The sequence below is a fragment of the Comamonas thiooxydans genome (genome assembly GCF_002157685.2).
GTDB lineage: Bacteria > Pseudomonadota > Gammaproteobacteria > Burkholderiales > Burkholderiaceae_C > Comamonas > Comamonas testosteroni_H.
The window spans coordinates 5,623,006-5,738,348 of the sequence record NZ_AP026738.1 but is presented as its reverse complement, the minus strand read 5'-3'; the positions used below and the strand labels follow the sequence as shown (position 1 = coordinate 5,738,348).

Annotated in this window: 90 protein-coding genes, 6 tRNA genes and 9 rRNA genes (1 of these 105 running past the window's edge); 74 read left to right on the top strand and 31 right to left on the bottom strand. The window is 61.3% G+C overall.

Annotation, left to right across the window (positions count from 1 at the left end; translation table 11 throughout):
- Window positions 1-200: the 3' portion of a hypothetical protein gene (locus CTR2_RS26710; RefSeq protein WP_003072434.1), read on the top strand. It extends 82 nt beyond the left edge of the window; only the last 200 of its 282 coding nucleotides appear in the window; the start codon falls outside the window, past its left edge; it ends in the stop codon at window positions 198-200.
- 121 nt (window positions 201-321) lie between these two features.
- Here the strand turns inward: CTR2_RS26710 and CTR2_RS26705 are convergent, their stop codons facing one another.
- Entirely contained in the window at window positions 322-738 is a 417-nt protein-coding gene (locus CTR2_RS26705) for an OsmC family protein (RefSeq protein WP_087085689.1), read from the bottom strand.
- 457 nt (window positions 739-1,195) lie between these two features.
- Between CTR2_RS26705 and CTR2_RS26700 the strand changes: the two genes are divergently transcribed.
- Complete coding sequence (locus CTR2_RS26700; RefSeq protein WP_254913491.1) at window positions 1,196-2,362, top strand: hypothetical protein; 1,167 nt, start codon at window positions 1,196-1,198, stop codon at window positions 2,360-2,362.
- Window positions 2,363-2,379: 17 nt separating this feature from the next.
- Here the strand turns inward: CTR2_RS26700 and CTR2_RS26695 are convergent, their stop codons facing one another.
- The 3 genes from CTR2_RS26695 to tkt all read right to left on the bottom strand — a co-directional run bounded on the left by CTR2_RS26695 (window position 2,380) and on the right by tkt (window position 7,280).
- A complete protein-coding gene (locus CTR2_RS26695; RefSeq protein ID WP_087085691.1) occupies window positions 2,380-3,882 on the bottom strand; it encodes a rhomboid family intramembrane serine protease in 1,503 nt (500 codons plus the stop codon).
- Window positions 3,883-4,091: 209 nt separating this feature from the next.
- Window positions 4,092-5,090, bottom strand: coding sequence for a type I glyceraldehyde-3-phosphate dehydrogenase (gap, locus tag CTR2_RS26690; RefSeq protein ID WP_003060372.1), 999 nt, complete (start codon window positions 5,088-5,090; stop codon window positions 4,092-4,094).
- Between the two features lie 141 nt (window positions 5,091-5,231).
- A complete protein-coding gene (gene tkt / locus CTR2_RS26685; RefSeq protein WP_087085692.1) occupies window positions 5,232-7,280 on the bottom strand; it encodes a transketolase in 2,049 nt (682 codons plus the stop codon).
- A 153-nt stretch (window positions 7,281-7,433) separates the two neighbouring features.
- Here tkt and CTR2_RS26680 point away from each other — a divergent pair, with 153 nt between their 5' ends.
- From CTR2_RS26680 to pyk, 6 genes are all read left to right on the top strand, one after another.
- Complete coding sequence (locus CTR2_RS26680) at window positions 7,434-8,201, top strand: nucleotidyltransferase family protein (RefSeq protein WP_087085693.1); 768 nt, start codon at window positions 7,434-7,436, stop codon at window positions 8,199-8,201.
- A 3-nt stretch (window positions 8,202-8,204) separates the two neighbouring features.
- Complete coding sequence (locus CTR2_RS26675; protein ID WP_087085694.1) at window positions 8,205-9,233, top strand: hypothetical protein; 1,029 nt, start codon at window positions 8,205-8,207, stop codon at window positions 9,231-9,233.
- A gap of 172 nt (window positions 9,234-9,405) precedes the next feature.
- Entirely contained in the window at window positions 9,406-10,233 is an 828-nt protein-coding gene (locus CTR2_RS26670; protein ID WP_087085695.1) for a TSUP family transporter, read from the top strand.
- Window positions 10,234-10,264: 31 nt separating this feature from the next.
- A complete protein-coding gene (locus tag CTR2_RS26665) occupies window positions 10,265-11,674 on the top strand; it encodes an aminopeptidase P N-terminal domain-containing protein (protein WP_087085696.1) in 1,410 nt (469 codons plus the stop codon).
- 22 nt (window positions 11,675-11,696) lie between these two features.
- Window positions 11,697-12,476: a CPBP family intramembrane metalloprotease gene (locus tag CTR2_RS26660; protein ID WP_087085697.1), complete on the top strand. Its 780-nt coding sequence runs from the start codon at window positions 11,697-11,699 to the stop codon at window positions 12,474-12,476.
- A gap of 310 nt (window positions 12,477-12,786) precedes the next feature.
- Window positions 12,787-14,223 carry a pyruvate kinase gene (gene pyk / locus CTR2_RS26655; protein WP_004340286.1) on the top strand — a complete coding sequence of 479 codons (1,437 nt, stop codon included), beginning with the start codon at window positions 12,787-12,789 and terminating at the stop codon, window positions 14,221-14,223.
- Between the two features lie 159 nt (window positions 14,224-14,382).
- Here pyk and CTR2_RS26650 read toward each other — a convergent pair whose 3' ends face one another.
- From CTR2_RS26650 to CTR2_RS26640, 3 genes are read right to left on the bottom strand one after another with little or no spacing between them, the layout of a single operon-like run.
- Window positions 14,383-14,958, bottom strand: coding sequence for a phosphatase PAP2 family protein (locus tag CTR2_RS26650; protein WP_087085698.1), 576 nt, complete (start codon window positions 14,956-14,958; stop codon window positions 14,383-14,385).
- Between the two features lie 26 nt (window positions 14,959-14,984).
- Window positions 14,985-15,740: a phosphatase PAP2 family protein gene (locus CTR2_RS26645; protein ID WP_087085699.1), complete on the bottom strand. Its 756-nt coding sequence runs from the start codon at window positions 15,738-15,740 to the stop codon at window positions 14,985-14,987.
- Window positions 15,741-15,787: 47 nt separating this feature from the next.
- Window positions 15,788-16,378: a phosphatase PAP2 family protein gene (locus CTR2_RS26640; protein WP_087085700.1), complete on the bottom strand. Its 591-nt coding sequence runs from the start codon at window positions 16,376-16,378 to the stop codon at window positions 15,788-15,790.
- Between the two features lie 155 nt (window positions 16,379-16,533).
- On the opposite strand from CTR2_RS26640, the gene CTR2_RS26635 reads away from it, so the two are divergent.
- The 26 genes from CTR2_RS26635 (at window position 16,534) to CTR2_RS26510 (ending at window position 45,054) form a co-directional block, all read left to right on the top strand.
- On the top strand, window positions 16,534-17,229 hold the full coding sequence (locus tag CTR2_RS26635; protein WP_004340295.1) for a response regulator transcription factor: 696 nt from the start codon (window positions 16,534-16,536) through the stop codon (window positions 17,227-17,229).
- 5 nt (window positions 17,230-17,234) lie between these two features.
- Window positions 17,235-18,584, top strand: a complete 1,350-nt coding sequence (locus tag CTR2_RS26630; RefSeq protein ID WP_409021402.1) for a histidine kinase dimerization/phospho-acceptor domain-containing protein — start codon at window positions 17,235-17,237, stop codon at window positions 18,582-18,584.
- Between the two features lie 130 nt (window positions 18,585-18,714).
- A complete protein-coding gene (fba, locus tag CTR2_RS26625; RefSeq protein WP_087085702.1) occupies window positions 18,715-19,779 on the top strand; it encodes a class II fructose-bisphosphate aldolase in 1,065 nt (354 codons plus the stop codon).
- A 213-nt stretch (window positions 19,780-19,992) separates the two neighbouring features.
- On the top strand, window positions 19,993-21,669 hold the full coding sequence (locus CTR2_RS26620) for a long-chain-fatty-acid--CoA ligase (RefSeq protein WP_004340316.1): 1,677 nt from the start codon (window positions 19,993-19,995) through the stop codon (window positions 21,667-21,669).
- A gap of 259 nt (window positions 21,670-21,928) precedes the next feature.
- Window positions 21,929-22,462 (top strand): cupin domain-containing protein, encoded by a 534-nt coding sequence (locus CTR2_RS26615; RefSeq protein WP_003072476.1) that lies wholly within the window; start codon window positions 21,929-21,931, stop codon window positions 22,460-22,462.
- Window positions 22,463-22,470: 8 nt separating this feature from the next.
- The gene (locus tag CTR2_RS26610) at window positions 22,471-23,349 is read left to right on the top strand and encodes an alpha/beta fold hydrolase (RefSeq protein WP_087085703.1); all 879 of its coding nucleotides are present in this window, start codon (window positions 22,471-22,473) and stop codon (window positions 23,347-23,349) included.
- Window positions 23,350-23,354: 5 nt separating this feature from the next.
- Entirely contained in the window at window positions 23,355-24,161 is an 807-nt protein-coding gene (locus CTR2_RS26605) for an IclR family transcriptional regulator (RefSeq protein WP_087085704.1), read from the top strand.
- A 42-nt stretch (window positions 24,162-24,203) separates the two neighbouring features.
- Window positions 24,204-25,004 carry an aspartate dehydrogenase gene (locus tag CTR2_RS26600; RefSeq protein WP_087085705.1) on the top strand — a complete coding sequence of 267 codons (801 nt, stop codon included), beginning with the start codon at window positions 24,204-24,206 and terminating at the stop codon, window positions 25,002-25,004.
- Window positions 25,005-25,210: 206 nt separating this feature from the next.
- Window positions 25,211-26,209 carry a Bug family tripartite tricarboxylate transporter substrate binding protein gene (locus CTR2_RS26595; protein ID WP_087085706.1) on the top strand — a complete coding sequence of 333 codons (999 nt, stop codon included), beginning with the start codon at window positions 25,211-25,213 and terminating at the stop codon, window positions 26,207-26,209.
- A 108-nt stretch (window positions 26,210-26,317) separates the two neighbouring features.
- Entirely contained in the window at window positions 26,318-27,076 is a 759-nt protein-coding gene (locus CTR2_RS26590; protein WP_087085707.1) for a 5'-methylthioadenosine/adenosylhomocysteine nucleosidase, read from the top strand.
- Between the two features lie 316 nt (window positions 27,077-27,392).
- Window positions 27,393-28,169 carry an SDR family oxidoreductase gene (locus CTR2_RS26585; RefSeq protein WP_087085708.1) on the top strand — a complete coding sequence of 259 codons (777 nt, stop codon included), beginning with the start codon at window positions 27,393-27,395 and terminating at the stop codon, window positions 28,167-28,169.
- 163 nt (window positions 28,170-28,332) lie between these two features.
- Window positions 28,333-29,205, top strand: coding sequence for an IclR family transcriptional regulator (locus tag CTR2_RS26580; RefSeq protein ID WP_176391764.1), 873 nt, complete (start codon window positions 28,333-28,335; stop codon window positions 29,203-29,205).
- Window positions 29,198-29,998: an SDR family oxidoreductase gene (locus CTR2_RS26575; RefSeq protein ID WP_087085710.1), complete on the top strand. Its 801-nt coding sequence runs from the start codon at window positions 29,198-29,200 to the stop codon at window positions 29,996-29,998. The genes CTR2_RS26580 and CTR2_RS26575 overlap by 8 nt, the downstream gene beginning before the upstream one ends.
- Window positions 29,991-31,685 carry a thiamine pyrophosphate-binding protein gene (locus tag CTR2_RS26570; RefSeq protein WP_087085711.1) on the top strand — a complete coding sequence of 565 codons (1,695 nt, stop codon included), beginning with the start codon at window positions 29,991-29,993 and terminating at the stop codon, window positions 31,683-31,685. The genes CTR2_RS26575 and CTR2_RS26570 overlap by 8 nt, the downstream gene beginning before the upstream one ends.
- Window positions 31,686-31,696: 11 nt before the next feature.
- Window positions 31,697-33,172, top strand: a complete 1,476-nt coding sequence (locus CTR2_RS26565; protein WP_087085712.1) for an aldehyde dehydrogenase — start codon at window positions 31,697-31,699, stop codon at window positions 33,170-33,172.
- Window positions 33,173-33,181: 9 nt separating this feature from the next.
- Complete coding sequence (locus tag CTR2_RS26560) at window positions 33,182-34,141, top strand: VOC family protein (RefSeq protein WP_087085713.1); 960 nt, start codon at window positions 33,182-33,184, stop codon at window positions 34,139-34,141.
- 162 nt (window positions 34,142-34,303) lie between these two features.
- Entirely contained in the window at window positions 34,304-35,281 is a 978-nt protein-coding gene (locus CTR2_RS26555) for a Bug family tripartite tricarboxylate transporter substrate binding protein (RefSeq protein ID WP_087085714.1), read from the top strand.
- A 137-nt stretch (window positions 35,282-35,418) separates the two neighbouring features.
- Window positions 35,419-35,640 carry a recombinase-like helix-turn-helix domain-containing protein gene (locus CTR2_RS26550; protein ID WP_003060438.1) on the top strand — a complete coding sequence of 74 codons (222 nt, stop codon included), beginning with the start codon at window positions 35,419-35,421 and terminating at the stop codon, window positions 35,638-35,640.
- 24 nt (window positions 35,641-35,664) lie between these two features.
- A complete protein-coding gene (locus CTR2_RS26545) occupies window positions 35,665-36,690 on the top strand; it encodes an aromatic ring-hydroxylating oxygenase subunit alpha (RefSeq protein WP_087085715.1) in 1,026 nt (341 codons plus the stop codon).
- Window positions 36,687-37,646 carry a PDR/VanB family oxidoreductase gene (locus tag CTR2_RS26540; RefSeq protein ID WP_087085716.1) on the top strand — a complete coding sequence of 320 codons (960 nt, stop codon included), beginning with the start codon at window positions 36,687-36,689 and terminating at the stop codon, window positions 37,644-37,646. Before CTR2_RS26545 ends, CTR2_RS26540 begins: the two co-directional genes overlap by 4 nt.
- A 50-nt stretch (window positions 37,647-37,696) precedes the next feature.
- Window positions 37,697-38,761: a porin gene (locus tag CTR2_RS26535; RefSeq protein WP_087085717.1), complete on the top strand. Its 1,065-nt coding sequence runs from the start codon at window positions 37,697-37,699 to the stop codon at window positions 38,759-38,761.
- 152 nt (window positions 38,762-38,913) lie between these two features.
- Entirely contained in the window at window positions 38,914-40,182 is a 1,269-nt protein-coding gene (locus CTR2_RS26530) for an MFS transporter (protein ID WP_087085718.1), read from the top strand.
- 777 nt (window positions 40,183-40,959) lie between these two features.
- The gene (locus CTR2_RS26525) at window positions 40,960-41,904 is read left to right on the top strand and encodes a dihydrodipicolinate synthase family protein (protein WP_087085719.1); all 945 of its coding nucleotides are present in this window, start codon (window positions 40,960-40,962) and stop codon (window positions 41,902-41,904) included.
- Window positions 41,905-42,116: 212 nt separating this feature from the next.
- The gene (locus tag CTR2_RS26520) at window positions 42,117-42,749 is read left to right on the top strand and encodes a TRAP transporter small permease (protein ID WP_087085720.1); all 633 of its coding nucleotides are present in this window, start codon (window positions 42,117-42,119) and stop codon (window positions 42,747-42,749) included.
- Window position 42,750: 1 nt separating this feature from the next.
- Window positions 42,751-44,016 (top strand): TRAP transporter large permease, encoded by a 1,266-nt coding sequence (locus CTR2_RS26515; protein WP_087085721.1) that lies wholly within the window; start codon window positions 42,751-42,753, stop codon window positions 44,014-44,016.
- A gap of 45 nt (window positions 44,017-44,061) precedes the next feature.
- Complete coding sequence (locus tag CTR2_RS26510; RefSeq protein WP_087085722.1) at window positions 44,062-45,054, top strand: TRAP transporter substrate-binding protein; 993 nt, start codon at window positions 44,062-44,064, stop codon at window positions 45,052-45,054.
- Window positions 45,055-45,116: 62 nt separating this feature from the next.
- On the opposite strand, the gene CTR2_RS26505 is transcribed toward CTR2_RS26510, so the two are convergent.
- Both CTR2_RS26505 and CTR2_RS26500 read right to left on the bottom strand, forming a co-directional pair.
- Window positions 45,117-45,827, bottom strand: coding sequence for a GntR family transcriptional regulator (locus CTR2_RS26505; RefSeq protein WP_012840221.1), 711 nt, complete (start codon window positions 45,825-45,827; stop codon window positions 45,117-45,119).
- A 172-nt stretch (window positions 45,828-45,999) separates the two neighbouring features.
- Window positions 46,000-47,082, bottom strand: coding sequence for an Ldh family oxidoreductase (locus CTR2_RS26500; RefSeq protein WP_254913492.1), 1,083 nt, complete (start codon window positions 47,080-47,082; stop codon window positions 46,000-46,002).
- A 246-nt stretch (window positions 47,083-47,328) separates the two neighbouring features.
- On the opposite strand from CTR2_RS26500, the gene CTR2_RS26495 reads away from it, so the two are divergent.
- Window positions 47,329-48,915: an aldehyde dehydrogenase (NADP(+)) gene (locus CTR2_RS26495; protein WP_087085723.1), complete on the top strand. Its 1,587-nt coding sequence runs from the start codon at window positions 47,329-47,331 to the stop codon at window positions 48,913-48,915.
- Window positions 48,916-48,998: 83 nt separating this feature from the next.
- Here CTR2_RS26495 and corA read toward each other — a convergent pair whose 3' ends face one another.
- The 4 genes from corA to tsaB all read right to left on the bottom strand — a co-directional run bounded on the left by corA (window position 48,999) and on the right by tsaB (window position 52,315).
- Window positions 48,999-49,985, bottom strand: a complete 987-nt coding sequence (gene corA, locus CTR2_RS26490; RefSeq protein WP_004340359.1) for a magnesium/cobalt transporter CorA — start codon at window positions 49,983-49,985, stop codon at window positions 48,999-49,001.
- 212 nt (window positions 49,986-50,197) lie between these two features.
- Complete coding sequence (locus CTR2_RS26485) at window positions 50,198-51,097, bottom strand: uracil-DNA glycosylase family protein (RefSeq protein WP_087085724.1); 900 nt, start codon at window positions 51,095-51,097, stop codon at window positions 50,198-50,200.
- Complete coding sequence (rimI, locus tag CTR2_RS26480) at window positions 51,088-51,600, bottom strand: ribosomal protein S18-alanine N-acetyltransferase (RefSeq protein WP_003060455.1); 513 nt, start codon at window positions 51,598-51,600, stop codon at window positions 51,088-51,090. Before rimI ends, CTR2_RS26485 begins: the two co-directional genes overlap by 10 nt.
- Window positions 51,601-51,607: 7 nt before the next feature.
- Complete coding sequence (tsaB, locus tag CTR2_RS26475) at window positions 51,608-52,315, bottom strand: tRNA (adenosine(37)-N6)-threonylcarbamoyltransferase complex dimerization subunit type 1 TsaB (RefSeq protein ID WP_087085798.1); 708 nt, start codon at window positions 52,313-52,315, stop codon at window positions 51,608-51,610.
- A gap of 163 nt (window positions 52,316-52,478) precedes the next feature.
- Here tsaB and dacB point away from each other — a divergent pair, with 163 nt between their 5' ends.
- From dacB to CTR2_RS26460, 3 genes are all read left to right on the top strand, one after another.
- Window positions 52,479-53,927, top strand: a complete 1,449-nt coding sequence (gene dacB / locus CTR2_RS26470) for a D-alanyl-D-alanine carboxypeptidase/D-alanyl-D-alanine endopeptidase (protein WP_087085725.1) — start codon at window positions 52,479-52,481, stop codon at window positions 53,925-53,927.
- Between the two features lie 227 nt (window positions 53,928-54,154).
- On the top strand, window positions 54,155-55,345 hold the full coding sequence (locus tag CTR2_RS26465) for an SGNH/GDSL hydrolase family protein (RefSeq protein ID WP_087085726.1): 1,191 nt from the start codon (window positions 54,155-54,157) through the stop codon (window positions 55,343-55,345).
- Between the two features lie 33 nt (window positions 55,346-55,378).
- Window positions 55,379-56,050 carry an OmpW/AlkL family protein gene (locus CTR2_RS26460; RefSeq protein ID WP_087085727.1) on the top strand — a complete coding sequence of 224 codons (672 nt, stop codon included), beginning with the start codon at window positions 55,379-55,381 and terminating at the stop codon, window positions 56,048-56,050.
- Between the two features lie 65 nt (window positions 56,051-56,115).
- Here CTR2_RS26460 and CTR2_RS26455 read toward each other — a convergent pair whose 3' ends face one another.
- Window positions 56,116-57,060, bottom strand: a complete 945-nt coding sequence (locus CTR2_RS26455; protein ID WP_140401095.1) for a LysR substrate-binding domain-containing protein — start codon at window positions 57,058-57,060, stop codon at window positions 56,116-56,118.
- A gap of 162 nt (window positions 57,061-57,222) precedes the next feature.
- Between CTR2_RS26455 and CTR2_RS26450 the strand changes: the two genes are divergently transcribed.
- From CTR2_RS26450 to CTR2_RS26440, 3 genes are read left to right on the top strand one after another with little or no spacing between them, the layout of a single operon-like run.
- Complete coding sequence (locus CTR2_RS26450; protein ID WP_087085729.1) at window positions 57,223-57,981, top strand: SDR family oxidoreductase; 759 nt, start codon at window positions 57,223-57,225, stop codon at window positions 57,979-57,981.
- Window positions 57,978-59,411: an NAD-dependent succinate-semialdehyde dehydrogenase gene (locus tag CTR2_RS26445; RefSeq protein WP_087085730.1), complete on the top strand. Its 1,434-nt coding sequence runs from the start codon at window positions 57,978-57,980 to the stop codon at window positions 59,409-59,411. The genes CTR2_RS26450 and CTR2_RS26445 overlap by 4 nt, the downstream gene beginning before the upstream one ends.
- A 30-nt stretch (window positions 59,412-59,441) precedes the next feature.
- Entirely contained in the window at window positions 59,442-60,407 is a 966-nt protein-coding gene (locus tag CTR2_RS26440) for a Bug family tripartite tricarboxylate transporter substrate binding protein (protein WP_087085731.1), read from the top strand.
- A 10-nt stretch (window positions 60,408-60,417) separates the two neighbouring features.
- Here the strand turns inward: CTR2_RS26440 and CTR2_RS26435 are convergent, their stop codons facing one another.
- From CTR2_RS26435 to CTR2_RS26415, 5 genes are all read right to left on the bottom strand, one after another.
- Window positions 60,418-61,416 (bottom strand): L-threonylcarbamoyladenylate synthase, encoded by a 999-nt coding sequence (locus CTR2_RS26435; protein ID WP_087085732.1) that lies wholly within the window; start codon window positions 61,414-61,416, stop codon window positions 60,418-60,420.
- Window positions 61,417-61,593: 177 nt separating this feature from the next.
- Window positions 61,594-62,766, bottom strand: coding sequence for a 5-(carboxyamino)imidazole ribonucleotide synthase (locus tag CTR2_RS26430; protein ID WP_087085733.1), 1,173 nt, complete (start codon window positions 62,764-62,766; stop codon window positions 61,594-61,596).
- Window positions 62,763-63,257 carry a 5-(carboxyamino)imidazole ribonucleotide mutase gene (gene purE / locus CTR2_RS26425; protein ID WP_003072555.1) on the bottom strand — a complete coding sequence of 165 codons (495 nt, stop codon included), beginning with the start codon at window positions 63,255-63,257 and terminating at the stop codon, window positions 62,763-62,765. Before purE ends, CTR2_RS26430 begins: the two co-directional genes overlap by 4 nt.
- Before the next feature lie 100 nt (window positions 63,258-63,357).
- Window positions 63,358-64,770, bottom strand: a complete 1,413-nt coding sequence (locus tag CTR2_RS26420) for a hypothetical protein (RefSeq protein WP_087085734.1) — start codon at window positions 64,768-64,770, stop codon at window positions 63,358-63,360.
- On the bottom strand, window positions 64,767-65,744 hold the full coding sequence (locus CTR2_RS26415; protein ID WP_087085735.1) for an ABC transporter ATP-binding protein: 978 nt from the start codon (window positions 65,742-65,744) through the stop codon (window positions 64,767-64,769). Before CTR2_RS26415 ends, CTR2_RS26420 begins: the two co-directional genes overlap by 4 nt.
- A gap of 319 nt (window positions 65,745-66,063) precedes the next feature.
- Here CTR2_RS26415 and trxA point away from each other — a divergent pair, with 319 nt between their 5' ends.
- The 3 genes from trxA (at window position 66,064) to CTR2_RS26400 (ending at window position 68,818) form a co-directional block, all read left to right on the top strand.
- Window positions 66,064-67,014, top strand: a complete 951-nt coding sequence (gene trxA, locus CTR2_RS26410; protein ID WP_043006621.1) for a thioredoxin — start codon at window positions 66,064-66,066, stop codon at window positions 67,012-67,014.
- Window positions 67,015-67,224: 210 nt separating this feature from the next.
- Window positions 67,225-68,280 (top strand): nuclease-related domain-containing protein, encoded by a 1,056-nt coding sequence (locus tag CTR2_RS26405; protein WP_087085736.1) that lies wholly within the window; start codon window positions 67,225-67,227, stop codon window positions 68,278-68,280.
- A 49-nt stretch (window positions 68,281-68,329) separates the two neighbouring features.
- Window positions 68,330-68,818, top strand: a complete 489-nt coding sequence (locus CTR2_RS26400) for an META domain-containing protein (RefSeq protein WP_087085799.1) — start codon at window positions 68,330-68,332, stop codon at window positions 68,816-68,818.
- Window positions 68,819-68,821: 3 nt separating this feature from the next.
- On the opposite strand, the gene CTR2_RS26395 is transcribed toward CTR2_RS26400, so the two are convergent.
- From CTR2_RS26395 to CTR2_RS26385, 3 genes are all read right to left on the bottom strand, one after another.
- Window positions 68,822-69,175: a ribbon-helix-helix domain-containing protein gene (locus CTR2_RS26395; protein ID WP_087085737.1), complete on the bottom strand. Its 354-nt coding sequence runs from the start codon at window positions 69,173-69,175 to the stop codon at window positions 68,822-68,824.
- A 118-nt stretch (window positions 69,176-69,293) separates the two neighbouring features.
- Window positions 69,294-69,875 carry a DJ-1/PfpI family protein gene (locus tag CTR2_RS26390; RefSeq protein ID WP_003060496.1) on the bottom strand — a complete coding sequence of 194 codons (582 nt, stop codon included), beginning with the start codon at window positions 69,873-69,875 and terminating at the stop codon, window positions 69,294-69,296.
- A gap of 58 nt (window positions 69,876-69,933) precedes the next feature.
- On the bottom strand, window positions 69,934-71,154 hold the full coding sequence (locus CTR2_RS26385; protein ID WP_087085738.1) for a mechanosensitive ion channel family protein: 1,221 nt from the start codon (window positions 71,152-71,154) through the stop codon (window positions 69,934-69,936).
- Window positions 71,155-71,522: 368 nt separating this feature from the next.
- On the opposite strand from CTR2_RS26385, the gene leuS reads away from it, so the two are divergent.
- The 3 genes from leuS (at window position 71,523) to holA (ending at window position 76,072) form a co-directional block, all read left to right on the top strand.
- Window positions 71,523-74,231: a leucine--tRNA ligase gene (leuS, locus tag CTR2_RS26380; protein ID WP_087085800.1), complete on the top strand. Its 2,709-nt coding sequence runs from the start codon at window positions 71,523-71,525 to the stop codon at window positions 74,229-74,231.
- Between the two features lie 150 nt (window positions 74,232-74,381).
- Window positions 74,382-74,894 carry an LPS-assembly lipoprotein LptE gene (locus tag CTR2_RS26375; protein WP_087085739.1) on the top strand — a complete coding sequence of 171 codons (513 nt, stop codon included), beginning with the start codon at window positions 74,382-74,384 and terminating at the stop codon, window positions 74,892-74,894.
- 131 nt (window positions 74,895-75,025) lie between these two features.
- Entirely contained in the window at window positions 75,026-76,072 is a 1,047-nt protein-coding gene (holA, locus tag CTR2_RS26370) for a DNA polymerase III subunit delta (protein ID WP_043375700.1), read from the top strand.
- 8 nt (window positions 76,073-76,080) lie between these two features.
- Here the strand turns inward: holA and CTR2_RS26365 are convergent, their stop codons facing one another.
- Window positions 76,081-76,389, bottom strand: a complete 309-nt coding sequence (locus tag CTR2_RS26365; RefSeq protein ID WP_087085740.1) for a hypothetical protein — start codon at window positions 76,387-76,389, stop codon at window positions 76,081-76,083.
- 107 nt (window positions 76,390-76,496) lie between these two features.
- On the opposite strand from CTR2_RS26365, the gene CTR2_RS26360 reads away from it, so the two are divergent.
- The 22 genes from CTR2_RS26360 to rrf (CTR2_RS26255) all read left to right on the top strand — a co-directional run bounded on the left by CTR2_RS26360 (window position 76,497) and on the right by rrf (CTR2_RS26255) (window position 103,631).
- Window positions 76,497-77,777 (top strand): glutamate-5-semialdehyde dehydrogenase, encoded by a 1,281-nt coding sequence (locus CTR2_RS26360; protein WP_087085741.1) that lies wholly within the window; start codon window positions 76,497-76,499, stop codon window positions 77,775-77,777.
- A gap of 83 nt (window positions 77,778-77,860) precedes the next feature.
- On the top strand, window positions 77,861-79,321 hold the full coding sequence (trkA, locus tag CTR2_RS26355) for a Trk system potassium transporter TrkA (protein WP_087085742.1): 1,461 nt from the start codon (window positions 77,861-77,863) through the stop codon (window positions 79,319-79,321).
- A 9-nt stretch (window positions 79,322-79,330) separates the two neighbouring features.
- The gene (locus tag CTR2_RS26350) at window positions 79,331-80,797 is read left to right on the top strand and encodes a TrkH family potassium uptake protein (protein ID WP_087085743.1); all 1,467 of its coding nucleotides are present in this window, start codon (window positions 79,331-79,333) and stop codon (window positions 80,795-80,797) included.
- A 78-nt stretch (window positions 80,798-80,875) separates the two neighbouring features.
- Window positions 80,876-82,171, top strand: coding sequence for a glutamate--cysteine ligase (gshA, locus tag CTR2_RS26345; protein WP_087085744.1), 1,296 nt, complete (start codon window positions 80,876-80,878; stop codon window positions 82,169-82,171).
- Between the two features lie 79 nt (window positions 82,172-82,250).
- Window positions 82,251-84,119, top strand: coding sequence for a potassium transporter Kup (locus CTR2_RS26340; RefSeq protein WP_087085745.1), 1,869 nt, complete (start codon window positions 82,251-82,253; stop codon window positions 84,117-84,119).
- Between the two features lie 57 nt (window positions 84,120-84,176).
- The gene (locus CTR2_RS26335) at window positions 84,177-85,436 is read left to right on the top strand and encodes a benzoate/H(+) symporter BenE family transporter (protein ID WP_087085746.1); all 1,260 of its coding nucleotides are present in this window, start codon (window positions 84,177-84,179) and stop codon (window positions 85,434-85,436) included.
- Window positions 85,437-85,515: 79 nt separating this feature from the next.
- Complete coding sequence (gene gshB / locus CTR2_RS26330) at window positions 85,516-86,463, top strand: glutathione synthase (RefSeq protein WP_087085747.1); 948 nt, start codon at window positions 85,516-85,518, stop codon at window positions 86,461-86,463.
- A gap of 409 nt (window positions 86,464-86,872) precedes the next feature.
- Window positions 86,873-88,405: ribosomal RNA gene (locus CTR2_RS26325) — 16S ribosomal RNA — on the top strand.
- A gap of 93 nt (window positions 88,406-88,498) precedes the next feature.
- Window positions 88,499-88,575: transfer RNA gene (locus CTR2_RS26320), tRNA-Ile, on the top strand.
- Window positions 88,576-88,603: 28 nt separating this feature from the next.
- Window positions 88,604-88,679, top strand: a tRNA-Ala gene (locus CTR2_RS26315).
- Window positions 88,680-89,100: 421 nt separating this feature from the next.
- Window positions 89,101-91,978: ribosomal RNA gene (locus CTR2_RS26310) — 23S ribosomal RNA — on the top strand.
- A 166-nt stretch (window positions 91,979-92,144) separates the two neighbouring features.
- Window positions 92,145-92,257, top strand: a 5S ribosomal RNA gene (rrf, locus tag CTR2_RS26305).
- A 352-nt stretch (window positions 92,258-92,609) separates the two neighbouring features.
- Window positions 92,610-94,142, top strand: a 16S ribosomal RNA gene (locus tag CTR2_RS26300).
- A 93-nt stretch (window positions 94,143-94,235) separates the two neighbouring features.
- Window positions 94,236-94,312, top strand: a tRNA-Ile gene (locus CTR2_RS26295).
- 28 nt (window positions 94,313-94,340) lie between these two features.
- A tRNA-Ala gene (locus CTR2_RS26290) sits at window positions 94,341-94,416 on the top strand.
- A gap of 371 nt (window positions 94,417-94,787) precedes the next feature.
- Window positions 94,788-97,665, top strand: a 23S ribosomal RNA gene (locus tag CTR2_RS26285).
- 166 nt (window positions 97,666-97,831) lie between these two features.
- Window positions 97,832-97,944, top strand: a 5S ribosomal RNA gene (gene rrf / locus CTR2_RS26280).
- A 352-nt stretch (window positions 97,945-98,296) separates the two neighbouring features.
- Window positions 98,297-99,829 (top strand): 16S ribosomal RNA (locus CTR2_RS26275).
- 93 nt (window positions 99,830-99,922) lie between these two features.
- Window positions 99,923-99,999 (top strand) — tRNA-Ile (locus CTR2_RS26270).
- Between the two features lie 28 nt (window positions 100,000-100,027).
- A tRNA-Ala gene (locus CTR2_RS26265) sits at window positions 100,028-100,103 on the top strand.
- Window positions 100,104-100,474: 371 nt separating this feature from the next.
- Window positions 100,475-103,352: ribosomal RNA gene (locus CTR2_RS26260) — 23S ribosomal RNA — on the top strand.
- 166 nt (window positions 103,353-103,518) lie between these two features.
- Window positions 103,519-103,631 (top strand): 5S ribosomal RNA (rrf, locus tag CTR2_RS26255).
- The 16S, 23S and 5S rRNA genes sit together here with 6 tRNA genes alongside, the layout of an rRNA operon.
- A 141-nt stretch (window positions 103,632-103,772) precedes the next feature.
- On the opposite strand, the gene CTR2_RS26250 is transcribed toward rrf (CTR2_RS26255), so the two are convergent.
- The 5 genes from CTR2_RS26250 to CTR2_RS26230 all read right to left on the bottom strand — a co-directional run bounded on the left by CTR2_RS26250 (window position 103,773) and on the right by CTR2_RS26230 (window position 107,839).
- Window positions 103,773-104,540 carry a class II glutamine amidotransferase gene (locus CTR2_RS26250; RefSeq protein ID WP_034355257.1) on the bottom strand — a complete coding sequence of 256 codons (768 nt, stop codon included), beginning with the start codon at window positions 104,538-104,540 and terminating at the stop codon, window positions 103,773-103,775.
- A 157-nt stretch (window positions 104,541-104,697) separates the two neighbouring features.
- Window positions 104,698-104,886, bottom strand: a complete 189-nt coding sequence (locus tag CTR2_RS26245; protein ID WP_003060524.1) for a 4-oxalocrotonate tautomerase — start codon at window positions 104,884-104,886, stop codon at window positions 104,698-104,700.
- A 105-nt stretch (window positions 104,887-104,991) separates the two neighbouring features.
- On the bottom strand, window positions 104,992-105,180 hold the full coding sequence (locus CTR2_RS26240; RefSeq protein ID WP_003060526.1) for a 4-oxalocrotonate tautomerase: 189 nt from the start codon (window positions 105,178-105,180) through the stop codon (window positions 104,992-104,994).
- 54 nt (window positions 105,181-105,234) lie between these two features.
- Window positions 105,235-105,453, bottom strand: a complete 219-nt coding sequence (locus tag CTR2_RS26235) for a cysteine-rich CWC family protein (protein WP_087084399.1) — start codon at window positions 105,451-105,453, stop codon at window positions 105,235-105,237.
- Window positions 105,454-105,649: 196 nt separating this feature from the next.
- A complete protein-coding gene (locus CTR2_RS26230; RefSeq protein WP_087079785.1) occupies window positions 105,650-107,839 on the bottom strand; it encodes a malate synthase G in 2,190 nt (729 codons plus the stop codon).
- 493 nt (window positions 107,840-108,332) lie between these two features.
- On the opposite strand from CTR2_RS26230, the gene CTR2_RS26225 reads away from it, so the two are divergent.
- The gene (locus CTR2_RS26225) at window positions 108,333-108,692 is read left to right on the top strand and encodes a hypothetical protein (protein ID WP_003068180.1); all 360 of its coding nucleotides are present in this window, start codon (window positions 108,333-108,335) and stop codon (window positions 108,690-108,692) included.
- A gap of 69 nt (window positions 108,693-108,761) precedes the next feature.
- Here CTR2_RS26225 and CTR2_RS26220 read toward each other — a convergent pair whose 3' ends face one another.
- Window positions 108,762-109,448 (bottom strand): response regulator transcription factor, encoded by a 687-nt coding sequence (locus tag CTR2_RS26220; protein WP_087079787.1) that lies wholly within the window; start codon window positions 109,446-109,448, stop codon window positions 108,762-108,764.
- A 12-nt stretch (window positions 109,449-109,460) separates the two neighbouring features.
- A complete protein-coding gene (locus CTR2_RS26215; RefSeq protein WP_087079789.1) occupies window positions 109,461-110,660 on the bottom strand; it encodes a sensor histidine kinase in 1,200 nt (399 codons plus the stop codon).
- A gap of 388 nt (window positions 110,661-111,048) precedes the next feature.
- Between CTR2_RS26215 and CTR2_RS26210 the strand changes: the two genes are divergently transcribed.
- Complete coding sequence (locus CTR2_RS26210; RefSeq protein ID WP_003060536.1) at window positions 111,049-111,984, top strand: LysR family transcriptional regulator; 936 nt, start codon at window positions 111,049-111,051, stop codon at window positions 111,982-111,984.
- Between the two features lie 84 nt (window positions 111,985-112,068).
- Window positions 112,069-112,515 carry a DUF2214 family protein gene (locus tag CTR2_RS26205; protein ID WP_087079791.1) on the top strand — a complete coding sequence of 149 codons (447 nt, stop codon included), beginning with the start codon at window positions 112,069-112,071 and terminating at the stop codon, window positions 112,513-112,515.
- Between the two features lie 65 nt (window positions 112,516-112,580).
- Here the strand turns inward: CTR2_RS26205 and CTR2_RS26200 are convergent, their stop codons facing one another.
- The gene (locus CTR2_RS26200) at window positions 112,581-112,739 is read right to left on the bottom strand and encodes a hypothetical protein (RefSeq protein WP_176391559.1); all 159 of its coding nucleotides are present in this window, start codon (window positions 112,737-112,739) and stop codon (window positions 112,581-112,583) included.
- A gap of 54 nt (window positions 112,740-112,793) precedes the next feature.
- Here CTR2_RS26200 and argS point away from each other — a divergent pair, with 54 nt between their 5' ends.
- Window positions 112,794-114,503, top strand: coding sequence for an arginine--tRNA ligase (argS, locus tag CTR2_RS26195; RefSeq protein ID WP_087079793.1), 1,710 nt, complete (start codon window positions 112,794-112,796; stop codon window positions 114,501-114,503).
- Between the two features lie 101 nt (window positions 114,504-114,604).
- Entirely contained in the window at window positions 114,605-115,309 is a 705-nt protein-coding gene (locus CTR2_RS26190) for an SPOR domain-containing protein (RefSeq protein ID WP_087079795.1), read from the top strand.
- Window positions 115,310-115,343: the final 34 nt, after the last annotated feature.

Below are 115,343 nucleotides of genomic sequence, written 5' to 3'. Positions count from 1 at the left end.
CGGGCAAGGTGGAGCATCGTGTCGGAGATGGTCCGTCCGAGCAGATTCCCATGGGCATAGAGATGAAGGTCGATACCGCCATCGCAAGCTACGTGCTGTCCTGGGTCGACCCAGAGGACCAGCAGCCCGAAACCGCATCTCTGGCCAAACGCGAGTTCGAACACTATGTGGAAGTGGGTGCGCTGGAGGTGACGGTGTAATCAAGTTACACGCAACAGCGACCAAAGCCCTGCCGGTGACTGCAGGGCTTTTTTTATCGCCGGGCAGTCCCCAAGATGAAGGCATCCATCCCTAAGGAGACGAGCACCTCGCAGTGGGGGTTCATACCTGTGCGGCTTCGGTCAAGGCGGTGGGGATGGAAACCTTGCCTTCCAGCAGCTTGTGCACGGGGCAGGCATTGGCAATCTGCAGCAGGCGCTGGCGCTGCTCGTCATCCAGTTCGCCATGCAGGGTGATGCTGCGCGTGATCTGATTGGCGTCCGCAGGCTTGCCTTCGGGGTTGAGCTGCAGATCCACATCGACATGGCTTAGCGGCCACTGCTTGCGACCCGCGTACATATGCAGGGTGATGGCCGTGCAGGCTCCCAGGGCCGAGAGCATGAGCTGCATGGGGTTGGGTGCAGTGTCGGCACCGCCATCATTCACGGGTTCATCGGCATGCCAGACATGGCCTTGGGCATCGGTCAGAGTGATGCGGTACGGGGTGGGGCTGCTTTGTGCGTGTGCGCTGTGAATCATTCGCTGCTTCTCCATAAAACCTGGGCCACTTTAAGCGCTGCCTGCAATCCTTGCAGTCATATCCGTTATCGGTTCGAGGCGGTTTGGCCAGCCAGCGCGGCTGCAAAAGCGTTTGCGGGGTTTCTGGCAAGCGAAAAAAGCAATATGCCGGCTGTTTATCGGTATTTGGATTCAGGGCGAATTTCTACCGCAGAATTCCGCAATGACCCGATTTCAAAGAAAAATCGGGCAATACCGGAGCGGATTAGGTCACTGCAAGCGTGCTTGCAGATGATTCATCAAACCGAGAGTGGGAGAGCAGGCATTGAATTCGATACGTGGTGTTCACCAAAAAGGTGATTCTTCCGAGTGGAAAATCCCTCCGTTCTGGCAAAAGCTCAATAGCTTTTTTCTGTTTCCTCTGCAGACCGAGCCTTTGCTCTATGCATTGCTGTTGTCGGCATGCAGTTATGGCTTGATGTTCGGGTGGATTGGAATCTTGTTTGTGGGTCTGGGCTTGATGCTGGCAGTCAGCCGTTATGCATTCAAGGTTTCGGCGCTCGCATCTCGTGGAATTACTCATAGCTCCGATTTCCGATCCAGTCAGGTCGATGAGGACTGGAAATGGCTGCCCTGGAAATTCTTCGGGGTACTCGTCGTTTTCGGGATATTTGTGGGCTTTATGGCGACCCGCAGCCTGACCTTGGGCGTGGTGGCCAATCTGTTGGTGGCCTTCCTGATTCCTGCTACCTGGATGGTGCTGATCAATACCAATAGCCTGAGCTCGGCTGTTAATCCCTTCGAGCTGCTGGCCACGATTATCGGTATCGGCAAGTCCTATCTGCTGCTGTGCTTTTTCCTGTTTCTGTTGCAGCAGGGCTCGCCCATGGTTCTGGCGATGCTGCTCAAGGTTGCGGCACCCGGATTGGTACTGCCCCTGGTGAGCTTTGTGATGATTTATTTCAGCTGGGTGATGGCGGCCATGATCGGCTATGTCATGTACCAGCATCATGCCGCTCTGGATATCGATCCCGTGCAGGCGCCCGAGGGGCCTGCGACCGTGCAGATCGATCCGGCGGCCCTGGAGGCCAGGCGTCGCGATGCGCTGGTGGCCAGGCTGGTGCAGGACAACAAGATGGACGAGGCCGTGAACCAGGCGCGCGAATGGCAGCGGGAGGACTATGAGAGCCTGCCCGATTGCCGCCGTTACTTCCGGGTGCTCAAGCTGACCGAGCGCGCGGATGCCCTGGCGGAGCTGGGCCAGCGTTTCATTCCCATGCTGCTCGCCCAGCAGCGTGCCAGCGAGGCCCTGGAAGCCTGGGTGAGCTGCGTCAAGCGCAAGCCGGACTTCAAGCCCGACTCGGCCCAGCTCAGTTACGAGCTGGCACAGCAGGCCTGGAAGGCCGGCAAGCCCAGGTATGTTTTGATCCTGGCCAAGGATTTTGAGAAGCGCTTTGCCGGCAGCAGTCTGATTCCGTCCATGCTGGAGTTGGTGGTGCGCGCCTACAAGCAGGGTCTGGAGCAGCCCATGCAGGGGGTGGCCGTTTACATGCGCATGAAGCAGCTCTTTCCCGAGCACGAGAGCACCCAGGAAGCGCAGTGGGTGCTGCGTGATGAGCTGCAGGAGCTGGAAGCCAAGGCCTGAGCGCGACAAGGCCTTGGTTAGCGCTGTTGTGCCAGCCAACGCGTGAGAGCTTCTTCAGGCGCCGATTGCTGCAGCACAGGCAGCCAGGCTTTGGCTTCCTGAACGCGTCCGGCCTGGGCCATGCCGTTGACCAGCAGCAGCAAGCTTGCCGGCCATTGGGGATGGTCCGCCAGCTTGTGCAGGGAGCGGCATAGCTTTTCGGCTTCGGGCAGGGCGCCCAGGCGCACGAAGCTGCGCACCAGGCCGTGCATGGTGTCCGCGCTCATGCGCATGCCGGGCTGTGCGCGCTGCTGATAGCTGCGGTAGCTGACCAGTTGCAGCTGGCGTTCGGCGTCCGTGGTGGCCGGCAGCTTGAAGATGCGTCGCGCCGCAGCATGGAAGTCCTCGCTGGCGGGCTGATGGCGCGAGCTTTCAAACCAGGCCCGCAGAATGGCCGGGTCCGAGGGGGCCAGGCGCGCCGCTTCGCGCCAGGCCGGAGCGGCGCGGTCAAATTCCAGTGCATCGGTATGGCGCTGGGCACGGGCCACGGCTTCGGCCAGCGGCCGGGCGGCGGCCAGTGCCTGCTCTTCTTCGTTGACCGGCGCCGAGACGGTCTGCAGACGCATATAGCTCCACATCAGCAGGGCACCCGTCAGCAGACCGCCAAAGTGCGCCATATAGGCCACCTGCTTGCCACCCAGCAGATGCTGGACCAGCTCCACGCCCATCCAGACCGGCAGCATGATCAGGGCCGGCCAGCGCGCGTAGTTGAAGTAGAACAGCAGCATGTAGAAGAAGCGGATGCGGCGCATGCGGTACATCACCGCATACATGGCCATGAGGGCCGAAATCGCACCCGATGCTCCCAGGCCGTAACCGCCCATGCCGGCATAGAACAGCAGCGCGAACAGCGAGGCGCCGATGCCGCCGATCACGTAAAAGGCCAGATAGGTGAAGGCTCCCAAAGCCAGCTCCAGGGTGAAGCCGAACAGGAACAGAAACACCATATTGCCCAGCAGATGGCTGGTGCTGCCGTGCAGGAAGATGGAGGTGAAGGCCTGCAGAGGCTGCCAGCCGGCGCCGCTCTCATAGCTTATGGACCAGCGCTCGGTAAAGCTGCCGCGCGGCTCATGGGGCGTGAAGGCGGCACGTGCAGCTTGCCATTGCGCATGGCGCGGGTGGCTGGCAGTGATGATCTGGCCGTCCAGCAGGCGCTGGCGGAATTTCTTCTCCTGCCACAGCAGCGCATAGAGCTGGGCATAGGCCTTGTGCTGATAGAGCTTGCGCACAGCCTGCAGCGTTTTCTGGTCGAAGCGCTTGCTGCCCTGGGCGGACTGCTCCTCCAGATAGGCCAGGAACGGTGGCAGCTCCAGCGTCGGCAAAGCGGTCTGGGCATATTGCCGGGCCGCTTTTTCCACGGCCTGTTCCTCGGGCGCCTGCCAGCCCCAGAAGATCACGCAGTTGATGATGATGAGCAGCACCGTCATCCAGGGCGGGGAGCGCCAGGAAGGCTTGTTCTCAAGAGGAATCGCAATAAACATGGCGGCCTTGTCCGAGGAAGTGGCAGCGCTTCATGCTCTTGGGCGTTGGTGGTGGCTGCTTGTTACAAATGTATCCGAGACATGCTCCGGCCGGCTCCGGTCTTGCGGGACGAAAAAAAGCCAGCATGGCGTCCCATGCTGGCTTTTTGATAGCTGTCAGCGCTTATCTGATAAGCGATTGAGCCTGTTTTGGCATGTAATCGTGAAGATTACTTGGCCACCACGCGCACCATCTCCAGGCACTTGTTGGAATAGCCCCACTCGTTGTCATACCAGGAGACGACCTTCACAAAGGTCTTGTCCAGGGCGATACCGGCTTCGGCATCGAACACGGAGGTGCAGGTCTCGCCGCGGAAGTCGGTGGCGACGACCTTGTCTTCGGTGTAACCCAGCACGCCCTTCAGAGCGCCTTGGGACTGGGCCTTCATTTCGGCGCAGATTTCTTCGTAGGTGGCTTCGCTGTTCAGCTCCACGGTCAGGTCAACCACGGACACGTCGGAAGTGGGTACGCGGAAGGACATGCCGGTCAGCTTCTTGTTCAGCTCGGGGATCACCACGCCCACGGCCTTGGCAGCGCCAGTGCTGGAGGGGATGATGTTTTCCAGAATGCCACGGCCGCCGCGCCAGTCCTTGTTGGAAGGGCCGTCCACGGTCTTTTGCGTGGCGGTGGCTGCGTGCACGGTGGTCATCAGGCCGCGCTTGATGCCCCACTTGTCGTTCAGCACCTTGGCCACGGGAGCCAGGCAGTTGGTGGTGCACGAAGCATTGGAGATGATGGCTTCGCCCTTGTAGGTGCCGTGGTTCACGCCGAACACGAACATGGGGGTGTCGTCCTTGGAAGGAGCAGACAGGATGACCTTCTTGGCGCCGGCGTCGATGTGCTTCTGGGCGGTTTCCTTGGTCAGGAACAGGCCGGTGGACTCGATCACGATGTCGGCGCCGACTTCGTTCCACTTCAGGTTGGCGGGATCGCGCTCTTGCGTCAGGCGGATCTTCTTGCCGTTGACGACCAGGGTGTTGCCTTCGACAGAAACTTCACCGTCGAAACGACCGTGCACGCTGTCGTACTTCAGCATGTAAGCCAGGTAGTCGGGCTCCAGCAGGTCGTTGATGCCGACGATTTCGATGTCGGAGAAGTTTTGCACTGCGGAACGCAGCACGTTGCGGCCAATGCGGCCGAAGCCGTTGATACCAACCTTGATCGTCATAGTTGCCTCGTAGATAGTGAGTAATGAAAAACCGGAGCGGATTGTGCCCGGACTCGGCACCCTGGGCCTGGTCCGGATGGCTGAGGACTGCGGGTGAGCAAACTTCAGCCGGAAAAAAGGGGCACGAGGCCCCTTTTGCGCTTACTTGCCAGCGTTCTGCAGGGCGACCTGCACGGTGTCGGCCACATTCTCGGCGGTGAAGCCGAAGTGCTTGAACAGCACGCCTGCGGGGGCGGACTCACCGTAGGTGTCGATGCCGACCACGGCGGCGCAGCCGTACTTCCACCAGAAGTCGGTCACACCCATTTCCACGGCGATGCGGGGCAGGCCGGCGGGTAGCACGGCCTTCTTGTACTTCACATCCTGCTTGTCGAAGGTCGTGGTGCTGGGCATGGAGACCACGCGCACGGCGATCTTGCGTTCGGCCAGCTGCTTCTGGGCAGCCAGAGCCAGCTGCACTTCGGAGCCGGTGGCGATGATCACGGCCTGGGCCTTCTTGCCCTTCAGGCCCACGTCCTTGGGCTCGGAGAGCACATAGGCGCCGCAGGCGATGTCGTCCAGCGCATCTTCGCTCTTGGGCGAGTAAGCCAGGTTCTGGCGGCTCAGCAGCATGGCTGTGGGCTTGTTCTTCTGGCTCAGGGCCACGGTCCAGGCCACGGCGGTCTCGGTGGTGTCGGCGGGGCGCCACACGTCCAGACCGGGAATCAGGCGCAGGGAGGCTGCGTGCTCGATGGACTGGTGGGTGGGGCCATCTTCGCCCAGGCCGATGGAGTCGTGCGTGAAGACGTGGATCACGCGCTGCTTCATCAGGGCCGCCATGCGGATGGCGTTGCGGCTGTAGTCGGAGAAGGTCAGGAAGGTGCCGCCGTAGGGGATGAAGCCGCCGTGCAGCGCCACACCGTTCATGATGGCGGCCATGCCGAACTCGCGCACACCGTAGTTGATGTGGCGGCCGATCTGGCCTTCTTCGGTCTTGACCACGGCACCCTTGTCGTCCACGCGGAAAGAGGGAGTGGACTTGGTGTTGGTCAGGTTGGAGCCGGTCAGGTCGGCAGAGCCGCCCAGCAGCTCGGGCAGAGCGGCTGTCAGGCCTTCCAGGGCCAGCTGGCTGGCCTTGCGGCTGGCCACGGTGGCGCCGGCGTCATGGGCGTCGGAGGCGATCTTGGCGGCGATTTCACCGAAGTTGGCGGGCAGATCGCCAGCCATGCGGCGCGTGAACTCGGCGGCTTGCTCGGGGAAGGCGGCCGTGTAGGCAGCGAACTTTTCGTTCCAGGCAGCTTCGGCCTTGGTACCCAGATCCTTGGCGTTCCAGTCGGTGTAGACCTCGGCAGGGATCTCGAAGGGGCCGTAGGTCCAGCCCAGAGCAGCGCGGGTCAGTGCAATTTCTTCGGCGCCCAGAGGTTCGCCGTGGGCCTTGGCCGTGTCCTGACGGTTGGGCGAGCCCTTGCCGATATGGGTCTTGCAGCAGATCAGCGTGGGCTTGTCGGCGCTCTTCTTGGCGGCGGCGATGGCCTTGTCCAGGGCGTCCACATTGTGGCCGTCCACGGCGCGGATCACGTTCCAGCCATAGGCTTCGAAGCGCTCGGGCGTGTTGTCGATGAACCAGGGGGTTACCTTGCCGTCGATGGAGATGCCGTTGTCGTCGTACAGGGCGATCAGCTTGTTCAGCTTCCAGGCACCGGCCAAGGCGGCGGCTTCATGCGAGATGCCTTCCATCAGGCAGCCATCACCCAGGAACACATAAGTGTGGTGATCGACGATCTCGTGCTTGTCCTTGTTGAACTCGGCAGCCAGCAGCTTTTCAGCCAGTGCAAAGCCCACGGCATTGGTGATGCCCTGGCCCAGAGGGCCGGTGGTGGTTTCCACACCAACCGTGATGCCCACTTCGGGGTGGCCGGCAGTCTTGCTGTGCAGCTGACGGAAGTTCTTCAGCTCTTCGATGGGCAGGTCGTAGCCGCTCAGGTGCAGCAGCGCATAGATCAGCATGGAGCCGTGACCGTTCGACAGAATGAAGCGGTCGCGATTGGCCCAGTGAGGGTTCACGGGGTTGTGCTGGAGGTGGCGGCTCCACAGCGCTACGGCCATGTCGGCCATGCCCATGGGGGCACCGGGGTGGCCGGAATTGGCTTGTTGAACGGCATCCATTGCGAGTGCACGGATTGCATTCGCCATATTTTGAGTGTTGGCCATCAGGGCGCTCCGAAAAGGAGGGGTAATTCTGCTAAGCCCGTCATTTTAATGGAGGCCCAATTTTCGCAGGCGGGATGCGGGTCAATGCTCTACAGTGCAACCCCAGAAACAGGTGTCTTGCGCACCTCAAACCGTGTTGAAAAGCTGATTGCAATGACTGTAGAAAACGCTGCTTCCCTCCTGGTGCAACCCCCTGCAATGCTGCTGGCCGCAGGCCGGGGCGAGCGCATGCGGCCGCTGACAGATGTCACGCCAAAGCCGTTGCTCAAGGTGCAGGGCGTGCCGCTGCTGCAGTTGCACATGCAGGCGCTGCTGGCTGCCGGCGTGGCGCGGGCCGTCATCAATACCGGCTGGCTGGGGATGCAGATTCCCGCGTATTTCGGCGATGAATTCGTGCCGCAGCCCGATGCGGGTGCGAGCGCGAAGCTATCGCTTTCCTATTCGGCGGAACCCGAGAAAGCCTTTGAAACCGCGGGCGGAATCAGCCGCGCCCTGCCGCAGCTGGACCGGGTTTTCTGGCTGGCCGCAGGTGATGTCTATGCGCCGGATTTCAGCTTTGCGGTGCAGGATGCCCAGGCGTTTGCGCAAAGCGATGAACTGGCTCACCTGTGGCTGGTGCCCAATCCTGGACACAATCCGCGTGGCGACTTTGGTCTGAGCGAGGACGGCAAGGCACTGGATCTGCCTGCCGACGACGAGCGGCCACGCTACACCTACAGCACGATTGCGCTGTTGAAAGCCGAGTTGTTTGCAGCACCGTGGTTCGATGTGCAGCCCGGAAACCCCGAAGGCCAGCGTGCCCCGCTGGCCCCGTTGCTGCGCCGCGCCATGCAGGACGGCCGCGTGGGGGCCTCGCTCTACACCGGTCGCTGGGTCGATGTGGGCACGCCCGAGCGACTGGCCCAGCTCAATCGGGGCTGAGACATGAGCGCACGCAGCATCGACTGGCAAGGCTCGCACATCGTCCACGCCTGCACCGCGCGGGCAGACTGGGGCCAGTTGCTGCTGCTGACCCGGGACGGCGGCCTGCATGCGTTGAAGCTGCCAAGCGGCCGGAGCCAGCAACTGGCGCAGCTGGATTTGCCAGAGTCCACACCGCCTACACCGCACTGGACGCATGGCTTCAAAGTACATTGCGCGCTCAGTGGCAACTATGCGGTGATTGCAGATGATGGAGGCACATTTGGCGTGCTGGTAAATTTGCGTACGGGCGAGCGCGTCGTGCAGCTTTTTGGGGGCGACTACCACCCCAGGACCGTGCCTTTTTCCATCGCATTTGTCCAGCATCAGGGCCGCGATGTGCTGATTCACCGCACGCAGTGGAATCGGCTCGATGCCATGGATTGCGCGACGGGCGAGAACCTGACCGAGCGCGATGGGCTGGCATTCGAGCAGCCGCACTATCTGGACTATTTTCATGGCCGTCTTCTGCCCAGTCCTTCGCAGCAATGGTTGCTGGACGACGGCTGGGTTTGGGCGCCCGTGGGCATTCCCGCCGTGTGGTCGCTGCCCGCCTGGCTGGATGGCAACCGCTGGGAGTCCGAGGACGGCTCCTCGCGCAAGCGGCTGGCCCAGGGCGAGGGCTGGGACCAGCCTTGCGTGTGGCTGGATGACTCGCGCGTCGCGATCTGGAACGTGGGCAACTGGGATGACGATGGCTTTGGCGACTGCCTGCATGCGCCTGGCGTGGTGATCTTCGATATCCATGTGCCTGTGCCCGAGGAGGGCCATGCGGGCCAACTCTGGCCCATGCCCGGCTTGCCGCGCGCCCGGTATCTGCACTGCGTGAACGGTCGCTTGCTGGTGGTGGGTGAAGGGCAGGGCTGGCTCTGGGATGTGCCAACCCGCGAGCTGCTTTGTCACTGGCCGGATTTCGCGCCCCAAGGCTGGCACGCTCAGTGCGGCGAGCTGGTCGAGTGGTCGGCGCAGCAGATCAAAATACTTGCTCCCTAAACTTCCTTGGAACTCATGCCGGCAATGCGCACGAAGCTATGAGTTGAGGCGCCTCTCTGTGGATTGCACGAATGCTTGCCATGGCAAGCATCTGCTATGCTTTTTACTTTTCTGACTGGCGCAACCGGATGCAAATCCACAGTTCCTCTTGTGGCCGTCATCGGGTGAGTGCATGCAAATCGTTTTCTTCATGGCTCTGGTGGGGCTGGCCGCGTTCTGCCAGAACCTCACGGGCTTCGCGTTCGGGCTGATCTTTGTCGGCGTGGCAGGGGCCACGGGCCTGATGAATATTGCCGATGCGGCCAATGTGGCCTGTCTGCTGTCCATCATCAACGGCGTCAGCTATATGCGCGCCTACCGCTTCGAGCCGGACTGGGCCATGCTCAAACCCATGCTCATGAGCAGTGTGCTGGGCGTAGTCGGCGGGGTGCTGCTGCTGCACTGGCTCAGCGGCAATACGCTCAACGGCCTGCGCATGCTGCTGGGCATGGTGATCGTGCTGTGCGCCATGTTGCTGCTGATGCAGAAGAAGGCGCTGGACCAGCCTTCAGGCCCTGTTTCCATGTGGGTGGCCGGCGTGTCGTCGGGGCTGCTCGGTGGTTTGTTTGCCACACCTGGCCCGCCCATGGTCTATCACCTCTACCGTCAGCCGCTGGATCGCATGCTGGTGCGCCACTGCCTGTTTGCCATGTTTGTCTCCTGCTCCTTGCTGCGCGCTGCCATGGTGGCTGTGGAGGGGCAGCTGAACTGGGCGGTCATGGGCTGGACGGCGCTGGCCTTTCCTGTCGTCACGGGCGTGACCTGGTGGAGTGCCAGACATCCGCCTGCCTGGCCCAAAAGGCTGGTGGAATGGCTGGTCTGCGGCCTGCTGATTCTGTCTGGGGCAAGCCTGCTCTGGTCGGGCTGGCGCGCGAGTCAGCCCGAGGCCCTGGTGCCCGGTGATGCGATGGCACTGCTGGCCACCGGGATTCAGACCGACGCAAGGGCAGGAGCGCAATAGCTGACATCCGCAGATGTAAGCTGATGTACAGATGCCCGGCCAGCATTACGATATGCCCATGACTTCTGTATATGCCCAACGCCGCGCACGCTTGGCCGCCCAGTTGGGCGACGGCGGTGTCGCCATCATCCCTACGGCTCCCGAGCTGCATCGCAACCGCGATACCGAGTATCTGTATCGCCACGACAGCTACTTCTACTACCTCACGGGCTTTTCCGAGCCCAATGCCTGCCTGGTGCTGACCAGTGACGGCAAGAGCGTGCTGTTCTGTCAGCCCAAGGATCTGGAGCGCGAGGTCTGGACCGGCTATCGCCTGGGTCCCGAGGCTGCCAAGACCAAGCTGGGCATGACTCAGGCGTTCTCCAGCGATGAAATCAATTCCCGCCTGCCGCGCCTGCTGGAAAACCGTGAGCGCGTCTGGTTCCCCTTCGCCACCCACAAGGGCCTGGCCGAAGAGGTCGAAGGCTGGCTGGGCCAGGTGCGTGCCCGCTCGCGCTTTGGCGTGCTCTGTCCCACACAGCAGGGCGATGCCTGTGTGCTGCTGGACGAGATGCGTCTGGTCAAGGACGCGCACGAGCAGGACATCATGCGCCGCGCCGCGCAGATCAGTGCCCAGGCCCATGTGCGTGCCATGCAGCGCTCGGCCCGCATGATCCGCAATGGCGAGGAGGTGCGCGAATACCATCTGGACGCCGAGCTGCTGCACGAATTTCGCCAGCATGGCTCGCAGTACGTGGCCTACGGCTCCATCGTGGCAGCCGGTGCCAATGCCTGCGTGCTGCACTATCAGGCCGACAAGGCGCCGGTGCGCGCGGGCGAGCTGGTGCTGATCGACGCGGGCTGTGAACTGGATGGTTATGCCAGCGACATCACGCGCACCTTCCCGGCCGACGGCAAATTCAGCGGAGCGCAGCGTGCGCTGTACGACCTGGTGCTGGCCAGTCAGGAAGCGGCGATTGCCGTCACCAAGGCCGGCAAGCGCTTCAACGACCCGCATGACGCCACCGTCGCTGTGCTGGCCCAGGGCATGCTGGACCTGGGGCTGCTGGACCGTACCAAGTACGGCACAGCCGAGGATGTGATCGAGTCGCGTGCCTACTTCCAGTTCTACATGCACCGCACCGGCCACTGGCTGGGCATGGATGTGCATGACTGCGGCAGCTATGTGGAACCCAGCGAGCTGGGCGTGGTCAGCGAGCGCAAGGACCCGATCTCGGGCGAAACCATTGCCAATCGCCCCAGCCGCATCCTGCGCCCCGGCATGGTCACGACGGTGGAGCCGGGCATCTATGTGCGTCCTGCGCCCGGCGTACCCGAACAGTTCCACAACATCGGTATCCGCATCGAGGACGATGCCATCGTCACCGAGACCGGCTGCGAGCTCATCACCCGCGGCGTGCCGGTCAAGGCCGACGAGATCGAAGCGTTGATGCGTGACTGAGAGGCCTGAGCCAGGGTTCATCATGCCGCAGACCTTTACCCACCTGTCTCATCGCGCTGCGGCTAGGCCACAGTCTGCCGCGCGCATGGGCTTGCTGCTTTGGTTGCTGGGTCTGCCAGGCGTGGTGGCACTGGCCTGGACGACGCCGCCGGCCTGGCTGGCCGCTCTGGCCAGTGGCGGCTCCGACATTGTGGTTGGCTGGGCTGCGACGGCGGGGTTGAGCGTTCTGCTGGCGCTGAGCGTGGGCCTGGGGGGCAGGCTGGGCCCGAAGCTGGGCTTGAGCGCACCATTGATTCATGCCGTGGCCGAGGGGCGCATGCCCTGGCGCGGCGTGCGCGTGCTGAGCCTGCCCGGCGTGGCGGGTGGCGTGATCGGTGCCGCATGGCTGGTGACGTTGGCCGTGGTCTGGCCCGAAAGCATGTCTTTTGTGGACCCGGTCTACGGCCTGCCGTTATGGCCCAAGCTGCTCTACGGCGCGATTACCGAAGAGTTGCTGTTGCGTCTTGGCATGCTGACCGGCGTGATGTGGATGTTGTGGAAGGCCTTCGGCAGCCCCCGGCAGCGCCCGGACTGGCGGCTGGGCTGGGCGGCAATTGCATTGGCGGCCTTGCTGTCCGGCTGCATCCCGGTGTTTCTGGACTGGACCGTGGTCGGCGAGCTTCCGGTGCCGGTCGTACTGCAGCTGTTGGTGTGTGAAAGCGTCTACGGGTTGCTGGCGGGCATCATGTTCTGGCGCTACGGACTCGAGGCTGCCATGCTCACGCATGTGGTGACCTATCTGCTCTCGCACGGGCTGATCTGAGGTCCGCACATTTGAACCTGCCGGGCAAAACTGTTTCGACGCGGTCTTTGATGCGCTGCAGCAGGCGCACCGATTCGGGGGCGAATTTCGCTCTTATGCTTCTAAATCAGTAGCTGCAAGCACTTGAAATATCAACATTTCATGGTTTATTCACTGTGATCTAAAGAAAAGGCATGCGCAAGCAGCTACTGTTTTTGCTGTGCTGCAGCTGGCTTGCACTGCGCTGTTACGCTGTGCAAGATGCAGTCATGTAACCGCATTCGTGCCAGAATTGAAACCCGATTACATTCCATCGCGAGAGAGACATTTCATGCAAGTGAGTCGTGCTACCAAGATCGTCGCCACACTGGGCCCCGCTTCCAGCGATCCGCAACTGCTTGAACAAATGGTGCGCGAAGGCGTGAACGTCGTGCGCCTGAACTTCAGCCATGGCAAGGCGCAGGACCATATCGACCGTGCCACCATGGTGCGCGAGGCCGCCCAGCGTGCAGGCCGCGAAGTGGCCATCATGGCCGACCTGCAGGGTCCCAAGATCCGCGTCGGCAAGTTTGCCGAGGGCAAGGTCATGCTCGAGCCCGGTGAGCGCTTCGTGCTCGATGCATCGCGCACCGAACTGGGCGACATCAACGGCGTGGGCCTGGATTACAAGGAGCTGCCCCGTGATGTGAAGGCGGGCGATGTGCTGCTGCTCAACGACGGCCTGATCGTGCTGACCGTGGACGCAGTGCGCGGTGAAGAGGTGCACACCGTCGTCAAGCTGGGTGGCGAGCTGTCCAACAACAAGGGCATCAACAAGCAGGGTGGCGGCCTGACGGCTCCCGCACTGACCGCCAAGGACATGGAAGACATCAAGACCGCGATGTCCTTCCAGGCCGACTACGTGGCCGTGAGCTTTCCCAAGAACGCCACCGACATGGAAATGGCGCGCCAGCTGTGCAATGTGGCCGCTGCCCAGTACGGCCACAAGCCCGGCCTGATCGCCAAGATCGAGCGTGCCGAGGCCATTCCACGTCTGGAAGAGATTCTCAAGGTCTCCGACGGCATCATGGTCGCCCGTGGCGATCTGGCCGTGGAAGTGGGCAATGCCGCCGTGCCCGCGCTGCAGAAGAAGATGATCCGCATGGCGCGCGACATGGACAAGGTGGTGATCACCGCGACCCAGATGATGGAGTCCATGATCACCAACCCCGTGCCCACCCGTGCCGAAGTGAGCGACGTGGCCAATGCCGTGCTGGACGGCACCGATGCCGTGATGCTGAGCGCCGAAACCGCTGCCGGCAAGTACCCGCTGGAAACCGTGCGTGAAATGGCCGCCATCTGCGCCGCTGCGGAAGCGGCCGAAGACCGCGTCAAGGATGCCGACTTCAGCAACAGCCAGTTCAAGCGTACCGACCAGGCCATCGCCATCGGCGCGCTGTTCACCGCTCATCACCTCGGTGCCAAGGCCATCGTGGCGCTGACGGACTCCGGCTCGACCGCGCTGTGGATGAGCCGTCACCGCATCCATATTCCCATCTACGCCCTGACACCCAAGCTGGCCACGCAGCGCAAGATGGCGCTGTACCGCAACGTGCGCCCTCTGCTGATGGACACCAGCGCCGAGCGCGACATGGCGCTGGACCAGGCCAAGGGCCATTTGCTGGCCCGCGGCATCGTGCAGTCCGGCGATGTGTACGCCATCACCTGCGGCGAGCCCATGGGCCAGCCCGGTGGCACCAATATGCTCAAGATCTGCAGGGTGGAGTGAGCCCCCTGGGCGGCTATGCCGCTTCCCCCGAGGGGGGACGGCATCTTCGCTGCGAGGCGGCTCTTGCTCGATGTCTCTGACTTGAAGCATGCCTCATCAAGAAAGCTGCCAGCGCTTTATGCATAAGCGCTGGCAGCTTTCTTTTTTTGATGGCGTGAATCAGCCGAGCTGGGGTTGCAGGCGGCGTTTGAGCTGTTGGCGACGACGGGCTTGTTTAATCTGCAGGGCGCTGCGCCAGACCAGCACGGCGCTGGCGGTACCGACCAGCATGCCGGCCAGAACGTCCGACGGGAAATGCACGCCCAGCACCACGCGGCTGAGTGCCACGCTGGTGGCGAGAAGCCATGCGACAACAACCAGCCAGCGCTGATGTCTGCCCACACCCAGGTTGACGCCCTGAGCCAGGGCAAAGGCGCCGGCGGCGTGCATGCTGGGAAAGCTGGCGCTGGCACCATGTGATATCCACTGCATGCCCATGCCCAGTTGCGCCGGCCTGGGCATGGGAAAGCCCCAGCGAATCAGACGGCAGGTCACCCAGGCACATGCCATGGACAGCAAGGCCAGTTGCAGGCTGCGCCGCCAGCCTTTGCCAAGTGCCAGCATGGCGGCAATTACGGGCAGGGCGCATAGGCCGGGCAACCAGTTCGAGGCAAAGCGCGAGGCCTGAATCCACCACAGCGGGCTCTGGGTGTTGGCATTCAGAAAGTGAAATACGGGGGCATCGAAAAGCAGCATGAATGACCTTTGCGTGTGTGCTGCGCTCAGTCCTGGGCAAGCAGTTCGTCGGGAGAAAGGGCTGCATCCGCCGGTGCCTGGTGCGCCAGGCGGCGGGTGGTCAGCAGATCGCAAAACCAGCTGGCCGTCCAGCACAGCCAGGCGGTCCACAGCGTGTGGCTCATGAAGTGAGCGCCGCGCATCTGTTGGGCCAGGCCCAGGGCAAAACCTGCAACCAGAGCAGTGGCAAGCCACAGGCGCGCTACGCGCGGCAGGTCGTGGCGCAGCGCGAAGTAGCCGCTGATGAAGGCAAAGCCCGCCGAGGCGTGACCGGCCGGAAAGCAGTGGCCGCCGCCGCCATCTATGACACCCCAGGCCCAGTGCGAGACATAGTGTCCTACACCGCCGAAGTCGGCGAGGTCCCAGGGGCAGCTGGTCACGCTGATGCGTTTCATCAGCGCCATGATGATGAGCGAGACCAGCGCGCCCACCACCAGTTGTATCCGGCGTGGGTAAGACACTTTTCGCATCCAGCCGATAGGCCACCAGATCATCAGGCTCAGCCCCATGACGATGGCCCAGGCCAGTTTGCGCGCACCTTCATGGGCAATGTTGACCATGAACCAGTCGTTCTGCAGGGCAAAGCCCTGGCTGCTGCCAAACCAGTGCGCCATGGGCATGTCCAGGCTGCTCATGTCCCAGGCCAGTATGCAGGTCAGGGCAATGACGGTCCAGCTCAGCAGGGCTGGAGCGGAGGCTCGGCGAAGAGGAGGGAGGGGGAGCGAGGGGGCGGACGACTTCATGGCCGCCACGATAGAAAGCGCTTCTTAACAAGCGCTTAAGAGCAGGCTCAGCCCTGGGCCGCCCATGCGCTGCGCAAGCGCTTGAGATGCGGCATGACGCGCAGATGACGGCGACGACGCAACTGGAAGGCGATATGCCAGACGATGAGCGCACCGCTGATGCCTACCAGCGCGCCGGCCATCAGATCGGACGCAAAGTGCACCCCCAGATGGACGCGGCTCCAGGCGATGCCGATGGCGGCTATCCAGGCCAGCCAGACCAGCGGCTTGCGGTGGCGGGTTGCGCCCAGGCTGAGGGCCATCGCCAGGGCAAAGGCTCCGCTGGCATGCAGGCTGGGAAAGCCGGCACGTCCGCCATGCTGAATCCATAGCGTGCCCAGATTGAGCTGGAACGGGCGCGGAGCCGGGAAGCCCCAGCGTATGAGTCTGGCGATCAGCCAGGCCGTGGCCATGGACAGCAGCAGCATCAACATGGTGCGGCGTGTTGCCGGTGAGCCGAACACCAGGGCGATGAGGACAAGAATGCCGCTGAGATTGGGCAGCCAGGCCGAGAGTGTTCGTGCCAGCTGGATGCTGAACCAGTGCGTCTGGGCATCGGCATTGAACAGCGCAAACAGAAATGGATCGAAGAAGAACATGAAGGCGCTGCGGCAGATTGCGGCAATGGAGGGTGGCCGATGTTAAAGCGAAATGCTGGCTTGCGGATGTCAAGCCCATGCGCAAGCAGGGGAGGTGGGCATCGGCGTTGACCGGCCAGTTGAGCGGATTGCGGATTGCCGCGCACAATGCGTGCATGCGAATTCTGGTGGTCGAAGACAACGAAGGCATTGCAGCAGGGCTGCGAACCAATCTCATGCAGCGCGGCTATGCGGTGGATGTGTGCGCCAGCGTGGCCGAGGCCTGGCATGCCCTGAGTGCCGAGCGCTTCGATGCCGTGTTGCTGGACCTGGGTCTGCCCGACGGTGATGGCAGCGAGGTCGTGCGCCGCCTGCGCCTGCAGACAGGCCGGCCCGGTGTGCCGCAACTGCCCGATCCGGCCACGCCGGTGCTGATCCTCACGGCACGCGATCAGGTGCAGGACCGGGTCGCGGGGCTCAATCTGGGCGCCGATGACTATCTGGTCAAACCCTTTGACATGGACGAGCTGGAGGCCCGCTTGCGCGCCATGATGCGCCGCGCGGCCGGTCAGGCATCGCCGGTGATCCGCCATGCGGATCTGGAGGTGGACCCGGCTGCCCGCACCATCAGGCAGGCGGGGCAGAAGGTGGAGGTTTCACCGCGCGAATTTGCCGTGCTCTGGGCCTTGTTGCTTGCGCGCGGGCGGGTGCTGTCGCGCCCGCAAATCGAGGAGCATCTCTACAGCTGGGGCGATACGGTGGAGAGCAATGCCGTGGAGGTCTATGTCCACCATCTTCGCAAGAAGCTGGGCCAGAAGATCATTGTGACCATGCGCGGTGTGGGCTACTTCATGCCGCAGGAGCAGGAGTGAAGGCCATCCCGCAGACCGGCATGCGCCGCAGCTCGCTGCAGCTGAATCTGCTGGCCTGGGTGCTGGGCGCGCTGGCGCTGGTCTGGGGCAGCTTTGTCATCTGGGGCTACCAGACAGGGGTGCACGAGGCCGATGAGCTGACCGATGGACACCTGGCAGGAGTGGCTGCGCTGACCTTGAACTGGCATGTGCAGGACGATGTGCCGGTCGGGCAGACCACGGCTGTCCAGCCGCCTGCAGGCCTGCACGCCCACGACTATCAGGAGTCGCTGAGCGTGATGCTCTGGAATGCGCAAGGCCTGCTGATCTCGCGCACCGGACAGGCGCCTTTACCGAATTTCGACATCGAGCAGGGCTTTGCCACGATTGGTGCGGATGAACGCAAGGCCTGGCGCAGTTATACCCAGTGGAGCCATGACAGGACAGCCAAGGTCACGGTGATGATTGACCTGGCCGAGCGCGACAGTCTGGCCGACGACATCGCCATGCAGATGATAGAGCCAGGCTTCTGGCTGCTGCCCGTGATTGTGATTGCGCTGGGTGTGGCCATGCGCCGCGGCATGCGCCCGCTCAATCAGCTCACGCAGCGCGTGGAGGCGCTGGATCTGAGTCGTGACCAGCGTCTGTCCGACGCCCATGTGCCGCGCGAGCTCTCGCCCATGGTCAGCTCCATCAATACCTTGCTCGACCGCCAGCAGGAGGCATTGGAGCGCGAGCGCAATCTGGCCAATGAAGTGGCCCACGAACTGCGCACGCCTCTGGCCTCCATCGCTTTGCAGGCCCAGGCACTGAAGTCGGGGGGGCAGACCGATACCGCTGTCATGCAGGCCGCGCTGCAGCGCATCGGTCAGGACGCCCTGCATGCCGGCCATGTGCTCGATCAGTTGCTGACTCTGGCCCGGGCTGGACGCGGCATGCTGGATGCGCCTTTGCAGACCGTGAACTGGGCCGATGTGGTGCGCAATGTGGCGGCGGCGCAGGCCCAGCATGCCTGGCAGCGTGAAGACATGATCTCCGTGGAGGCCCCGCAGGAGCTGCCAGTGCGCGGCAATGCGCTGCTGCTCGATTCGGCCCTGCGCAATCTGGTGGAAAACGCTGTGCGTCACACGCCGACGGGCACGCAGATCGAGGTGCAGGCCGGCCTTGACAGCGTCCAGGAACGGGCCTGGGTGCAGGTCTGCGATGACGGCCGACGTGATGCCGCACCGGTACATGTGCCGCCCGTGGACAGCCTGCATCTGGGCCATGAAATCGTCAGCCGTGTCATGCAGGCCCATGGCGGGCGCTTCATGGTGGCCGAGGCACCGCAAGGCTTCACCACCTGCTATCGCATGGAAATACCGCTAGCCGGTTAAAATGCCCGGTTACTAAGCGGTTACCGAAGTGTGGCCGCTGGTCTTTCCCCGGGCCACAGCTGCAGTGCGGCGCACTGCAGTGATTCATCGCCGGGGGCGTTGCCTCTCAAAACTTTGAACGGAACCCACCATGCCTTTGATCTCGATGCGCGAAATGCTGGACCATGCTGCTGAAAACGGCTATGGCATCCCCGCCTTCAACGTGAACAACCTGGAGCAGGTCCAGGCCGTGATGTCGGCGGCTGACGAAGTCGGCGCGCCCGTGATCCTGCAGGCCAGCGCCGGTGCCCGCAAGTACGCCGGTGAGCCCTTCATCAAGCACCTGATCCAGGCGGCCGCCGAGATGTACCCCCACATCCCCCTGGTGATGCACCAGGACCATGGCACCACGCCTGAAGTCTGCCAGGGCGCGCTGAACCTGGGCTTCGGCTCGGTGATGATGGACGGCTCGCTGATGAGCGACGGCAAGACCCCTTCGTCCTTCGACTACAACGTGGACGTGACCCAGAAGGTGGTGGCCATGGCCCACCAGATCGGCGCCACCGTGGAAGGCGAGCTGGGTTGCCTGGGCAACCTGGAAACCGGCGAAGCCGGCGAAGAAGACGGCATCGGTGCCGAGGGCAAGCTGGACCACAGCCAGATGCTGACCGACCCCGAAGAAGCCGCCGTGTTCGTCAAGGCGACCCAGCTGGACGCGCTGGCGATCGCCATCGGCACCAGCCACGGCGCCTACAAGTTCAGCCGCAAGCCCACGGGCGACATCCTGGCGATCTCGCGCGTCAAGGAAATCCACGCCCGCATCCCCAACACCCACCTGGTGATGCATGGTTCCTCTTCCGTGCCCCAGGAGCTGCTGGCCATCATCAACCAGTACGGTGGCAAGATGAAGGAAACCTACGGCGTGCCCGTGGAAGAGATCCAGGAAGCCATCAAGTACGGCGTGCGCAAGATCAATATCGACACCGACATCCGTCTGGCGATGACTGGCGCCGTGCGCAAGTTCCTGGCAGAGAACCCCGACAAGTTCGACGCCCGCGAATGGCTCAAGCCTGCCCGCGAAGCGGCCAAGCAAGTCTGCAAGGCCCGCTACATCGAGTTCGGCTGCGAAGGCCAGGGCGCCAAGATCAAGGGCTATAGCCTGGAGCAAATGGCCAAGAAGTACACCGCCGGCGATCTGGCCCAGCTGGTCAAGTAAACTCAAGTTTGATAGCTGTCAGCGCTTTATCAGTAAGCGCTGGAGGCTGAAAACATTTAAAGCCCGCAGTCTGATGCCTGCGGGCTTTTTTCATGGGTTTTGACTTCTGTTACCAAGGTGACCCGGCTTGTTTCCTAGGGTTACTACAGTATCGAACGACCGTGCTTTTTATCACAATGGCCGGATCAGACGATAAGACACGGAGACAGAAGAATGAGTGACCGTCCTTGGCTGAATGCATATCCAGAGGGAGTTCCTGCGGACATCGATGCGTCCCAGTATCCATCGCTGGTGGCCTTGATGGAAGAGGCATTTGCCAAGCATGCCGACAAGGTGGCCTATTCCTTCATGGGCAAGGAGCTGACCTTCGCCCAGGTCGATGCGCAGAGCAAGCTCTTTGCCGCCTATCTGCAAAGCCTGGGGCTGCAGCGCGGCGACCGCGTGGCGCTGATGATGCCCAATATTCCCCAGTACCCGGTGGCCGTGGCCGGGGTGCTGCGTGCCGGCTATGTGCTGGTCAACGTCAACCCGCTCTACACGGCACGCGAGCTCGAGCATCAGCTCAAGGATTCGGGCGCCAAGGCCATCGTCATCATCGAGAACTTCGCCAAGACGCTGCAGGACGGCATGCATGGCAGCGCCGTGCAGCACATCGTGCTTTGCGCCATGGGCGACGAGCTGGGCCTTTTGAAGGGCATGCTGGTCAATTACGTGGTGCGCTCCGTCAAGAAGCTGGTGCCGCCTTTCAGCCTGCCCGGTGCCGTGCGCTTCAAGGATGCACTGGCCAAGGGGCGTGGTGCGACCTTGAACGCACCGGTGCTCAAGGCAGACGACATGGCACTGCTGCAATACACGGGCGGCACCACGGGCGTGAGCAAGGGGGCTGTGCTGCTGCACAGGAACATCATCGCCAACGTGCTGCAGTCCGAAGCCTGGAACGAGCCTGCCATGAAGAAGGTGCCGGCCGGCGAACAGCCCACCAGCATCTGCGCGCTGCCGCTCTATCACATCTTCGCGTTCACGGTGAACATGATGCTGGCCATGCGTACCGGCGGCAAGACCGTGCTGATCCCCAATCCGCGCGATCTCAAGGCCACGCTCAAGGAGCTGTCCAGACATCGTTTCCACAGCTTTCCGGCCGTGAACACCTTGTTCAACGGACTGGCCAACCACCCCGACTTCGGCACCGTGGACTGGAGCCATCTCAAGGTCTCGGTGGGCGGCGGCATGGCCGTGCAGAGTGCCGTGGCCGAGCTGTGGCTCAAGAAGACCGGCTGTCCCATCTGCGAGGGTTACGGCCTCTCGGAAACCAGTCCCTCGGTGACCTGCAATCCGGTCACGGCCACGGCTTACTCGGGCACCATAGGCGTGCCCCTGCCCAGCACCTATGTGAAGCTGGTCGGCAGCGACGGCCAGGACGTGAGCGAGCCGGGTCTGCCCGGTGAAGTCGCCGTGCTGGGGCCGCAGGTCATGGCTGGTTACTGGCAGCGCCCTGACGAGACCGCCAAGGTCATGACGGCCGATGGCTACTTCCTCACCGGCGACATCGGCACCATGGACGAGCGCGGCTTTGTGAAGATCGTGGATCGCAAGAAAGACATGGTCATCGTCAGCGGCTTCAATGTCTACCCCAACGAGGTCGAGGACGTGGTCTCCAACTGCCCCGGCGTGCTGGAGTGCGCGGTGGTCGGCGTACCCGACGAAAAGTCCGGCGAGGCCATCAAGCTCGTCGTCGTCAAAAAAGACCCGGCATTGACGGAGCAGGCCATCCGCGACTACTGCCATGCCAATCTGACTGGCTACAAGCGTCCGCGCCACATCGTCTTTCGCACCGATCTGCCAAAGACTCCCGTGGGCAAGATCCTGCGCAGGGAGCTGCGCGACGCTTGAGAGTTTTTCATCTTGTCCTTCAAGGCGAGTTCACAGGAGCGCTTGGCGCTCCTTTTTTTATGCCTGTTTTCAGGTCGGTGCCTGTGTGGGCGGGGGCAAACGCCGCACCGATACCTGTCTCCACCGCAGCAACAAGGAAATGTGCTTGTTGATATCGGGCAAGTCTTCTTATAATTGTTTCGCCAAATGAACCTGGTTTTATTAGTAAAACAAAAAGCAAATCGCTTTTTGTGTTCTACAACGGTTTCAGGAGAGACATATGAGCGAGATCGCACAAGACAACAGCGCCCGTACTTGGGATCGCCCCGAGGGCTCCAGCTTTGAAGACTGGATGAGCACACGCATTGCGCGCTTTGCCACGCGCAAGTACGACTTCGATGCCCTGAAGTTCCAGGCCGACTTTGATCCCAAATACCGCCGCGGCCAGATGCGTTACATCGGCACGGGCGGCACGGGCGTGGCCTCCGACAGCAACACCATTCCGTCGGAGAACTTCACCTTCTCCACCATGGTGATTCCCGCCGGCCATGAAGGCCCTTCGCATCTGCACACCGATGTGGAGGAAGTGTTCTTCGTGATGCGCGGCAAGCTCAAGCTGGTGCTGGAAAAGGACGGCGAGCGTTTCGAGACCATCCTGACCGATCGCGATGTGGTTTCGGTGCCGCCCGGCGTCTACCGCGAAGAGATCAATGTCGGTGATGAGGATGCGCTGATGTGCGTGATGTTGGGCGCCAAAAAGCCCGTCACCCCGACCTATCCACCCGAGCATCCTCTGGCCAAGATCAAGCGCTGAGCTTTGTCATGCACGAGGATTTGCTGTCGCTGAAACTGCAGCAGCTGCAGACCGGTTTTCCCGAGCGGCTGGTGAAGCTTCCGCAGAAGGCCCAGGTCGCCTGGCGCGAGGCAGGCGACGCCGGCTCCGATTTCGCGGTGGTGCTGCTGCATGGCATCAGCTCCGGGGCTGCATCCTGGCTGGATGTGGCGCTGCAGCTGGCTGACAAAGTGCGTGTCCTGGCCTGGGATGCGCCCGGTTATGGCGTGTCGACGCCGCTGGCCCAGCCGGCGCCTGCCGATGCCGACTATGCGCAGACGCTGGCCCAGTCGCTGCTTGTGCTGGGCGTGCGGCGCTGCATGCTGGTCGGACACTCGCTGGGCGCCCTGATGGCAGCCAGGCTGGCTGCCATGGCCGCACCAGGACTGGTCGAGCAACTGGTGCTCATCAGTCCGGCAGGCGGCTACGGCGCCCCAGCCAAGGCCGAGCAGCAGGCCAAGGTGCGCGAGGGTCGTCTGGCTTCGCTGGCCGAGAAGGGTGTCGCCGGTCTGGCGGCCGTCATCGATCAGCGCCTGGTGTCCTCCGAGGCTCCTGAAGCCGTGCGTGCATGGGTGCGCTGGAATACGGCGCGCATGCAGCCGCAGGGCTATGCGCAGGCGGTCGAGCTGCTTTGCGGCAGCGATCTGGCACAGGCACGGGGCAGGCTTGGCATGCCGGTCGAGGTTTGGGTCGGCGAGCACGATGTCGTGACTACACCTGCAGCTTGCAAGTCCTGGTCCGAAATGCTGGGCGCGCACTACGGTACGCTTGCGGCTGCCGGTCATGCTTCACCCGTGGAACAACCAATGGAGGTCGCGCATAGGCTGGCATCTTTGTTGAACCAAAGCTATTGCCCTAATACCAGCTGATTGCTATGAGCGAAACCCCTGAGATTTCAACCAACGAACAAGATCGTTACACCGTGCCAGCTCTGGATCGAGGACTGCGCCTGCTGGCCTGCTTTGGTCCGGCGCAGCCGGTCTGGAGTGCGCCCGAGCTGGCGCGCAGCCTCGAGCTGCCGCGCTCCACGGTGTTTCGCATGTTGACCACGCTTGAAAACTCGGGGTATCTGCAGCGCAGCGGAACCGAATACCGGCTCGGTCTGGCCGTGCTGCGCCTGGGCTATGACTACCTGTCCACCCAGCCGCTGGCGCAACTGGCCGAGCCTGTGCTGCAGGCCTTGTGCGAGGAGCTGGGCATGACCAGCAATCTTGCATTGCGCGACGGCACTTCCGTGGTCTATGTGGCACGCGTCACTCCGTCCGGAGCATTCCAGGGCGCTGTGCGCGTGGGATCGCGTCTGCCGGCGCACGCGACGGTGCTGGGACGAGCCCTGCTGCATGACATGGATGCCGCGCAGCTGCGCTCGGTGTTTGGCGGCGAGGAACTGCCCCAGTTCTCCGAGAGCACGCCGCGCAATATCGACGAGCTGCTGCGCCTGCTGGCCGAGGATCGCGAGCGTGGCTATGCCATGGGCGAGGGCTTTTACGAGCCTGGCGTTTCCAGTATTGCAGCGCCGGTGCGCGCCGCAGACGGGCGGGTGGTAGCGGGGCTGGCCATGGCCATTCCGTTTACCGAGTTGGGGCCCGAAAAAACCCAACTCTGGGTGCAGAAGGTGCAGGAGGCGGCAGAGACTCTGTCCGCTCATTTGCGCCAGCAGCACCCGGACCATTTGCGCTGACCCCGATCACGCCGGGCCAGCGCATTTTTCAGGAGGCTAGAGATGAAAAATATTGCTTTGATTGGCTGCGGCGCGATTGGCTCCAGTGTTCTGGAGCTTTTGAGCGGAGATACCCGGTTGCAGGTGGGCTGGGTACTGGTTCCCGAGATTACGGCAGCCGTGCGCGAGACGGCTGCCCGCCTGGCGCCACAGGCGCAGCTGCTGCAGGCCTTGCCCGCTGACGCGGTGCCGGATCTGCTGGTGGAATGCGCGGGTCACGCAGCCATCGAGGAGCATGTGCTGCCGGCCCTGGCGCGCGGCATTCCTGCGGTCATCGCATCCATAGGCGCTTTGAGCGCGCCGGGCATGGCCGAGCGCGTACAGGCTGCGGCCGAGGCTGGCAAGACGCAGGCCCAGCTGTTGTCGGGCGCCATCGGCGGCATTGATGCCCTGGCGGCGGCGCGTGTCGGCGGACTGGACACGGTGGTCTACACGGGCCGCAAGCCGCCCAGAGCCTGGAGCGGCACTCCGGCCGAGCAAGTCTGCGATCTGGAGGCCTTGACCGAAGCCTTTTGCATCTTTGAAGGCACGGCCCGCGAGGCGGCCCAGCTCTATCCCAAGAATGCCAATGTGGCGGCCACGCTGTCGCTGGCGGGCCTGGGCCTGGACAAGACCATGGTGCGCCTTTTCGCCGACCCGGCCGTCGATGAAAACGTGCACCACGTCGAGGCGCGCGGCGCTTTCGGCGCCATGGAGCTGACCATGCGCGGCAAGCCGCTGGCGGCCAACCCCAAGACATCGGCGCTGACCGTGTACAGCGTGGTGCGCGCCGTGCTCAACAACGTGGCTTCCCTGGCCATCTAACCCGGTACTGACCCGTTCCAGCCATGTGCCGTGCCGGTGGCATCGGTCTTGCTTGCGTGCTTGCAAAAATGCGCGCAAGCACCGCCCATCTGAGCATGGCATCCATGGTGTCAGGTCTTTGCCCGCCGGCCTTTGCGCTGCATCAAGCCTGATGCGCATCGGCATTTAGCCTTTTTGAAATTTCCGTTCTCCCAGGAGACAAGACCATGCAACGTTCCGCCTTCCTCAAGTCCTGCCTGGCGCTGGCCTGCACCGCTGCGCTGCCCGCCGCCATGTCCCCGGCCTTCGCTGCCAGTGCCGCCGAACAGCTGTCCAGCGGTCAGTTCACCATCATTGCGCCGTTCCCCGCCGGCGGCGCGGTGGACATCCTGTCCCGCATCCTGGCCACAGGCCTGACCGAGGAGTACAAGCAGGCCTCCATCGTCGACAACCGCCCCGGTGCCAACGGCAACATCGGCATCGACATGGTCAAGCGCGCCAAGCCCGACGGCCATACCTTGCTGGTCGTGCCTCAGGGCAACCTGACCATCAATCCCACGCTGATGCCCAAGCTGCCCTACAACGTGTTCGGCGACTTCGTGCCCGTGGCCTCCATGGGGCGTGCGGCCAATGTCATCGTCGTCAATCCGCAGGTGCCGGCCAAGACCATCCAGGAGCTGGTGGCCCTGTCCAAGTCCAAGCCCAATTCGATCAGCTATGCCTCGCCCGGCGTGGGCTCCAGCCTGCACCTGGCCGGCGAGTTGTTCAAGGACAAGTCGGGTGCCGACATCATGCACGTGGCCTACAAGGGCTCGGGACAGGGCCTGAACGATGCCCTGGGCGGTACCATCCCCATGCTGATCGCCAACATGCCCACCGTGCTGCCCCATGTGCAGTCGGGCAAGCTGCGCGCCCTGGCCGTGACCGATGCCACGCGCTCGAGCTTCCTGCCCAATGTGCCGACACTGGCCGAGGCTGGTGTTCCGGGTATTGCCGTTTCGTCCTGGTATGGCGTGCTGGCTCCGAAGAACACACCGCCCGAAGTGGTCAAGCAGCTGGCCGAGGACATCGACAAGGTCATGAAGACCCAGGCCGCGCAGAACCAGCTCAAGGCCCAGGGCATGACCCCCTGGGTGGTCAAGGGCGATGCCTTTGGCGAGCTGATCCGCAAGGAGACCGCGCTGTGGGCGCCCGTGGTCAAGAGCCACAATATCGTGGCGCAGTAAACCGCCATGCTCTAATCGCGCCTCTTGCGCTTCCCACAAAAGCGGCCCTGTGCCGCTTTTGTGCTTTCACCAGGGCCGCCTGGCCCATGTTCCGGAGTACCCCCATCCATGACGCTTGCCATTCTCAGCGCTCTTGCCGAAGAACAACACGGCCTGGTCGACGCCATGCAGGACATGCAATGCCTGCGCCATGCCGGGCGCGATTTCTGGCTGGGCCGGCTGCATGGCCACGAGGTGGTGTGCGCGTTGTCGGGCATCGGCAAGGTGGCCGCTGCCACCACCACCGCCGCGCTGATCGAGCGCTTTGGCGTGCGCGGCATTCTGTTCACCGGCGTGGCTGGCGGCATCGGCGCCGACGTGAACGTGGGCGATGTGGTGATCGCGCGGACTTTCCTGCAGCATGACATGGATGCCTCGCCGATCTTTCCGCGCTGGCAATTGCCCGGTTACGGCCGCAGCACCCTGGCCTGCGACGAGGCGGCGACGGACCGACTGGTGCAGGCCGCAGACTCGGCGCTGCGCTCGGGCATCGTGGCTTCATATGCTTCGGCCTGCGTCCATGAGGGCCTGATTGCCAGCGGCGATCAGTTTGTCAGCTCGCGCCAGGCCAGCGCACAACTCAGAGCCGATCTGGAGGCAGCCGGCCATGCCGTGCTGGCCGTGGAGATGGAGGGCGCTGCCGTGGCCCAGACCTGCCTGGATTACGGCACGCCATTTACCGCAATGCGCACCATCTCGGACCGGGCGGACGACAGCGCCCATGTGGATTTTTCGGATTTCGTGCGCACGGTGGCAAGCCGCTACGCGCAACGCGTGGTGCTGGACTTTCTGCGCCTGACGCCCGCGAAAAAGCAGACTGTTTGCTAATCTTTTAATAGCTGTAAGCGATTGATAAATATGAGTTTTAGGGTGTTTTAAACCTGAGCTCATTCATTGATAGGCGCTATAAGCTATTGGTACTGATGACTTCTGATCCAGCCTGCCGACAACTGCGGGCCGGATACCTTTTGTTGCTCCGTTTTCCTTTCAACCGCGCTTGTCGCGGTTTTTTTACGCCCGTATGTCGCTGTGGTGTGCTGACTACGGGTTTCTCCGGGTATTGACTCAAAACAAGGCTCACTAAACTGCAGGCTTGTTTCAAGAAAAAAGTGTCATTTCATATTTGAAACAAACAAGGTTTAAGATGACCCTCAACACCATGCCTTCCACCGGTCAGCTCGCTGGGCGCCGGATCCTTGTCACCGGCGCTGCGCGCGGCCTGGGTTTTGCTTTTGCGCAGACGCTGTGCCAGCAGGGGGCGCGGCTCGTCTTGGCCGATCTGCGCGCCGAATTGCTGAGCGAAGCAGTTGCCAAGCTGCGTGCCATGGGCTTCGAGGCTCACGGCGTCGCCTTTGATGCGAGCAACCCGGCTTCCATAGAACAGTGCGCACAGCAGGCCGTGCAGACGCTCGGCGGTCTGGATGGCCTGGTCAACAACGCGGCCGTGACGGACTCCGGCGGCAAGGGTATGGACGACATCGCCCTGGAAAAATGGGATCAGGTGATGAACGTCAATGTGCGCGGCGTCTGGCTGATGACCCGTGCCTGCCGTGCGGCGCTCAAGGACAGCGGGCGCGGCGCCATCGTCAATCTGGCTTCCGACACCGCCATGTGGGGCGCCCCCAATCTGATGGCTTATGTGGCCAGCAAGGGCGCCGTGATGGCCATGACGCGCTCCATGGCGCGCGAGCTGGGCGCGGATGCCATCACCATCAATGCCGTGGCTCCGGGCCTGGTTCTGGTCGAGGCCACCGAGTACGTGCCCGAGCACCGTCATCGCCTCTACATCGACCAGCGCGCGCTGCAGCGTGAGCAAGGGCCAGAGGATGTTTCGGGTGCCGTGTCCTATCTGTTGTCGGACGGTGCGCGCTTCGTGACGGGGCAGGTCCTGCCCGTCAACGGCGGCTTCGTCATGAATTGAAAAATGAAGAGCCCCCTGAGTCGCTGCGCGCCTTCCCCCCAGGGGGACGACAGCCTCGCTGTGGGGCGGCCCTTGCTTGCTGTCTCTGGCGAAAGAAACGGTGCATACAGCGGGGGAGCTTCCGGCTTGGGTGCAACAAGCTGGAATGAACCGAAAGTTGGATATGTCTGCTTCCACTATTCCTGAAGATACCGGTGGTGCGCCGGACGGCGGCGCCGACAAGTACATGGTGCCCGCGCTGGAGCGCGGTCTGCGCCTGCTGCAGGAGTTCGGCCGCGACAACGCCACGCTGGGTGCTCCCGAGCTGGCACGTCGCCTGCAGCTGCCGCGCGCCACGGTGTTTCGCATGCTCAACACGCTGGAGAGCATGGGCTTTCTGCAGCGCGCAGAGGGCGGCAACGACTACCGGCTGGGCCTGTCCGTGCTGCGTCTGGGTTTCGAGTTCCTGTCCTCCATGGACCTGACCGAGCTGGGCCAGCCCGTGATCGCGCGGCTGTGCGACGAAATCCGTTTCCCCTGCAACATCGTGGTGCGCGACGGCCGCTCCATCGTCTATGTGGCCAAGGTCACGCCGCCGACACCGCTGACCAGCTCGGTGCGTGTGGGCACGCGGCTGCCCGCCCATGCCACGCTGCTGGGTCGCATCCTGCTGGCCGACCTGTCGCTGCCAGAGCTGCGCGCCCTCTATCCCGAAGAGCAGCTGGAAGGCCATTCGCCCAATACGCCCAGGACCGTGATCGATCTCTTCGACCTGGTTCAGTCCGATCGCGAGCGTGGCCATGTGGCCGGTGCGGGCTTCTACGAAAGCTCGATCTCCACCATCGCGGCGCCCGTGCGCGATCACAGCGGCCGAGTCATCGCAGCCCTTGGGGTGACCCTGGCCTCGGCCCAGATCGACCTCGCGCGCCAGACGGAGCTGGTGCCGCGCGTCTGCGCGGCGGCCGCCGAACTGTCGGAGCTGCTCAACTACCGGCCGCAGTCCAGCGCGCAGGTTCTGTCCATCACTTCAAGGCGCGCAGGAGGCGGCCATGCATGATTTCACACTCGACGCCACGGCCGTCGTCACCGGCGGCTCTTCTGGCATAGGCCTGGCCACGGTGGAGCTGCTGCTGGCCCAGGGCGCACGCGTGGCCCTGTGCGGCCGCAATCCCGAGCGTCTGGAGCAGGCCGTAAGGCAGCTGCTGGAGCGCCACCCCGAGGCTGGCACGCGCCTGTTCGCACAGGCCTGCGACGTGCTCGATGCCGAGCAGGTGCAGCAGTTCGCCCGCGCCAGCGAAGCGGCCCTGGGCCCGGCTTCCATCCTCATCAACAACGCGGGGCAGGGACGCGTCTCCACCTTCGAGAACACCAGTGACGAAGCCTGGACCGAGGAGCTGCACCTGAAGTTTTTCTCGGTGCTGCATCCCACGCGCGCCTTTCTGCCCCAGCTCGAGCGCGGCGAAGGCTCGGCCATTGTCTGCGTGAACTCGCTGCTGGCCTCCCAGCCCGAGCCGCACATGGTCGCCACCTCGGCCGCGCGCGCCGGCCTCAAGAACCTGGTGCGTTCCATGGCCACCGAGTTCGCACCCAAGGGCATACGCGTCAACGGCATCCTGGTCGGCCTGATCGAGTCCGGCCAGTGGCGCCGCCGCTTCGAGGCTCGCGAGGACAAGGGCCAGACCTGGGAGCAGTGGAGCGGCGCGCTCGCAAGCACAAAGCACATCCCCATGGGGCGCCTTGGCAAGCCCGCCGAAGCGGCCCGCGCCATTTTCTTTCTTGCTACGCCACTGTCGTCATACACGACGGGCAGCCATATCGACGTTTCCGGAGGCCATTCTCGTCATGCCTAAGCAAAATCAAATCACCGTCGGCGCCGTCATTGCCGAGTTCCTCGAGCATTGCGACGTGAAGGCTGCCTTCGGGGTGATCTCCATCCACAACATGCCCATCCTCGATGCCATGTTTGCGCGCGGCAAGGTCCGCTTCGTGATGGCGCGTGGCGAGGCCGGCGCCGGCAACATGGCCGACGCCTGCGCGCGTTCCACCTCCAGCCTGGGCGTGTGCATCACCAGCACCGGCCCGGCGTCGGGCAACATCGCCGGCAGCCTGGTGGAAGCCTATACGGCCGGCACGCCGCTCTTGCACATCACGGGCCAGATCGAGACCCAGTATCTGGACAAGAAGCTGTCGTACATCCACGAGGCGCCGGACCAGCTGACCATGCTGAAGTCCGTCTCCAAGGCTGCCTTCCGCGTGCTGAGCGCCGAGACCTGCCTGTCCACGCTCAAGGCCGCGGTGCAGACCGCGATGACCGCCCCGACGGGCCCGGTCAGCGTGGAGATCCCGATCGACATCCAGCAGGCGCTGATTGACATGCCTGCCGACCTGTCACCGCTGCCGGTGGCCGTGCTGGCGCCCAGCGAAGCCGCGCTCGACGCGCTGGCCGAGCAGCTGGCCAAGGCCAGGCGTCCGCTGCTGTGGCTGGGCGGCGGCGCCCGCCATGCCGGCGCTGCCGTGCAGCGTCTGAAGGCCCTGGGCTTCGGTATCGTGAGCACCGGCCAGGGCCGCGGCATCGTGGCCGAGGACGATCCCGCATCCCTGGGCGCCTACAACATCCAGAAGCCCGTCGAAGCCTTCTACCAGCGCTGCGACGCCATGCTGGCCGTGGGCACGCGCCTGCGCAGCAACGAAACCCTGAAGTACGAACTCAAGCTGCCGCGCCCGCTGCTGCGCATCGATGTGGACGCCGCCCAGCAAGGCCGCTGCTATATGGATGACGGCTTTGTCTGCGGCGACTCGGCCCTGGCCCTGAACGGCCTGGCCGACCGCCTGGAAGCGCGCGGCTACAAGGCCGATCCCGAGCTGCTGGCCGACCTGCGCCAGGTGCACGACGAAGTCGTGGCCACCATGCGCGACGGCCTGGGCCCGTACAGCGCCCTGGTGCAGCAGCTGCAGCAGGCCGTGGGCCGCAACTTCAACTGGGTGCGTGACGTGACCGTCTCCAACAGCACCTGGGGCAACCGCGAACTGCGCTTCTTCGAGTCCAACGCGGGCGTGCACGCCACGGGCGGCGGCATCGGCATGGGCATGCCCATGGCCATCGGTGCGGCCATCGGCGCGGCCGAAAGCGGCTCGGGCCGCAAGACCCTGGGCCTGGCCGGCGACGGCGGCTTCATCCTGAACCTCGGCGAGCTCGCCACCCTGGTGCAGGAAGAGTGCGACACCATGATCGTGCTGATGAACGACCAGCGCTATGGCGTGATCCAGAACATCCAGGACGCCTCCTACGGCGGCCGCCGCTGCTATGTGGAACTGCACACGCCCGACTATGCCCAGCTGTGCGCGTCCATCAAGCTGCCCCATGCCCGCGTGAGCCATCTCGACGAGCTGCCCGCGGTGCTGGAAGGTGCCTGGGGCAAGAAGGGCCCTTTCCTGCTCGAGATCGACATGCGCGCCATCGGCAGCTTCAAGACCACGTTCTCGGGCCCTCCGGTGAACAAGCTGGACCAGATCCCGGCCACCACCAAGGCTCAGTGAGGAGTTTCACCATGTCCAAGCTAGAACTGCTACCCATCAATATCGCCGGCGAATGGCGTCTTGGCGGCGGCGACGAATCCGCCACGCTCTACCCCGCGACCGGCGAAGTGGTGGGCCGCCTGCGCGCGCCCAGCCTGGCCGATGTGGAAGAGGCCATCCAGAAGGCCGACCATGCGTTCCGCACCAGCGGCTGGGCGCAGAAGAAGCCCCACGAGCGCGCGGCCGTGCTGCACCGCGTGGCCCAGCTGATCCGCGAGCGCGCCGAGCCGCTGGCCCAGCTGCAGCGCCTCGACAACGGCAAGCCGATCAACGAGACGCGCGCCCTGGTGGCCAGCGCCGCCAGCACCTTCCAGTACTTCGCGGCGGCCTGCGAAACCATGGAAGAGACCATCACGCCTTCGCGTGGTGACTTCATGACCATGAGCGTGTACGAACCCATGGGCGTGGTCGCGGCCATCACGCCGTGGAACTCGCCCATCGCCAGCGAGGCGCAGAAGCTCGCCCCCGCGCTGGCGGCAGGCAACGCCGTGGTCGTCAAGCCCGCCGAAGCCACGCCGCTGCTGGCGCTGGAGCTGGCCAAAATCTGCGAAGAAGCCGGTGTTCCGAAAGGCATCGTCAGCGTGCTGCCGGGCCGTGGCTCGGTGATCGGCGACGCCATCACCAAGCACCCGCTGGTCAAGCGCGTGTCGTTCACCGGCGGCACCTCCACCGGCAAGCATATCGCCCGCATCGCGGCCGACAAGATGATGCCCGTCTCGCTGGAGCTGGGCGGCAAGTCGGCCACCATGGTGCTGGAAGACGCCGACCTCGACCACGCCGTCAACGGCGTGCTCTACGGCATCTTCAGCTCCTCGGGCGAATCCTGCATCGCGGGCTCGCGCCTGTTCGTGGCCCGCAAGCTCTATGGCGACTTCATGGAGCGCCTCACGGCCAAGGCCGCCGCGCTGCGCGTGGGCGACCCGGCCGACGAGCGCACGCAGATGGGCCCGCTGATCACCGCCAAGCACCGCGAATCCATCGAGAGCTATGTGGCCCTGGGCCTGTCCGAAGGCGGCCAGCTGCGCACCGGCGGCCACCGCCCCGAGGGCACGTTGTACGAGCGCGGCTACTACTACCGACCGACCATCCTCGAAGGTGTGAGCAACACCGACCAGATCTGCCAGCAGGAGATTTTTGGCCCCGTGCTCGTGGCCATGCCCTTCGACAACGAAGAGGCGCTGCTGGAGCAGGCCAACGACAGCGTCTACGCGCTGGCCGCCGGCATCTGGACGCGCGACTACAAGGCCGCATGGCGCATCGGCCGCGCGGTGCAGGCAGGCACCGTGTGGATCAACACCTACAAGCAGTTCTCGATCTCCACGCCGTTCGGCGGCTGGCGCGACAGCGGCCTGGGCCGCGAGAAGGGCCGCATGGGCATCCAGCAGTACATGGAGCAAAAGAGCCTGTACTGGGGCCTGAACGCAAACCCCCTGGCCTGGGCAAACTAAGGAAAGATCATGAGCGTACTGGGCATTGACGAAATCAGCTACGGCGCCGACGACCTGCCGGCCTGCCGCCAGTTCTTCCTGGACTGGGGACTGAAGCTGGTGCAGGAAGAGGCCGACCGGCTGGTGTTCGAAACGCTGAACGGCTGCCGCGTGGTCGTGGCCGCCACCGGCCACCCCGGCCTGCCGCCCGCCATCGAGGCTGGCCCCACGCTGCGCGAAGTGGTGTGGGGCGTGCAGGGCGAGGCCGACCTCGCGCTGTATGCGGACCGCATCCGTGCGCTGCCGGGCTTCGTTCAAGGCAATGGCCGCATCGGCTGCACCGACCCCAACGGCCTGGCCGTGCGCCTGCAGCTCACGCAAAAGCGCGAAGTGCAGATGCACAGCGCCGAGTACAACACCTGGGACCGCAAGGGCCGCATCAACCAGGCCAGCCCGGCCTACGAGCGCGCCCAGCCCATCGAGGTCGGCCATGTGGTGTTCTTCGTCAAGGACGTGCAGGCCTGCGAGCGCTTCTATGTGGACAACTTCGGCTTCGCGGCCTCGGACCGCTACCCCGAGCGCGGCGCCTTCCTGCGCACCGCGCCAGACGGCGGCCACCACGACATCTTCCTGCTGCAGCGCCCCGACAGGCACGCCGGCCTGAACCATGTGGCCTTCACCGTGCGAGATATCCACGAGGTCTTCGGCGGCGGCATGCATATCTCGCGCTGCGGCTGGGACACCCAGCTCGGCCCGGGCCGGCATCCGGTGTCGTCGGCCTACTTCTGGTACTTCAAGAACCCCGCCGGCGCCTTGGTCGAGTACTACGCAGACGAGGACCAGCTCACGGCTGACTGGCAGCCGCGCGAGTTCGAGCCCGGCCCGACGGTGTTTGCCGAATGGGCCATCGACGGCGGCCTCGACGGCAATACCCGGCGTCAGAAGGGCGTGGGCGCCGCCGACGGCAAGTTCCTGACCGACAAGAAATGAAACACCCTCTGAGTCGCTTCGCGCCTTCCCCCTCTCTCGCTTCGCGGGAGGGGGACAACACCCTCGCTGCGGGGCGGCCCTTGCTCGGTGTCTCTGATGTGAGCGAATTCTCCAGATCCTCTGGCTGGCTAGAGGCTTAACCACAACCCCACGGGCTATTTCATGAAAAACATTCGTCGCCAGGTAGTTATCGCTGCTGCATTGCTGGCTGCAGCCCAGATGTCCGGTTCCGCGCTGGCGCAAGCCTATCCGAGCAAGCCCATCACCATCGTCGTGGCCTATCCGGCCGGTGGCGATACCGATGCCATGGCGCGCCTGTATGCCGAGAAGCTGGGCCAGCGACTGGGTCAGCCCGTGGTGGTGGACAACCGACCCGGTGCCAGCGGCACCATCGGCACCGTGCATGTGGCCAAGGCCGCACCCGATGGCTATACCCTGCTGCTGGCGCCCAATACCTTTGCCATTGCCCAGTTCGTGCTCAAGACCAACGCGGGTTCGAGCTACGACGTGCTCGGCGGCTTCACGCCCATTGTGCAGACCAGCGTGCAGCCCATGTTCGTGGCTGCCAGCCAGGGCTCGGGCATCAAGGACATCAAGACCCTGGCGAGCCAGGGCAAGCGCGACGGCCTGACCTATGCCAGCCCCGGCAGCGGCTCGCCCATGCACATCCTGGGCGAGATGTTCAACAAGGCTGCAGGCACCAAGCTGTCCCACATTCCCTACAAGGGCGTGGCCCCCGCGGTCAACGACCTGATCGGCGGCCATGTGCCAACGACCTTCATGACCTGGGGGCCCATCGCGCCCTACGCGGGCGGCAAGGTCAACGTGCTGGCCGTGGCCGATGCGCAGCGCAGCCCGCTGGCACCGAATGTGCCCACGCTGGCCGAGCAGGGCGTCAAGGATGTGGAAGTGTCGGCCTGGCAAGGCCTGTTCGGCCCCAAGGGCATGAAGCCCGAGACCGTCAAGCTGCTGAACACCCACCTCAACGAGATTCTGAAGATGCCGGACGTGGTCGCCAAGATGGCGGCCTTCGGCGCCCTGCCTGCGGGCGGCGAGCCGGCACGTCTGGAAAAGACCAATGCTGCCGACTACAACCGCTTTGGCAAGCTGATCAAGGACCTGGATATCCGGGCCGACTAAATGACCAACCCCCTGAGTCGCTTCGCGCCTTCCCGTTGCACGGCGCCCACCAAGGGGGGCGACACCCTCGGTGTGGGGCGGCGCTCCGGGCAATGAAGCAGAACCACGATTAAAGACAGTTTTCGAAGGAGAGAACCATGGCCGCTGATCGATATCTCGAGCCGCATCAGGCGCGCGAGCGCGCCTCCACCCTGTTTGAGGACCTGCTGGGCGACTCCATTGAGCGTGCCTTTGGCGAGGGCGTGCAGACGCTGCCCGAACTGGTGGCCTACATCAACCGCAGCGGCCCCGCCGGCGAGAACGGCGAGCCCTGGACCGAAGACAGCTTTCAGGCCCTGATGGCACGTCTGGGCTATTGAGACAGAACAGGACAGGAGTACTCCATGAACGTACAAACCATCACCATCGATCCGGTGGACCGCCTGCTCAACACGGGTCTGAAGAACCTCTGGTATGCGGTCTGCCCTTCCGATTTCGTCAAGACCGAGCCCGTTTCCGTGCGCCGCTTCGGCCGCAAGATCGCGCTGTGGCGCGACGCCGCCGGCCAGGTCCATGCGCTGGAAGACCACTGCCCGCACCGCGGTGCGCCGCTGTCGCAGGGCGTGATCCTGGGCGACCGCCTGGCCTGCCCCTACCACGGCGTGGAAGTGCGCTGCGACGGCACGGTGACCAAGGTGCCCGGCAGCCCCGGCTGCAAGCTCGAAGGCTCGCGCGCCGCGCTGGCCTTCCATGTGCGCGAGATGCATGGCGCGATCTTCCTCTACAACAGCGACAAGCATGTGGACGAGGCGCCCGAGTTCAGCCTGCCCGAGGAACTGAGCTCGCCCGAGTACTCGAACTTCCTGTGCTATGCCGAGTGGCGCAGCGACTACCGCTACGCGCTGGACAACGTCATGGACCCCATGCACGGCACCTTCCTGCACAAGCAGTCGCACTCCATGGCCGAGGGCGACAGCAAGGCCAGCTTCCAGGTGCGTGACACCGATCACGGCTTCGTGTTCGAGAAGGTCGGCCAGCGCGGCGTGAACTTTGACTGGACCGAATACGGCGAAACCGGCGCGCAGTGGATGCGCCTGGAGATTCCCTATCCCAAGACCGGCGGCCCCGGCGGCAACTTCGCCATCGTGGCCTGCGTCACGCCCATCAGCGCCGACCTGTGCGCCGTGTTCTTCTGGCGCGCGCGCAAGGTGCAGGGCTGGATGCGCGACACCTGGCGCTTCCTCTACCGCAACCGCCTTGAGGCACGCCACTGGGCCGTGCTGGAGCAGGACCGCATCATGATGGAGCAGATGGAAGCCGACGCCAACGAGCGCGAGAACCTCTACCAGCATGACATCGGCCTGGTGCGCCTGCGCCGCCACCTGCGTCGTCAGGCCCAGGAACAGATCGACGAAGGCATCGCATCATGAGCAACAGCTTGCAGGCCTTTGTGCACACGCTGCGCTTCGAGGCCCAGGACACCATCAGCGTGGAGCTGCGCCCGGTGGATGGCGGCGAGTTTCCGGCCTTCACGGCCGGCTCGCACATCGACCTGCACCTGCCCAACGGGCTGGTGCGCAGCTACTCCCTGTCCAACGACAGCAGCGAGCGCCACCGCTACGTGGTCGGCGTGCTGCGCGACCGTGCCAGCCGCGGCGGCTCGCGCTGCGTGCACGAGTCGCTGCGCGTGGGCATGCCCATCACCATCTCCGAGCCGCGCAACCATTTCGCGCTCGACGAGACGGCGACGCACTCTGTGCTGGTGGCCGGCGGCATAGGCATCACGCCCATGCTGTGCATGGCGCGCCGGCTCAAGGCCATAGGGCATTCGTTCGAGATGCTGTACTTTGCGCGCGAGCGCAAGAGTGCGGCCTTTCTCGACGAGCTCAAGGCCCTGGGCATGCCGCTGCATCTGCACTTCGATGTCGAAGCAGGCGGGCCGCCCGACCTGCGGGCGCTGCTGGCGCAGCGTGCACCCGAAGCCGGTCTGCACCACTACTCCTGTGGCCCGACGCCCATGCTCGACGCATTCGAGAAATTCTGCGCCGAGCTCGGCCACGCCAATGCGCATATCGAGCGCTTTACGCCCGTGGAGGTCAAGGCCGCGTCCGATGCGCGTGCCAACTACACGGTGGAGCTCAAGCGCAGCGGCCGCTTCATCGAGATCACGCCCGACAAGTCCTTGCTGGACACGCTGCTGGACGCCGGTGTCGATGTGGACCACAGCTGCTGCGAAGGTGTCTGCGGCTCCTGCGAGACCCGCGTGCTCGAAGGAGTGCCCGACCACCGCGACTCGGTGCTCAGCCCCAAGGAGCGCGCCGCCAACAAGGTCATGATGGTCTGCGTCTCCGGCTGCAAGAGCGAGCGCCTGGTCCTGGATATCTGAGACGCTGCATCAGACCTGCGAAAAACCACCACCCCTAGAGGAGACAAACCATGAAATCCATCCATACGCCGGCCCTCGGCGTGGCGCTAGCCTGCCTGGCGTCTTTGCCCGGTGCCGCTTCGGCACAGTCCAAGGTCGAGCTTTTCGGCGTCGTCGACGTCGGCGTTGCCCATCTGGGCGGCTCGGGAGCCTCCAAGACCGGTCTTTCCACAGGCGGTGCCAACATCAGCCGCCTGGGCTTTCGAGGCACAGAGGACCTGGGCGGCGGCCTGAAGGCGGGATTCTGGCTGGAGGCCGGCCTGGATGTGGACAGCGGCGCCGGCAAGGCCACGGGCGGCGGTCTGAGCTTCAACCGTCGCTCCACAGTCAGCCTGATGGGCAACTGGGGTGAGGTGCGCCTGGGACGTGATGATTCGGCCACCTTTCTGAACACGCTGATCTTCGATCCCTTCCTGACCAACGGCGTTGGCGGCACGGGTGCCTTCACCATGCTGGGCATTCCGGGCATCCCCTCGACTGGCGGTGCGCCCATACAGATCAGCAATGCGGTGAGCTATTTCCTGCCCCAGAACCTGGGTGGCTTCTACGGCCAGGCACAGCTGGCATTCGGCGAGCAGCCCAGCGGTGCTCCCAACAAGCGCGAGGGTGACTACCGTGGTCTGCGCCTGGGTTACCGCCAGGGCGCTTTCAATGGTGCGCTGGCCACGGGCCGGCTCTACGGCAATACCAGCGACACCAATCTGACGGCGAACAATGTGGGCCTGTCCTACGACTTCGGCGTGGCCAAGCCCATGCTGCTGTGGGCCTCGGAAAAGCGTGGCGGCACCAAGGTCACGGCCGTGCAGCTGGGTGTGACGGCTCCCGTGGGCAATGGCGAGGCCCGTGCCTCCTTCGGCCACTACAACCTGTCCGGCAGCAATGCGGACTGGAACAAGATCAGCGTGGGCTATGGCTACAACCTCTCCAAGCGCACACAGGTCTACGGCACTTATGCCTTCCTGAAGAACAAGGGCTCGGCAGCGAAGTCCATCGGCGTGCAGGGGCTGAGCGCTCCCGGCACCACGCCCGGCGGTAACTCCAACGGCCTGGAACTGGGCATCCGCCACTTCTTCTGATCCTGCACCGAGGGGTCGGCATCGGTCGGCCCCGGGGTGTCGGCGGCATCACTGCCGTCGTACCGCGCGCCCGCCAGGACGTGCGCCCTGGCGGGGGCCGGCGGGTGCCGGTCCCGGCTTTTCTCTCTTTCAACGCTAGCCGGACCCATATCATGAAAGACTCACGCTCGTTGCGCTGGTGGGGCGTGGTCACGCTGTTCGTGATCGTCGCCATTTCCTACGTGGATCGGATCAATATCTCGGTCCTCATCACCGATCACGACTTTTTGTCGCACATCGGTCTCACACCCGACGACCGAACGCGTCAGGGCCTGCTTGCCACGGCCTTCATGGTTGGTTACGGTGTTTCGTCCTTTGTGCTCACGCCGTTCTGCGCGGCGCTGTTCGGCGTGCGCCGCAGTCTGTTTGCCGGCTTGCTGCTGTGGGGCGTGGTGACCTTTCTGTCGCCGGCCATGAACAGCTACGGGCTGCTGCTGGCATCGCGGATTCTGCTGGGTGTTTCCGAGGGGCCGCTGTTCTCCCTGGCCGGCAGCTACATCAAGGCGCATTTCGAGAGCCGCGAGAACGGCAAACCCAACTCCCTGGTCAATATGGGCACCGGACTGGGCCTGGCGGTGGGCTATCCCTTCGTCGGCTACCTGGTCGTGGGCCACAACTGGGAGACCTCGTTCCATGTGCTGGGCCTGATCAACGTGCTGCTGGGCGTTCCGTTGGTCTGGGCCTTTGTGCGCATGCCCAAGGTGGAGACCGGCATGCCCAAGCCCCAGTCGATGGGTGAGGCCGTGGGCCAGGTCGGCCAGATCGTGCGCGGTGCCATGCACACGCGCTATCTGTGGCTGATCACCATTCTCACGGCGGCCTTTCTGTCGTATCTCTGGGGCAGCAGCAACTGGCTGCCCGCCTATCTCAAGGAGTCGCGAGGCTTTTCCATGCGCGAGATGGGCTGGCTGGCTTCGCTGCCGCAATACGCGAGCGTGGCGGCGGTCTTCGTCGGCGGCATGATCATCGACCGCATCGCGCGCCGCCAGGTGCCGCTGATCTTCGTCTTCGGCAGCTTGGGCGTGGCGATTGCAGTGTGGCTGGCCATCCACATGGAAGACCGCTATGCGGCAGCCTATTGCCTGATTGCCGCCAACTTCTGCTGGGGACTGATGAGCCCGGCCATCCCCAGCACCGTGCAGCACTGCGCGCGGCCCGAGCATGTGGCCAGCGCCTATGGCGTGGTCAACGGCGCGGGCAGCCTGGTCGCGGGCTTCATGCCGGCCATCATGGGTGCGGTGATCGGCGCGCTGTCGGCCCGCGGCGGCGTGGCTGCGGGATTCTTCGCAGGCTTTTCAGCGCTGATTGGCACGCAGGTGATCGTGATGCTCTGCGGTATCGTGCTCTGGGTGCGCGAGCGCGGTGAGAGTAGTACAGCATAAGCTACCCTTACCCTCAGTCTATTCAGTGGAAGCGGTCTCAGACATCCTGCCTTATGCATCTGTGATGCTGCTCAAACGATAACTTCTGCAGTGCCGTGACCTTGTCTCTGCGAGCTGTGAATTTTCAGTCCTGGGCCTGCGCTTGACTTCATCCACGCTTGCATGGGGCAGGGCTGAGATGGACCGAGTCAATGCACTTGGTCCTTGGTGCTGGCAGACTCGAACTGCGGTAAAGAGCGATGGCGAACATCGCATTCAGCGCGTCCGCGACTCAGTGGAACAAACGCGCGAACTCATCGAGCTGGGATGTCGAGGGAGTCCCGTCGCCATGCGACCAGGAGCAGCGCAAAGCTGCCTCCGTGAGCGGTTTGTGTGCCATACACCGATCACCTGTGCATCCTGACCCTGGCGCAGCGCCAGCGTGGCCCGGCGCCGGGTTTGACCGCAGCGCCGGGCAGTAGCTGAGGGCGGTGCTACTGCCTCTGTGGGGCCATAGTCGCCAGCGGACCGCTGCCTGGATGCAACGGGGGAAGGCGGTGGCGATCTCGGCGAGGTATCCAGGAGAACCCTATTGCACAACGTCTAAGAACTACTTAGTCTTCGTTTCTGAATATTTCAAATATATTTACAGTCTATTTAAAGACGAAGTATTTCACCGCTCATCCGGATTTCGTGCGCTGATGCAGCGAGCGTTATTCCAACAAAACGGTTTCGTGCAACGGACTTGCGCGGAACTGAGGTCGGTGTTCTTAGGTGGTTTTTTACAAGGGTAGTTTTATGGAAACGAACATCTTTACCGGCACCGTTCCTGCACTCATGACTCCATGCACCGCACAAGGCACGCCAGATTACGACGCGCTGGTCGCCATGGGCAAAGAGCTCATGGCCGCAGGCATGAGCGCTGTTGTGTATTGCGGATCCATGGGGGATTGGCCTCTTCTCACGGCAGAGCAACGCCAAGAGGGCGTGGCCAGGCTGGTGGCCGCAGGTATCCCGACCATTGTGGGGACCGGGGCGGTGAACTCGAAAGAAGCCGTGGCTCATGCGGCCCACGCTGCGAAAGTGGGAGCGCAGGGGTTGATGGTGATTCCTCGGGTGTTGTCGCGAGGTACTTCCCTGACTGCGCAGAAAGCCCACTTCACTGCTATTTTGGAAGCCGCCCCGAAGCTGCCGGCCGTGATCTACAACAGCCCACACTACGGCTTTGCAACTCGCGCCGACATGTTCTTTGAGTTGCGCGCCAAGTACTCCAACCTGATCGGCTTCAAGGAGTTCGGTGGTGCAGAAGGCCTGCGCTATGCCGCGGAGCACATCACCTCGAAAGACAGCGACGTCACGTTGATGGCGGGTGTCGACACCCAGGTGTTCTATGGTTTTGTGAATTGCGGTGCGACGGGTTGCATTACGGGCATTGGCAATGCACTACCCAAGGAAGTTCTGCTCCTGGTTGAGCTGAGCAAAAAAGCAGCACAGGGGGATGTCGTTGCTCGGCGTCAAGCTCAGGAGCTGGATGCGGCACTGGCCGTGCTGTCGTCCTTTGACGAAGGCACGGATCTGGTTCTGTACTACAAGCACCTGCTGGTCCTCAACGGCAAGAAGGAATACACGCTGCACTTCAATGCAAGCGATGTATTGACCGACTCACAACGCCGGTATGTCGAATCCCAGTATCAACTCTTTCGCAACTGGTATGCCGCCTGGTCCAAGGGACTGAGTCATTGATCCAGCGTGAGTCAGCTCCCCGTGGGGAGCTTTTTTTGGGGCATCGATCCAGATCGGAAGCTTGCATCTTCCAGGAACCAGGGTTCGCAGTTTCGCCCGGTTTCCAGGCAAACACCTATTGGATCAATTGAAAAGACTACTAATATATTTAATATATTTTTGAGTTGTATTCGATTTTCTGCGCCTCATTTCGTCAAATCTAAAGAACCTATATGGACGATACAACCCGACCCGCTACCGCCATCAAGCAGCCGCCATGGATTGTGCGCTGGGTGCTGGATGCCTCTGATGCGCTGTTGCGCATGGAACGGTGGTTGCTCACCTTCGCGATGTGTTTTCTGACCGCACTCATTTTGCTCAATGTGGTGACACGCTACAGCGGCATGCCGCTGTACTGGGTGGATGAAGCGGCGGTGTACACCGTGGTCTGGCTCACCTTCATCGGTGCTTCGGTCATGACGCGCCTGCGGCTGGATTTTGCGGTGACGATGCTCACCGATAAGCTGAGTCCTCGCAACGCGCGGCGTGCCAAGGTGATTGCGACGGTCGGAGTGCTGTTTTTTTCTCTGGCGCTATTTGCGATGTGCTGGCGTTGGATGGATCCCATTGGTATTGCCAGCAAGGGGTTTGATGCCAAGGAATACGCGGCGGAGTCGTTTAACTTTCTCTATACCGAACACACCCAGACGCTGGAGTGGCCGGTCTGGGTGCTGCAACTGATCATGCCGATCTTCGCAGTCTGTATGAGCCTGCATGCGCTTGCCAACCTGTTGGAAGACATGAGCCTCGCACCCAAGCGCCAGCACCCTGGCTTTACGGCAACCAACCCAGACGCGGTGAACTGACATGCTGACCTCCATTTTCTTCGTCGCGATCATGATGGTGGGTGTTCCCATCGGCCTCTGTCTTTGCCTTTCGGGGATTTTTTATATCTACAACACCGAGAACACGGTGTTGCTGCAGTCCTTCCCCTCTCAGATGTTCGGGGGGGTGGACAGCTATGGCCTGATTGCCATACCGCTTTTTATCTTGATCGGTGAGGTCATGAACAGCGGCGGCATCACACGCCGGCTGGTGGACTTGTCGATGGCGTTTGTGGGCTCCATCAAGGGCGGGCTTGCCTATGTGAATATCCTGGCCAACATGCTGGTGTCATCCATCATTGGCTCCGCAACGGCGCAGGTGGCCATCATGTCGCAGGTGATGGTGCCCGAGATGGAGAAGCAAGGCTATGACAAGACCTTTGCTGCAGGCCTGACCGTGTATGGCGGCATGCTGGGCCCGATCATTCCGCCGTCGGTGATGTTTGTGGTCTACAGCGTGCTGGCACAGGTCGCTGTGGGCGATATGCTGGTCGCAGGCATACTGCCAGGTGTTCTGTTGACGGTGCTGTTCTTTGCAGTCATTGCCTGTATGGGCGTGATCTACAACTATCCACGAAGCCCCAAGCGAACCTTGCTCGAACGGGCCAAGACCGTGCTGGTTTCCAGCCCGACACTGCTGATTCCGCTGGTCATCGTGGGCTCTATCCTCACCGGCTTCGCCAATCCCACCGAGGCTGCCGCTGTGGGCGCGATCAGCGCAGTGTTGGTCGGTCGCTATGTGACCCGTGAATTCAAATACTCAGACCTTGGCGCGATCATGCTGCGTTCGGGCATCTACTCGGCCATCGTGCTGTTTCTGGTTGCAGCAGCGGCAGTGTTCTCGTGGTTGTTGATATACGGCAAGGTGCCTCAGATGGTCGCTGCCTGGGTGCAGACCGTGGCGCATGACCCGATTACCTTCCTGCTGCTGGTCAACGTGATTTTGCTGGTCATTGGCACGGTGATCGACGGCATTCCCGGCTTGATCATGACCGCGCCGATTCTTCTGCCCATCGCCACCGAGATCTACCACATCGACCCCCGCCACTTTGGAGTGGTGATCGTCATCAACCTGGTGCTGGGATTGATGACGCCGCCGGTGGGGCTGAGCTTCTTCGTGGCTGCAGCGGTCACTGGTGCCAAGCCGGGTCCCATGTTCATCGTCACGTTGCCATTCTTCATCATCAGTTGCGTGGCACTTGTCATGCTCTCGCTGTTCCCCAGCTTGTCGTTGGGCTTGCTGAACTGATCCGATTCTTCGCCCTGCTTCGCCTTTCCCTCTACGGAGTTTTTCATGACACTCAATCGACGCCACTTTCTTCAGACCACGGCTGTTGCAGCTGCTCCACTGGCCTTTGTGACGCCTTCGCGTGCAGCTGCGGCCAAGGAACTGCGCTTAGGCGTCATCACGCCTGCAGGGCATTCGTGGAACCGCGCGGCGGTGCAGTTTGGAGAAGCCTTGGCGAAAGAAACCAATGGCAGGCTCAAGGTGACCGTCTTTCATTCGGGTCAATTGGGTAGTGAGTCGGCCATGATGCAGCAGCTGCAGTCGGGGGCGCTGGACATGGGGTGGATTCAGGCTGCAGAGCTGGGAACGCGTGTTCCGAGCGTAGCCTCGATCAATGCGCCATATCTTGTCCGATCCACTGCTGCTGTCGCGAAGCTGGTCAAGACGCCTGCAGCCTTGAAATTGCTGGATGTGCTGCCGCGCGAAACCGGCTGCATCGGTTTGGGCTGGGGCATCACCGGCATGCGTGTGGTGTTCTCGAACAAGGAGATCAGGACGCCCAATGACCTCAAGGGTATGAAGCTGCGTATTAATCCGACGCCGGTTTACCGTGACTTCTACCAGTATTTCGGGGCAGCGCCGACTCCCATTCCTACACCTGCGGTGTTCGATGCCATGACCAATGGGCAAGTGGACGGACTCGAGGCGGATATAGAGCTCTCTTGGAGCCAGCGCTTTGACAAGGTGTCGAAACTGATGATGCCCATGAACGCGCTGTTCATGCCTGTGGCACCACTGTTCTCGGGTCGTATCTGGGCTACGCTGGATGGGAAGGACCGTGACCTGATTCGCCAATTGACCAGCCAAGCCTTGGACGGCCAGATCAACGATATCGTGACGACAGAGGTTGGCCTGCTGGAGAAACTCAAGAAGGAGTCGATTGCCATTCGCGATATCAATGCTTTTGACAATAAGCCTGCGATTGATGCCTTCGACAAGATCTGGCTGCCCAAAGCGCCTCAGATTGCAGAACTGCGCGCGGCGGGAGCCAAGCTCTGAGCACCGATTGAGAGGCGCCATGAATATGCACAGCAGGCCGCCCCTTGGGGGCGGCCTGCTGTTTAGCTTTCGATAATGCGTCTGGCAAAAGCTTCCAGATAGTCCATCAGGCGGTTGGCACCGGTAATGGCGGCCGCTTCATCCCCGGTAGAGATACCCTGAGCCAGCTCAAGATGAGCAAGTGCGCCCTCAAGGATATCGCCTTCATGCTGGTAGGCATACCAAAAACGTCTGCACTGCACGATCAGGGGCGTGACGCTTTTGACTGCTGAACGGTTGCGGCTGGCAGTATGGATGATGGCATCGAGCGCATGATCTTCATGCATGTACTCTTCCAAGTTGCCGCGCTTGGCTGCAGCGACCATCTGCTTGGCGCATTGGAGGATATCTTTGCGCTGCTGCACCGAGGCTCGCCGGGCAGCGCAAGCCGCCAACAGATTCTCCAGAACCCTGCGTGTCTGGATGACGTCTAGGTGCTCTGCCAGATCGATGTTGGAAACCAGTAGTCCGCGGCGCGGCTGCTGGACGATCAAGTCGATGGAGATCATGCGCAGCAATGCCTCGCGCACAGGTGTCCGGCCCATGCCAGTGCGCTCTGCCAACTCCGCCTCTACGATGGGACTTCCAGGCTCAAGTTGCATGGTCGACAGCATGGTTTCAATGGCGTCGTAGGCAAGGTCTGCAGCACGGCGCTTCACCGTAGGCAAAGTCTTGGTTTTTGTTGCAGCGGCTTTTACGCGTGCAGCTGGAGATTTCTTGGAAGTTGGCATCAAAAAAGCGTGCTGGCGCCATCGTGCCGCAAGAGCAGAGATGGCGGGGTTTTGATTATATTGATCCGATATTCAGAATACATCATGGGCTTGGCTGCTTGGTGCAGCCTGTGACAAAACTCTTCATCTGGATCCTTCATCCTCAGCAGAGGCATGCGAGCATGTTCTCATGAGCCTAGTTCAACAGCTGCTGGATGTCACGCAGCAAGGGCTCGGGGATCTGCACATATCCATTGGCTAGACTGCGGCTTCTTGCGGCAAAGCGGCGTTGGGAAGGCAGGCGCGCCCCTTGGCCGGTAATACTCTCGAACAGCTTTTCAGCACGTTGACGCTCGTCGATAAAATTGCCCGGGCTGAAAAATTGGGGATCAAATGCGATAACGATTTCGCCATGACAAGGGGTTGCACCGGCACCGTCGTCGATGTGCAGTGATTCAGCACTGGTCATGTCGCCAATCAATGGCCCAGCCAGCAGCTCGATCATGGTCGACAGGGCCGAGCCTTTGTAGCCGCCAAAAGTCAGCATGGCGCCTTGTCGGAGGACGGTTGTGGCATCGGTGCTTGGGGAGCCTTCGGCGTCGACCCCCCAGCCTTCGGGCAGTGCGCGACCGCTTCTTTGGTAGAGCTCAATTTCACCGCGGGCCACTGCGCTGGTCGCAAAGTCAAAAATGTAGGGATGAGCACCAATCCTGGGCCAACCAAAGGCGATCGGGTTGGTTCCGAAAACAGGTCGGCTTCCGCCCGCAGGGGCCACCCAGGAATGGCTGGGAGTCATGGCTAGGGCCGCAACGCCATGCTCGACCAAGGCCTCGATTTCGGGCCACAGGGCTGAGAAGTGATAGCAGTTGTTGATGGCCAAGGCTGCGATCCCGGTTTTCCGGACTTTCTCGAGCAGTACTTTGCTGCCCACCTCGAAAGCGAGTTGTGAGAAGCCGCGCTGTGCATCGACGGCGACGACGCCAGGTCCGCGGTCGCTGATGATGGGTAGGGCATCGCGCACGACAGCGCCATGCTGGAGCGTGCGAGCGCACGATAGAACCCGGTACATGCCATGCGAATGGCACTCGTCGCGCTCTCCCGCTGTGATCACGCGCGCAATGGCTTGCGCATGTTCGGCAGATAGGCCGAGGTGGGTAAATACGCGATAGGCCAGGTTGTGCACCTCATCCAGCGTCAGCGCAGTGTGACCTGGTTTCGACGCGGTTGTTTGAGCACTTTGACCAGGGTGGTTCAGGTCGAGGTCTGGCATGAGTTCCATGGCGTGCTCCTGTGCTTGGTTATGGACTGCTTGTTGACGTGCCCTGGTTGCGCGGAATGGCAAAGGTGCTTGTCAAGTTTGATGGAAAATTTTCTAAGGATAATTTAAATATATTAACAAGATACTTTATGATTTTCAAAGGCGCTCATATTCCTGACGAGATCGTGCGTTATCCAGGCGTTGCTTGCACTTCCTGGTCGGCTGGAGCTCTGCCATTCCGATCCATAAACACATTAGGAGACAAAGATGCAAATTACTGGCGAAATGCTTATAGGCGCTAGTTCGGTGCGCGGCACAGAAGGACAGCAGCAAGCGTTCGATCCCCGCATGGATCAATTCATCGCAACGCCAACGTTCGGTATGGGAGGGCAGGCCGAAGTGGACCGGGCAGCCCAGTTGGCGGCGCAGGCATTTGATCCCTACCGTCAGCTGTCGCTTGCCAGGCGTGCAGAATTTCTGGAGCAGATTGCCGACAACATCATGGCTTTGGGCGATGCCCTGATCGAGCGCGCCATGGCCGAAAGCGGCCTGCCGCTGGTGCGCCTGCAAGGCGAGCGTGGGCGCACGGTTGGACAGCTGCGGCTGTTTGCCAAGGTGGTGCGCGATGGCCGTTTTATGAGCCCAGCCATCGACCAGGCACAGCCCGAGCGCACACCGCTGCCACGAGCCGACCTGCGTCTGGCCAAGATGGCACTGGGCCCGGTGGCGGTGTTCGGTGCGAGCAATTTTCCGCTGGCGTTCTCGGTGGCAGGGGGCGATACAGCGTCGGCCTTGGCCGCCGGTGCCCCTGTGGTTGTCAAGGCCCACAGCGCCCATCTAGGCACTTCCGAAATGGTGGGTCGAGCGATTCAAAAAGCGGTCAGAGATCTGGGTTTGCCCGAAGGGGTGTTTTCCCTGCTGATGGGCGCCGGGCGCAAGCTGGGTGAAGCATTGGTAGCACATCCTGCCATCAAGGCCGTTGGTTTTACCGGATCGCGCCAGGGAGGGCTTGCGTTGATGCGCATCGCCAACGCACGCCCGGAGCCCATTCCCGTCTACGCGGAGATGAGCAGCATCAACCCGGTGTTTCTGATGCCGGCCGCCCTGGCCGCGCGTGCAGAGTCGATAGGGCGCGGTTTTGCCGATTCGCTGACGATGGGGGCGGGGCAGTTCTGCACCAATCCCGGGATGGTAGTGGTCATTGGCGACCGCAATGTGCAGCGCTTCATCGATGCCGCAAGCCAGGCGCTTGCCACCAAGCCGGCCCAGACTATGCTGACGCCTGGCATTCACCAGGCCTTTGGTGCCGGCGTTGCCAAGGTCGGTGGCGTGGAAGGTGTGGAGAAGGTTGCACAAGGGCAGCCTGCGGATGGACTGCACAATGCTGCGCAGGCCGCGCTGTATGTGACGGATGTGCAGCGCCTGTTGTCATCGCCTGTGCTGCAGGAGGAGCTGTTTGGCCCGGCCTCTATTGTCATTCGGGCCAAGAATTTCGATGAGGTTCTCCAACTGGCTGAGCAACTGGAGGGCCAGCTGACAGTGACGCTGCAGATCGATCCCGCAGACTATGCCGACGCGCAGCGCCTCATCCCCGTGCTGGAGCGCAAGGCGGGACGCATCTTGGCCAATGGTTTTCCGACCGGAGTCGAGGTATGCCACGCCATGGTGCATGGAGGTCCTTTCCCATCCACGTCCAACGCCATGTTCACTTCTGTGGGCGCCAGCGCAATTGACCGCTTTCTGCGCCCGGTGTGCTATCAGGATTTGCCGGATGTGCTGCTCCCAGCGGCAGTACAGCAAGCGAACCCACAGGGACTTGCCCGAGTGATCAATGGCGATCTAGAGGTGCGTTGACTGGTGGCAAGCGCGCTCTGCTGTTCCAAGGAGGGGCGCTTGCCTGTGTCGATGCGTGAGCGACCAACTGCGCCGGGAATGTGCTATTTCAACCAGCCGCGTTTGCGGAAGTACAGCATGGGGCCGACGGCGCTCAGAATCATCAGGGCGACCACGTAGCCGTAGCCGAATTCCCACTCCAGCTCGGGCATGAACCTGAAGTTCATGCCGTAGACGCTGGCAATCAGCGTGGGCGGCAGCAGAGCCACGCTGGCCACCGAGAAGATCTTGATGATCTTGTTCTGATTGATGTTGATGAAGCCGACCGTGGCGTCCATCAGGAAGTTGATCTTGTCGAACAGAAAGGCGGTGTGACTGTCCAGCGACTCGATGTCGCGCAGAATCTGGCGTGCCTCCTCGAACTGCTCGGCGTTGAGCATCTTGGAGCGCATCAGAAAGCTCACGGCGCGGCGCGTGTCCATGACGTTGCGGCGGATGCGGCCGTTCAAGTCTTCCTGGCGGGCAATGGCACCCAGCACTTCCTTGGCCATCTCGTCGGTCACATCGCCGGACAGCACCATCTTGCTGGCTTTTTCCAGGTCGTCGTAGATGCGCTCCAGCGTGTCGGCAGAGTACTCGGCATCGGCGTCAAACAGCTTGAGCAGAACGTCCTTGGCATCGTCGATCAAGCCGGGCGCACGGCGCGCTCGCATGCGCAGCAGGCGAAAGACAGGCACATCCTCGTCGTGGATGGAAAACAGCACGCCATGGCTGCGCAGCGCTGCGTTGTGCTGGTTGACGATGAAGGCCACGCGCACCGAGCGGGGGTCTTCGTCGTCGTCGATCAGAAAGTCGCTGCGGATATGCAGCTCGCCGTTGTCTTCTTCGTAAAAACGCGCCGATTCCTCGATGTCGTCGTCCATCGCATCCTCAGGGATGGACAGTTCATAGTGCTGCTTGATCCAGCGCTTTTCTTCGAGGGTTGGCGATTCGAGATCGACCCAGACGGGGCGAAAGCGTTCAAGGTCTGCCAGGGACTCGATTTCTTCCTGAACGAGTCGACCATTGGCTAGCGTAAAGATGTTGAGCATCAGCTCACTCCCGGTTGTTCTTGAGGTTCTGCAGGGATCAGGGCGCTTTCAACCCCCACAGTCTTCACCGGGAGCTGAAAGCTACCAACTAGGGTAGGTTTCCACGGATGTCTTTCAGTAATTCGAAGCCAGTGATTATGCTACGTTGCACTGCAGCATGTCGCGTGCAGCACAGTTGGGAGAGTGGGTAAGCGGGGCTTGTCGCCCGCCTGTCACAGCCCCTTGGTAAACGCGTCGGCCTGCACCAGATCGGCCCAGGCTCCGGCCTTGGCCTGCGGCGCACGCAGCAGATAGTTGGGGTCGTAGGTCACCACCGTGGGCACGCCCGCAATGTGGTGCGGTTCGGCCCGCAGCCGGCCCAGCGCATCATGGCGGCCCAGCACGGCGCGTGCACTGGCCAGGCCCAGAACCAGCACGCAGTCCGGGCGCAGCTCGCGCAGCAGCGTCTCCAGGGCGGGTTGCAGCGCCTGGGCATGGCTGAGGTCGGCATCGGGCGGCGCGCGGTGCAGGGCGGCGCTGAAGACGCGCGGTTTTTCCTGCAGTCCGAGGGCGCGCAGCATATTGTCCAGCAGCTTGGCGGCATCGCCCTGCAGCGCCGTCTGGGCGCTGTCGGCCGCAGGCCTTTGCGCCGGGCTCAGCAGGGGCGGATTGGCGGCAGGCTCCAGCAGGATCAGCCAGCCGCCTTGCTCGGCGCTTTGCACATGCTGCGGAGCATGGGGGTAGACCAGTTGGGCGGGACTGATGGTCCAGCCCAGGCCGGGTTCGCCGGCCGGGCCTGCGGCGGGTTGCTGCACAAACTGACGCGGCTCGTGCGCCCGGTGGCCGGACAGGTTCTGGGGCGGTGGGCCGGCGGGCCTGGCGGTCTGGGCGGGCGGCTGGGCCGGCGCTGCCTCGGCTGCGGGAGCGGCGGCCTGCGCCACAGGCGGGCTTACGGGGGCCGGCGGCGCCACGCGCATTACCGGTGCCGCGACGGACTCCGCGAGCGGTGATGGTGCGGCGGCGACGGCAGTGACAGCAGCAATTGCTGCGGGTTCCACGGGCTCGGGCAACCAGACGGTGATGCCCATGGCTTCCAGCATGGCCCGCTGGCGGGCATCCAGGTTCAGGGCCATAGTTTCAGACTCATGAGCACCGCATGTTCGCGCGGGCCGTTGGGGTTGGGATAGTAGTTCTTGCGCAGGCCGACTTCGGCAAAGCCGTGCCTGAGGTAGACCTCGCGGGCGCGGGCATTGCTTTCGCGCACTTCCAGCCAGATCCATTGGGCATTCTGCTGGCGCGACCACAAAGCCAGCGCATCGAGCAGCACGCGCGCCCAGCCCTGGCGCTGGCAGGCCGGGTTGACGGTGATATTGAGCAGATGCACTTCGTCCAGCGCCTGCATGGCGACAAAGTAGCCCAGCAACTGGTGATCTGCATCGACCAGCAGCTGTATCTGGTAGCCGGCCACCATGGCATCCTGGAAGTTGCCGCGCGTCCAGGGATGGACATAGGCCTGCTCCTCGATCGGGAGCAGGGTGTCGAGCCAGAGCGCGGACAGCGGCTCGAAATGCACCAGGGATGCAGCATCCTGGGTGCTGGCGTCGGTGGCGAGTGTGGAGCTGCTGGGCAAGGTCATGAGGTGCTTATCGGGAGGCGGCGTCGGAGGCAGCAGCAGCGGCGGCCTTCTCGGCTTCGCGCTCGGCCGTGGTTTTTGCCACTTTATCGCGGATATAGCGCGGCAGCGCCTCTTCGGCCGGTACCGCGCAGCCTTTTGCCAACAGTGCCGGTGCCAGGCGCAGCATGGCCGTGGCAGTGGGCATGGCGTGCACATGGCGCGCGGCGGGTGCCAGCAGCTCGGGGTAGACGGGCTGGGCATTGCCCGCCACGGCATGGCCGGCTGCAGCCTGCAGAGCCTCGGGGGCGCAGAGGCCGAAGTCCTCGGGCTCGATCCACTGGCCGTCCACATAGCGGAAGGCTGCGTGATAGACCTCGTGCATGCGCGCGTCAAGCACGGCCTCGACCTCGGTGCAGCCATGCAGATGACGGGCCTCTTCGGCCACGGTGAGCAGCGAGTCCACGGGCAGCACGGGAACCTTGGCGGCAAACGCCAGACCCTGGGTGATGGCGCAGGCCGTGCGCAGGCCTGTGAAGGAGCCGGGACCGCGCCCGAAGGCAATGGCGTCCAGCTGCGCAAAGCCCAGCCCCGCCTCCTTCATGAGCTGGCGGATGGCCGGCAGCAACTGCGCCGACGACTGCTGCGCGCCCGGCCCGCTGTGCTGCCAGATGGCATCGCCACGCTGGACGGCAACAAACAAGGTATCGGTACTGGTGTCGATGGCGAGAAGATTCATGTTCGGCGGGGCGTCAGCCGCAGGCGGGCTGGAGCGCAATACAGGCTGCACTGGGCTGCAGGAGAGGGCAGCATAGCCCTGCATTATCGGACGCCCGCCGCCAGCTTGCCGCAGACGCTGCCAATGCCCGGCATGGGTGAAGCCCGGCGTAGACTCTGGCCCCATGCTGCAGACCCCCTTCTTTCTTCGCAAGACCCTGAGCGCACTGGGCGCATCGTTGCTGGCGCTGCTGGCCCAGCCCTCGCTGGCGCAGTCCCTGCCTGCCGATACCCGCATTCCCTCCGCCGTGGACGCGGCGCTGCAACGCGCCAAGATTCCGCGCGATGCCGTATCGCTGCTGGTGATGAATGTGGATGGCAGATCGCCACCGAACCTGGCCTGGCGCACGCACCAGGCCATGAATCCGGCCTCGGTCATGAAGCTGGTCACCACTTATGCGGCGCTCGACCAGCTGGGCCCGGCCTATGTTTGGCGCACGCCCGTCTACCTGGGCGGCCCGGTGGTCGATGGCGCCTTGCGCGGCAATCTCTACATCCAGGGCCAGGGCGACCCCAAGCTGGTGCTGGAGCGCCTGTGGCTGATGCTGCGCCGCCTGCAAGGCATGGGCATCAAGGTCATCGTGGGCGATATCGTGCTGGACCGCAGCGCCTTTCAGCTGCCCGCGCATGATGCGGCGGTCTTCGACAACGAGCCCTGGAGGCCCTACAACGCCTCGCCCGATGCGCTGCTGATCAACTACAAGGCCGTGGCTTTGAATATTGCTCCTGATACAGGAGCTGGTGTCGCTCGTATTCAATACGATCCACCGATGTTTGGCATGGAAAATCAGCAAACAGTGGCGCTGGCAGCTCCTACTTCTGATTGCGGCGACTGGCGCAGCAAGATGCAGCTGGACATGAACAATCCGCAGCGCATCGCCTTCAACGGCAGCTATCCGGCAAGCTGCGGCGACAAGAGCTGGTCCATCGCACCGGCGCAGCCCGAGCGCTTTGCGGCCAAGGCCATAGAAGGCATGTGGCGCGAGGTGGGCGGCAAGCTCACCGGCGCCGTGCGCGACGGCAGCGTGCCCCAGGGGCTGCAGCCGGCGTTCCAGCTGGAGTCTCCGGCGCTGTCCGAAGTGGTGCGCGACATCAACAAATACAGCAACAACATCATGGCCCAGCATGTGCTGCTCACCCTGGGCATGCAGCGCACCGGCGTGGCCAGCTTCGACTCCGCAAGGCAGTCGCTGGCCCAGTGGTGGGCCGCGCGCTGGGGCAATGCCGAGCAGCCCGTGGTGGACAACGGCGCAGGCCTGAGCCGCAATGCCAGCATCACGGCCAGCGGCCTCGGGCAGATGCTGCAGAACGCCTGGGTCTCGCCCGTGATGCCGGAGTTCGTCTCCTCCATGCCCATCGTCGGCGTGGACGGCACGCTGCGCCGCAGCAAGAGCCGCTTTGCGGGCGCGGCCCACCTCAAGACCGGCAGCCTGCGCGACTCGGCGGCACTGGCCGGCTATGTCGACGGTGCCAGCGGCCAGCGCTATGTGCTGGTGGCCATGGCCAACCATGCCAATGCGGCCGCGGCGCGCACGGCCTGGGATGCGCTGGTGGACTGGACGGCGGCCCAGTAGCCGCTCCAGTAGCCGCCCGCTGCATCGCTGCTCTTTGCGCCTCGAAAAACCGGACCCTGGTCCGGTTTTTTATTGCGTGACAGCCTGATGACCAGGTTAGTGAGCGTTGGATTTTTGCCCGACCATCGGTAATTGCCCGATAACAACGCGGGGATGAGTGTCGCTAGGATGACGCTGAGGAAAAAAGCACGACCGTGCGATTCACAACACCTCAGGAGAACATCATCTTGGCAAGCAAACTCAAACTCTTGGCGGCTGCAATGGCAACGGTGGGCCTGCTGGCGGCCTGCGGCGGAGGAGGCGGTGCCGATACCACCCCCAAGGCCAAGGTCACCTCGGTCAAGGTCATGGGCGACAGCCTCTCGGACAGCGGCACCTTCGGCTACAAGTTCACCGTGCAGGGCAACGATCCGACGACCGGCAAGCCCTATCTGGTCTGGCCCGAGCGCATTGCCGATCTCTACAGCACCTCGCTGTGCGCGCACTACAAGCCCACCAGCCAGACCACGTTTGTGACCGCCAATGCCGGCTGCACCAACTACGCCATCGGCGGTGCGCAGATCAACTATGTCGATGACTCCGGCCAGGTGGTGAACTCGCCCATCTCCGTGTTGCAGCAGATCAAGGATGCGGGCGCGGCCGGTGTTTCCGCCAACGACCTGATCCTCATCGATGGCGGCGCCAATGACGCGGCCGCGCTGATCACGGCCGTGCTGACCTATCAGTCGGCAGCCGGAACCTATGCCGTGACGGGTTCGCCTGCCGATGGCGCCAAGGCGCTGGCGGCGCAGAAGTATTTGCAGGCCTTCCTGGCTTCCAAGATCGATACGGCAACGCTGACGGCGCTGCTGTCCCAGGGCTCGGACGGCATCGTCAAGGCCGGCGGCCTGTACATGCAGACGCTGGCCCAGAACCTGGCGGCCAGCATGCAGACGGATCTGCTGGCCAAGGGCGCCACGCGCATCGCCGTGCTGAACATCCCGGCCATCCAGATGACCCCCAAGTTCACCACCGTGCTGGCCCAGATCGCCCAGGCCCAGGGCACGGCCGCCTCCAAGCAGGCCGAAGCCCTGCTGGACGGCTGGGTGAGCGCGTTCAACGCCACCCTGAAGACCGCAGCAGGCAATGACAGCCGCATTGCCGTGGTGGATTTCTATACCGAGTTCAAGAGCCAGATCTCCAACCCTGCGGCCTACAACTTCACCAATGCCACGGTGGCGGCCTGCTCCAAGATCGGTACCGACGAGCTGTCCGCCTGCAGCGCCGACAAGCTGGCTGCCAACATTCCTCAGGGCGAAACCAGCCCCGACTGGTGGAAGAGCTATGTCTTCGCCAACAGCTTCCACCCCACCCCTTACGGCTACCAGCAGATGGGTCAGCTGGTGTCGCGTTCGCTGGCACAGGCCGGCTGGCTCTAAGCCCATCCGCAGCAAGAATCAGGAGAGATAACAATGAAGAAACATATGCGGATTTCTGCCGCCGTTCTGGCCCTGACGGCCTGCGGTCTGGCCAGTGCCCAATCGGCCGGAAGCTGGATGGCGCGCGTGGGCGTGACCCATCTGTCGCCTGATGTGAGCAGCGGCAATCTGTCGGCACCATCCTTTCCCAACACCAAGGTCGACGCGGGCAGCAACACCCAGCTGGGTGGCGGCATCACCTATATGGTGACCGACAATCTGGCGCTGGACGTGCCTCTGGCCACGCCCTTCAAGCATGACCTGTCGGGAGCCGGCGCCATTGCCGGCGTGGGCAAGTTGGGCAGCACCAAGGCGGTACCGGCGACGCTGATGCTGCAGTACCGCTTCAACGAGGCCAAGGCCGCGTTTCGCCCCTATGTGGGAGCCGGCGTGACCTATGCCCATTTCTATGGCGAAAAGACCACGGCCACGCTCAACGGTCTGAGCGGCGGCACACTGGCCAATCCGACCACGGCCGAGCTCGATGACAAATTCGGTGCACTGGCCCAGCTGGGTTTTGTCTACCAGTTCAACGAGCGCTGGTTTGTGGATGCCTCCTACTCCAAGAGCTTTCTGAAGACCAAGATCCACCTGTCTTCGGGCCAGAGCATCAGCGTCAGGCTCAATCCCGATGTGTTTGCGTTGGCGGTGGGCTATCGCTTCTGAAGTGCTGAAATGCACCCATGAAAAAGTCCGGGCCTGGCCCGGACTTTTTGTGAAAGTCGCAGGGTTCAGGCAGGGCCACCCACATGGGCCGCACCGGCGGGAGCCTGCGCCTTCAGGCGCTGGAGCGCGTAGTGCTGGACCCAGGCGATCAGCTGCCGGGCCGCCGGCGTCAGCGGCATATCGTGGCGCTGCACGCTGCAGATCACGGGGCGGGGCAGGGCGTCCTCGATGGGGACCACGCACAACTGCTCCCTGGCGGCGCAGTTGTCGAACAGGATGCTGGGCATAGTGGTCATCCAGCCGTCCGAAGCCGCGATCACCGCGGGCAGGGCAAGAAAGGATTCGCACAGCAGGCGTATGCGGGGCGCGGGCAGGCCGGCCTGCGCGAATGCCTCTTCGATCAGCGCCCCCGGTCCGCCCGCAGGGCTGGACAGCACCCATTCACATGCGTGCAGCTGTGCCAGGCTGCGCGCCTGGGCCAGAGGGTGGCTGCGCTGGGCCACGATGACTACATGGCTTTCGTACAGGGGCTCGGCCACCAGGTCCGGCTCCAGATGCATTCTGTGCACCGGCGTGAGGGCCACGTCCAGCGTACCGTCCCTGAGCAGGGGCGTGATGCCGGGATACAGCCCGTCGCGGCATTCCACGGTCACCTGCGGATACTGTTGGGCGAACTGATGCAGGGCCTGGGGCAGCAGGCCCAGGCCGATGGCCGGGGATACGGCCATTCTGATGGTGCCGCTCCAGTGGCCGCGCAGCTGTGCCACCTCCTCGTTGGCGCGCTGGGCCTGGGCGACGATGAGCTTGGCGTGCTGGAGCAGGGCCCTGCCGAACGGCGTGAACGTCGCGCCCTGCTTGGAGCGCAGCAGCAGCGGCGCCTCGAGCTCCGACTCCAACTGCTGGATGGCAGCCGTCAGCGCAGGCTGCGAAACATGCATCTTCTGCGCCGCGGCGCGAATGCTGCCGTGTGCCTCGATGAGGATCAGGGCCTGGAGTGTGGAGAGCTTCATCGGGTTGTTACGGATATCGGCAAAGCTGATCAAAGCTGTGAAAAACTGAATTTCCCAGAACAGGCGGCACGGCCATTATGCCCATCAATGGCTTGCCGTCCAGGCGCGGCGCATCGTCGGGATGGAGTCAGGAAAACGTCTTTCTCTCTTCCATGAGGCTCTATGAAATTTCAGCACAAAACAGTGATTGTCACGGGGGCGGCCTCGGGGTTTGGCGCAGCGATCGCATGCCGCATGGCGCAGGAGGGCGCCCGCGTCATGGTGGCCGATCTGAACGTCCAGGGGGCCGAGCAGATGTCCGAGCAACTGCGCGCCGCGGGCTGGCAGGCCGCCAGCTTCGGCGTCGATGTGGCCTCCCACCAGGGCTTCGAGCAACTGGTCGAGCACACGCGCACGCTCTGGGGCGGCCTGGACATCCTAGTGAACAATGCCGGTACCACGCACAGGAACAAGCCTGCGCTGGAGGTGACCGAGGACGAGTTTGACCGCGTCTACGGCGTCAATGTCAAAAGCCTGTTCTGGGCCGCGCATGCGGTGCTGCCGCATTTCACCGCGCAGGGCGGGGGCAGCATCGTCAACGTGGCATCGACGACCGGCGTGCGGCCGGGGCCGGGCCTGGTCTGGTACAGCGGCAGCAAGGCCGCGATGATCAACCTCACCAAAGGCCTGGCACTGGAATTCGCCAGGGCCGGCGTGCGCATCAATGCCGTCAATCCCATGATCGGTGAAACCGCCATGCTGGGGGACTTCATGGGCATGGAGGATACGCCCGCCAACCGCGAAAGATTCCTGCAGCGCATTCCGCTGGGGCGCTTCACGCAGCCTGCGGACGTGGCCAGTGCGGTCTGCTTTCTGGCCGGGGACGAGGCCAGCTATCTGACCGGCGTGTGCTTGGATGTGGATGGGGGGCGCAATATATGAGCAAGCGTGTTTACACGGCACCGCAGCTCTTGATTGCCGGTCGGTGGCGCGATGGCCGGCATGCGTCGGCGCATGAGGTGGTCGATCCGGCGACGGCACAGGTCATCGCCCATCTGGGCCTGGCCAGTGCGCAGGACATGGAGCTGGCCCTGGCGGCTGCCGAAACGGGGTTTGCCAGGTGGCGGGAAGTGCCGGCGCAGGAGCGCTGCGCGCGCCTGGAGCGCGGCGTGGCGCGCATGCGCGAACGGCAGGAGGCGATCGCCTGCCTGCTGACGATGGAGCAGGGCAAACCGCTGGCCGAGGCCCGGGCCGAATTGGCCATGGCCGCCGACCTGATTCAGTGGTACGCGCAGGAGGCCAGGCGCATCCACGGCCGCGTGATTGCGGCGCGCCAGCCGGACAGCCGCATGAGCGTGCTCAAGCAGCCCGTAGGGCCGGTGGCAGCCTTCGCGCCCTGGAATTTCCCGCTGGTGCTGTCGGCGCGCAAGATCGGCGGGGCGCTGGCCGCCGGTTGTTCCATCGTGCTCAAGGGCGCCGAGGAGACGCCTGCTAGCGTGGCAGCCATGGTGGCCTGCTTCGAGCCCGAGCTGCCCGAAGGGGCGCTGCAATTATTGTTTGGCGTGCCTGCCGAGGTGTCCGCGCAGTTGATCGCCTCCGATGTCATCCGCAAGGTCAGCTTCACCGGCTCGGTGCCGGTGGGACGGCAACTGGCGCAACTCGCGGCCGTCCATCTCAAGCGCATCACCCTGGAGCTAGGCGGCCACGCGCCGGTGATCATCTGCCGCGATGCGGATCTGGAGCGGGCCGCGCGCTTGATGGCCATGCACAAGTTCCGCAATGCCGGACAGGCTTGTCTGGCCCCTACGCGCTTTTATGTGGAGCGGCCGGTTTACGGCGATTTTCTCGACGCCTTCGCCAGTGAGGCCCGCAAGCTGGTGCTGGGGCCGGGGCTGGACGCGACCACCCAGATGGGGCCTTTGGCTAACGGGCGCCGCCGGGATGCGGTACGGCAACTGGTGGCGCAGAGCGTGGCGGCGGGCGCGCAAGCGATGGTGGGCGAGGTGCCGGAGGGCGGCTTTTTTGCGCCCGTCAGCATCTTGACGAATGTGCAGGAGCATTCGCCAGTCCTGGAGCAGGAGCCCTTCGGTCCCGTGGCTGTGGTGGTGCCGGTGGACGGGCTGGAGCAGGCCATTGCGCTTGCCAACCGCTCGCGCTACGGCCTGGCGGGCTATCTGTTCACCGATTCTGCGCGGGCCGTGCACCGGGTCTCCGAGCGGCTCGAAGTCGGCAGCCTGGCGATCAACAACATGGCGGTTTCCGTGCCCGAGGCCCCTTTTGGCGGCGTCAAGGACAGCGGCTACGGCAGTGAGTCCGGCATCGAAGGGATTGATGCCTTTCTGGATACCAAGTTCACGCATTACTGCGCCTAGCAGCAACCCGAATCTGTAGGAGACAACACCATGAACCGTCGCTTTCTCTTGGCTGCCCTGACGGCGGCCGCCGCCGGACCGGGCCTGGTTGGCCAGGTCCATGCAGAGCAACCGCTGCGCATCCTCGTGGGCTTTCCCGCTGGCGTCGCGGTCGATGTGGTGGCGCGCATCGTCGCGGAGAAGATGAAGGACGAGCTCAAGCGCCCCGTCATCATCGAGAACCGGCCCGGAGCCAGCGGCCGGCTGGCGGCCGATCTGCTCAAGAATGCAGCCCCGGACGGCAATACGGCGATGGTCGCGCCGGTCGTGGTCCCGGTGCTGGCGCCCATGGTCTACCAAAAGCTGAGCTACAACGCCAAAACCGACTTTGTGCCGGTGGGCAAGGTCTGTGATTTCGGCTTTGCGCTGGCGGTACCGGCGAACAGCCCGGTGAACAATCTCAAGGAATATGCGGCCTGGATCAAGGCCAATCCGCAGCAGGCCAATTTCGGCTCGCCGGCGGCCGGTAGCTTGCCCCATTTCTTCGGCGTGATGATAGGCAGCGCCATGGAAGTGGAGATGGTGCATGTGGCCTTCAATGGCGGTGCTGCGTTGCAGTCGGCCGTGCTCGGGGGTCATGTCCCAGCGGGCATCGATGTGCTCATGGAATGGCAGCAGAACCTCAAGGCCCGCAAGGTCAAGGTACTGGCCACTTCGGGCAGCGAGCGCAGCAAGATCATGCCCGAGGTGCCGACCTTCAAGGAGCAAGGCTTCCTCGATGCCGTGGGCCAAGGGTGGTTTGCCATGTATGCCCCGGCCAAGACCTCCGAGGCATCGGTGGAGAAGCTCAACCGCGCGCTGAACAAGGCGTTGGCTACGTCGGAGGTGCGCGAGCACTTTGCCACCTTGGGACTGGAGCCCACCGCGGGCTCACCCGCGGATTTGCAAAAGGCCATGGACGATGACGCCAGGCTTTGGGGCGCGGCCGTCAGGAAATCGGGGTTCAAGCCCGACTGATCTTGCGCCTTCAGCCCGCAGCCGCTGCACGCTGCAGGCGGTCGCGCACGCCTTCCCAGTCGGCAGTGTCGGGCGGGGTTTCGATCCAGATCAGCTTGGCGCCCCAGTCATCGAAATTGCGCAGCATGCCAAACAGCTCACGGGCCACGTCGCGCGGCTCGTCGGACATGCGGCGCAGCAGCAGCTGGGTCGTTGTGACATTGAGGGGGCTGCGGTGATAGATGGCAATATTCCTGCCATCCCGGCCCAGGATGTCCAGCGCCGATTGCAGCTGCCTGGCATCCATGAGTCGTACCTTGGCGTTGGGCGCGTAATGCGCCAAAAGCGTTCCCGATGCACGCGGAGTATCCGCAGTCAGCTCTTCTTTCGAGAGCGGTCGCAGGCCGCAGGCACGTTCGATATCGTCGCGCGTGACGGCGCCGGGGCGCAGCAGCACGGGCACGCCACGCGTGCAGTCGACGATTGTGGATTCAATGCCCACTTCGCAGGCACCGCCATCGAGCACCAGCAGTTCCTCGCCAAACTCGGTGGCCACATGCTCGGCCGTGGTGGGACTGACGCGGCCGAACTTGTTGGCGCTGGGGGCCGAGACGCCCCAGACCGGCGGATCGAGCTGCTGGCAGGCCTTGAGCACCGCATGGGCCACGGGGTGCGAGGGGCAGCGCAGACCCACGCTGTCCTGGCCGCCGGTCGATGCCTTGGCGGCATGCGGCAGGCGCGGCAGGATCAGGGTCAGCGGGCCGGGCCAGAATGCGTCGATCAGTTGCTGGGCAAAGACCGGCACTTCCCTGGCATAGCGGGTGATGGCGGCGGCGTCGGCCACATGCACGATCAGCGGATGGTTGGCCGGGCGGCCCTTGGCGGCAAAGATCTGCGCCACGGCCGCATCGTTGTCGCTGTCCGCAGCCAGGCCGTAGACCGTCTCGGTGGGCAGGCCCAGCAGCCGGCCTTGCTGCAGGGCGAGCGCAGCGGCTTGCACCGAGGCATCCAGCGTTCCATCCAAGATCATTTCAATTCCTCTTTCATGCACTGCGCCGCCGTATGTGCGGTGCTTTTGCGCTTGCAGAGCATCAGCGAAGGACGCCGAGCAAGGGCCGCCCCGCAGCGAGGGCGTTGTCCCCCTCCCGCGTAGCGAGAGAGGGGGAAGCGGCGGGGCCGCCTAGGCAAAGCCGCTCAGGGGGGGTTGTCAGAACGCAGCAATGCCGAGGATCTCGGCCGCCTTCAAAGCGGTTTCACGCGCTTTTTCGGGGCTGGCAGCGGTGATGTTCAGGTGGCCCATCTTGCGGGCCGGCTTGGCATCGACCTTGCCATACAAATGCAGGTGGGCGCCCGGCAGTGCCAGGACCTGATCCCAGGCCGGAGCCTGTGCACTGTCGCCGTCCTTGAACCACAGATCGCCCAGCAGGTTGAGCATGACGGTGGCGCTGTGCTGGCGCGGCTGCACCAGGGGCAGATTGGTCATGCAGCGCACTTGCAGCTCGAACTGCGACACATCCATCGCGTTCTGGCTGTAGTGGCCGCTGTTGTGCGGACGCGGGGCGATCTCGTTGACCACCAGCTGGCCGTTGTCCAGCACAAAGAATTCCACGCAGAGCACGCCCACGTAATCGAGGCCGATAGCTACGGATTTCGCAGCGGCTATCGCTTGCTCTGCGTGCGCTGCGGGCACGTTTCCTTCGTAGACCTCGGTCACGGCCAGAATGCCGTCGCGATGCAGATTGCGCTGCACGGGCAGGTTGACGATGTCGCCATTGCGGCCGCGGGCCACGATGACCGAGCACTCATGCGCCAGCGGCAGCATTTTTTCGAGCACGCAGGCCACCTGCTTGAGCTCGTCCCAGGCCTTGATCAGCTCGTCGCGGGTCTTGACGCGGACCTGGCCCTTGCCGTCATAGCCCATGCGCGCGGTCTTGAGGATGCCGGGCAGCAGCGCGTCGTTGACGGCCGCCAGCTGCTCGACCGTCTCGATCACGGCATAGGGGGCGCAGGGCACGCCGCACTTCACGAAGTGGGCTTTTTCGGCGGCTCGGTCCTGGGCGATCGCCACGGCGGAGCCGGCGGGCGACACGGGCAGGCTCTCGGCCAGCTTGTTCAGCGAGCCGGCGGGCACGTTTTCGAATTCGGTGGTCACGGCCGCGCAGAGTCTGGCCAGCTCGGCCAGGCCCTGGGCGTCTTCGTAGCCGGTGCGCACATGCTGGTGGCTGACCAGACCGGCGGGGCTGGTCTCGTCCTTGTCCAGCACGGCAGTGAAATAACCCATGGCCTGTGCGGCATGGGCAAACATGCGGCCCAGCTGACCGCCGCCCAGCACGCCGAGCGTCGCACCCGGCAGTATCACTTGCGTGTCGTGGGCGCTCATGCGTTCACCGGCAGGGTCATGTTGCGGGCCGCTTCAGTCTGCTCGGCGCGGAAGGCTTCGAGCTTTTTGCGCAGCTCGGCATCCTCGTTGGCCAGCAGGGCCACGGCAAACAGGGCCGCATTGGCAGCACCGGCATTGCCGATGGCAAAGGTGGCCACGGGCACGCCCTTGGGCATCTGCACGATGGAATGCAGCGAATCCACACCCTGCAGGTGACGGCTGGCCACGGGCACGCCCAGCACCGGCACGGTGGTCTTGGCGGCAATCATGCCGGGCAGGTGGGCAGCACCGCCGGCGCCGGCGATGATGGCCTTGAGGCCACGGTCGGCTGCGGCTTCGGCAAAGCGGAACATGTCGTCCGGCATGCGGTGGGCCGATACGACCTGTGCTTCAAAAGCGATACCGAATTGCTGGAGGATGGCAACTGCGTGTTGCATGGTGTCCCAGTCGCTGCTGGAACCCATGACCACGCCAACTTGGATGGGGTTCATGTTCTTCAGGGCGCTGCCGCCCGGCCTAGTGGAACCCCTGATTTTACGGTTTTGCCGCATTGCCGCCCGACTGTGGGGCATAGCCGTCCGGGCAAAGCAACTATGACTCCCGGATATGGGCCGCCGCGTTATCGCGTGCAAAGCCCAGCACGCGGTCCCTGAAGACATGAATGACCCAGGCCAGCGTGACCAGGATCTGCAGGCTCAGAGAAGCCCAGGGCACATAGCTGACCCAGGCGCCGGCTTGCTCTATGCCGTCCGGTGAGCCCATCCACATGGCCACCACGGGCTGAACAAACATGGCACCTGTATAGCCGCCCATGCCATAGGCCAGCAGCGGCGCGGCGATGTTGAGGATCAGCCAGGCGATGACAAACGAGGCCAGGGGGGACTTTAGCTTGCCTGCCAGCAGGGCGAAGCCGGTCAGCAGCAGGCAGTCGCGCAGCAGATGCAGACACAGATAGAAGGTAAAGCTGTTGAGCTTGCCGCTGATGGCTGCCTCCAGGCTTTGGGGGACGAACAGCAGCAGCAAGGCCATGGCAAAGCCCAGCAGCAGGCTGACCGGCCACAGCGGCAGCGCCTCCAGCGCCTCGCGCCAGCGCTGGCGCGAGGCCGACCATTGAACCTGGCGCCATGCGCGCAGATGCTGGTCCATGTGCTGCAGGGCGACATAGGCGGTGCCGATCAGGGCGATCCAGGCGGTGCTGCTGAAAAATTCGGCAATGCCCAGATTGAGCGAGCCGGCTGCGAAAAATCCAGTCAGTGCCAGACCCAGAGGCCAGGCCCAGGGCAGGGTGCGTACATCGAGTCGGGTGCAAAGCTGGCGCCACAGGGCCAGCAGGCCCAGGCCCAGTATCAGCGCACCGGCCAGATAGGCCAGGCCCAGGCCCCCCACATTCAGGCCCCACCAGAACACCGGCTCGGCGTCGATGTCCACCATGCCTTTGTAGACATGGTCGATAAAGGGGCCGGGGGCGAAGAACAGGATCAGCAGAGGCAGCAGTGCCGCTCGCCGGCGATTGATAGGCCTGTCCCTCAGCCCCCAGCTCATGAGCACGGAATTCATGGCCCAGGTCTGCAGGCCCAGGCCCCAGATCACGGCCAGGCCAATCGTATGCTGCAGCTTCAGGGGCTCCAGCGCCCAGAAATGGGTGATGCCTGCCACGGCCAGCGCAAACCACAGCACGTACAGCCAGGCCGGCAAGGTGGCGCCCAGCAGCTTGCCCCAGGCCATCTGCCAGGGCGTGAGCACGGACAGGCGTTGCCAGTCCCAGGTGTTCTGGCTGGCTTCCTCGGCCAGGCTGCGCCCGGCCAGCACGCTGCCATAGATGATGGCGGCCAGGTACAGGCCGGCGATGGCGGTCATGCTCAGCGTGCCGGGCAGTCCCTTGGCGGAGGACAGGGCGAAGGGCAGCGCCAGGATGAGCAGGCTCAGGCCCAGGCTCCAGGCCAGCAGCGAGGGACGCCAGTTCAGCCAGAGCTGGCGCTGGAATTCGGGATTGCGTTGGCTCATGCTTGCTCCTGACTTTCGGTATCGCGGGCCTGGGCCGTGCGGGCATAACGGTCCTGCAGCCGCTCGCGCACCGGGTAGAGCGCGGCGACGGGAATGCCGGCCTGCACCAGCTGGGCCAGCCATTGGGCGCGTGCGCTGGCGGCGGCCGGCAGCCATAGCTGAATCGGGCGGCGACCCGTGGTGTCGAAGTCCTGCACCGAGGTGCTCAGCAAGGCCTGACGCAGGCGCGCCTCCAGGCCTTCGCCTGGCTCCATGGCCACTTCCAGCGCATAGAGCAGGGGCTGCTGGCCGGCGACGGCGGGCTGGCCCTCGTCATGGGCGTTCTGCAGCGCCTCGTGGCTTTCGATGCGGCCGTCGCGGATGCTCAGGATATGGGTGCAGTACTCGTCCAGCTCGCTGAGGATGTGGCTGGAGACGATCAGCGTCATGCCCTGGGCCTGCAGCTGGCGAAACAGCGTCGAGAGGCTGCTGCGCGCATCGGGATCGAGGCCGCTGGCCGGCTCGTCGAGCAGCAGCACGCTGGGCTGGTGGACGATGGCCTGGCCGATCGCCACGCGCTGGCGCTGGCCGCGCGAGAGTTCGGTCGGGTGGCGGTGCAGCAGCTCCGTCAGGCCCAGCTGGGCGGCCACCTGCCGTACGCGGCCATCCACGCCATCGGGCGCAACGCCCATGGACAGGGCCGAGTACTGCAGGCAGCGCATCACGCTGAGCCGGTCGTACAGACCATAGAAGTCCGAGAGATAGCCCAGGTGGCGGTGCACTTCGCGCGGCTGCTCCTCGACCGACAGGCCCTTGACGCGCACCTGGCCCGACAGCGGCTGCTCCAGTCCGGCGATGCAGCGCATCAGCGTGGATTTGCCGGCACCGTTGGGGCCGACGAGTGCCGTCACGCTGCCCGCTGCGATGGACAGGCTCACGCCGTCGAGGGCACGGTGGCCCGGATATTCAAACACCAGTTGTGAAACTTCAATCAAGTCTGCGCTCCTTGGTTCGCAAGCAATATAGCCCAGGGGTGAGCGCGGCTGCGGGGCAGATACTCTTGAAACCGTAGCTGCTTGCGCATGCCTTCCATCGATTGTCGGCATAAAACACCTTGAATCGACCTTGAAACATGCGCAAGCTGCTCCCATCTGAGTAGCAAAGACCCGACCCGCTCTGGTCTATGGCTTGCGCTCGCGCATTTGCGAGGAGAATCGCAGCATCGCGCGGTGGGCACTCTGCTGGAGTGGCCGGTTCGCAGACTTTTCAGCGCCGCTGCCCGGGCGGCAGCGCACAAGCAGCATTGGGAATCACATGATTGACGTCACCCTCGAGAATTTTGAAGCCGAAGTCGTAGCCGCCTCCATGGCCGTACCCGTGCTGGTGGACTTCTGGGCACCCTGGTGCGGTCCCTGCAAGACACTGGGCCCGGTGCTGGAGAAGCTGGAAGTCGCCTATGAAGGCCGCTTCAAGCTGGTCAAGATCGACTCCGATCAGGAGCAGCAGCTGGCCAGCATGTTCGGCATCCGCTCCATCCCCACCTGCGTGCTGATGATCGGCGGCAAGCCCGTGGACGGCTTCATGGGCGCCCAGCCCGAAGGCAAGCTGCGCGAGTTTCTGGACAAGCATCTGCCCTCCGAGGGCGAGCTTGCGGCCGAGGCCGATGCCGATGAAGCCCAGGCCCTGCTGGAGTCCGGCGACACCCAGGCCGCGCTGCAGAAGCTGGCCGATGCGCTGGCGGCCGACCCGGCCAATGACGATGCGCGCTTTGACTATGTGCGCCTGCTGATCGCCACCGGCAGCTTCGAGGAAGCCGCGGCCCTGCTGGCCGAGCCCGTCAAGCGCATTCCCCAGCCGCTGCGCTTCGAGGCGCTGAACCAGTGGCTCAAGGCGCTGGAATTCGCCGTCCAGGGCGACAATGCCGACGTGGCCAAGTATGACGCGGCCATCGCTGCCAACAAGCGCGACTTCGACGCCCGATTTGGCCGCGCCCGTGCCCTGCTGGCCCACAGCCAGTGGACCGACGCCATGGACGAAATGCTGGAAATCATCATGCGCGACAAGACCTGGAACGATCAGGCGGCGCGCAAGCTCATCGTCGGCGTGCTGGAGCTGCTGACCCCGCCCAAGCCCAAGAAGCAGGACGCTGTGCCTGGCAAGACCAGCGGCGGCATCGAGCTGCTGGGCAAGAACAGTGCCGAGCAGGACGAGGCCACGGCGCTGGTCAACAGCTATCGCCGCAGGCTGAGCATGGCGTTGAATTAAACCTCCCCCTGAGGCGCTTTGCCTGGGCGGCCCCGCGCCTTCCCCCTGGCCGGGCGCCCCTCTCTCCTTCCCCCTGGCCGGGCGCCCCTCTCTCTACGCGCTTCGCGCTATGGGAGGGGGGCGACAGCTTCGCTGCGCGGCGGCGCTTGCTCGCTGTTCCTTGCCTTGGGGCACGCCAGTTTTTGCTGCTTGCGTTGAATGAGACTCGCGATGGATCAGATCTTTTCAGTGGCCTTTCAGGGCCTCTTTGTTTATCTGGGGCTGGCGCTGGCATTCGCGGTGCTGGCGGCCGTGCTGCGATCGCCACGCTTCAAGGGCTGGCGCGGTGAGCGGGCCGTGCAGGCGGCGATTCGCCGACAGCTCAATCCGCTGATCTATGTGGACATGCACAACGTCACCCTGCCCACGGCGGATGGCGGCAGCACGCAGATCGACCATCTGATCTTTTCGCCCTACGGCCTGTTCGTGCTGGAAACCAAGAACTTTCAGGGCTGGATTTTCGGCACCGAGAAGCAGCGCGAATGGACGCAGCAGATCTTCAGAAAGCGCAGCCGCTTCCAGAACCCGCTGCGCCAGAACTACAAGCACATCAAGACCTTGCAGTCGTTGCTGGACATCGCGCCCGAGCATCTGCACTCGGTGATCGCCTTTGTGGGCGATTGCGAATTCAAGACCGAGATGCCGGCCCATGTCACGCGCGGCCTTGGCTTTGTCGGCCATATCCAGAGCTTTACCCAGCCCGTGTGGAGTCCCGAGCAAATGCAGGCGCTGCTGGACAAGCTCGAGGAGCTGCGGCTGCAGCCAGGCCGTGCCACCGACAGGCGGCATGTGGCGCATGTGCGCCAGCTACAGGCGGCCAGCAAGGCACGCAAGCCCAGGCTGGAGCCGGTGGCGGAAGCCGCGGCCCAGCTGGTCAGGCCGCCCGCGCCCGAGACGGTGGATATTCTGCTGGAGCCGGTCATGTCGGCGCCGCCTTCGTCTGCGGCCGATGGGGCTCTGTCGGCGCCGGTACCGCTCGCCCAGTCAGCGGTTGCGGCTTCGGCTGCAGTGGCTGACACTGCGGCAAAGGCTGCAGAGCCGCTGCTGCCCGGACGGATCGATGATGTGCCGGTCTGCCCGCAATGCGAATGGCCGCTGCGCAAGTTGCTGATGCAGCGCGGGCCGCTGGCGGGGCAGGCCATCTGGCGCTGTACCAATGCGGCGGCCTGTAGCTTTGTGCGCGGTGAACAGGTGCTTGCGCAAGCGTCTGAGACTCCTGAAAAATGAGCTGTCAGCGCTTTGTCTGTGTGTGTTGAAGGCTGCAGAGGTGTTTGTGATGACTGCTTTCTCCAAGCTGCGCGCCCTGCTTGGTCCGGCACTGGGGGTGCTCTTGCTGTTGGGCGTCCTGGCTAGCGCCGCTGCCGATGCAGGGAGCGCGGCGTCCGAGGGCGAAGCCATGGCTGCCGTGCCGGCCCCGCTTCTCAATACCTACTGGAAACTGGTGCAGTTGGGCGACGGCCCGCATGTCAGCGCCTATGACAACCAGCCCGAGCCGCATCTGGTGCTGGAGACCGGCAGCGGCCGCTTCCATGGCGCTGGCGGCTGCAATCGCCTGCGCGGCAGCTACAGCCTGGACGGGCGCTGGCTGCGTTTTTCGGCCGTGGCCAGTACCCGCATGGCCTGTGTGCAGGGCATGCGCCGGGAGCAACTGCTGGTGGCCACCCTGGCCCAGGTCAGCAGCTACGCCGTGCAGGGGCAGAAACTGGTGCTCAGCGATGCCGAGGGGCGTGTGCTGCTGCGACTCGAGGCCGTGTATCTGCGCTGAACCTCAGTGCGTCAGTTGCGGGCTGGCGGCCTGGGGTGACGAGGCATTGCCCAGCGAGCGAATCGGTATGCCCATGTCCTGCGGAATCTCGCCCGACAGCTGCAGCGCCAGATAGCGGGTGCAGCACACGCGCAAAAAGGAGCTGAAGTTGTCCACCGCTTTGCGCTCGGCCAGCAGCTCGTCGTAGAGCTTGGTGCAGAGCTGGGGAACGGTATAGCCGTCCCGCGCGGCAATCTCTTCGAGGACCTGCCAGAACAGGTTTTCCAGCCGGATGCTGGTGGCGACTCCATGCAGCCGGATGGAGCGGGCGCGGTGGGCCCAGAGCTGGGGATCGGCGCTGATAAAGACCTGGCACATGGCGCGACTCTCCAAAACAAAACCGGGCCATGGTGTGGCCCGGTGAGTGCGGCGTCAAGAGGGAGACTCTTGAATTGATAGCTTGCTGCGCTTGATGGGAAAGCGCTGGAGGTCGATTTCAGTGTGAAATCTTCGTGCCCAGCAGCGCGAGAAACTGGGCGATCCAGGCCGGATGGGCGGGCCAGGCCGGTGCGCTGACCAGATTGCCTTCGGTATGGGCCTGGTCGACGGGGATGTCGGCATAGCTGCCTCCGGCCAGTTCCACCTCGGCGCGGCAGGCGGGGTAGGCCGAGCAGGTGCGGCCCTTGAGCACGCCGGCACCGGCCAGCAACTGCGCGCCATGGCAGACGGCGGCAACGGGCTTGTTGGTGTCGAAGAAGTGACGTACGGCGGCGCGCACGCTTTCATAGCCGCGCAGATACTCGGGGCCGCGGCCGCCGGGGATGACCAGGGCGTCGTACTGCTCGGGCTTCACATCGGCAAACGTGGCGTTGAGCGTGAAGTTGTGGCCGGGCTTTTCGCTATAGGTCTGTGCGCCCTCGAAGTCGTGGATGGCGGTCTTGATCTGGTCGCCGGCCTTTTTGTCGGGACAGACGGCGTGGACGGTATGGCCCACGGCCAGCAGGGCCTGGAACGGGACCATGGTTTCATAGTCCTCGCAGTAGTCGCCGCAAATCATCAAAATCTTCTTGCCTGCCATGGTCTGTCTCCTGTTGAAGTGTCAAACCATTGTGGACAGGCAAGCGCCGCCGCGGGTATTAACGGGCTACTACATCGGGACGGGCGGGCGGATAGTGGGTGCCGTAGTCCGACGAACGCTGGTACAGCGTCAGCCCGAACTGCGGCAGCACGCCGATCAGATGGTCGAAGATTTCGCCCTGTATGCCTTCGTATTCCACCCAGATGGTGGTGTTGGTGTAGCAGAACAGTTGCAGCGGCAGGCCGGTGGGCGATGTCTCCATGGTGCGCACCATGAGAAACATGCCTGGGCCTTTGCCAATGCGAGGGTGGCCCATCAGATAGGCGTAGGCATAGGCCTTGAATGCGGCCAGATTCGTCACCTGGTGGGCGGCGATGGCCTGGGTAGGCATGGCGGCCTCGGCCGCGCCGGGCATGGCCTGCAGGCCGTCGCGCTCGCTCCAGTAGGGCTGCAGCAGCGCGATATGGCCCATGCCTGCGCGCTCCTCGGGCGAGAGCAGATGCACGGTGTTGGCGTCGAGGTTCAGCGAGCGCATGATGCGGCGTCCGCCCGAGTCGAACATGCCGCGCCAGTTCTTGAAGCTGTCCGTCATCAGCCGCCAGGTGGGAATGGTGGTGATGGTCTTGTCCCAGTTCTGCACCTTGACGGTATTGAGCGCGATATCGGTCACAAAGCCGTCGGCGCCGACCTGGGGCATCTCTATCCAGTCGCCCACGCGCAGCATGTCGTTGCTGCCGAGCTGAACGCCTGCGACAAAGGAGAGGATGGTGTCCTTGAAGACCAGCATCAGCACGGCCGACATGGCGCCCAGGCCCGAGAGCAGCAACAGGGGCGAGCGGTCCATCAGCGTGGCCACGATGAGCACCGCGGCAAAGCTGCAGACCAGCAGCTTGCCCAGCTGCACATAGCTCTTGATGGAATGGGTCTGGACGGCGGCCTTGCGTGCCTCGTCGCGTTCATGGGCCTCGTTCGTGGCATTGAGCAGATCGCACAGCACGCGCGCCAGGTGATAGAGCGTGAAGGCAATCGCCACATTGGTGATCAGCGTGGTCCAGCGCGGCTCCAGATGGGGCACGCCCTGGACGCCGAACTGCACGATCAGCGAGGGCACGACCTTGGCCAGGCGGCGCAGCACCTTGTCGTGCATGAGGATCTGGGCCCAGCCGGTCCTGAGGGTGTCGCGCATACGGCGAAAGACCTTGAGCCCCAGCCACTGGGTCAGCCAGCCGGCCACCAGAGCGGTCAGGGCCAGGACACAGAGCGAGGCCAGCATTTGCATGGCGGGATTCCAGTCAGAAACAAAAGACCAGCGGGAAAGCAAGAGCAGCTCCTCAGAAGAATGGACCGGGGCAGGAGCGCAAGTCTGGCAACTTCGGGCAGAAGGCAGGCGATGGCGTCGGGCACGGAAACAGGCCGGTCAGACCGGCAGGCGTGCAAAAAGTTCAGCAATTTGTGAACAGCCACTAGCTTACGCAAAGCCGTATTTCCCAGCGTGGCGTGCAGGAAGGCCGCCTGGATGGCGCAGCGGGTTTTGCGGTCATGCAGGGCTAAACCGGCGCAAGCGGGCGGGGAGCCTAAAATCCCTGCTGATTTCAGATTTCTACCTTGCCGGGTCCCAAGTGGGGCTGGCGGCCACTGCACTGCACCATGCAAGAAAAATTCAACCACATCGAGGTCGAGCGCGCCGCGCAAGACCACTGGCAAGCCAAGGACGCCTACCGCGTCACCGAAGACGGCAGCAAGCCCAAGTACTACGCCTGCTCCATGCTGCCCTACCCCAGCGGCAAGCTGCACATGGGTCATGTGCGCAACTACACCATCAACGACATGCTCACGCGCCAGCTGCGCATGAAGGGCTACAACGTCCTCATGCCCATGGGCTGGGACGCCTTCGGTCTGCCCGCCGAGAACGCTGCGCTGAAGAACAAGGTGCCGCCTGCCAAGTGGACGTACGAGAACATCGCGTACATGAAGAAGCAGATGCAGGCCATGGGCCTGGCCATCGACTGGAGCCGCGAGGTCGCCACCTGCGACCCCGAGTACTACAAGTGGAACCAGTGGCTGTTCCTCAAGATGCTGGAAAAAGGCATCGCCTATCGCAAGACCCAGGTGGTGAACTGGGACCCGGTGGACCAGACCGTGCTGGCCAACGAGCAGGTCATCGACGGTCGCGGCTGGCGCACCGGCGCGCTGGTGGAAAAGCGCGAGATCCCCGGCTACTACCTGGCCATCACCGGCTATGCGCAAGAGCTGCTGGACCATGTGCAGATCGGCAACGAGAAGGCCACATTGAATGGCTGGCCCGACAAGGTGCGCCTGATGCAGGAAAACTGGATCGGCAAGTCCGCCGGCGTGCGCTTTGCATTCACGCACGACATCAAGGGTGCTGACGGCAACTTGATCCAGGACGGCAAGATGTATGTCTTCACCACGCGTGCCGACACCATCATGGGCGTGACCTTCTGCGCCGTGGCGCCCGAGCACCCCCTGGCCCAGCACGCAGCGGCTTCCAGCCCCGAGCTGTCCGCCTTCATCGAAGAGTGCAAAAAGGGCGGCACGACAGAAGCCGAGCTGGCCGTCAAGGAAAAGGAAGGCAAGCCCACGGGCCTGTTCGTCACCCATCCCATCACCGGCGCGCAAGTCGAGGTCTGGATCGGCAACTATGTGCTGATGAGCTATGGCGACGGCGCCGTGATGGGTGTTCCTGCCCATGACGAGCGCGACTTCGCCTTTGCCAATAAGTACGGCCTGCCCATCAGGCAGGTGGTGGCCGTGGAAGGCCAGGCAGCCTATGACGACAAGCAGTGGAGCGACTGGTACGGCGACAAGGAGCGCGGCGTTCTGATCAACTCCGGCGAGCTGGACGGTCTGAACCACAAGGATGCCGTGCAGGCCGTGGCCAAGCTGCTGGAAGCCAAGGGTCTGGGCGCGCTCAAGACCACCTGGCGCCTGCGCGACTGGGGCGTGAGCCGCCAGCGCTACTGGGGCACGCCCATCCCCATCATTCACTGCGAAGACTGCGGTGCCCAGCCCGTGCCCGAGAAGGACCTGCCCGTGGTGCTGCCACAGGATCTGGTTCCCGATGGTTCCGGCAACCCGCTGATCAAGAGCGAAGCCTTCCACGCCGGCGTGGTCTGCCCCTGCTGCGGCAAGCCTGCGCGCCGTGAAACCGACACCATGGACACCTTCGTGGACTCGTCCTGGTACTTCATGCGCTACTGCGATGCCAAGGACAGCGAGCAGATGGTGGCCGACGGCGCCGATTACTGGATGCCCATGGACCAGTACATCGGCGGCGTGGAACACGCCATCCTGCACCTGCTGTACGCGCGTTTCTGGACCAAGGTCATGCGCGACCTGGGTCTGGTCAAGATCGACGAGCCGTTCACCAAGCTGCTGACCCAGGGCATGGTGCTCAACCACATCTACAGCCGTCGCACGGCCAAGGGTGCCAAGGAATACTTCTGGCCCAAGGATGTGGAGCATGTGTTCGACGACTCCGGCAAGATCATCGGCGCCAAGCTGAAGGTCGAAGTGGACAGCGCCGACGGCCTGCTGCCCGTGGGAACCGCCATCGACTACGAGGGCGTGGGAACCATGTCCAAGTCCAAGAACAACGGCGTGGATCCGCAGGATCTGATCGAGAAGTACGGCGCCGACACTGCACGTCTGTACACCATGTTCACCTCGCCCCCCGAGCTGACGCTGGAGTGGAACGACGCCGCCGTGGAAGGCAGCTACCGCTTCCTGCGCCGCGTCTACAACTTCGGCAGCAAGCTGACAGGCATGGACATGGCTTCCGCCGTGCAGGGCGTGGCCGGTGCCAAGTCGCTGGACGATGTGGAATTCGGCAAGGCGGCCAAGGCCCTGCGTCTGGAAATCCACAACGTGCTCAAGCAGGTCGAGTACGACTACTCGCGCATGCAGTACAACACCGTGGTGTCCGGCGCGATGAAGATGATCAATGCGCTCGAAGACTTCAAGGCCCTGGATGACGCCGGTGCCAAGGTGGCGCTGATCGAAGGCTTCGGCATTCTGCTGCGCGTGCTTTACCCCGCTACGCCCCACCTGGCCCATGTGCTGTGGAGCGAGCTGGGCTATGCCAACCACTTGGGCGATCTGCTCGATGCCCCCTGGCCGCAGGTCGATCCCAAGGCCCTGGTGCAGGACGAGATCTCGCTGGTGCTGCAGGTCAACGGCAAGCTGCGCGGTGCGATCCTGGTGTCTGCGACCGCCGACAAGGCCGCCATCGAGGCGGCTGCGCTGGCCAACGAGGAATACCAGAAGTTTGCCGAAGGCCGTGCACCCAAGAAGATCATCGTGGTGCCGGGCCGTCTGGTGAATATCGTGGTGTGACCGGAGTCTCCCCCTGAGGCGCTGTGCGCCTTCCCCCTCTCTCGCTTCGCGGGAGGGGGACAATACCTTCGCTGCGGGGCGGCCCTTGCTCGGTATTTCTGGAGCAAGAGTCGATGCGCGCAGCAGGGCTTGAAGATTAGAGGACAGTTGATGCAAAAACGTACGCTGCTGGCCGCCATGGCCTTGACGCCTTTGCTGGGAGCCTGCGGTTTTCGCCTGCGTGGCGCGCCGGATTTTGTGTTTCGCTCCATTTACGTGCAGGCAGGGCGCGGTGCGCCCGTGGGCGTTCTGCTGCGTCGCAGTCTGGAGTCGGCCAGCGACAAGCTGACCGTGATCAAGGACCCGGCAGCGCCCGATACTGCCGAAGTGATCTGCCAGATCATCAGCGAGCAGGCCCAGCGCGTCATCATCGGCTCCAATGTGGCCGGTCAGGTGCGTGAAATCGAACTGCGTCTGATCGTGCGCTTCTCGTTGCGCACGCCTGGCGGCGATGAGCTGATCGAGCCGGTCGAGATTCGCCAGATCCGCAACGTGACCTATAACGAAACCAATGCCTTGTCCAAGGCAGTGGAAGAGGAAATGCTGAACAAGGACATGCGCAACGACATCGTGCAGCAGATCATTCGTCGTCTGGCTGCGGTCAAGAGCCTGCAGGTGTCATAAGCGATTGCCTGAGTCGCTGCGTGGCGGCCCCGGGTGGAGGCCGCCGCGTCGGCGATGCGCCGGTGAGTTTGATAGCTGTCGAGGCTTGAAATCAGGGTGTTTCAGATACTTTTTATAGAAAATTCTTCTCCATGCAGCTTGCGCTGAACCAGCTTCCCTCCCATCTGGCCAAGGGCTTGCGCTCGCTCTATGTGCTGCATGGCGACGAGCCCTTGCAGCAGCAGGAAGCGGCCGACGCGATTCGTGCAGCGGCGCGTGCTCAGGGCTATACCGAGCGCAGCAGCTATACCGTCATGGGCGCGCACTTTGACTGGAGCGGCGTGCTGGCGGCCGGCGGCAGCCTGAGCCTGTTTGCGGACAAGCAGATTCTCGAGATCCGCATCCCCAGCGGCAAACCCGGCAAGGACGGCAGTGCCGCGCTGCAGCAGCTGGCCAGCAGCGCCCAGGGCAACGACAGCACGCTGACCCTGATCAGTCTGCCGCGCCTGGACAAGGCCACCAAGACCGGTGCCTGGTTTGGGGCGCTGGACGGCAACGGCGTCTCCATCCAGGTCGACCCGGTGGAGCGCGGTGCGCTGCCGCACTGGATTGCCCAGCGTCTGGCGCTGCAGAATCAGCGTGTGGCGGCCGGTGAAGAGGGGCAGCGCACGCTGCAGTTCTTTGCCGACCGCGTGGAAGGCAATCTGCTGGCCGCGCACCAGGAAATTCAGAAGCTGGCCCTGCTGCACCCCGAGGGCGAGCTGAGCCTGGCGCAAGTGGAGCAGGCGGTGCTCAATGTGGCGCGCTATGACGTGTTCAAGCTGTCCGAGGCCGTGCTATCGGGCCAGGTGGCGCGCAGCATGCGCATGCTGGACGGTCTGCAGGCCGAAGGCGAGGCCGAGGTGCTGGTGCATTGGGCGCTGGCCGAGGACATTCGCAACATCAAGCGGGTCAAGGACGCCATGGCGGGCGGCAAGCCCCTGCCCATGGCGCTGCGCGAGAATCGTATCTGGGGTCCCAAGGAGAGGCTGATGGAGCGGCTGCTGCCGCGTGTCAGCGATGCACGCGCGGCCGAGTTGCTGCAGGCTGCCCATGCCGTGGACGGCATTGTCAAAGGCCTGCCCAGCGAGGGCTGGCCACGCGATAGCTGGCAGGCCCTGCGACAACTGGCCATGCAGCTGGCCCAGGCCGGGCGCTGATTTCCGGTTCAGCCGGGATTGGCGGCGAGCTGGGCTTGGGCCTTGTCGGCCCATAGGCGCAGATTGTCCAGCAGGTCCTTCTGGCTGAAGGAGCAGCTTTCCTCGGTGAATAGCGCGCTGGATTCCAGTCGGTCCAGCAGATTGAGCAGTACCTCGCCATAACGTGGCGGCAGCGCCTGCAGCAGTGTGGTCGCGGCGCGTGCCTGCTGGCCGAGGGCGCTGGCGCTGATCTGTGAGTGGGCGAGCTGCTCGAATCCGCTGCGCAGCTGCTGGAGCTGGCGGGCGCTTTCCTGTAGCGCTGTGGTGTTGTGGCTCATAAGTCTCCTTGCGATTCAGAGGCCGAGTGTAGGTGTCCGTAGGGTCATAAACCCCCTCATGGTCGGGCTTGTCTGCGCAACTTGCTTATCTCGGCGAAAATCACGCCATGAACGCGCTCAATACCGTCGAATACATGCACAACCTCGGTGTACAGGCAAAAGCCGCCTCTGCACTGATGGCGCGTGCGTCTGCAGCTACTAAAAACAAAGCACTCAAGGCACTGGCCCGTCTGCTGCGCGAGAACGTCGAGCCGCTGCAGATCGACAATGCCCGCGATCTGGAGCGTGCCGTGGCCAATGGCCTGTCGGCCCCCATGGTCGACAGGCTGCGACTGACGCCCAAGGTGCTGGAGACCTGCGCCGAAGGCTGCGAGCAGCTCGCAGCCATGCCCGATGTGATCGGCGAGATCAGCGGCCTCAAGCAAATGCCCAGCGGGATCCGCGTGGGCCAGATGCGTGTGCCCCTGGGCGTGTTCGGCATGATTTATGAAAGCCGTCCGAATGTGACCATCGAAGCGGCCAGCCTCTCGATCAAGAGCGGCAATGCCTGCATTCTGCGCGGCGGCTCGGAAGCGATCGACTCCAACAAGGCGCTGGCCAGGCTGGTGGCCCAGGCGCTGGCCGAGGCCGGCCTGCCCGAAGACGGCGTCAAGCTGGTGGAGACCACCGACCGTGACGCCGTGGGCCAGCTCATCGCCATGCCCGACTATGTGGATGTCATCATCCCCCGCGGCGGCAAGGGCCTGATCGAGCGCATCAGCCACGAGGCCAAGGTGCCCGTCATCAAGCATCTGGACGGCAATTGCCACACCTATGTGGATGACCCCTGCGACATCGCCATGGCCGTGAAGGTGGCTGACAACGCCAAGACCAACAAGTACAGCCCCTGCAACGCCAGCGAAAGCCTGCTGGTGGCACGCGCCGTGGCCGCGGACTTCCTGCCCAGGATCGGCGCCGTCTATGCCGCCAAGGGCGTGGAGATGCGCTGCGATGCCGAGGCTCTGGCCATTTTGCAGACCGTCAAGGATGCCAAGCTGGCCCAGGCGGTGGAGCAGGACTGGTACGAGGAATACCTCGCCCCCATCATCAGCGTGAAGCTGGTGGAGGGGGTGGACGAGGCCATTGCCCACATCAACAAGTACTCCAGCCACCATACGGAGTCGATTTTGACGACCAATCATCTGCATGCGCAGAAATTCCTGCGCGAGGTCGATTCGGCCAGCGTCATGGTCAATACCAGCACCCGCTTTGCCGATGGCTTCGAGTTCGGACTCGGCGCCGAGATCGGCATCAGCACCGACAAGTTCCATGCGCGTGGGCCGGTGGGCATAGAGGGCCTGACTTCGCTCAAATACGTGGTCTTGGGCGACGGCGAAGTCCGTTCCTGAAGTCCGTCTGCCGGAGAGGCTGCAGGCGCGGTCTTTTCCGGATATGACTCAATGCCGCAGCTTGGATCCCTTTCCATAACACCATGAAAATCATTATTCTGGGTGCCGGGCGCGTAGGCCAGAGTGTGGCCGAAAGTCTGGTGTCCGAGCAAAACGGAATCACCGTCATCGACACCGATGCGCGCGCACTGCGCGAGCTGGAATCTCGCTTCGACCTGCGCGGCGTGGTCGGCAACGGCATCGATCCCCAGGTGCTGGCTGAAGCGGGCGCCAAGGACACCGATCTGCTGATCGCCTGTGCCTCCATGGACGAGACGAACCTGGTGTGCTGCAAGATTGCCCAGGCCGTGTTCGATATCCCCACCCGCATTGCGCGAGTGCGCTCGTCCAGCTTTGCAGTGGATGACCCGGTGCTGGGCAAAGAGGGTTTTGCGGTCGACCGCATCATCTGCCCCGAGGAATCGGTCACCAATTACATCCGCAAGCTCATCGAATACCCGGAGGCCATGCAGGTGCGGGCCTTTGCGGGCGGGCGGGCCGCCTTGGCCTCGGTGCGCGCACGTGCAGGCGCGCCTGCCGTCGGCCTGCAGATTGCCCAGGTGCGCGAGCGTATGCCGGAGTTGGCCATGCGCATCGTCGCGATCTACCGCCGCTTCATGGACGAGCCAGACCGGTTTGTGCGCTGCGACGGGGTCACGCGCATAGAGCCCGGCGACGAGGTCTTCATGCTGGCTGCGACCGAGCATGTGTCCGAGGCTCTCAAGGCCATCAATCTGCCCGAAGGCCGCCCGAGCCGGCCGGTGTTCCGCATCATGATTGCGGGCGGAGGCCAGGTGAGCCTGCGGCTGGCCAGGAAGCTGGCGCAGACGCCCGGGCGCTTTCACGTCAAGATCATCGAGTCCAACGCCCAGCAATGTCTGAGCCTGTCGTCGGTGCTGCCAGCCGAAGTGCTGGTGCTGGAAGGTGATGCCACCGATGAGGCCCTGCTCGAGGAAGAGGGTATCGAGGAGGTGGATCTGTTTCTGGCGCTGACGGACGACGACGAGGACAACATCATGTCCAGCCTGCTGGCCAAGCGCATGGGCGCGCGCCGCGTTCTGTCGCTGATCAATCGCCGCGCGTATGCCGACCTGATGCACGGAACGCAGATCGATATTGCGCTGTCGCCGGCGCAGGCCATGCTGGGCGAGTTCCTGGCCTACGTGCGCCGCGGCGATGTGCAAGCCGTGCACAGCCTGCGCCGCGGCGTTGCCGAGGCACTGGAGATCGTGGCGCGCGGCGACCGCAAGAGTTCGCGTGTGGTGGGGCGCAAGGTGGAAGAGCTGCGCCTGCCCGAGGAGGTGCACATCGGCCTCATCGTGCGCGGCATTCCCGAAGGCAAGACCTGTGAGGAAGTGGCGGGCGCGGCGCTGGAGACTGAGGTCATCATTCCGCGCAGCCATACCGTGATTGAATCCGGCGACCATGTGGTGTTCTTCCTGCCCAACAAGCGATTGGTGCGCAACGTGGAAAACCTGTTCCGCGTCAGCGCCACCTTTTTCTAAGCTGCGTTCATGAAAGACCTGCTTCCTGTCCTGCGTGTGCTGGGCATGCTGATGATCATGTTTGCCGGCGCCATGCTGCTGCCCTTCGGCATCTCCTGGTTCACGCAGGATGGCATCTGGCGCATCTATCCCTGGTCGATCGGACTGACGGTCGGCGTGGGGCTGCTGCTGTGGGGTGGTCTGCACCGCTACAAGCAGGACCTGCAGCCGCGCCATGGCGTGATTCTGGTGACCCTGGTCTGGGTGGTGCTGCCGCTGTGTGCCATGGTGCCGCTGATGATGGGGCTGAACCGGGTGGGCATCTCCATCAGCTTCACCCATGCCTACTTCGAGGCCGTCTCGGGCCTGACGACAACCGGGGCCACGGTGCTCAGCGGTCTGGATCAGCTGCCGGTGTCCATCAATGTCTGGCGTACCTTCATGCAATGGATGGGGGGCATGGGGATCCTGATTCTGGCCGTGGCCGTGTTGCCGCTGCTGGGTGTCGGTGGTGCTCAGCTTTTCAGAGCGGAAGCCGCAGGCCCCGTCAAGGACACCAAGCTCACGCCGCGTATTACCGAGACGGCCAAAGGCCTGTGGGGGGTCTATGCGCTGTTTTCCATTGGCTGTTTTCTGGCCTTCTGGGCCTGCGGCATGCAGCCCCTGGATGCGCTGATGCATATGTTCGCCACGGTGAGCCTGGGCGGGCTGTCGTCGCACGATGCCAGCTTCGCCTATTTCAACTCGCCGCTGCTGGAGGCCGCAGCCTTGCTGTTCATGCTGTTGGCCAGTTGCAACTTTGCGCTGTACTTCGTGGCCATGCGCAAAGGGCGCCTCGATAGCTTCATGCGCGACCCCGAAATGCGCGCCACGATTGGCGTGCTGCTGGGCTCGGGTCTGCTGGTGGCGCTGCTGCTCTGGGTCAAGGGGGTCTATGGGCCGCTCGATGCCTTGCGCAACGGCATGTTCCATACCGTCTCCGTCGCCACGACCACCGGCTTTTCCACCACGGACTATCTGTCCTGGCCGGTGTTCATTCCCGTCTTGTTGTTGCTGCTGTCGGGCGTTGCCACCAGCGCGGGCTCGACAGGCGGCGGCATCAAGATGGTGCGCATGCTGATTCTTGTCAAGCAGGCCAGGCGTGAGATGACACGTCTGGTGCACCCGCGAGCCGTGCAGCCGGTGCGGCTGGGCGATGCGGTGGTAGATAACCCGATGATTTTTTCGGTGCTGGCCTACATGCTGGTTTACGGTGCCACCGTCATTGTTCTGAGCATGGTGTTGCTGCTGACCGATCTCGACCCTCTGACCGCCTTCTCTGCCGTGCTGGCCAGCGTGCACTGCATGGGGCCGGGACTGGGCGCGGTTGGCCCATCATCCAACTACACGGTGTTGACGGATTTCCAGATCTGGGTGTGTACTCTGGGCATGCTGTTGGGGCGGCTCGAGATACTGAGTTTCATGGCTTTGCTGTCACCGGCATTCTGGCGTCGTTGAAACAAAGACTGGGGAAAACACCTATCTCATGCTTCAATCTCTACAATTGCCCCCCACCATCGTCTCCTGAGGGTATTTATGGTTCCACATCTCGTCACGGCTTTGACCGGCCCCATTAACGAACTTGAGCAGCGCATTCTCGACTCCATGCCTGCCATTGAGCGTTGGTTCCGCCTGGAATGGATGGAGCACACGCCGCCGTTCTACTGCTCGGTGGATATTCGTAATGCGGGTTTCAAGCTGGCACCGGTGGATACCAACCTGTTTCCAGGCGGCTGGAACAATCTGACCGATGAAATGCTGCCACTGGCTGTCCAGGCTGCGATGGCTGCCATCGAAAAGATATGCCCCGAGGCGCGCAATCTGCTCATCATTCCCGAGAACCACACGCGCAACACCCACTATCTGGCCAGCGTGCTGCAGCTCAAGCGCATCTTCAGCATGGCGGGTCTCAATGTGCGCATTGGCTCCATCAGCCCCGAGATCAAGAAGACGCTGTCCATCACGCTGCCCCTGGGCGACGAGATCAAGCTGGAGCCGGTGATCCGAAGCAAGCGCCGTCTGGGCCTCAAGGATTTCGACCCCTGCACCATTTTGCTCAACAACGACCTCTCCACCGGCGTGCCCGGCATCATCGAGGAGCTGTACGAGCAATACCTGCTGCCGCCGCTGCATGCAGGCTGGAATGTGCGTCGCAAGAGTCGCCACTTCCAGAGCTACGAGGAAGTCGGCAAGCGCTTCGGCAAGCTGCTGGGCATCGACCCCTGGCTGATCAACCCCTTGTTCGGTCATGTGGAGAACATCGACTTTGCCGAAGGCACGGGCATGGAGGCCCTGGCCGAGCAGGTGGACGTGATCCTGGCCAAGGTGCGCCGCAAGTACAAGGAATATGGCATCAAGGAAAAGCCGTTTGCCGTGGTCAAGGCCGACAACGGCACTTATGGCATGGGCGTGATGACCGTGCGCGACGCCAAGGAACTGGCTGCGCTGCCACGCAAGAGCCGCAACAAGATGGGCGTCATCAAGGACGGCCAGACCGTGCATGACGTCATCGTGCAGGAGGGCGTGCTGACCTATGAGCGCATGCACAACGCCGTGGCCGAGCCTGTGGTCTACATGATGGATCGTTACGTGGTGGGTGGTTTCTACCGCATGCACCCCGAACGTGGTGAGGACGAGAACCTCAATGCCCCCGGTGCGGGCTACGTGCCCCTGGCTTTCCAGCAGAGCAACCACCTGCCTCAGGCCAGCGCACGTCCGGGCGCCAGCGCACCCAACCGCTTCTATATGTATGGCGTGATAGCACGTTTGGCCATGTTGGCTGCCAGCTACGAGTTGGAAGCCACTAATCCCGACGCAGAAATCTACGACTGATTTCGCAGGCGCTAAGGACAGCGCACAATGCCGACAATTTCCCCACTCGGTGACTGCCTTACGAGTCGCTTCCTGAACCGTGCAAAATTCGAAATCCTCGCTAGGCGCCCTGACCCTCGGCGCGATCGGTGTCGTCTACGGAGACATCGGAACCAGTGTTTTGTACTCGGTCAAGGAGGTTTTCGGCTCAGGCTATGTGCCGTTCACGCCGGCCAACGTCTATGGCGTGCTATCGGTACTGTTCTGGACGCTCACGGTCATCGTCTCCCTCAAATATGTGACACTGGTGCTGCGCGCCGACAACAACGGCGAGGGCGGGCTGGTGGCCATGCTGGCCCTGGCCTCGCAGACGGTCAAGGACAAGCCGCGACTGTCCAGCACGTTGTTTCTGGTGGGTATGTTCGGCACCTCGCTCTTCTATGGCGACGGCGTTATCACTCCTGCGATTTCCGTGCTCTCGGCGGTTGAGGGCCTGGAAGTCATCTCGCCGCATTTCACCAAGGCCGTGATTCCGCTGACATTGGTGATTCTGTTTCTGCTGTTCTTCGTGCAAAAGCGCGGAACGGCAGGCATAGGCAAGTTCTTTGGCCCTGTAACCCTGACCTGGTTTGCCTGTATCGCCCTGCTGGGTGTGCACCAGATCATGGGGCACCCGGAAATCCTGGCGGCACTCAGCCCGCATTACGCGGTCAGCTTCATCTGGAACAGCCCGGGCATCAGCTTCATCATTCTGGGCTCGGTCGTGCTCTGTGTGACGGGTGCCGAGGCGCTGTATGCCGATCTAGGGCACTTCGGCAAGAAGCCTATCCGTCTGGCCTGGTTCAGCGTTGCCATGCCGGCGCTGACCCTGAATTACTTCGGTCAGGGCGCTTTGCTGCTGGCCAATCCCGAGGCAGTCAAGAACCCGTTTTTCATGATGGCACCCAGTTGGGCGCTGCTGCCGCTGGTCATCATGGCCACCATGGCCACAGTGATCGCCTCGCAGGCGCTGATCACGGGGGCCTTCAGCGTGACGCGCCAGGTCATTCAGCTGGGCTACTTTCCACGTTTTGAAGTACGTCACACCAGTGTGAAGGAGACCGGCCAGATCTACATGCCTCTAGTCAACTGGGGCCTGTTTGTGGCGATTGCGCTGGCTGTTCTGTTGTTTCGCAATAGCGGTAATCTGGCGGCAGCCTACGGTATTGCGGTGACGCTGGACATGCTGATCACCACCATGCTGACCTTTTTTGTCATCCGCTATCGCTGGAACTATTCGCTGGCCTTGTGCCTGCTGGCGACGGGCTTCTTCTTCGTGGTGGATCTGGCTTTCTTCGCCTCGAATCTGCTCAAGCTGTTTGAAGGCGGCTGGTTCCCGCTGCTGATCGGTGGCACGGTCTTCACCCTGATGATGACCTGGCGCCGTGGGCGCGAGCTGCTGCATCAGAAGCTGCAGGCGGATGCGCTGGATCTGCGTCAGTTTCTGGAATCCACCTGGCGTCATCCGCCCACGCGCGTGCCCGGCACGGCGGTTTTCCTCTCGGGGGAGCCCGGCACTGTGCCGCATGCGCTTCTCCATAACCTCAAGCACAACAAAGTGCTGCATGAGCGCAATCTCTTTGTGACCGTGCGCAACCACGAAGTGCCCTGGGTCGGGATGGACAAGCGGGTGGAGGCAGAGTCGCTGGGTGGCGACTGCTGGGAAGTCATCATCCACTACGGCTTCAAGAACGAGCCCGATGTGCCTGCTGCGCTGGCGCAGCTGCGTACCCAGGGCTGCAAGCTGGACTCCATGTCCACCAGCTATTTCCTGTCGCGTGATGTGATCATCCCGCGCATGAACAACTCCATGGCGCACTGGCGCGAAAAGCTGTTTGCGCAGATGCATAAGAATGCGAGCCGGGTTGCTGATTTCCTGCACCTGCCGAGCAACTCGGTGGTGGAGCTGGGCTCCAAGATCGAGCTGTAGATACTTTGAGTCAAAAATGCATCAATTGCTTTCCTGTTAAGAGGTTGATGCTATTGGATGAAGAGTGCTGACCGTGCTCGCCATGAACAGTCGCACGAGGTGCTGCATTTCTGGCAGGCGTGGTGCCAGAATGCACGGATGCGCTTTTTCAAAGACTTGAGCCCTGCCGCCGTGGCCGCAGGCTTTGTGGCCGTGCTTGTGGGCTTTACCAGTTCGGTGGCCCTGGTGTTTCAGGCGGCGCAGGCGTTTCATGCCACGCCTGAGCAAATTACTTCCTGGATTTGGGCGCTGGGCCTGGGCATGGGTCTGTGCTCGCTGGTCCCGTCGCTGATTCTGCGCATGCCGGTCATGGTGGCCTGGTCCACCCCAGGGGCGGCGGTGCTGGCGACCGCTGGGCTTGCAGGTGGTTTCTCCATGGGGGAGGCGATCGGTGCTTTTATCGTCAGCGCGGCCCTCATCATCCTGGTGGGGGTGACCGGCTGGTTCGAGCGCATCATGAACCGCATCCCCATGGAGATTGCCTCGGCCCTTCTGGCTGGGGTGCTGGCCAAGTTCGGCATGCAGGCCTTTTCTGCGGCCGAAACCAATCTGTCCCTGGTGCTGGTCATGCTGCTCGCCTATCTGCTTTCGCGGCGTATGGCCCCTCGCTATGCGGTCATCGTCACCCTGCTGGCCGGAACCGCCTGGGCGGCGCTGAGCGGGCAGATGCAGTGGTCGGCCGTGCATGGCGGGCTGGCCATGCCGGTCTATACGGCTCCCGAGTTCTCGCTGCAGGCACTCATCAGCCTGGCTTTGCCCCTGTTTGTCGTGACCATGGCCTCGCAGAATCTGCCGGGCGTGGCGGTGATACGCGCCACAGGCTATCCGATACCCGTCTCCAGGGTCATCAGCATGACGGGCGTGGCGACCTTGCTGCTGGCGCCGTTTGGCGGCTATGCCCTCAACCTCAGCGCCATCACGGCGGCGATCTGCATGGGAGACGAGGCGCATGAGGACAGAAACAAGCGCTATACCGCCGCTGCCGTATGCGGGCTGCTATATATTTTGATAGGTGTCTTTGGTGCGGTGGTCACCGGTCTGCTGACGGCCTTTCCCAAGGAGCTGGTAGCCTGCATCGCCGGACTGGCCCTGCTGGGCTCCATAGGCGGCGGCATGGCGACGGCCTTCAAGGAGGAAAAGCACCGAGAGGCAGCGCTCATCACCTTTCTGGTCACGCTCAGCGGCGTTGTCATCGCAGGGGTGGGCTCAGCCTTCTGGGGTGTGGTTGCAGGCAGCTTGGCCCTGCTTGTCCAGAGCCTGCGTGCGCGCAGGACCTGAGTATCTGCCGTCATATTGTGGTGTTTTGCCCGGCTGGGCATGATGCCGGTATCTACCTCTACCGCTAGAGTTTTTCACCATGCAAATACTGTTTGTTGCCGATCCGCTGGAATCCTTTGTCATCTACAAGGACTCCACCTTTGCCATGATGCGTGAGGCTCAGCGCCGAGGTCACCAGATCGTGGCCTGCGAGCCCCGCCATATCTCCTGGCAAAGCGGCGGCAAGGTCATGGCGCAGGTGCGCCATATCAGTCTGACCGGGGAGCAAGACCGCTGGTTCGAGGAGACGCGAAGCGCTTTGACGGCACTGGCAGACTTTGATGCCATCGTCATGCGCAAGGATCCGCCCTTCGATTCCGAGTTCTTCTACGCCACGCACATGCTCGGTCAGGCCGAGCGTGAGGGTGCCAAGGTCTTCAACAAACCCAGCGCACTGCGCGAGCATCCCGAAAAGCTCGCCATCATGGAGTTTGCTCAGTTCATCTCTCCCACTCTGGTCACGCGCAGCGCCCAGGACATCCGTGCTTTTCATGCAGAGCACAAGGACATCATCCTCAAGCCCCTGGACGGCATGGGCGGCATGGGCATCTTCCGGGTTGGTGAAGACGGACGCAATCTAGGCAGCATCATCGAAACCCTGAATCAGGGAGGCTCCACCAGCGTCATGGTGCAGAAATTCCTGCCCGACATCGTTCATGGCGATAAGCGGGTGCTCATCATTGGCGGCAAGCCTGTGCCGTTCTGCCTGGCCCGCATTCCGCAGGGCAATGAGGTGCGCGGCAATCTGGCGGCCGGCGGCAAGGGCGTGGCCCAGCCGTTGGCAGAGCAGGACAAGGCCATTGCCGAGTTCATTGGAGAGCGTCTGGTGCAGCGTGGTCTGCTCTTGATAGGGCTGGATGTCATCGGTCATAACGTCACCGAGATCAATGTGACCAGTCCCACCTGCTTCCAGGAGATCTTTGATCAGACTGGCTGTGATGTGGCGGCGCTGTTTGTCGACGCACTGGTGCAGGCCGCTCGCGCCTGAGAAGCGACAAAGAACCCGGCAGGCAAGGCCTGCCGGGTTCTTTGTCCGGATGTCCGTGCGGATGTTGTCTGGACTGCAAAAATCTGTGTACAATGCAAGGCTTCACTGAGCGGAATGCAAAATTTCGCTAGTCGATCTGAAAGAAATCAGACGGCAAAGTTGTGATAGAATTCAAGGCTTCGCTGATCGCAGCAAGCAACGAGATTCAAGATCGGGATTTCTGATTTTGCACTCGGCTCCTTAAAAAAATACAGCCGATAAGCGTGGGCGTTTGAGGGCAAGCAGCCAGTTCTTCGGAACAAAACTCTTCGGAGTTATCAAGCGCTCACAAAAACAGTAATGAGGAAGAATTTATTCTTCTTGATTCCGTCAAGTGAGTGAGCAGTCGAAAGACTTTAAATTCAAGATCGAACTATAGAGTTTGATCCTGGCTCAGATTGAACGCTGGCGGCATGCTTTACACATGCAAGTCGAACGGTAACAGGTCTTCGGATGCTGACGAGTGGCGAACGGGTGAGTAATACATCGGAACGTGCCTAGTAGTGGGGGATAACTACTCGAAAGAGTAGCTAATACCGCATGAGATCTACGGATGAAAGCAGGGGACCTTCGGGCCTTGTGCTACTAGAGCGGCTGATGGCAGATTAGGTAGTTGGTGGGGTAAAGGCTTACCAAGCCTGCGATCTGTAGCTGGTCTGAGAGGACGACCAGCCACACTGGGACTGAGACACGGCCCAGACTCCTACGGGAGGCAGCAGTGGGGAATTTTGGACAATGGGCGAAAGCCTGATCCAGCAATGCCGCGTGCAGGATGAAGGCCCTCGGGTTGTAAACTGCTTTTGTACGGAACGAAAAGCCTGGGGCTAATATCCCCGGGTCATGACGGTACCGTAAGAATAAGCACCGGCTAACTACGTGCCAGCAGCCGCGGTAATACGTAGGGTGCAAGCGTTAATCGGAATTACTGGGCGTAAAGCGTGCGCAGGCGGTTTTGTAAGACAGTGGTGAAATCCCCGGGCTCAACCTGGGAACTGCCATTGTGACTGCAAGGCTAGAGTGCGGCAGAGGGGGATGGAATTCCGCGTGTAGCAGTGAAATGCGTAGATATGCGGAGGAACACCGATGGCGAAGGCAATCCCCTGGGCCTGCACTGACGCTCATGCACGAAAGCGTGGGGAGCAAACAGGATTAGATACCCTGGTAGTCCACGCCCTAAACGATGTCAACTGGTTGTTGGGTCTTAACTGACTCAGTAACGAAGCTAACGCGTGAAGTTGACCGCCTGGGGAGTACGGCCGCAAGGTTGAAACTCAAAGGAATTGACGGGGACCCGCACAAGCGGTGGATGATGTGGTTTAATTCGATGCAACGCGAAAAACCTTACCCACCTTTGACATGGCAGGAACTTACCAGAGATGGTTTGGTGCTCGAAAGAGAACCTGCACACAGGTGCTGCATGGCTGTCGTCAGCTCGTGTCGTGAGATGTTGGGTTAAGTCCCGCAACGAGCGCAACCCTTGCCATTAGTTGCTACATTCAGTTGAGCACTCTAATGGGACTGCCGGTGACAAACCGGAGGAAGGTGGGGATGACGTCAAGTCCTCATGGCCCTTATAGGTGGGGCTACACACGTCATACAATGGCTGGTACAAAGGGTTGCCAACCCGCGAGGGGGAGCTAATCCCATAAAGCCAGTCGTAGTCCGGATCGCAGTCTGCAACTCGACTGCGTGAAGTCGGAATCGCTAGTAATCGTGGATCAGAATGTCACGGTGAATACGTTCCCGGGTCTTGTACACACCGCCCGTCACACCATGGGAGCGGGTCTCGCCAGAAGTAGGTAGCCTAACCGCAAGGAGGGCGCTTACCACGGCGGGGTTCGTGACTGGGGTGAAGTCGTAACAAGGTAGCCGTATCGGAAGGTGCGGCTGGATCACCTCCTTTCTGGAAAAATGCTGCTTCAAATTGAACGTCCACACTTATCGGTTGTTGGAACAAGCCAGGTGGCCTGCTGAGTGACAGCGGGTTGCATGGAATGGGTCTGTAGCTCAGCTGGTTAGAGCACTGTGTTGATAACGCAGGGGTCGTTGGTTCGAGCCCAACTAGACCCACCAAGATTCCAATATCTGGTCAGAGGATCCCGGGGGATTAGCTCAGCTGGGAGAGCACCTGCTTTGCAAGCAGGGGGTCGTCGGTTCGATCCCGTCATCCTCCACCAAAAATGATAGCGCCGAAAGGTGCTATAATCGTTGGCTCAGCAGATGTGAAGCGCAAGCGGATCAAAAGCAGAGTAAAAGCGAAAAAACCAAATTCAATATAAAAGCAGTCTGCATCAGACTGCTTTTATATTGATCTTTGATCAATAGGCTGTTCTTTAAAAATTCATAGAGTCGAAATCAGCGTTGCTGGTGGAAAGCACAAACCAAGGTTTGTGCACCGTGCCGCCAGCAACATTTTGATTGCGTCAAAACAGATATTTTGCGAATGCAAATTTATCTAGTAATGACGAATATTCTCTAAGCTGCATTGAAAGATGCAGCCAAAGATATTCACATTACGGCATAACGCGTGAGGTGCAAGACCTCACCAGTCTTTGAACACCAGGCTTTGATTCTCGCCAAGAGAGTCCAAAGTTATAGGGTCAAGTGACTAAGAGCATATGGTGGATGCCTTGGCGATGATAGGCGACGAAAGACGTGATAGCCTGCGATAAGCTTCGGGGAGCTGGCAAATAAGCTTTGATCCGGAGATTTCTGAATGGGGGAACCCACCTCGCAAGAGGTATCGTGCACTGAATACATAGGTGCACGAAGCGAACCTGGAGAACTGAAACATCTAAGTACCCAGAGGAAAAGACATCAACCGAGATTCCGATAGTAGTGGCGAGCGAATTCGGAAGAGCCTTGCAGTGATAGTCGATCAGTTAACAAAACGGCATGGAAAGGCCGACCATAGTGGGTGATAGTCCCGTATGTGAAAACCGATCGGTGGTACTAGGCTGCAGACAAGTAGGGCGGGGCACGAGAAACCCTGTCTGAATATGGGGGGACCATCCTCCAAGGCTAAATACTCATCATCGACCGATAGTGAACCAGTACCGTGAGGGAAAGGCGAAAAGAACCCCGGGAGGGGAGTGAAATAGATCCTGAAACCGTATGCTTACAAAAAGTCGGAGCCCTTAGGGGTGACGGCGTACCTTTTGTATAATGGGTCAGCGACTTACATTCAGTGGCAAGCTTAACCGAATAGGGGAGGCGAAGAGAAATCGAGTCCGAATAGGGCGACTAGTCGCTGGGTGTAGACCCGAAACCAAGTGATCTATCCATGGCCAGGATGAAGGTGCCGTAACAGGTACTGGAGGTCCGAACCCACTAATGTTGCAAAATTAGGGGATGAGCTGTGGATAGGGGTGAAAGGCTAAACAAACTTGGAAATAGCTGGTTCTCTCCGAAAACTATTTAGGTAGTGCCTCAAGTATTACCGTCGGGGGTAGAGCACTGTTTAGGCTAGGGGGTCATGGCGACTTACCAAACCTATGCAAACTCCGAATACCGACGAGTACAGCTTGGGAGACAGAGCACCGGGTGCTAACGTCCGGACTCAAGAGGGAAACAACCCAGACCGCCAGCTAAGGTCCCTAAAACGGGCTAAGTGGGAAACGAAGTGGGAAGGCTAAAACAGTCAGGATGTTGGCTTAGAAGCAGCCATCATTTAAAGAAAGCGTAATAGCTCACTGATCGAGTCGTCCTGCGCGGAAGATGTAACGGGGCTAAGCCAGTTACCGAAGCTGCGGATTTGCAATTTATTGCAAGTGGTAGGAGAGCGTTCTGTAAGCCTGTGAAGGTGTCTGGTAACGGATGCTGGAGGTATCAGAAGTGCGAATGCTGACATGAGTAGCGTTAAAGGGGGTGAAAAGCCCCCTCGCCGTAAGCGCAAGGTTTCCTACGCAACGTTCATCGGCGTAGGGTGAGTCGGCCCCTAAGGCGAGGCAGAGATGCGTAGCTGATGGGAAACAGGTCAATATTCCTGTACCGATCAATAGTGCGATGTGGGGACGGAGAAGGTTAGCTCAGCCAACTGTTGGATATGTTGGTTCAAGCCTGTAGTCGTGCCTGGTAGGCAAATCCGCCAGGCTTAGATGAGGGGTGATAACGAGTCTGCTTGCAGACGAAGTGAGTGATACCCTGCTTCCAGGAAAAGCCACTAAGCTTCAGCTATTGACGACCGTACCGCAAACCGACACTGGTGCGCGAGATGAGTATTCTAAGGCGCTTGAGAGAACTCAGGAGAAGGAACTCGGCAAATTGACACCGTAACTTCGGGAGAAGGTGTACCCCAAGTAAGTGAAGTTGTACAAACGGAGCTCAAAGGGGTTGCAAAAAATTGGTGGCTGCGACTGTTTAATAAAAACACAGCACTCTGCAAACACGAAAGTGGACGTATAGGGTGTGACGCCTGCCCGGTGCTGGAAGATTAAATGATGGGGTGCAAGCTCTTGATTGAAGTCCCAGTAAACGGCGGCCGTAACTATAACGGTCCTAAGGTAGCGAAATTCCTTGTCGGGTAAGTTCCGACCTGCACGAATGGCGTAACGATGGCCACACTGTCTCCTCCTGAGACTCAGCGAAGTTGAAATGTTTGTGATGATGCAATCTCCCCGCGGAAAGACGGAAAGACCCCATGAACCTTTACTGTAGCTTTGTATTGGACTTTGAACGGATCTGTGTAGGATAGGTGGGAGGCTTTGAAGTGCGGTCGCTAGATCGCATGGAGCCGACGTTGAAATACCACCCTGGTGCGTTTGAGGTTCTAACCTGGATCCATTATCTGGATCGGGGACAGTGCATGGTAGGCAGTTTGACTGGGGCGGTCTCCTCCCAAAGCGTAACGGAGGAGTTCGAAGGTACGCTAGTTACGGTCGGACATCGTGACGATAGTGCAATGGCATAAGCGTGCTTAACTGCGAGACTGACAAGTCGAGCAGATGCGAAAGCAGGACATAGTGATCCGGTGGTTCTGTATGGAAGGGCCATCGCTCAACGGATAAAAGGTACTCTGGGGATAACAGGCTGATACCGCCCAAGAGTTCATATCGACGGCGGTGTTTGGCACCTCGATGTCGGCTCATCTCATCCTGGGGCTGTAGTCGGTCCCAAGGGTATGGCTGTTCGCCATTTAAAGAGGTACGTGAGCTGGGTTTAAAACGTCGTGAGACAGTTTGGTCCCTATCTTCCGTGGGCGCTGCAGATTTGAGGAAGCCTGCTCCTAGTACGAGAGGACCGGAGTGGACACACCTCTGGTGTACCTGTTGTCACGCCAGTGGCATCGCAGGGTAGCTAAGTGTGGAAGAGATAACCGCTGAAAGCATCTAAGCGGGAAACTCGTTTCAAGATGAGATCTGCCGGGGCCTTGAGCCCCCTGAAGGGTCGTTGTAGACCACGACGTTGATAGGCTGGGTGTGGAAGCGCAGTAATGCGTTAAGCTAACCAGTACTAATTGCCCGTGCGGCTTGACCCTATAACTTTGGGTAAGCCTGGAAAAATGAAAAGACAGAACGCAAGTTCTAGTTATGCCGAAAAGGCGCAATCGAAAAGCTGATGAAGACTCTATGAATTCGTTGGATTGAAGGTGAGCGAGATTAAGAAGTTAATCGAGGCGCCGTCAATCTGACAAAAAGTTTATGCCTGATGACCATAGCAAGTTGGTACCACTCCTTCCCATCCCGAACAGGACAGTGAAACGACTTTGCGCCGATGATAGTGCGGGTTCCCGTGTGAAAGTAGGTCATCGTCAGGCTCTTACGCCAAAACGCCTGGCTCACGCCAGGCGTTTTCTTCTCCCTCCTTGTGCTGAGGGGTGAGAAGAAAACGCAAAAACGTTTTAAAAGTACTGTGAAAACAGTGCTACAATAGAAGGCTTCGCTGATCGCAGCAAGCAACGAGATTCAAGATCGGGATTTTTGATTTTGCACTCGGTTCCTTAAAAAAATACAGCCGATAAGCGTGGGCGTTTGAGGGCAAGCAGCCAGTTCTTCGGAACAAAACTCTTCGGAGTTATCAAACGCTCACAAAAACAGTAATGAGGAAGAATTTATTCTTCTTGATTCCGTCAAGTGAGTGAGCAGTCGAAAGACTTTAAATTCAAGATCGAACTATAGAGTTTGATCCTGGCTCAGATTGAACGCTGGCGGCATGCTTTACACATGCAAGTCGAACGGTAACAGGTCTTCGGATGCTGACGAGTGGCGAACGGGTGAGTAATACATCGGAACGTGCCTAGTAGTGGGGGATAACTACTCGAAAGAGTAGCTAATACCGCATGAGATCTACGGATGAAAGCAGGGGACCTTCGGGCCTTGTGCTACTAGAGCGGCTGATGGCAGATTAGGTAGTTGGTGGGGTAAAGGCTTACCAAGCCTGCGATCTGTAGCTGGTCTGAGAGGACGACCAGCCACACTGGGACTGAGACACGGCCCAGACTCCTACGGGAGGCAGCAGTGGGGAATTTTGGACAATGGGCGAAAGCCTGATCCAGCAATGCCGCGTGCAGGATGAAGGCCCTCGGGTTGTAAACTGCTTTTGTACGGAACGAAAAGCCTGGGGCTAATATCCCCGGGTCATGACGGTACCGTAAGAATAAGCACCGGCTAACTACGTGCCAGCAGCCGCGGTAATACGTAGGGTGCAAGCGTTAATCGGAATTACTGGGCGTAAAGCGTGCGCAGGCGGTTTTGTAAGACAGTGGTGAAATCCCCGGGCTCAACCTGGGAACTGCCATTGTGACTGCAAGGCTAGAGTGCGGCAGAGGGGGATGGAATTCCGCGTGTAGCAGTGAAATGCGTAGATATGCGGAGGAACACCGATGGCGAAGGCAATCCCCTGGGCCTGCACTGACGCTCATGCACGAAAGCGTGGGGAGCAAACAGGATTAGATACCCTGGTAGTCCACGCCCTAAACGATGTCAACTGGTTGTTGGGTCTTAACTGACTCAGTAACGAAGCTAACGCGTGAAGTTGACCGCCTGGGGAGTACGGCCGCAAGGTTGAAACTCAAAGGAATTGACGGGGACCCGCACAAGCGGTGGATGATGTGGTTTAATTCGATGCAACGCGAAAAACCTTACCCACCTTTGACATGGCAGGAACTTACCAGAGATGGTTTGGTGCTCGAAAGAGAACCTGCACACAGGTGCTGCATGGCTGTCGTCAGCTCGTGTCGTGAGATGTTGGGTTAAGTCCCGCAACGAGCGCAACCCTTGCCATTAGTTGCTACATTCAGTTGAGCACTCTAATGGGACTGCCGGTGACAAACCGGAGGAAGGTGGGGATGACGTCAAGTCCTCATGGCCCTTATAGGTGGGGCTACACACGTCATACAATGGCTGGTACAAAGGGTTGCCAACCCGCGAGGGGGAGCTAATCCCATAAAGCCAGTCGTAGTCCGGATCGCAGTCTGCAACTCGACTGCGTGAAGTCGGAATCGCTAGTAATCGTGGATCAGAATGTCACGGTGAATACGTTCCCGGGTCTTGTACACACCGCCCGTCACACCATGGGAGCGGGTCTCGCCAGAAGTAGGTAGCCTAACCGCAAGGAGGGCGCTTACCACGGCGGGGTTCGTGACTGGGGTGAAGTCGTAACAAGGTAGCCGTATCGGAAGGTGCGGCTGGATCACCTCCTTTCTGGAAAAATGCTGCTTCAAATTGAACGTCCACACTTATCGGTTGTTGGAACAAGCCAGGTGGCCTGCTGAGTAACAGCGGGTTGCATGGAATGGGTCTGTAGCTCAGCTGGTTAGAGCACTGTGTTGATAACGCAGGGGTCGTTGGTTCGAGCCCAACTAGACCCACCAAGATTCCAATATCTGGTCAGAGGATCCCGGGGGATTAGCTCAGCTGGGAGAGCACCTGCTTTGCAAGCAGGGGGTCGTCGGTTCGATCCCGTCATCCTCCACCAAAAATGATAGCGCTAATGGTGCTATAATCGAAGGCTTCCCAATACAAAAGCAGTCTTGCAAAGACTGCTTTTGTATTGATCGAAACGTCGATCAATTGGCTGTTCTTTAAAAATTCATAGAGTCGAAATCAGCGTTGCTGGTGGAAAGCGCAAACCAAGGTTTGTGCACCGTGCCGCCAGCAACATTTTGATTGCGTCAAAACAGATATTTTGCGAATGCAAATTTATCTAGTAATGACGAATATTCTCTAAGCTGCATTGAAAGATGCAGCCAAAGATATTCACATTACGGCATAACGCGTGAGGTGCAAGACCTCACCAGTCTTTGAACACCAAGCTTTGATTCTCGCTAAGAGAGTCCAAAGTTATAGGGTCAAGTGACTAAGAGCATATGGTGGATGCCTTGGCGATGATAGGCGACGAAAGACGTGATAGCCTGCGATAAGCTTCGGGGAGCTGGCAAATAAGCTTTGATCCGGAGATTTCTGAATGGGGGAACCCACCTCGCAAGAGGTATCGTGCACTGAATACATAGGTGCACGAAGCGAACCTGGAGAACTGAAACATCTAAGTACCCAGAGGAAAAGACATCAACCGAGATTCCGATAGTAGTGGCGAGCGAATTCGGAAGAGCCTTGCAGTGATAGTCGATCAGTTAACAAAACGGCATGGAAAGGCCGACCATAGTGGGTGATAGTCCCGTATGTGAAAACCGATCGGTGGTACTAGGCTGCAGACAAGTAGGGCGGGGCACGAGAAACCCTGTCTGAATATGGGGGGACCATCCTCCAAGGCTAAATACTCATCATCGACCGATAGTGAACCAGTACCGTGAGGGAAAGGCGAAAAGAACCCCGGGAGGGGAGTGAAATAGATCCTGAAACCGTATGCTTACAAAAAGTCGGAGCCCTTAGGGGTGACGGCGTACCTTTTGTATAATGGGTCAGCGACTTACATTCAGTGGCAAGCTTAACCGAATAGGGGAGGCGAAGAGAAATCGAGTCCGAATAGGGCGACTAGTCGCTGGGTGTAGACCCGAAACCAAGTGATCTATCCATGGCCAGGATGAAGGTGCCGTAACAGGTACTGGAGGTCCGAACCCACTAATGTTGCAAAATTAGGGGATGAGCTGTGGATAGGGGTGAAAGGCTAAACAAACTTGGAAATAGCTGGTTCTCTCCGAAAACTATTTAGGTAGTGCCTCAAGTATTACCGTCGGGGGTAGAGCACTGTTTAGGCTAGGGGGTCATGGCGACTTACCAAACCTATGCAAACTCCGAATACCGACGAGTACAGCTTGGGAGACAGAGCACCGGGTGCTAACGTCCGGACTCAAGAGGGAAACAACCCAGACCGCCAGCTAAGGTCCCTAAAACGGGCTAAGTGGGAAACGAAGTGGGAAGGCTAAAACAGTCAGGATGTTGGCTTAGAAGCAGCCATCATTTAAAGAAAGCGTAATAGCTCACTGATCGAGTCGTCCTGCGCGGAAGATGTAACGGGGCTAAGCCAGTTACCGAAGCTGCGGATTTGCAATTTATTGCAAGTGGTAGGAGAGCGTTCTGTAAGCCTGTGAAGGTGTCTGGTAACGGATGCTGGAGGTATCAGAAGTGCGAATGCTGACATGAGTAGCGTTAAAGGGGGTGAAAAGCCCCCTCGCCGTAAGCGCAAGGTTTCCTACGCAACGTTCATCGGCGTAGGGTGAGTCGGCCCCTAAGGCGAGGCAGAGATGCGTAGCTGATGGGAAACAGGTCAATATTCCTGTACCGATCAATAGTGCGATGTGGGGACGGAGAAGGTTAGCTCAGCCAACTGTTGGATATGTTGGTTCAAGCCTGTAGTCGTGCCTGGTAGGCAAATCCGCCAGGCTTAGATGAGGGGTGATAACGAGTCTGCTTGCAGACGAAGTGAGTGATACCCTGCTTCCAGGAAAAGCCACTAAGCTTCAGCTATTGACGACCGTACCGCAAACCGACACTGGTGCGCGAGATGAGTATTCTAAGGCGCTTGAGAGAACTCAGGAGAAGGAACTCGGCAAATTGACACCGTAACTTCGGGAGAAGGTGTACCCCAAGTAAGTGAAGTTGTACAAACGGAGCTCAAAGGGGTTGCAAAAAATTGGTGGCTGCGACTGTTTAATAAAAACACAGCACTCTGCAAACACGAAAGTGGACGTATAGGGTGTGACGCCTGCCCGGTGCTGGAAGATTAAATGATGGGGTGCAAGCTCTTGATTGAAGTCCCAGTAAACGGCGGCCGTAACTATAACGGTCCTAAGGTAGCGAAATTCCTTGTCGGGTAAGTTCCGACCTGCACGAATGGCGTAACGATGGCCACACTGTCTCCTCCTGAGACTCAGCGAAGTTGAAATGTTTGTGATGATGCAATCTCCCCGCGGAAAGACGGAAAGACCCCATGAACCTTTACTGTAGCTTTGTATTGGACTTTGAACGGATCTGTGTAGGATAGGTGGGAGGCTTTGAAGTGCGGTCGCTAGATCGCATGGAGCCGACGTTGAAATACCACCCTGGTGCGTTTGAGGTTCTAACCTGGATCCATTATCTGGATCGGGGACAGTGCATGGTAGGCAGTTTGACTGGGGCGGTCTCCTCCCAAAGCGTAACGGAGGAGTTCGAAGGTACGCTAGTTACGGTCGGACATCGTGACGATAGTGCAATGGCATAAGCGTGCTTAACTGCGAGACTGACAAGTCGAGCAGATGCGAAAGCAGGACATAGTGATCCGGTGGTTCTGTATGGAAGGGCCATCGCTCAACGGATAAAAGGTACTCTGGGGATAACAGGCTGATACCGCCCAAGAGTTCATATCGACGGCGGTGTTTGGCACCTCGATGTCGGCTCATCTCATCCTGGGGCTGTAGTCGGTCCCAAGGGTATGGCTGTTCGCCATTTAAAGAGGTACGTGAGCTGGGTTTAAAACGTCGTGAGACAGTTTGGTCCCTATCTTCCGTGGGCGCTGCAGATTTGAGGAAGCCTGCTCCTAGTACGAGAGGACCGGAGTGGACACACCTCTGGTGTACCTGTTGTCACGCCAGTGGCATCGCAGGGTAGCTAAGTGTGGAAGAGATAACCGCTGAAAGCATCTAAGCGGGAAACTCGTTTCAAGATGAGATCTGCCGGGGCCTTGAGCCCCCTGAAGGGTCGTTGTAGACCACGACGTTGATAGGCTGGGTGTGGAAGCGCAGTAATGCGTTAAGCTAACCAGTACTAATTGCCCGTGCGGCTTGACCCTATAACTTTGGGTAAGCCTGGAAAAACAAAAGACAGAACGTAAGTTCTAGTTATGCCGAAAAGGCGCAATCGAAAAGCTGATTGAAGACTCTATGAATTCGTTGGACTGAAGGTGAGCGAGATTAAGAAGTTAATCGAGGCGCCGTCAATCTGACAAAAAGTTTATGCCTGATGACCATAGCAAGTTGGTACCACTCCTTCCCATCCCGAACAGGACAGTGAAACGACTTTGCGCCGATGATAGTGCGGGTTCCCGTGTGAAAGTAGGTCATCGTCAGGCTCTTACGCCAAAACGCCTGGCTCACGCCAGGCGTTTTCTTCTCCCTCCTTGTGCTGAGGGGTGAGAAGAAAACGCAAAAACGTTTTAAAAGTGCTGTGAAAACAGTGCTACAATAGAAGGCTTCGCTGATCGCAGCAAGCAACGAGATTCAAGATCAGGATTTCTGATTTTGCACTCGGTTCCTTAAAAAAATACAGCCGATAAGCGTGGGCGTTTGAGGGCAAGCAGCCAGTTCTTCGGAACAAAACTCTTCGGAGTTATCAAACGCTCACAAAAACAGTAATGAGGAAGAATTTATTCTTCTTGATTCCGTCAAGTGAGTGAGCAGTCGAAAGACTTTAAATTCAAGATCGAACTATAGAGTTTGATCCTGGCTCAGATTGAACGCTGGCGGCATGCTTTACACATGCAAGTCGAACGGTAACAGGTCTTCGGATGCTGACGAGTGGCGAACGGGTGAGTAATACATCGGAACGTGCCTAGTAGTGGGGGATAACTACTCGAAAGAGTAGCTAATACCGCATGAGATCTACGGATGAAAGCAGGGGACCTTCGGGCCTTGTGCTACTAGAGCGGCTGATGGCAGATTAGGTAGTTGGTGGGGTAAAGGCTTACCAAGCCTGCGATCTGTAGCTGGTCTGAGAGGACGACCAGCCACACTGGGACTGAGACACGGCCCAGACTCCTACGGGAGGCAGCAGTGGGGAATTTTGGACAATGGGCGAAAGCCTGATCCAGCAATGCCGCGTGCAGGATGAAGGCCCTCGGGTTGTAAACTGCTTTTGTACGGAACGAAAAGCCTGGGGCTAATATCCCCGGGTCATGACGGTACCGTAAGAATAAGCACCGGCTAACTACGTGCCAGCAGCCGCGGTAATACGTAGGGTGCAAGCGTTAATCGGAATTACTGGGCGTAAAGCGTGCGCAGGCGGTTTTGTAAGACAGTGGTGAAATCCCCGGGCTCAACCTGGGAACTGCCATTGTGACTGCAAGGCTAGAGTGCGGCAGAGGGGGATGGAATTCCGCGTGTAGCAGTGAAATGCGTAGATATGCGGAGGAACACCGATGGCGAAGGCAATCCCCTGGGCCTGCACTGACGCTCATGCACGAAAGCGTGGGGAGCAAACAGGATTAGATACCCTGGTAGTCCACGCCCTAAACGATGTCAACTGGTTGTTGGGTCTTAACTGACTCAGTAACGAAGCTAACGCGTGAAGTTGACCGCCTGGGGAGTACGGCCGCAAGGTTGAAACTCAAAGGAATTGACGGGGACCCGCACAAGCGGTGGATGATGTGGTTTAATTCGATGCAACGCGAAAAACCTTACCCACCTTTGACATGGCAGGAACTTACCAGAGATGGTTTGGTGCTCGAAAGAGAACCTGCACACAGGTGCTGCATGGCTGTCGTCAGCTCGTGTCGTGAGATGTTGGGTTAAGTCCCGCAACGAGCGCAACCCTTGCCATTAGTTGCTACATTCAGTTGAGCACTCTAATGGGACTGCCGGTGACAAACCGGAGGAAGGTGGGGATGACGTCAAGTCCTCATGGCCCTTATAGGTGGGGCTACACACGTCATACAATGGCTGGTACAAAGGGTTGCCAACCCGCGAGGGGGAGCTAATCCCATAAAGCCAGTCGTAGTCCGGATCGCAGTCTGCAACTCGACTGCGTGAAGTCGGAATCGCTAGTAATCGTGGATCAGAATGTCACGGTGAATACGTTCCCGGGTCTTGTACACACCGCCCGTCACACCATGGGAGCGGGTCTCGCCAGAAGTAGGTAGCCTAACCGTAAGGAGGGCGCTTACCACGGCGGGGTTCGTGACTGGGGTGAAGTCGTAACAAGGTAGCCGTATCGGAAGGTGCGGCTGGATCACCTCCTTTCTGGAAAAATGCTGCTTCAAATTGAACGTCCACACTTATCGGTTGTTGGAACAAGCCAGGTGGCCTGCTGAGTAACAGCGGGTTGCATGGAATGGGTCTGTAGCTCAGCTGGTTAGAGCACTGTGTTGATAACGCAGGGGTCGTTGGTTCGAGCCCAACTAGACCCACCAAGATTCCAATATCTGGTCAGAGGATCCCGGGGGATTAGCTCAGCTGGGAGAGCACCTGCTTTGCAAGCAGGGGGTCGTCGGTTCGATCCCGTCATCCTCCACCAAAAATGATAGCGCTAATGGTGCTATAATCGAAGGCTTCCCAATACAAAAGCAGTCTTGCAAAGACTGCTTTTGTATTGATCGAAACGTCGATCAATTGGCTGTTCTTTAAAAATTCATAGAGTCGAAATCAGCGTTGCTGGTGGAAAGCGCAAACCAAGGTTTGTGCACCGTGCCGCCAGCAACATTTTGATTGCGTCAAAACAGATATTTTGCGAATGCAAATTTATCTAGTAATGACGAATATTCTCTAAGCTGCATTGAAAGATGCAGCCAAAGATATTCACATTACGGCATAACGCGTGAGGTGCAAGACCTCACCAGTCTTTGAACACCAGGCTTTGATTCTCGCTAAGAGAGTCCAAAGTTATAGGGTCAAGTGACTAAGAGCATATGGTGGATGCCTTGGCGATGATAGGCGACGAAAGACGTGATAGCCTGCGATAAGCTTCGGGGAGCTGGCAAATAAGCTTTGATCCGGAGATTTCTGAATGGGGGAACCCACCTCGCAAGAGGTATCGTGCACTGAATACATAGGTGCACGAAGCGAACCTGGAGAACTGAAACATCTAAGTACCCAGAGGAAAAGACATCAACCGAGATTCCGATAGTAGTGGCGAGCGAATTCGGAAGAGCCTTGCAGTGATAGTCGATCAGTTAACAAAACGGCATGGAAAGGCCGACCATAGTGGGTGATAGTCCCGTATGTGAAAACCGATCGGTGGTACTAGGCTGCAGACAAGTAGGGCGGGGCACGAGAAACCCTGTCTGAATATGGGGGGACCATCCTCCAAGGCTAAATACTCATCATCGACCGATAGTGAACCAGTACCGTGAGGGAAAGGCGAAAAGAACCCCGGGAGGGGAGTGAAATAGATCCTGAAACCGTATGCTTACAAAAAGTCGGAGCCCTTAGGGGTGACGGCGTACCTTTTGTATAATGGGTCAGCGACTTACATTCAGTGGCAAGCTTAACCGAATAGGGGAGGCGAAGAGAAATCGAGTCCGAATAGGGCGACTAGTCGCTGGGTGTAGACCCGAAACCAAGTGATCTATCCATGGCCAGGATGAAGGTGCCGTAACAGGTACTGGAGGTCCGAACCCACTAATGTTGCAAAATTAGGGGATGAGCTGTGGATAGGGGTGAAAGGCTAAACAAACTTGGAAATAGCTGGTTCTCTCCGAAAACTATTTAGGTAGTGCCTCAAGTATTACCGTCGGGGGTAGAGCACTGTTTAGGCTAGGGGGTCATGGCGACTTACCAAACCTATGCAAACTCCGAATACCGACGAGTACAGCTTGGGAGACAGAGCACCGGGTGCTAACGTCCGGACTCAAGAGGGAAACAACCCAGACCGCCAGCTAAGGTCCCTAAAACGGGCTAAGTGGGAAACGAAGTGGGAAGGCTAAAACAGTCAGGATGTTGGCTTAGAAGCAGCCATCATTTAAAGAAAGCGTAATAGCTCACTGATCGAGTCGTCCTGCGCGGAAGATGTAACGGGGCTAAGCCAGTTACCGAAGCTGCGGATTTGCAATTTATTGCAAGTGGTAGGAGAGCGTTCTGTAAGCCTGTGAAGGTGTCTGGTAACGGATGCTGGAGGTATCAGAAGTGCGAATGCTGACATGAGTAGCGTTAAAGGGGGTGAAAAGCCCCCTCGCCGTAAGCGCAAGGTTTCCTACGCAACGTTCATCGGCGTAGGGTGAGTCGGCCCCTAAGGCGAGGCAGAGATGCGTAGCTGATGGGAAACAGGTCAATATTCCTGTACCGATCAATAGTGCGATGTGGGGACGGAGAAGGTTAGCTCAGCCAACTGTTGGATATGTTGGTTCAAGCCTGTAGTCGTGCCTGGTAGGCAAATCCGCCAGGCTTAGATGAGGGGTGATAACGAGTCTGCTTGCAGACGAAGTGAGTGATACCCTGCTTCCAGGAAAAGCCACTAAGCTTCAGCTATTGACGACCGTACCGCAAACCGACACTGGTGCGCGAGATGAGTATTCTAAGGCGCTTGAGAGAACTCAGGAGAAGGAACTCGGCAAATTGACACCGTAACTTCGGGAGAAGGTGTACCCCAAGTAAGTGAAGTTGTACAAACGGAGCTCAAAGGGGTTGCAAAAAATTGGTGGCTGCGACTGTTTAATAAAAACACAGCACTCTGCAAACACGAAAGTGGACGTATAGGGTGTGACGCCTGCCCGGTGCTGGAAGATTAAATGATGGGGTGCAAGCTCTTGATTGAAGTCCCAGTAAACGGCGGCCGTAACTATAACGGTCCTAAGGTAGCGAAATTCCTTGTCGGGTAAGTTCCGACCTGCACGAATGGCGTAACGATGGCCACACTGTCTCCTCCTGAGACTCAGCGAAGTTGAAATGTTTGTGATGATGCAATCTCCCCGCGGAAAGACGGAAAGACCCCATGAACCTTTACTGTAGCTTTGTATTGGACTTTGAACGGATCTGTGTAGGATAGGTGGGAGGCTTTGAAGTGCGGTCGCTAGATCGCATGGAGCCGACGTTGAAATACCACCCTGGTGCGTTTGAGGTTCTAACCTGGATCCATTATCTGGATCGGGGACAGTGCATGGTAGGCAGTTTGACTGGGGCGGTCTCCTCCCAAAGCGTAACGGAGGAGTTCGAAGGTACGCTAGTTACGGTCGGACATCGTGACGATAGTGCAATGGCATAAGCGTGCTTAACTGCGAGACTGACAAGTCGAGCAGATGCGAAAGCAGGACATAGTGATCCGGTGGTTCTGTATGGAAGGGCCATCGCTCAACGGATAAAAGGTACTCTGGGGATAACAGGCTGATACCGCCCAAGAGTTCATATCGACGGCGGTGTTTGGCACCTCGATGTCGGCTCATCTCATCCTGGGGCTGTAGTCGGTCCCAAGGGTATGGCTGTTCGCCATTTAAAGAGGTACGTGAGCTGGGTTTAAAACGTCGTGAGACAGTTTGGTCCCTATCTTCCGTGGGCGCTGCAGATTTGAGGAAGCCTGCTCCTAGTACGAGAGGACCGGAGTGGACACACCTCTGGTGTACCTGTTGTCACGCCAGTGGCATCGCAGGGTAGCTAAGTGTGGAAGAGATAACCGCTGAAAGCATCTAAGCGGGAAACTCGTTTCAAGATGAGATCTGCCGGGGCCTTGAGCCCCCTGAAGGGTCGTTGTAGACCACGACGTTGATAGGCTGGGTGTGGAAGCGCAGTAATGCGTTAAGCTAACCAGTACTAATTGCCCGTGCGGCTTGACCCTATAACTTTGGGTAAGCCTGGAAAAACAAAAGACAGAACGTAAGTTCTAGTTATGCCGAAAAGGCGCAATCGAAAAGCTGATTGAAGACTCTATGAATTCGTTGGACTGAAGGTGAGCGAGATTAAGAAGTTAATCGAGGCGCCGTCAATCTGACAAAAAGTTTATGCCTGATGACCATAGCAAGTTGGTACCACTCCTTCCCATCCCGAACAGGACAGTGAAACGACTTTGCGCCGATGATAGTGCGGGTTCCCGTGTGAAAGTAGGTCATCGTCAGGCTCTTACAGTGAAAACCCCGTAGTCGAAAGATTACGGGGTTTTTTATTGAGTGCTTCGAAATAAGGAGCGCTTGCCGCAGGTTGTCAAAGTATTACTGCTGTAAAAATACCGGAAACCCATAAAAAGCCGGCCTGGCGCACTTCAATAAGGTGCCGCCTGCCCATGCACAAACACGCGCAGCTCGCCGTTCTGGAAAGGGGTCCACTGCTCGTTCTGTGTCAGAGGGGCGGTGACGATGATGGCCACCTTGTCCTGGGGAGTGGTTTCGCGGGAGAAATCCACGCTGAGATCTTCGTCGGACAGCTGCGCCTGGGTGAAGGGATGTCTACGTTCGATATAGCAGAGGTGGGTCGTGGCATGGGCCCAGAGCGCTTCGCCGTTGGAGAGCAGGAAGTTGAACGTGCCGTGCGGTGCAATCTTGGCGGCCAGCTCGCGCAGGGTGTGGGTCAGCTCTTCGATGCTGGGCACGCCGGCATGGGACTTCCACAGCTCCTGCATGATCCAGCAGAAGGCCTGCTCGCTGTCCGTGTTGCCAATGGGCTGGAAGTGGGCATGCAGCTTGGGGGCGAAGTTCTTGAGATCGCCGTTGTGCGCGAAGACCCAGTTGCGGCCCCAGAGCTCGCGCACGAAGGGGTGGCAGTTCTGCAAGCTGACCACGCCCTGGGTGGCCTTGCGGATATGGGCGATGACGTTGGTGCTCTTGATCGGGTATTCGCGAATGAGCTTGGCGATCTGGGAGTCGACGGCGCGTTCGTGATCGACAAAGTGGCGCAGGCCCTTGTCTTCGAAGAAGGCGATGCCCCAGCCGTCGGTGTGGTCGCCGGTGTTGCCTGCGCGCTGTGTGAAGCCTGAGAAGCTAAAGCGCACATCGGTAGGCGTGTTGCAGTTCATTCCAAGCAGCTGGCACATGGCTTCGTCATATCTTTCAAGCAAAAAGGCTTTATAGCCCAAGAATCTATGGACGATCTCGTCAATGATGGTGCTGTATGGCAGAGATCGTCAACCGCTCTCGGGCCGGCATGAAAAAAGCAGCCTAAGCTGCTTTGCGCAAGAGGGCGGCGATGGCCTATTCGCGGTCCAGCCAGAGCTTGCCGCCGGTGGCCCAGTCGTGACGCTTGATGTCGGTGATGATGATGTCCACCGATTCGGGCGAGCCGCCCAGCACTTCAACGCTGACGCGGGTGATTTCTTCGACCAGCTTGCGCTTTTGTTCGACGGTACGGCCTTCCATCATTTCGACATGGTAGGTGGGCATGTGCAGGTTTCCTTGCTGGCTTGGGGTTGGGAAAAGAGGCCCATCATAAGGCCGGGCGGCTCAAGAGCCGTCCAGGGACGGCTCCGGCCGCGCCATGCAGGCCGGTCAGCTTTGCTCCGACCAGAGCTTGCCGCCGGTGGCCCAGTTGTGGCGCGGCACGTCGGTGATGATGATGTCCACGGACTCGGGGGCGCTGCCCAGCACCTCGGTGGTCACGCGGGTGATTTCTTCGGCCAGCTTGCGCTTTTGTTCAACGCTGCGGCCTTCAAACAGTTCAATGCGATAGGTGGGCATCAAGGTCTCCTTGCTGTGGTGGGGTGCCCGAGCTGCAAGGCGGTGAATGCAGGATCAGGCGGGGGTGGAATCGTCGGCAACCGGCCGCGCGCAGGCGGGGCAGATGCAGGCCTTGCCGCGTGCGTCTGCGGGCAGCCGCTCCAGCGCGTCCCGGGAAACCGGGGTCTGCATGCACCAGCAGCTCTGCGGCGGCAGGCCGGCGCTGATGGCGCACTGGTTGGGCTGGCCGCACAGAGGGCAGCGGCTGGCGTCTATGAGGGGAACGATGGGCATGGCAGCAGTGTAGAAGCCATACCGCAGCGCTAGTGGGAAGGCCAAGAAAAATGCACTCGATGTACTGACATGGAGTGCATTTTTGGATAGTTGCCTGCGCGCTTGAATCAATAGGATCAGGCAGAAATACCTTCCAGATCCATTGATATCAGGCAGAGGCCGCTCCTTGTTCAGGAGCGACCTTGCCGGGCAACAATCAGGCGCCGGCCTTGACCTTCAGGCGCCAGGCGTGCAGCAGGGGTTCGGTGTAGCCCGAAGGCTGTTCCTTGCCCTTGAACACCAGGTCCAGAGCGGCCTGGTAGGCCGCGCCATCGGGGTTGGCCACCAGGCTCTTGTAGGCGGCGTCGCCGGCGTTCTGCTCGTCCACGATCTTGGCCATGCGGGCATAGCTGTCGCGCACCATGGCTTCGGTGACGATGCCGTGCTGCAGCCAGTTGGCGATGTGCTGGCTGGAGATGCGCAGCGTGGCGCGGTCTTCCATCAGGCCCACGTTGTGGATGTCGGGCACCTTGGAGCAGCCCACGCCCTGGTCGATCCAGCGCACCACATAGCCCAGGATGCCTTGCACGTTGTTGTCCACTTCCTGCTGCTTTTCCGCATCGCTCCAGTTGGGGTTGGTGGACACGGGCACTTGCAGGATGGCGTTCAACAGCTCGTCGCACTCGGCGTCGGCGTTGGGGCTTTCCAGACCCTTTTGCACGTCGGCCACATTGATCTGGTGATAGTGCAGGGCGTGCAGGGTGGCGCCGGTGGGCGAGGGCACCCAGGCGGTGTTGGCACCGGCCTTGGGCTGGGCAATCTTCTGCTCCAGCATGGCCTTCATCAGGTCGGGCATGGCCCACATGCCCTTGCCGATCTGGGCGCGGCCGCGCAGGCCCATGTTCAGGCCGACCAGCACGTTGTTCTTTTCATAGGCGGGCAGCCAGGCGCAGGTCTTCATGTCGGCCTTGCGGACCATGGGGCCGGCATGCATGGCGGTGTGCATTTCATCGCCGGTGCGGTCCAGGAAGCCGGTGTTGATGAAGGCCACGCGTGCGGGGGCAGCAGCGATAGCGGCCTTCAGGTTGACCGAAGTGCGACGCTCTTCGTCCATGATGCCCAGCTTGACGGTGTTCTCGGGCAGACCCAGAACCTTTTCAACACGGCCAAACAATTCGTTCGCGAAAGCGGCTTCGGCGGGGCCGTGCATCTTGGGCTTGACGATGTAGACGCTGCCTGTGCGGCTATTGCGGATGCCGTTGGCGCCGCCCTTCAGGTCGTGAATGGCGATGGCGGTGGTCACCAGCGCGTCCATGATGCCTTCGGGGATTTCCTGCTGCTCGGGGCCCCACAGCACGGCGGGGTTGGTCATCAGATGGCCCACATTGCGCACGAACATCAGCGAGCGGCCATGCAGCTTCACGGGCTTGCCGTCGGCGCCGGTGTATTCGCGGTCGGGGTTCAGGCCGCGGGTCACGGTCTTGCCGCCCTTTTCAAAGGATTCGGTCAGGGTGCCCTTGAGAATGCCCAGCCAGTTGGCGTAGCCGTTGACCTTGTCTTCTGCATCCACGGCGGCCACGGAGTCTTCCAGATCCAGAATGGTGGACAGAGCGGCTTCGACCACCACGTCGGCCACGCCGGCGGCGTCAGTGCTGCCAATGGGGGTGGACTTGTTGACGATGATGTCGATGTGGATGCCGTTGTTCTTGAGCAGCACCGATTTGGGAGCTGCAGCATCGCCCTGGTAGCCGATGAACTTGGCATCGTCCTTCAGGCCGGTCTTGCTGCCGTCCTTCAGGGACACAACCAGCTTGCCGCCTTCGATGGCGTAGCCGGTGGAATCCTTGTGCGAGCCGGACGCCAGGGGCACGGCCTGATCCAGGAAGTTGCGTGCGAACTCGATGACCTTGGCGCCGCGCACGGGGTTGTAGCCCTTGCCTTTCTCGGCGCCGCCTTCTTCGCTGATGGCGTCCGTGCCATACAGCGCGTCATACAGCGAGCCCCAGCGGGCGTTGGCGGCGTTCAGCGCGTAGCGGGCGTTCAGAATGGGCACCACCAGCTGGGGGCCGGCCTGGATGGCCAGCTCGGCATCCACGTTCTCGGTCGTGGCCTTGGCGTTCTTGGGCGACTCGACCAGATAGCCGATGGTCGTCAGAAACTTGCGGTAAGCCACCATGTCGGTGATGGGGCCGGGGTTGGCCTTGTGCCAGGTATCGAGCTGTGTCTGCAGGCGATCGCGTTCGGCCAGCAGGGCTGCATTCTTGGGCGCCAGATCGGCCACGATGGCGTCGAAGCCCTTCCAGTAGGTGTCCTGGTCCACGCCCGTGCCAGGCAGCACTTGCGTGTTCACAAAGTTGTACAGCTCGGTGGCGACTTGCAGGCCGTGGACTTGGGTGCGATCAGTCATTGGAAACCTCTGGTTGTGATGTCTCAGGATTCAGGAGTCGTTGCCCATCATGGGCAGCATGTATGGAGACTGTATTTGAATTTTTTGAGTACATAAATAGCCTAAATAGTTCAAAACTCATGATGTTTTTATATGGAGTCTCTGGGGTTTATGCGTTTTACGTACCAAAGGCGCCAGAGTTCGTCAGTTCTGACCGGTATGCGCGGCGGCTGCTGCGGTGACCGGTTCAGCAATGGATGGCAGAGACTGGAGGAGGCTGCGCGAGGTCTCTTCCGAAGCAATAGCTTCAATCACTTGCCAGGTCTGAGCTGGCGGCAGATTGGACGGTGTTCTTACGCGTCTTATCTTGGCTTTTGAAGTAAGTGCCTGCCATCAAATGACAAGGCTTTGTCTGTCATAAGTCGATATCCGCGCTCAGAAATGATTTGTTAATCTTGAAACAAATTGAGCATCTTCCGATATCGGCCAGCCAATCTTTACCAAGGAGCTCCTGATGGCGAATCTGAACGAAAGCCTGCAAGATCTGATGACCCTGGATGGCGCCATGTGCGCGGCAGTGGTGGATTACAACAGCGGCATGCTGCTGGGCAGCATAGGTTCCGGCGTGGATCTTGAACTGGCCGCGGCGGGCAATACCGAAGTGGTGCGCGCCAAGATGAAGACCATGAAGTCCCTGGGTCTGAACGACAGCATCGAAGACATTCTGATCACCCTGGGCAAGCAGTATCACATCCTGCGCCCTGCCGAGAAGATCAACGGCATCTTCATCTACTACGTGCTGGACAACGGCCGTGCCAACCTGGCCCTGGCCAGGCGCAAGGTCTCGGATGTGGAGTCCAAGTTCGTCATGTGATTGAGCCGGTCTGAAGACACGCAACGGGCCTGGAGGCCCGTTCTTGTTTTCCGCGCCGCGCCGGATTGATCAGGCCGCGATCAAGGGTGCGCGGAACTGGTAACCCACTTTCTGCTGGGACTGCAGCGGCACGGCCACGGGCGTCGCCTTTTCGATGCGGCGCCGCAGGCGGTAGATGGTGGCGTGCAGGTTGTTGTCGGACTCGGCTGCGCTGGTATGGGTCAGCAGGCTGCGGATATGGTCGCGGCTGACGGTTTCGCCCCGGGCCTGCAAAAAGCACTCCATCAGCATCAGGTCCGTGGCGCCCAGCTCCACGCTTTGGCCGTCGGGGGCGGTCAGCAGGCTGCGGCGGCTGTCCAGCTTCCAGGCCGTGGCCGTCCGGGCCGTGGTCATGATGCGCCGGTGCACGGCGCGCACGGCCAGTTCCACCTGCTCGAAGGTCACGGGCTTGGTCAGATACATATCTGCACCGGCGTTGATGACCTCGGCAAACACTTCGGGTCCCAGGCGCCCCGAGACAATCAGCACGCCGGCCTGGCTGCGCTTGCGGATGATGCGCAGCAGCTCGGTGCCGGCCACCCCGGGCAGCATCAGGTCCAGTACATAGAAATCAAATCGATAGGGGGCGTCGTCGGCCAGCAGGTCGCTGCTGTCGCTGTATGCCGTGACGTCCACGCCCTGGGCGCACAGATGCTGGGCCAGAAATTCACAGTACTCGGTGTCGTCGTCGACTAGGGCAAGAGTGGCAGGCAGCATGGGCGGCGGACCTCATTCGGCAAGACCTTGGGGAATGACCAGGCGCATGATCGTGCCATGCGGGCTGTGCGGCAGAGCTTGTACTGTACCTTGGTGCAACTGCAAGACCGAATGCACGATGAACAGGCCCAGGCCGGCGCCCGGGCGGCTGTGGCTGTGGTTGCCGCGCGAGCCTTTTTCGAACAGACGCGGGAGCAGCTCCTCGGAAATGCCGGGGCCCTGGTCCATGACTTCCAGAATCAGCGCCAGTGGTTCGTCGGATTCGGAGATGCGCAGCTGCACCCGGGTGTCTGCGGGCGCATAGGCCAGGGCGTTGTTGAGCAGATTGCGAAGCGTCAGCCGCATCAGCGCCGGATGCAGTTGTACGGTGCGTGCCGTGGTCAGCCATTGCACGTCGATGCGCGGGCGCAGGTCGGCCGCAATATCGTGCAGCACCAGCTTGATCAACGTCGGCAGATCGGTCTCGCTGGAGGCTCCGGCCTTGCCGCCCACGGCCAAAATCGTCCCGGCGGTCAGGGTGTTGTCCAGTGTGCCTATCACCTGCTGCAGCACATGCTCGGCGCGCAGCAAGGCCCTGGCGGCGGGCGCGGCATCGGCCAGATGCAGATCTTCGATGGCCTTGAGCGTGGCCTGCATGGCAGCCGAGGCATTGTTCAGCGGCTGGCGGATTTCATGGGAGAGCAGTTGCAGCATCTCGTTGTGTTCGCTCAGCATGGCCGTGCGCCAGTCCAGCAGGGTACGCAGCCTGTCGAGCTCGCCCGCGTCCTGGCGGCTGCTGCGCAGTTGCTCGTGCAAGGCCTGCAACTGCTCGCGCTGGCGTGCAATGACTTCGCCACGCGCATATTCGCGTCCTATGTCGCTGAGCTGCATCAGCACCTCGTGCCGGCCCCGGGCATCGGCTGCGCCGGGCGTGAGCTGTATGCGGCGGTGGTGCTGCGAACCGGAGTCACCGGGCCGTATGTCGTCATATTCCTGGTGCAAGCCCCGGGCGGCGGCGGTAAAGCGCGGGCCGTGGACTTGCCAGATCTGGGCAGGCAGCAGATCCTGCAACGGCTGGCCGATGGGGCTTGCGCCTTCGGGCACATTCAGCCATTGGCACCAGGCAGGAGTGGCCATGAGCAGCAGCCCTTCGGCATTCCAGAGCGCACAGCCCTGGCCGGAGCGGCCCAGCAGATCGACCAGATGGGCGGCAGAAACGGGTGAAGAGCTCATGACGGCGGGCGGCAGCGGATTTGTAAATGTGTTTTGCAAATCATAGGTTTAACGCCTGACGGTGCCCTCAAGCTCATGGCGCTGGCGAATAAGCGATATTCCCGCCTCAGGGAATACGGTAAATTTTGATATAAACATATATAAACATCAAAGATTCGCTGTCAACTTGTGACTTCTAAGTAAGATATATCGCAATGAAGTCGCATGCGGGACAGGCATGCAGCGCTGATTGATGACTTTTGTAGTGATAGCAGTCAGCGCTCTTGTTTAAAGAACTTTCGATAAAAACATTTGAGAAATCAAGACTGCTTGTGCGGTATGTGCTCTTGTATTAATAGTGCACGCTACCGCAGCAGGAGACAACACGGACCAGACAGGAGCAGCGGTCATGGACAAACTCAAGGCATTTGAGTCTTTTGTATCGGTAGCGACCAGGGGCAGCTTGACGGCTGCCGCCAAGGCCGAAGGTGTGGCGCCCGCCATCATGGGGCGCCGTCTGGACGCTCTGGAAGAGCATCTGGGCGTCAAGCTCATGGTGCGCACCACGCGCCGCATCTCGCTGACGCATGAAGGCAGCGCCTTCCTCGAGGATTGCCAGCGCCTGCTCTCGGATGTGTGCAATGCCGAGGCCAGCGTGTCGGCCGGCGGAGTCAAGGCCACGGGCCATCTGCGCATCACGGCGCCTGCCGGTTTCGGGCGCCGCCATGTGGCGCCGCTGGTGCCGCGTTTCCGCGACCTGCATCCCGATGTCACCATCTCGCTGAACCTCAGCGACCGCGTGGTCGATCTGGCGGGCGAGGGCTTCGATTGCGCGGTGCGCGTGGGGGATCTGCCGGACTCGGCCCTGGTCAGCGTGCGCATTGCCGACAACCGCCGCCTGTGCGTGGCCACGCCCGGCTATCTGGAGCGCCGTGGCACGCCCAAGCATCCCAGCGAGCTGACCCAGCATGACTGCCTGACGCTGTCGTCCGACGCCTCGCAGACGCGGGGCTGGGCCTTCCGCATACCGCATCCCGAAAGCGGCACCAGCGAGGTCGTGCACTTCAAGCCGGGTGGCCCGCTGGACTGCTCCGATGGACAGGTACTGCACGACTGGTGCCTGGGGGGCTGGGGCATTGCCTGGCGCAGCACCTGGGAGGTGGAGGCCGAGATCGCCGCCGGCCGTCTCGTGCCCGTGCTGGAGGAGTTTGCTGCGCCGCCCAACGGCATCTTCGTGGTTTTCCCCCAGCGCAAGCACATGCCGCTGCGCGTGCGCATGTGGATCGACTACCTCAAGCACCACTACAACCAGCCGGACTTCTTTCGTCTCGGCGTGGATCTCTGAGCGGGCCTGAAACGGTAGACAATGGACCGGTCGCCGTGGCCTGATACAGGCCGCTGAACCCGTCCTTTTTTCTACTGTGAAGCCATGACCTTTGAAGCTGTTCTTGCCAGCGCCCATCTGCTGGCGATCCTGACCCTGGTGGTGTTTCTGACCAGCCAGGCCGCCCTGTGCCGTGTGGAGTGGATGAATGCCGCCGTGGTGCAGCGTCTGGCCAGGCTGGACATGATTTACGGCATTGCGGCCATCGTCCTGCTGCTGACCGGCATTGCGCGCCTGCTCTGGGGCGTCAAAGGCATGGGAGCCTATACGGCCTCGCCGCTGTTCCATCTCAAGATGACGTTGTTCGTCATCGCCTTTTTGCTCTCGCTCAAGCCCACGCTGACCTTCCGCCGCTGGAAGAAGACGCTGGATGCGAGCGGTCAGCTGCCAGCGCCCGAGGAAATCAAGCAGACTCGGAAATGGGTGATGTGGCAGGGCCATGTGGTGCCGGTGATCGCCGTGGTTGCCATCTTCTGGGCGCGCGGCATGTAGGCCTGTGCCAGGCTGTGCGAAAGGCAAAGGCCGCTGCAAAGCGGCCTTTTTCACGTCTGCGGCATTCAGAAGCTGCCGCGCAGCTTGAGCATCACATTGCGCGGATCGCCATAGTGGCTGTCGTTGACCAGGTTGCCGATCAAGGAGCAGCAGCGCTTGTCGAAGGTATGGCTGGCGAAACATGCGGATACCGCCCGGCAGCCTGTGAACCGGCCCTGGAACAAGGGTGTGGCGCCAGCGATTCGGCAGGACTTGAATCCGGCACGTAAAATCCCGCGATGCTCTCCGTCAAACAGGAATTGCTCGCAGCCCTGGCTGCTGAGCTCGAAACACTCTCGCCCGGCGCCGGCGCACGCGCTGCGTTTGAAAACCCCAAAGTGGCAGCCCATGGCGATTTCGCCTGCACGGCGGCCATGCAGCTGGCCAAGCCTCTGAAGGCCAACCCGCGCGCCCTAGGCGAGCAGCTCAAGACCGCGCTGGAGGCTACCGCAGCCTTCCAGCAGTGGGTTGATGCGATTGAAATCGCGGGCCCGGGCTTTCTCAACATCCGCCTCAAGCCTGCTGCCAAGCAGGAGGTGGTGCGCGAAGTGCTGGCGCAAGCCCAGAAGTTCGGCTACCAGGCCGATCGCGGTGAAAACATCCTCGTCGAGTTCGTTTCCGCCAACCCCACCGGCCCTCTGCATGTGGGTCATGGCCGCCAGGCTGCGATCGGCGATGCGATCAGCAACCTGTATTCCACCCAGGGCTGGAAGGTTCACCGCGAGTTCTATTACAACGACGCGGGCGTGCAGATCGACACCCTGACCAAGAGCACCCAGCTGCGCGCCAAGGGCTTCAAGCCCGGTGACGAATGCTGGCCCACCGACAGCGACAACCCGCTGGCCAAGAATTTCTACAACGGCGACTACATTGCCGACATCGCCAAGGCTTTCCTGGCCAAGGAAACCATCAAGGCCGATGACCGCGAGTTCACCGCCAACGGCGATGTCGAGGATTACGACAATATTCGCCAGTTCGCCGTGGCCTATCTGCGCAACGAGCAGGACAAGGATCTGCAGGCGTTCAACCTGAAGTTCGACGAGTACTACCTGGAGTCCAGCCTCTATGAAAACGGTCATGTCGAGGCAACGGTCAACCGCCTGATCGCCAACGGCAAGACCTATGAGCAGGACGGCGCGCTGTGGCTCAGGTCCACCGACTACGGCGACGACAAAGACCGCGTGATGCGCAAGACTGACGGCGGTTACACCTACTTTGTGCCCGATGTGGCCTATCACATCCAGAAGTTCAAGCGCGGCTTCACCAAGGTGGTGAACATTCAGGGTACGGACCACCATGGCACCATCGCCCGTGTGCGTGCAGGCCTGCAGGCCGCCGATGTAGGCATCCCCGAGGGCTACCCCGACTACGTGCTGCACACCATGGTGCGCGTGGTGCGCAACGGCGAAGAGGTCAAGATCAGCAAGCGCGCCGGCTCCTACGTCACGCTGCGCGATCTGATCGAGTGGACCAGCAAGGATGCCGTGCGCTTCTTCCTGCTCTCGCGCAAGCCCGACACCGAGTACACCTTCGACGTGGATCTGGCCGTGGCCCAGAACAACGACAACCCCGTGTACTACGTGCAGTACGCCCATGCGCGCATCCAGTCCGTGCTGCGTGCCTGGCAGGAGGCCGGTGGTGCTGGTCTGGCGGCACTCAAGGATGTGGACCTGTCCGCTCTGGAAGGTCCACAGGCCCAGGCGCTGATGCTGCTGCTGGCCAAGTACCCCGAGATGCTGACCGCTGCTGCCGAAGGCAATGCACCTCACGACGTGACCTTCTACCTGCGCGATCTGGCCTCCAGCTATCACAGCTACTACGACGCAGAGCGTATCTTGGTGGACGACGAAAAGGTCAAGCTTGCACGTCTGGCCCTGGTCGCTGCCACGGCCCAGGTGTTGCACAATGGTCTGGCGGTGCTGGGTGTGAGCGCACCCGAGCGCATGTAATCCCAGTTTCCTGTCCATCGATCACCTTGCCGGCCTTGCCTGTCAGGGGTCGGTGGATCTGAGAATGGAATAACTGAAGCAGAAAGCGTTAAGCGACTGATATGAAGAACCAGCAACGCGGTGGAACCATCCTGGGGCTTATCTTTGGCATGGTCATCGGTCTGGCTGCGGCCCTGGCCGTGGCCATCTATGTGACCAAGGTGCCGGTGCCCTTCCTCAACAAGGGTGGAAACAACACTCAGCGCGATGCGGCTGAGGCCGAGCGCAACAAGAACTGGGACCCCAACGCACCACTGCAGAGCCGCCAGCCTGCACCGCCCCCGGTGACACCACCAGTTCCTCCGAGCGACGTGACGGTGTCGCCGCCTACGCCTGCGGTACAACCTACTGCTACCGGCGGAGTCACCACGCCGCCACCACCTTCTACGCCGGAGAAGCCTGCCAAGCCCGCACCGGGTGATCCGCTGGGTGATCTGGTCAAAGAACGCTCCGCCGCCGCCGACAAGGCCGACAAGGCGCGTGCAGACAAGGAAAAGGCGGCCGCGCAGACGGCATCCTCTTCGGACTCTGCATTCAACTACTTTGTGCAGGCCGGTGCTTTCCGTGGCCAGAGCGAAGCGGAAGCGCAGCGTGCCAAGCTGGCCATGCTGGGCTGGGAGTCGCGCATCAGCGAGCGTGAGCAGAACGGCATCACCGTTTTCCGCGTGCGCGTGGGGCCGTTCAGCAAGCGTGACGACGCCGAGCAGCTCAAGGGCAAGCTCGACGGTGCGGGCGTGGACTCGACCCTGGTGCGCGCGGCTAGATAACCAGGCCCTTGCTTGAGGTCTCAGGCTCGTGCCA

What these genes read in the sequence shown, in the direction of transcription:
- CTR2_RS26705 (WP_087085689.1), bottom strand. Translation starts at nt 738, where the DNA reads ATGATTCACAGCGCACACGCACAAAGCAGCCCCACCCCGTACCGCATC.
- CTR2_RS26700 (WP_254913491.1), top strand. Translation starts at nt 1,196, where the DNA reads ATGTTCGGGTGGATTGGAATCTTGTTTGTGGGTCTGGGCTTGATGCTG.
- CTR2_RS26695 (WP_087085691.1), bottom strand. Translation starts at nt 3,882, where the DNA reads ATGTTTATTGCGATTCCTCTTGAGAACAAGCCTTCCTGGCGCTCCCCG.
- gap (WP_003060372.1), bottom strand. Translation starts at nt 5,090, where the DNA reads ATGACGATCAAGGTTGGTATCAACGGCTTCGGCCGCATTGGCCGCAAC.
- tkt (WP_087085692.1), bottom strand. Translation starts at nt 7,280, where the DNA reads ATGGCCAACACTCAAAATATGGCGAATGCAATCCGTGCACTCGCAATG.
- CTR2_RS26680 (WP_087085693.1), top strand. Translation starts at nt 7,434, where the DNA reads ATGACTGTAGAAAACGCTGCTTCCCTCCTGGTGCAACCCCCTGCAATG.
- CTR2_RS26675 (WP_087085694.1), top strand. Translation starts at nt 8,205, where the DNA reads ATGAGCGCACGCAGCATCGACTGGCAAGGCTCGCACATCGTCCACGCC.
- CTR2_RS26670 (WP_087085695.1), top strand. Translation starts at nt 9,406, where the DNA reads ATGCAAATCGTTTTCTTCATGGCTCTGGTGGGGCTGGCCGCGTTCTGC.
- CTR2_RS26665 (WP_087085696.1), top strand. Translation starts at nt 10,265, where the DNA reads ATGCCCGGCCAGCATTACGATATGCCCATGACTTCTGTATATGCCCAA.
- CTR2_RS26660 (WP_087085697.1), top strand. Translation starts at nt 11,697, where the DNA reads ATGCCGCAGACCTTTACCCACCTGTCTCATCGCGCTGCGGCTAGGCCA.
- pyk (WP_004340286.1), top strand. Translation starts at nt 12,787, where the DNA reads ATGCAAGTGAGTCGTGCTACCAAGATCGTCGCCACACTGGGCCCCGCT.
- CTR2_RS26650 (WP_087085698.1), bottom strand. Translation starts at nt 14,958, where the DNA reads ATGCTGCTTTTCGATGCCCCCGTATTTCACTTTCTGAATGCCAACACC.
- CTR2_RS26645 (WP_087085699.1), bottom strand. Translation starts at nt 15,740, where the DNA reads ATGAAGTCGTCCGCCCCCTCGCTCCCCCTCCCTCCTCTTCGCCGAGCC.
- CTR2_RS26640 (WP_087085700.1), bottom strand. Translation starts at nt 16,378, where the DNA reads ATGTTCTTCTTCGATCCATTTCTGTTTGCGCTGTTCAATGCCGATGCC.
- CTR2_RS26635 (WP_004340295.1), top strand. Translation starts at nt 16,534, where the DNA reads ATGCGAATTCTGGTGGTCGAAGACAACGAAGGCATTGCAGCAGGGCTG.
- fba (WP_087085702.1), top strand. Translation starts at nt 18,715, where the DNA reads ATGCCTTTGATCTCGATGCGCGAAATGCTGGACCATGCTGCTGAAAAC.
- CTR2_RS26620 (WP_004340316.1), top strand. Translation starts at nt 19,993, where the DNA reads ATGAGTGACCGTCCTTGGCTGAATGCATATCCAGAGGGAGTTCCTGCG.
- CTR2_RS26615 (WP_003072476.1), top strand. Translation starts at nt 21,929, where the DNA reads ATGAGCGAGATCGCACAAGACAACAGCGCCCGTACTTGGGATCGCCCC.
- CTR2_RS26610 (WP_087085703.1), top strand. Translation starts at nt 22,471, where the DNA reads ATGCACGAGGATTTGCTGTCGCTGAAACTGCAGCAGCTGCAGACCGGT.
- CTR2_RS26605 (WP_087085704.1), top strand. Translation starts at nt 23,355, where the DNA reads ATGAGCGAAACCCCTGAGATTTCAACCAACGAACAAGATCGTTACACC.
- CTR2_RS26600 (WP_087085705.1), top strand. Translation starts at nt 24,204, where the DNA reads ATGAAAAATATTGCTTTGATTGGCTGCGGCGCGATTGGCTCCAGTGTT.
- CTR2_RS26595 (WP_087085706.1), top strand. Translation starts at nt 25,211, where the DNA reads ATGCAACGTTCCGCCTTCCTCAAGTCCTGCCTGGCGCTGGCCTGCACC.
- CTR2_RS26590 (WP_087085707.1), top strand. Translation starts at nt 26,318, where the DNA reads ATGACGCTTGCCATTCTCAGCGCTCTTGCCGAAGAACAACACGGCCTG.
- CTR2_RS26585 (WP_087085708.1), top strand. Translation starts at nt 27,393, where the DNA reads ATGACCCTCAACACCATGCCTTCCACCGGTCAGCTCGCTGGGCGCCGG.
- CTR2_RS26580 (WP_176391764.1), top strand. Translation starts at nt 28,333, where the DNA reads ATGTCTGCTTCCACTATTCCTGAAGATACCGGTGGTGCGCCGGACGGC.
- CTR2_RS26575 (WP_087085710.1), top strand. Translation starts at nt 29,198, where the DNA reads ATGCATGATTTCACACTCGACGCCACGGCCGTCGTCACCGGCGGCTCT.
- CTR2_RS26570 (WP_087085711.1), top strand. Translation starts at nt 29,991, where the DNA reads ATGCCTAAGCAAAATCAAATCACCGTCGGCGCCGTCATTGCCGAGTTC.
- CTR2_RS26565 (WP_087085712.1), top strand. Translation starts at nt 31,697, where the DNA reads ATGTCCAAGCTAGAACTGCTACCCATCAATATCGCCGGCGAATGGCGT.
- CTR2_RS26560 (WP_087085713.1), top strand. Translation starts at nt 33,182, where the DNA reads ATGAGCGTACTGGGCATTGACGAAATCAGCTACGGCGCCGACGACCTG.
- CTR2_RS26555 (WP_087085714.1), top strand. Translation starts at nt 34,304, where the DNA reads ATGAAAAACATTCGTCGCCAGGTAGTTATCGCTGCTGCATTGCTGGCT.
- CTR2_RS26550 (WP_003060438.1), top strand. Translation starts at nt 35,419, where the DNA reads ATGGCCGCTGATCGATATCTCGAGCCGCATCAGGCGCGCGAGCGCGCC.
- CTR2_RS26545 (WP_087085715.1), top strand. Translation starts at nt 35,665, where the DNA reads ATGAACGTACAAACCATCACCATCGATCCGGTGGACCGCCTGCTCAAC.
- CTR2_RS26540 (WP_087085716.1), top strand. Translation starts at nt 36,687, where the DNA reads ATGAGCAACAGCTTGCAGGCCTTTGTGCACACGCTGCGCTTCGAGGCC.
- CTR2_RS26535 (WP_087085717.1), top strand. Translation starts at nt 37,697, where the DNA reads ATGAAATCCATCCATACGCCGGCCCTCGGCGTGGCGCTAGCCTGCCTG.
- CTR2_RS26530 (WP_087085718.1), top strand. Translation starts at nt 38,914, where the DNA reads ATGAAAGACTCACGCTCGTTGCGCTGGTGGGGCGTGGTCACGCTGTTC.
- CTR2_RS26525 (WP_087085719.1), top strand. Translation starts at nt 40,960, where the DNA reads ATGGAAACGAACATCTTTACCGGCACCGTTCCTGCACTCATGACTCCA.
- CTR2_RS26520 (WP_087085720.1), top strand. Translation starts at nt 42,117, where the DNA reads ATGGACGATACAACCCGACCCGCTACCGCCATCAAGCAGCCGCCATGG.
- CTR2_RS26515 (WP_087085721.1), top strand. Translation starts at nt 42,751, where the DNA reads ATGCTGACCTCCATTTTCTTCGTCGCGATCATGATGGTGGGTGTTCCC.
- CTR2_RS26510 (WP_087085722.1), top strand. Translation starts at nt 44,062, where the DNA reads ATGACACTCAATCGACGCCACTTTCTTCAGACCACGGCTGTTGCAGCT.
- CTR2_RS26500 (WP_254913492.1), bottom strand. Translation starts at nt 47,082, where the DNA reads ATGGAACTCATGCCAGACCTCGACCTGAACCACCCTGGTCAAAGTGCT.
- CTR2_RS26495 (WP_087085723.1), top strand. Translation starts at nt 47,329, where the DNA reads ATGCAAATTACTGGCGAAATGCTTATAGGCGCTAGTTCGGTGCGCGGC.
- corA (WP_004340359.1), bottom strand. Translation starts at nt 49,985, where the DNA reads ATGCTCAACATCTTTACGCTAGCCAATGGTCGACTCGTTCAGGAAGAA.
- CTR2_RS26485 (WP_087085724.1), bottom strand. Translation starts at nt 51,097, where the DNA reads ATGGCCCTGAACCTGGATGCCCGCCAGCGGGCCATGCTGGAAGCCATG.
- rimI (WP_003060455.1), bottom strand. Translation starts at nt 51,600, where the DNA reads ATGACCTTGCCCAGCAGCTCCACACTCGCCACCGACGCCAGCACCCAG.
- tsaB (WP_087085798.1), bottom strand. Translation starts at nt 52,315, where the DNA reads ATGAATCTTCTCGCCATCGACACCAGTACCGATACCTTGTTTGTTGCC.
- dacB (WP_087085725.1), top strand. Translation starts at nt 52,479, where the DNA reads ATGCTGCAGACCCCCTTCTTTCTTCGCAAGACCCTGAGCGCACTGGGC.
- CTR2_RS26460 (WP_087085727.1), top strand. Translation starts at nt 55,379, where the DNA reads ATGAAGAAACATATGCGGATTTCTGCCGCCGTTCTGGCCCTGACGGCC.
- CTR2_RS26455 (WP_140401095.1), bottom strand. Translation starts at nt 57,060, where the DNA reads ATGAAGCTCTCCACACTCCAGGCCCTGATCCTCATCGAGGCACACGGC.
- CTR2_RS26450 (WP_087085729.1), top strand. Translation starts at nt 57,223, where the DNA reads ATGAAATTTCAGCACAAAACAGTGATTGTCACGGGGGCGGCCTCGGGG.
- CTR2_RS26445 (WP_087085730.1), top strand. Translation starts at nt 57,978, where the DNA reads ATGAGCAAGCGTGTTTACACGGCACCGCAGCTCTTGATTGCCGGTCGG.
- CTR2_RS26440 (WP_087085731.1), top strand. Translation starts at nt 59,442, where the DNA reads ATGAACCGTCGCTTTCTCTTGGCTGCCCTGACGGCGGCCGCCGCCGGA.
- CTR2_RS26435 (WP_087085732.1), bottom strand. Translation starts at nt 61,416, where the DNA reads ATGATCTTGGATGGAACGCTGGATGCCTCGGTGCAAGCCGCTGCGCTC.
- CTR2_RS26430 (WP_087085733.1), bottom strand. Translation starts at nt 62,766, where the DNA reads ATGAGCGCCCACGACACGCAAGTGATACTGCCGGGTGCGACGCTCGGC.
- purE (WP_003072555.1), bottom strand. Translation starts at nt 63,257, where the DNA reads ATGAACCCCATCCAAGTTGGCGTGGTCATGGGTTCCAGCAGCGACTGG.
- CTR2_RS26420 (WP_087085734.1), bottom strand. Translation starts at nt 64,770, where the DNA reads ATGAGCCAACGCAATCCCGAATTCCAGCGCCAGCTCTGGCTGAACTGG.
- trxA (WP_043006621.1), top strand. Translation starts at nt 66,064, where the DNA reads ATGATTGACGTCACCCTCGAGAATTTTGAAGCCGAAGTCGTAGCCGCC.
- CTR2_RS26405 (WP_087085736.1), top strand. Translation starts at nt 67,225, where the DNA reads ATGGATCAGATCTTTTCAGTGGCCTTTCAGGGCCTCTTTGTTTATCTG.
- CTR2_RS26400 (WP_087085799.1), top strand. Translation starts at nt 68,330, where the DNA reads ATGACTGCTTTCTCCAAGCTGCGCGCCCTGCTTGGTCCGGCACTGGGG.
- CTR2_RS26395 (WP_087085737.1), bottom strand. Translation starts at nt 69,175, where the DNA reads ATGTGCCAGGTCTTTATCAGCGCCGATCCCCAGCTCTGGGCCCACCGC.
- CTR2_RS26390 (WP_003060496.1), bottom strand. Translation starts at nt 69,875, where the DNA reads ATGGCAGGCAAGAAGATTTTGATGATTTGCGGCGACTACTGCGAGGAC.
- CTR2_RS26385 (WP_087085738.1), bottom strand. Translation starts at nt 71,154, where the DNA reads ATGCAAATGCTGGCCTCGCTCTGTGTCCTGGCCCTGACCGCTCTGGTG.
- leuS (WP_087085800.1), top strand. Translation starts at nt 71,523, where the DNA reads ATGCAAGAAAAATTCAACCACATCGAGGTCGAGCGCGCCGCGCAAGAC.
- CTR2_RS26375 (WP_087085739.1), top strand. Translation starts at nt 74,382, where the DNA reads ATGCAAAAACGTACGCTGCTGGCCGCCATGGCCTTGACGCCTTTGCTG.
- holA (WP_043375700.1), top strand. Translation starts at nt 75,026, where the DNA reads ATGCAGCTTGCGCTGAACCAGCTTCCCTCCCATCTGGCCAAGGGCTTG.
- CTR2_RS26365 (WP_087085740.1), bottom strand. Translation starts at nt 76,389, where the DNA reads ATGAGCCACAACACCACAGCGCTACAGGAAAGCGCCCGCCAGCTCCAG.
- CTR2_RS26360 (WP_087085741.1), top strand. Translation starts at nt 76,497, where the DNA reads ATGAACGCGCTCAATACCGTCGAATACATGCACAACCTCGGTGTACAG.
- trkA (WP_087085742.1), top strand. Translation starts at nt 77,861, where the DNA reads ATGAAAATCATTATTCTGGGTGCCGGGCGCGTAGGCCAGAGTGTGGCC.
- CTR2_RS26350 (WP_087085743.1), top strand. Translation starts at nt 79,331, where the DNA reads ATGAAAGACCTGCTTCCTGTCCTGCGTGTGCTGGGCATGCTGATGATC.
- gshA (WP_087085744.1), top strand. Translation starts at nt 80,876, where the DNA reads ATGGTTCCACATCTCGTCACGGCTTTGACCGGCCCCATTAACGAACTT.
- CTR2_RS26335 (WP_087085746.1), top strand. Translation starts at nt 84,177, where the DNA reads ATGAAGAGTGCTGACCGTGCTCGCCATGAACAGTCGCACGAGGTGCTG.
- gshB (WP_087085747.1), top strand. Translation starts at nt 85,516, where the DNA reads ATGCAAATACTGTTTGTTGCCGATCCGCTGGAATCCTTTGTCATCTAC.
- CTR2_RS26250 (WP_034355257.1), bottom strand. Translation starts at nt 104,540, where the DNA reads ATGTGCCAGCTGCTTGGAATGAACTGCAACACGCCTACCGATGTGCGC.
- CTR2_RS26245 (WP_003060524.1), bottom strand. Translation starts at nt 104,886, where the DNA reads ATGCCCACCTACCATGTCGAAATGATGGAAGGCCGTACCGTCGAACAA.
- CTR2_RS26240 (WP_003060526.1), bottom strand. Translation starts at nt 105,180, where the DNA reads ATGCCCACCTATCGCATTGAACTGTTTGAAGGCCGCAGCGTTGAACAA.
- CTR2_RS26235 (WP_087084399.1), bottom strand. Translation starts at nt 105,453, where the DNA reads ATGCCCATCGTTCCCCTCATAGACGCCAGCCGCTGCCCTCTGTGCGGC.
- CTR2_RS26230 (WP_087079785.1), bottom strand. Translation starts at nt 107,839, where the DNA reads ATGACTGATCGCACCCAAGTCCACGGCCTGCAAGTCGCCACCGAGCTG.
- CTR2_RS26225 (WP_003068180.1), top strand. Translation starts at nt 108,333, where the DNA reads ATGGCGAATCTGAACGAAAGCCTGCAAGATCTGATGACCCTGGATGGC.
- CTR2_RS26220 (WP_087079787.1), bottom strand. Translation starts at nt 109,448, where the DNA reads ATGCTGCCTGCCACTCTTGCCCTAGTCGACGACGACACCGAGTACTGT.
- CTR2_RS26215 (WP_087079789.1), bottom strand. Translation starts at nt 110,660, where the DNA reads ATGAGCTCTTCACCCGTTTCTGCCGCCCATCTGGTCGATCTGCTGGGC.
- CTR2_RS26210 (WP_003060536.1), top strand. Translation starts at nt 111,049, where the DNA reads ATGGACAAACTCAAGGCATTTGAGTCTTTTGTATCGGTAGCGACCAGG.
- CTR2_RS26205 (WP_087079791.1), top strand. Translation starts at nt 112,069, where the DNA reads ATGACCTTTGAAGCTGTTCTTGCCAGCGCCCATCTGCTGGCGATCCTG.
- argS (WP_087079793.1), top strand. Translation starts at nt 112,794, where the DNA reads ATGCTCTCCGTCAAACAGGAATTGCTCGCAGCCCTGGCTGCTGAGCTC.
- CTR2_RS26190 (WP_087079795.1), top strand. Translation starts at nt 114,605, where the DNA reads ATGAAGAACCAGCAACGCGGTGGAACCATCCTGGGGCTTATCTTTGGC.